Raw genomic sequence first — 113,313 nt, forward strand, 5'->3', positions numbered from 1 at the left:
GGAGTTCTCCTTCGGCGACGGACGGCTGCTGCTGCGCGGCAAGAACGGCGCGGGCAAGTCCAAGGCCCTGGAGATGCTGCTTCCATACCTTTTGGACGGCGACTCCCGGGCATTGGACGCGACCGGCACCGGCCGCACCACACTCGCCTGGCTGATGCTGGACGGGTTCGAGCAGACCAACCGTCTCGGGTACCTGTGGGTGGAGCTCCGGGGCACTGCCGACGACGGCGGTCACCGCCACCTGACGCTCGGTGCCGCCATCCGCGCCTCGAAGTCGACGCAGAAGGCGCTGCCGACGTTCTTCGTCACCCCGCTGCGTATCGGTGAGGACCTGCACCTGGTCGAGGCCGGTAAGCCGCTGCCGGTCGACCGGCTCAAGGAGATCGTCGGCTCCGACAACACGACCGACCGTGCGGTTCAGCACCGCTCGCGCGTGGCCCGGGAACTGTTCGGCATCACCGACGCGACGCGCTACCGCAACCTCACCCAGCTCCTCCACCGGCTGCGGCGCCCGACGGTCGGCGACCGCATCGAACACGGGGGCCTGGTCTCCCTGCTGAGCGAGACCCTGCCGGGGCTCGACGAGGACGTGGTCGAGAAGGTGGCACGCAACCTCCACGACCTCGACGCCGTACGGGACGAACTCGGCCGCCTGGAACGCACCGACGCGGCCTTGCGCACGTTCCTCACCAGTTACCGCGGCTACCTGGCCGGAGTTCTGCGCACCTCTGCCCAGAGAGTGAGCCACGAGCTGGGCGTCCTCGCTCAGCGGCGCCGGGCGGCCGGAGACGCCGCACAGCGGACGAGCGACCTGAGGACGCAGGAGGAGGAGTCGGAGTGCCGACTGGAGACCCTGCGCGACGAGGAACAGAACGCCCGGACCGACCTGGCCGCCCTGCACGCCAGTCACGCCTACCGCAGCCTGCGCGAACTGTCGGAGCGCCGCGGCACGGTGGAGGCGCTGCACACCGCCGCCACTGCCGCGTTCACCACCCTGAGCAACGCCCACGACGCGGAGGAGGGCTCGGCGGACCGGCTGGCCGAAGGTGTCGAACGCCTCGGAAGCCGACTGGCCGAGCTGGGAACCGAACACCGGGAGCTGCTATCGCAGGCGGAGAAGGCCGGGCTTCCCACCGGCCATCTCGGCGAGGCGGTGGCTCTGCCACGCACGGTTCTCGCCCAGGCCACCGAGACCGAGCTGACGACTCCGGAAGGGGAGACGCGCACCGTACGGCACCGGTCGGTGGCCCGCGTGGACACGGTCACGGCACAGGGAGGGCTGCGGTCCTGGCAGAACCAGTTGGAGGACGCCGAGGCGGTCGCCAGAAACCGGGCCCGGATGGTTCAGGAGGTGACCCGCCTCATCTCACGGGCGGACGAGGCCCGGGTCGGGGCGGCTCAGGCCGATGCCGAGCGGGAACGGCTGGAGGGCGAGGCGGAAGAGGCCGCCGGCCATGTCGAGGGCAGCCGTGAGAAGGTCACTGAGGAGAGCGGCGCCTACTCCCGCCAAGTCGCCGAGTGGGCGGGGCGCACTCAGACTGCGCTGGGTCCCGACTGCCCGTCCCTGGACGCCGTCCACACCACCGTCGGCCACGAAGTCTCTACCGACGCGCCGTTCGCGGACCGCACGCTGCCGCCCGACATCGACGGCCAGGCGTGGCGAACCGCTCAGGCCGCGCTCGAACCGTACGGCGAGGAACTCACCGGACGCCGGGACGCCCTGGCACTTGGCGTCAACCGGCTCGGCGAGGCACTCGACCACCTGGCGGAGCAGAAGCGGGACTGGGAACAACGTACCGACCCCGAGCCGCCGGCCCCGCACCATCGTGCCGCCGCGAGGACGCCGGGCAGTGGAGCCCCCTTCTATCGGCTCGTGGACTTTGTGGACGACCTGGCTCCGGCCGACCGAGCCGGGCTGGAAGGGGCGCTGGAGGCGAGTGGAATCCTGGACGCGTGGGTGAGTGCGGGCGGCGTCCTTCTCGATCCGCGCACCCGGGACACCCTTCTCCAGCCGGGTCCTGTGCTGTCCGACGGGCCGACTCTCGCCTCAGCCTTGCGCCCAGCCCCTGAACCGGGTTGCGGCGTCACCTCCGAGCAGGTGCGGGGTCTCCTGGCCACCATCGCACTCGCATCGGCTCAGGAGACCACCGCGCACAACGCGGTTTTCTACGACGGAAGTTGGCGTCTGGGCGTACTCAACGGTCGTCATGACAAGGGCGACACCGAGTATGTGGGGGCCGCCGTACGCGCCGAGACTCGGCGACGCATCCTCGCCGAGTTGGAGGAGCGGATCGCGCAGACGGAACAGCGGCTGGCCGATGTCCGCGAGGAACTCGCCGCAGCGGATGCCATGCGTCGGGCTCTCACGCTTGCGGAACGGGACTTCCCCAGGGCACGGAATCTCGCGGACGCCTGGAGCAGGACCGAATCAGCCGAGCGGACCCTGCGCGACCTGACCGCCAAGGCAACCCGGGCGGCACGGCTGGCCGAGGAGACACGCGCTCTCGCGGTATCGGCGCGGACCGAGGCGGAGGCCACCGCGACCACCCACGACCTGCCCGGCGACCCGGCCGCCCTGGACCGTGTGCGTACCGCACTTGCCGGTCTGCTCAGCGGCGTCGGGCATCTGCGCAGGGCAGTCAGCGGCACGGGCGAGCGGCTCGGTACGAACCAGGCCGATGCCGACCGGTACGGACGCGCCCAAGAGGATCGCCTGGCGGCGGACGAGAGCTACCGGCTCCACCTCGCCGGGCTGCGCACCGCTGAACAGGACCTGCGCACCCGCGAGGAGGCCATCGGATCGTCCGAGGAGGAGATCCTCTCCCGCGAGCAGGAGGCCAAGCAGCGCATCGCGAACGCCGTCCGCAGCCTGCCCGGGGCGCAACGAGCCCGCGACGACCTCCACGACCTGCGCGTGCGCGCGGAAGAGGACGAGAAACGCCTGCGCGGGACCCTGGCGGACCAGGAGGCGGCCGTCATCGAGACCGGCAGCACTCTGCGCGGTGCCCTCAGCCGACCCGAGGTGGTGCTCGGCGCCGGTCTCGATCGTTCCTCGCTACCCGAGTACATGTCGGACGATCCGAGCGTGGACGTCCGCAGCCGTCTGCGCGCGCTACGGGCTCTCGCCGAGGCCGTAGAACAGGCCCTCGGCCGCCCGAAGGGCGAGGTGTCGGACAGTACCCTCCTCAACCGTCACACCGATCTGCGCGACCAACTGGCCGGCGGATTCGACGCGCAGATGGAGGAGCGCGACGGGATCAAGGTGTGCCGCCTGGTCGACGACCACGGTTCCCATGACGTCGCGGCCGTGGGCGAGCGGATCGCTGTCCAGGCGGCGGAGGCCCGGGGACGGCTCACCGAGCGCGAACGTGAGGTCTTCCAGCGGTTCCTGACCGGTGAGCTCGGCGACCACCTCTCGGCACAGGTCATCACCGCGGCGAACCTGGTCGCAGCTCTCAACGACACCCTGCGGACCGTGCGCACCTCCCACGGCCTCGGCGTCGAGCTGCTGTGGAAGCTGGACGAGGACGTGGACGCGGATGTGCGCGCGGCCGTCGAGTTGCTGCGCAGTCCGTCGAGCCTCAGGACGCGCGAGGAGACCGAGCAACTCCGCGAAGTCCTGCAACGCCGGATCGAGGACGCCCGACTCGCCGACCCGTCAGCCGGTTACGCCGCCCATCTGCGGGCCGCGCTGGACTACCGCGACTGGTTCCGTTTCCACACCTTCGTGGTCGAGGACGCGGCCCCAGGCCGCCGTCGGAAACTGACCGGCCGGACAGGTCTCAGCCAGGGCGAACAACGCGTGCTCTCCTACCTCGTGCTCTTCGCCGCAGCAGCCGCCCACTTCACCAGCCTCGCCGAGTCGGCACCGCATGCGCCACGCCTGATTCTCCTGGATGACGCCTTCGCCAAGGTCGACGAACCCACCCATGGCCGACTGGGCCGTATCCTCGTCGACCTCGATCTCGACTTCGTCCTCACCAGCGAGCGGCTCATGGGCAACTGGCCCGAGGTTCCGTCCCTGCACATCTATGAGTGCCTCCGTGACCCTCATGTCCGAGGCGTGGCCACCCTGCACTACACCTGGAACGGTCGGCACCGACGTCTGGTGTCCGTATGAGCGGGCTGCCCGCCGCAACGCGCGACTGGCTGACGGGACCTGGACTCACCCGGCTCTGGAAGGGGGTACGTAAACGCCTGGAGAGCAACGGCGTTCAGGCCACGGGTTCGCTCCGGCTGACCGCGATGAACGCCCAGGAACGCAACGACCTGTCTCTCCTGCTGGGCAAACCTCTCACAGGTGCCGCCGTGACCATACGGCTCGACGTGCTCGACGCACGGCTACGCGCCTCGGCCGCCGGAGTCGGCCTCAGACAGACCCTGGAGGAACTCGGCCCGCCACTCACCGACCGCCGTGCCGCCCGCGCGGACGTGGCAGCACGACGAGAGCAGGTGTGGTCGTCCCTTGCTTCGTCACTGGATGCCTCCCCACTCGCCAACCAGGAATGGCCCCGACAGTGGTACGACCTGCTGCGTCGTGCCGGTGTTCCGAGAGGAGTGACGCCCGAAGCGGCGATATGGACACTCCAGCAGGCGATCCAAGTCCTCACTGCTCTCCTCGGACCCGAGGGACCTGAACGCAACGGCACACGCGGCCGAGGAGAACTCGCCGCCATGACGACCGGCTCCGCGCACGGCCTGGACGACGGCACCTGGCTCGCACGCCTCGTCCAACGCGGGGTCGCCCTCGCCCATGGCACCGAGTTCCCCGACGACGCGGCCGGCCGACGCGCTCTGTGGCGGCTGGTGTCCGTCACGCCGGACGAGGTCTCCAGCACGGTGCTCACCTATGGGCTGCGGCCCGACGGCGAAGGCTGGCGGGAGCGTGCTCTGCGGGAGCGAGCCGACCATCACGCCGAGGTTCACGTCACACCCCGCGACCTGCATGACCTCCGGCTGCAGCTCCCCGCCGCAACGCTCATCCACATCTGTGAGAATCCGCGCGTGGTGGAAGCCGCGGCGGACGCGGCCTGCGTCCAGCCCATCGTGTGCACCTCCGGCAGCGCCGCCACAGTGGTCATTACGCTTCTCGACGCCCTCGCCGCCACGGGTTGCCGCTTCGCCTACCACGGCGACTTCGACTGGCCCGGGATCGCTCTCGCCAACCGGGTCATCCGCCGCTACGAAGCCCGACCGTGGCGCATGGGCACCGCGGACTACGAGCACCTGGCCGCTCGCAGCCAGGCTGAGGGCACCCCTCAACTGGCACTCGACGGCCAGCCGGTCGACGCGGACTGGGACTCGGATCTCGCCCCTGCCATGACCGCCCTCGGCGTCGCGCTCCATGAGGAGGCCACTCTCGACCTCTTGGTGGCCGACCTGTCACGCCAGGCGTAGAGACGACGGCACCATGCCGGGCCCCGGGAGCCGACCTGTTCCGAAGCACCCCCCGGCCTGGGCGGGTTTCCGACTCGGACACTGCCCCGGAGTCGGAAGCGGCAGCAGAGCTAGCGCCATGCCGTCCCCCGGAGCCCTGTGACGGCGGCGTGCCTCCGCCCTGGCGCCAGGGCGGAGTAGAGAACGGCCGCGGCGGAGGTGCTCGCGATGACCTGATCGGAAGGCGGATTCAAGGCGATCAGAGCTGCGGGCGTGCCGACGATGGTGGTGAAGGCGCGGAGATCGGCCGTGCGCTGACGCGTCGACATCTTTCTCACGTAGCGATTTTTTTGCGGCTGGAGTATTAGTCCCGCAGCCGCAGTTCGAGCGCTTCGCGACACGTGCGTCGCGATCAACTCATGGGCCTTGTGTATTGCCGCATCTCGTGTTTGGGCATACCGGAGCTTCAGCGCGTGCCGGTCATCATCACCCTGGCTGGGTTCGCGACTGGCTCGGTGATGAGTTCGACATTCACGACCCTGTCGTCGTCATCGAAGTTGAGCCGGACTACGGGCTCGTGGTCCTCGGCAGTGTGCGCTCCGACGTGGCAGTGCGCCGACCGCGTGATCGGCCGTGAGGCAGGCATCGATTTCGAAGAGCGCCTATTTCATCTCGACCGGGACATTGCCCAGAAAGACCGGGCGATCGGTGCAGTGATGGCCGCAGCGGCACAGGACGACGACAATCCGGAAGAGGCCATCCGTATCGCGACGAAGGCGCTCAGGGACCAGCGCACCGAACTGGCCGCTCAGCGAGAGCAGGTCGCCGCATGGCGTGGCGAGAGTCTCGCTGCACGGGGACGGGCCGATGAGCTCCAGCGCCTGGCCGACACGGCTGCGAAGCGTCTGGCGATGAATCTCGATGACATGGCCGAGATCGTCGGCATGATGAACATCAAGATCACGCTTCTCGAACCGGTACCCGACGCGGCGCGGACCTGCCCGGTGACCAACTGGTTCAGGGAGAAGGGGCTAGACGTCCCCGTCGTCAGCGATGAGGGGTGGGCGCGGGTCGAGCCGACCATCAGAGCGCGGCACCGCGCGGACCGCCGACTACCACAGCGCCGCATCCTTGAGGCCCTGCTGCACAAGGCCCGCCATGAGGCGTCGTGGCCCGCGCTCGCAGAGTTGACCAACCCCCAGGGCTTGCGGGCCGCCTGGGGCCGATGGCTGGCGTCAGGCGCGTGGGCCGAGGCGGTTGCCCTGCTGGGTAACGAGGGGGCGCAGCCCCCACCGGCCCGGCTGCCGCGCATGCAGATGAAGGCCGAGCTCATCGACGGACTCATCCTCAGCACAGAAAGGAGCTCGATCACATGCGATCCAAGGGCGCGATGATGACCGCGGGCGCCCCGTGCTCTTCGTGGAGGCGCGGATCGTGGACGAGCGCGGCCTTGAGGTGCCCGACGGGACGCAGGGTGAAGTCGTCTACCACTCGCCGCAGTTGTGCGAGGGCTACTGGGACAAGCCGGAGGAGACCAAGGAGGCGTTCCGTGACGGGTGGTTCCACTCCGGGGACCTGGCGGTGCGGGACGAGGACGGGTATTTCACCGTCGTCGACCGGGTGAAGGACGTCATCAACTCCGGCGGTGTCCTCGTCGCCTCCCGCCAGGTCGAGGACGCGCTCTACACCCACGAAGGCGTGGCGGAGACGGCCGTGATCGGGCTGCCGGACGAGCGCTGGATCGAGGCGGTCACCGCGGTCGTCGTACGCAAGGGCGAGGTCACCGAGGCGGAACTCATCGAGCACGCGCGTGAGAAGCTCGCCCACTTCAAGGCGCCCAAACGGGTCCTGTTCGTGGACGAGCTGCCGCGCAACGCGAGCGGGAAGATCCTCAAGCGGGAGCTGCGGGACCGGTTCAGCGCGTCGTGACCGCCGCGGACCTCGCGGCTACTTGTCGCGCAGGTCCACGATCCGCTTGAACTTCCCCACCGACCGCTCGATGGTCTCCGGATCGACGATCTCGACCTTCACCGAGACCCCGATGCCGTCCTTCACGGCCGACGCGATCTCCCGGGCCGCCGCCTCGCGCCGCTCGGGAGTCGTGTCCGCGCGGGACTCGGCCCGGACCGTCAGCGCGTCCATGCGGCCCTCGCGGGTCAGGCGCAGCTGGAAGTGCGGGGCGACGCCCGGGGTCCGCAGGACGATCTCCTCCACCTGCGTGGGGAAGAGGTTCACCCCGCGCAGGATCACCATGTCGTCCGAGCGGCCCGTGATCTTCTCCATCCGGCGGAAGACCCGTGCGGTGCCGGGCAGGAGCCGGGTCAGATCACGGGTGCGGTAGCGGATGACGGGCATGGCCTCCTTGGTGAGGGAGGTGAAGACCAGCTCGCCGCGCTCGCCGTCCGGCAGCACCTCGCCGGTGATCGGGTCCACCACCTCCGGATAGAAGTGGTCCTCCCAGATGTGCAGGCCGTCCTTGGTCTCCACGCACTCCTGCGCGACGCCGGGGCCGATGACCTCCGAGAGCCCGTATATGTCGACGGCGTCGATCGCGAACCGCTCCTCGATCTCGGCGCGCATCTCCTCCGTCCACGGCTCGGCGCCGAAGATGCCGACCTTCAGGGACGTGGTGCGCGGGTCGACGCCCTGGCGCTCGAACTCCTCCAGGAGCGTGAGCATGTAGGAGGGCGTGACCATGATGATCTCGGGGCGGAAGTCCTGGATCAGCTGGACCTGGCGCGCCGTCATGCCGCCGGACGCGGGGATCACCGTGCAGCCGAGGCGCTCGGCTCCGTAGTGCGCGCCGAGTCCGCCGGTGAACAGGCCGTATCCGTACGCCACATGGACCTTGTGGCCGGGGCGGCCGCCCGCCGCGCGGATCGAGCGGGCGACGACGTCCGCCCACATCGTCAGGTCCTGCTCGGTGTAGCCGACGACGGTGGGCCGGCCCGTGGTGCCGCTGGACGCGTGCAGGCGCCGCACCTCGGACTGCTCGACCGCGAACATCCCGAAGGGGTAGTTGTCCCGCAGGTCGGTCTTGGCCGTGAAGGGGAAGCGGGACAGGTCGGCGAGCGTGCGGCAGTCGTCGGGGCGCAGGCCCGCCTTGTCGAACGCCGCCCGGTAGAAGGGCACGTTCTCGTACGCGTGCAGCAAGGTGTCCTGGAGGCGCTCCAGCTGCAGCGCCTCGAGCTCCTCGCGCCCGAGGCGCTCCGCCGCGTCCAGCATGGCCGTCATATGCGGTTTCTCCCGTCCCAAACGGGCGACCGATCATTCGGTCGTCGATCTTCCGTCAAGGTCAGTAATCCAGCCACGGAGGCGGCCGTCAAGAGATCGCGCAGGGCGGCCTTGAGCTGCGGCGCGATGGCCTCGCGGCATTGTCCGGGTGCGGCGTGGGATGTGATGATCGCCCCCATGCCGACATCCAGGGGAATCGCCGTGCGTCCCGTCTCGTCCGTGAGGCGTCTGCTTGCTGCCGGGGCCGTGACGGTGGCGCTGCTCGCCGGTAGCGGGGGCGGGGTGGCGGTCGCCGCTTCCCCGGCGCAGCAGTCTGCCGTGTCGTCGTACGCCCGGCTGCACTCGCTGGTCGATCTCGCCGCGCAGCGCCTGGCCACCGCGGATCTCGTCGCCGCCGCGAAGTACGGGACGGGCAGCCCCGTCGACGACCCGGCCCGCGAGAAGCAGGTGCTCGACGACGTCGCGCGGCAGGCGCGGGATCTCGGCGCCGATCGCGAGGCGACGGTGCGGATCTTCCGGGATCAGATCGAGGCCAACAAGGTGGTGCAGCGGGAGTTGCACCGGCGGTGGGACGCGGACCCGGCGCAGGCGCCGGAGGAGCGGCCTGATCTCGCGGAGGTGCGCAAGGAGATCAACCGGGTGAACGGGGAGTTGGTGCGGGGGATCGCCGCGTCTCCGGATGCCCGGACGGCGCCGTCCTGCCGGGGGCTCGTGGTGGCGGCGGGCGTACGGGTGCGGGGTGAGCGGCAGCTCGATGCGCTGCACGCCGTGGCTCTGGGACGGGCGCTTCCGTCCGTCTGCTCAGCCTGACGCCTTCGCGGCCACCGCCTTCGCCCAGCGGTAGTCCGCCTTGCCGCTCGGGGAGCGCTGGACTTCGTCGGTGAAGACCACGGCGCGGGGGATCTTGTAGCCGGCGAGGTGGGTGCGGCAGTGGGTCTGGAGGGCTTCGAGGTCCAACGGGGGTGCCCCGTCGCGTAGTTGGACGACCGCGGCCACGCGGTTGCCCCAGCGCTCGTCGGGGACCCCGGCGACCAGCGCGTCGTACACGTCCGGATGGGACTTGAGCGCCTGCTCGACCTCCTCTGGATACACCTTCTCGCCACCGGTGTTGATGCACTGCGAGCCCCGGCCGAGGACGGTGACGATGCCCTCCTCGTCGACCGTGGCCATGTCACCGAGCAGCACCCAGCGCTCCCCGTCCTTCTGGAAGAACGTCTCGGCGGTCTTGACCGGGTCGTTGTAGTAGCCGAGCGGTACATGGCCGCGCTGGGCCAGGCGGCCCACCACGCCCACCGGCACCGGCTCGTGGGTGGCCAGATCCACCACCTGCGTACGTTCGTTGACCTCCAGTCGGAAGCCCTTCTCCGGGCCGGAGTCGTCCGTTGCCTTGCCGTTGGAGCCGGACTCGGAGGACCCGAAGTTGTTCAGGAGCAGGACGTTCGGGGCCAGTTCCTGGAACTGGGCGCGCACGGTCTCCGACATGATCGCCCCGGAGGACGACACGCTGAAGAGCGACGACAGGTCCGTGTCCTTGAGCGGCCCGTGCAGGGCGTCGATGAGCGGCCTGAGCATCGCGTCGCCCACCAGCGACACACTGGAGACCTTCTCCCGCTCGATCGTGCGGAGCAACTCCTCGGGGACGTACTTGCGGTGAATGGCCACCCGCTGGCCGTAGTTGAAGGCGATGAACGACGTCAGCGTCGAGGTGCCGTGCATCAGCGGGGGAGCGGGGAAGAACGTGATGCCGGGGCCGCCCGCCGCGACGCGCTCCGCCAGCTCCTCGGGCCGCTTCACCGGCTCGCCCGCGGGCTCCCCGCCGAAGAGCCCGGCGAAGAACAGGTCCTCCTGGCGCCACATGACGCCCTTGGGCATGCCGGTGGTGCCGCCGGTGTAGATGATGAACAGGTCGTCCGCCGAGCGCGGACCGAAGCCGCGCTCCGGCGAACCCGCCGCCTCCGCCTCGGTGAAGGCCACCACGTCGAGCGCGGGCGCGTCGTCCGGCGGGGTCCCCACCCGCACCAGATGCCGCAGCTTCTCCGTGCGCGGCAACGCGGCCGCGACCCGCTCGGTGAACTCCGCGTCGAAGACGAGCGCGGCGAGGTCGGCGTCGCGGTAGAGGTAGATCAACTCCTCTTCCACGTATCGGTAGTTCACGTTGACGGGGACGAGGCGGGCCTTGAGGCAGGCGAGGACGGTCTGGAGGTACTCGACGCCGTTGTAGAGGTGCAGCCCCAGATGCTCGCCGGGCTTCAGGCCGCTGTCGATCAGGTGGTGTGCGATGCGGTTGGCGGCCCGGTCGAGCTCGGCGTACGTCAGCCTGCGTTCCTCCCCGGTGCCGGGGTGATCGATGTACACGAGCGCCTCGCGGTCGGGGACCACGTCGACGACCGACTCGAACAGGTCGGCAAGGTTGTACTCCACCGCTCCTCCTGACCCCGGCGCCATCTCTTCTTCTCTTCTGGTCTTCTCTTCTGGCGGTCATCAGAGCAGAGGTGCCCACAAGTGTGAAGGGTCCCCGTCCAAGAAATCTGACTGCCTGTCAGAAAACTATTGAACTGGCTCCCCGCCTACTGCAACCTGTTCCAGGTCCGAAGCCGACAGCAGGCGAAGAGGGAGCACGGCCATGGGTGGGACGGAACATCTCGCTGTGCAGCGCGAAGGCGCCACACTGATACTCACGCTCAACCGGCCGGAGGCGAAGAACGCGCTCTCGCTGCCGATGCTGGTGGGCCTCTACGACGGATGGGTGGCCGCCGACGAGGACGACGACATCCGTTCCGTGGTGCTCACCGGAGCGGGCGGCGCGTTCTGCGCCGGCATGGACCTCAAGGCCCTCGCGGGCAAGGGCATGGACGGTGAGCGGTACCGGGACCGTATGAAGGCCGACCCCGACCTGCACTGGAAGGCGATGCTGCGCCACCACCGCCCCCGCAAGCCCGTCATCGCCGCGGTCGAGGGGTACTGCGTCGCGGGCGGCACGGAGATCCTCCAGGGCACCGACATCCGCGTCGCGGGTGAGTCCGCGACGTTCGGGCTCTTCGAGGTGAAGCGCGGCCTGTTCCCCATCGGCGGCTCGACCGTGCGACTGCCGCGGCAGATTCCCCGTACGCATGCCCTGGAGATGCTGCTGACGGGGCGGCCCTACACGGCCGACGAGGCCGCGTCCATCGGCCTCATCGGACAGGTCGTCCCGGACGGCACCGCCCTGGAGAAGGCCCTCGCCATCGCCGAGCAGATCAACGCGTGCGGGCCGCTCGCCGTCGAGGCGGTCAAGGCGTCCGTGTACGAGGCCGCGGAGATGTCCGAGGCGGACGGGCTCGCGGCGGAGTTGAAGCGGGGGTGGCCGATCTTTGATACCGCCGATGCGAAGGAGGGCTCCAGAGCCTTTGCCGAGAAACGGCCCCCGGTGTTTCGGCGCGCCTAGGTCGATTGCCACCTGCGGGCCGGTGGGGGCTGGTCGCGCAGTTCCCCGCGCCCCTGACGGGCGCCTCCGTGCCGCGCCCCTGACGGGGCGTCCCCGCCCCGCGCCCCTGACGGGCGCCGCCGCCCCGTCGACCCCTCGTCTGGAAACGGAGCTTTGGTCATGTCAATCGCCTCCTCATCCGAAGTGCTGCGTGCGCCTCTCGTCGTCGAGTTTCCCTTTACGCGGTCCCTCGGGCCCGTGCAGAGTGCCTTTCTGACCGGGCTGCGGGAGCGCACCGTGCTCGGGGTGAAGACCACCGACGGGCGCACCCTCGTCCCGCCCGTCGAGTACGACCCCGTGACCGCCGACGAGATACGCGATCTCGTCGAGGTCGCCGCCACGGGCACCGTCACCACCTGGGCCTGGAACCACGAACCCCGCAGGGGCCAGCCCTTGGACCGTCCATTCGCCTGGGTCCTGGTGAAGCTCGACGGCGCCGACACCGCCCTGCTGCACGCCCTGGACGCGCCGGGCCCCGACGCCGTCAGGACCGGCATGCGCGTCCGCGTCCGCTGGGCCGGCGAACGCGTCGGCGCCATCACCGACATCGCCTGCTTCGAGCCGGACGACGCCCCGGCGGGAGATGAACCCCGGCCGCACGACGGGGAGTTCGACGAACCCGTCACCGGGATCATCGCCGCCGCCCGCCTCGACTACACCTACGCGCCGGGCCGCGCGCAGACCGCCTACATCAAGGCACTCTCCGACCGGAAGACCGTCGGCGAACGCTGCCCCTCCTGCCGCAAGGTCTACGTACCGCCCCGCGGCGCCTGCCCCACCTGCGGCGTCGCCACGACCGAGCGGGTCGAGGTCGGGCCGCGCGGCACCGTCACCACGTACTGCATCGTCAACATCAAGGCGAAGAACCTCGACATCGAAGTGCCCTACGTCTACGCGCACATCGCCCTCGACGGCGCCGACCTCGCCCTGCACGCCCGCATCGCGGGCATCCCCTACGACCAGGTGCGGATGGGGCTTCGCGTCGAGCCGGTGTGGACCGAGGGCGCCCGCTTCCCCGATCACTACCGGCCCACGGGCGAGCCGGACGCCGACTACGACACGTACAAGGAGCTGGTGTAGATGCCGACCGCCAAGCCGTCGGTGATGCGGCCCGTCCGGGACATCGCCATCGTGGCCTTCGGGCAGTCCGACCACCTGCGCTCCACCGACGAGCTCTCCGAGGTGGAGATGCTCATGCCGGTCCTGCACCAGGTCCTGGCCGCCACCGGCCTGAAGACCAGCGACATCGGCTTCACCTGCTCGGGCTCGTCGGACTATCTCGCCGGACGCGCCTTCTCCTTCACGATGGCGCTGGACGGGGTGGGCGCCTGGCCGCCGATCTCCGAGTCGCACGTCGAGATGGACGGGGCGTGGGCGCTGTACGAGGCGTGGACCAAGCTGCTCACCGGCGACGCCGACACCGCGCTTGTGTACTCCTACGGCAAGTCGTCCCCCGGGTCGGTGCGTGACGTGCTGACCCGGCAGCTCGACCCGTACTACGTGGCGCCCCTGTGGCCCGACTCGGTCGCCCTTGCCGCCCTTCAGGCGCAGGCCCTGATCGACGCGGGGGACGCCGACGAGCCCGCGCTCGCCGGGGTCGCGGCGCGCAGCCGCCGGGACGCGTCCGGCAACCCGCACGCGCAACTGCGCGGAGCGGTGCCGCAGGGCGACTACCTCGTACGCCCCCTGCGTACCGGTGACTGCCCGCCCATCGGGGACGGCGCCGCCGCCGTGATCCTCGCGGCGGGGGACCGGGCCCGCGAGCTGTGCGAACGCCCCGCGTGGATACGGGGCATCGACCACCGCATGGAGGCGCACAGCCTGGGCGTGCGCGACCTCACCGACTCGCCGTCCAGCCGCCTGGCCGCCGAGCGCGCCGGAGCCTTCGAACGGCCCGTGGACACCGCCGAGTTGCACGCCCCGTTCAGCTCCCAGGAGCTCGTCCTGCGCAAGGCGCTGAAACTGGGCGACGACGTGGCGGTGAACCCGTCCGGGGGCGCCCTTGCAGCGAACCCCGTCATGGCCGCCGGACTGATCCGGCTCGGCGAGGCCGGCGCCCGCATCCACCGCGGCGAGTCCCACCGGGCCCTCGCGCACGCCACGTCAGGCCCGTGCCTGCAGCAGAACCTGGTCGCCGTCCTCGAAGGAGAGCCGTCATGAGTGGGGTGGGTGGGGCGGGCAAGGAGCCCGTGGCCGTCGTCGGGATCGGCCAGACCAAGCACGTCGCGGCCCGGCGGGACGTGTCGATCGCGGGCCTCGTCCGGGAGGCCGCCCAACAGGCGCTCGCGGACGCCGAATTGACCTGGGCCGACATCGACGCCGTGGTCATCGGCAAGGCGCCGGACTTCTTCGAGGGCGTCATGATGCCCGAGCTGTACCTCGCCGACGCGCTCGGCGCGGTGGGCAAACCCATGCTGCGCGTCCACACCGCGGGCTCCGTCGGCGGCTCCACGGCCCTGGTCGCCGCGAACCTGGTCGCGGGGCGCGTCCACGGCACCGTGCTGACCCTCGCCTTCGAAAAACAGTCGGAATCCAACGCCATGTGGGGGCTCTCCCTCCCCATCCCCTTCCAGCAGCCGCTCCTCGCGGGCGCGGGCGGCTTCTTCGCCCCGCACGTGCGCGCGTACATGCGGCGCACCGGCGCCCCCGACACGGTCGGCTCGCTCGTCGCGTACAAGGACCGCCGCAACGCCCTGAAGAACCCCTACGCCCACCTGCACGAACAGGACATCACCCTGGAGAAGGTGCAGGCATCGCCGATGCTCTGGGACCCGATCCGCTACTCCGAGACCTGCCCGTCGTCCGACGGGGCCTGCGCGATGATCCTCACCGACCGCGCGGGCGCGGCCCGTTCGCCCAGGCCGCCCGCCTGGATGCACGGCGGCGCGATGCGCAGCGAGCCGACGCTCTTCGCGGGCAAGGACTTCGTGTCGCCGCAGGCGGGCAAGGACTGCGCCGCCGACGTCTACCGGCAGGCGGGCGTCAGCGACCCGCGGCGCGACATCGACGCCGTCGAGATGTACGTGCCGTTCTCCTGGTACGAGCCGATGTGGCTGGAGAACCTGGGCTTCGCCGAGGAGGGCGAGGGCTGGAAGCTGACCGAGTCGGGCGTGACGGAGTTGGACGGCGATCTGCCCGTCAACATGTCGGGCGGCGTCCTGTCCACCAATCCCATCGGCGCCTCGGGCATGATCCGCTTCGCCGAAGCGGCACTTCAGGTGCGCGGCCAGGCCGGCGAGCACCAGATCGAGGGAGCCCGCAGGGCGCTCGGACACGCCTACGGAGGCGGCTCGCAGTTCTTCTCCATGTGGCTGGTCGGCGCGGAGCCGCCCACGACGTGACGGGTGTGCCGCGCCGGACGGGCGGGCCTCCTCCGGCCGCGGCCTGTCCGGCACCGGAACCGAAAGCTAGGCTGGCGGGCGGACGACGCATCGGGAGGAGCACGGACGTGGCCGAAGGCACCATTCAGCAGCATCCGCTCGCAGGTCAGCAGCGCCCGCTCGCGGGCTGGGACAAGCCGGAGCTCGACCTCAGCACAGCGGACTGGCAATCGAGCAGCGAGGGGCGGGGTGATGTGGAGATCGCCTTTGTCGAGGGCTTCATCGCGATGCGCAACGCAGGCCGTCCCGAGAGCCCGTCCCTCATCTTCACCCCGGCGGAGTGGGGAGCGTTCGTGCACGGCGCGCGGGCGGGGGAGTTCGACCTGACGTAGGCCGTGTGGGGCGTTGTGACCCCTCGTCTCCGGCTGTCGCCGCCGCTCGCGGCTCGTGCCGTGCTGACCTGGTGACCTCAAAATCCGCCGCCGGCCCGCCTCCCGAACGGGGCGGGCACCGGCAGCGGAGCCGGTCGACCTTGGCCTTGCGCCGGAGACGAGGAAGCCATGAGTGACGACGCCCCCGTTGAACCTGTCGCGGCCGTCGACGCACCTGTCGTCGTGGCCGTCGACGGGTCGGCCGGCAGCGACCACGCCCTGGAATGGGCCCTGACCGCGGCGCGCCTGCGGGACGCGCCGCTGCGGATCGTGCACGTGCGGCAGTACGCGATGCCGCTCGCCGACGGTCCGTACATGCCGGCCATCGACCACCGCCCGGACGCCGACCCGGTCGTCGACCGGGTGCGCGCTTCCCTGGAGGGACGCGCGCAGTTGCCCCCGCTGACCGTCGAGGTCATGGAGGGCACCCCGGGGCGGGACATCCCCCGGCTCGGCGACGAGGCGAGGCTGCTCGTCCTCGGGTCGCGCGGGCGCGGCGGCTTCGCCAGCCTGCTCCTCGGCTCGAACGGCATCGCCAGCGCGCGGGAAGCGGCGTGCCCCGTGGTCGTGGTGAGGCCGGACAAGGAACTCACCGCGGGGGCCGAGCCGTGTGTGGTGCTCGGCCTGGACGCGCTCTCCCCGCACGAGTACACGATCGGCTTCGCCTTCGCGGAAGCGGCTCTGCGCGGCGCGGTGCTCCGGGTCGTGTGCGCCTATCCCGGGCCCGTCCTCGTCTACACCGCCACCGGCGACTTCGTGACCTCGGCGGAGGCGGACGCGGCGACCTCGGCGCAGTACACGGAGCTGGCGGGCGAGCAGCTCGCGCCCTTCCAGGAGCGGTATCCGCACGTGCGCGTCGAGAGGGAGGTTCTGCCCGGGGACGCGGCGGGGCTCCTGGTGGACGCCTCGCGGGAGGCGGAGCTCGTGGTGGTGGGACGACACCACAGCCGCAGGTCGCTGGGGCGGCTGATGGGATCGGTGACCAACGCGGTGCTGCTGCACGCGAAGGGCGCGGTGGCCGTGGTGCCTCCGGAGTCCCGGTAGGCGCGGTCTCACCCTCCGGCCCGGTCCCTGAGCGTCACCGCAGCACCACGCACCCCCGCCCCTCAAGCCTCCGCAGCAGCTCATCCGGCAGGGCGACCTCGTTCCAGCGCAGGTCGAGCTTCTCCAGCGCGGGCAGGTCGCCGATCCAGGACGGGAGCTCTCGCAGCCGGTTGGCCCGCAGATCGAGCCGCCGCAGCAGGGGCAGACCGCGCACCGCCTCGGGGACACTCTCGAACTCGTTCTCCCGCAGCTCCAGTTCGCGCAGCTCACGCAAGCCGCCCAGTGAGTCGGGGAGCGATGTGAGGCAGTTGCCGCGCAGCCACAGCTCACGCAGGGCCTTCAACGCGCCCAGCGACGAAGGCACCGAGGTGAGGCGGTTGTGCTGGGCGCGCAGTTCCACCAGGGCGTCGAGCGAGCCCAGAGTGTCCGGCAGCGCCGTCAGCCGGTTCTCGCCCACGTTGAGATAGGTCAGCCGCCTCAGGTTGCCCAGGGAGTCCGGCAGTGACGTGAGGCGGTTGTCGTGGACGTAGAGGAAGCGGCTCAGGGCGGTCAGATCGCCCAGCTCGGGCGGCAGCTCGGTCAGGGAGTTGTGGCCCAGGTCCAGTGTGTGCAGTGAGGCCAGGGTGCCGATCCGGGCGGGGAGCCGTGTGAGCGCGTTGTCGGGCAGGAGCAGCACCTCCAGGGACGGGTGGTGCCACACCTCGGCGGGGATGTCGCTCAGGCCGCCGTGCCAGTAGTTGAGTACGTTCTCGGAGCCGACCGTCACGTGTGGTCCCTTCGTCCGGGGCGGATGGCCCATGGGATGGATTCTCATGGCCAGGGGATGACCATGACGCATCGCACCGCTGTGGCCGAATCGGCTCCCGGCGGGCCCCACGGGCGTAACCTGAAGTGCCTGAAGTCCAGGGCCCGCGCCGTGAGAAGCGCCCGGCGCACCACCGTGGCGAGGGGTGTCCCATGGTGCAGCACGTGACCCACGGCAAGCGGATCCTCTTCGAGCGTGAAAGTGAACTCGCCGCGGTCGACGAGGCGTTGAGCGAGCTGTGCGGCCTCTCGCGGGACGGCTCCGAGCCGCCGGACAGGCCCCGCGGCGCCCTCATCGCCTTCGCGGGACGGGCGGGCCTCGGCAAGACCTCCCTGCTCGCCGAGGCGCGGCGCCGCGCCGTCGCCAAGGGCTGCACCGTGGCCCCGGCCCGCGGCGGTGACCAGGAGCAGCGCGTCGCCTTCCACGTGGCGCGGCAACTGGTCCAGCCGCTGCTCGCCTCCGTCCCGGACGCGGAACTGCGCGACGTGCTCGGCAGTTGGTACGCCATCGTCGGCCCCGCTCTCGGGCTGTGCGCGCCGCCGGACGACGCGCCGCCCGACCCGCAGGGGCTGCGGGACGGCCTCGACTGGGTGCTCACCCATCTCGCCGTGCAGCGCGCCCCGCTGGTCGTCGTGATCGATGACGCGCACTGGGCCGACGCCGAGTCGCTGAGCTGGCTCTCCGCCTTCGCGCCGCGCGCGGAAGCCCTGCCGCTGCTGCTGATCGTCGCCTACCGGCCCGAGGAACTGCCCGCGCACGCCGAGGAGTTCAGAGGTCTGCCCGGACGTGCCGGGCAGCGGCCCATCGGACTCGAACCGCTCAGCGCCACCGCCGTCGCCCGCCTCGTACGCGACACGCTCGGCGCCCGCGCCGACGACGCGTTCTGCCGCGAGTGCTGGGCGGTGACCGCGGGCAATCCGTTCGAGGCCGTGGAACTGACCGCGAAGGTGCGCGACCGCGGTCTCACGCCGGACGAGGCCGGCGCGCATCTGCTGCGTGATCTCGCCGCGGCCGTCAAGGGCAGCGGCCTCGTCGCCCGCCTGGAGCGCCTTGGCACCTCCACCGTCCGGTTCGCCTGGGCCTGCGCGGTCCTCGGCACCTCGATCTCCCCGGCGCTCGCCGCGGCCGTCGCGGGCATCGGCGAGCGCGAGGCCGCGGACTGCGCGGACCGGCTGCGCCGCGCCCGGGTCCTGACCGGCGCCCGCACCCTGGAGTTCGTGCACCCGCTGATCGCCACCGCCGTCTACCGCGCCATCCCCTGCGGCGTACGCGTCGCCCTGCACGGGCAGGCGGCCTGGACGGTGGTCAACGCGGGACTCGGGGCGTCCGCCGCCGCACGCCATCTCCTGGAGGTCCACCCCGACGGCGACACCTGGGTCGTGCAGCAACTCCGCGCCGCCGCCCGCGAGACCGTCCGCGCGGGCGCCCCCGACGCCGCACGGCGCTATCTGGCCCGCGCCCTGCGTGAGCCCCCGCCCTGGGAGGACCGCGCCGCCGTCCTGTACGAACTGGGCTGTGCGTCCCTCCTGACCGAACCGGCGACCACCGTCAACCACCTGCGCGCCGCGCTCGAAGAGCCCATCACCGACCCCGCCCTGCGCCACGGCATCGTCTACCGCCTCTCCCAGGTCCTCGCCCACTCCGACCGCCTGGGCGAGGCCTCCGACACCCTCGCCCGGGAGATCCGTCTGACCACCGAGCCACGGGTGCGGATCCGGATGCAGGCCGAGCAGTTCATGTGGGACGCCTTCCGGGCCGACGAACCGGACTCGCCCGCCCGTTCACGGCGCCTCGCCCGTCTCGCCGAGCGGCTGCCGGGTCACGACCTCACCGAGCGGTACATCATCGGGCTGCGCGCCTGGGACGCGATGCTGCGCGCGGAACCCGCCGGGACGGCGGTGCGCAACGCCGAGCGTGCCCTGATCGGCGGGCTCGGCTGGGCCGAGGAGGACCGGGGCTTCGAGGTTCCCGTCCTGGTCGCGCTCACCTTCCTGTACGCCGACCGGCCGGGGCGGGCCGAGGAGCTGTTCGCCGACGGGATCGCCGACTTCGAGCGGCAGGGCTGGCGCGGCGCCCATCTGTCGTTCGCGTACACGCTGCTCGGGTATGTCCGTTTCCGCCGCGGGCGCCTCGCCGAGGCCGAGGACTTCGTGCGCGCCGGGCTGCGGATCGCCGAGCGGGTGGGGCCCGGAACCCCCGCCCACTGGTACGCCGTGGGCATCCTCGTCGAGATCCTGCTGGCCCGTGGCCGCGTCGCCGAGGCCACCCGCACCGCGCAGGAGTACGGCTTCGGGGCGCCGTTCCCCGCGGCCGTCGTCTTCCCCGACGCGCAGGCCGTGTACGGCGAACTGCTGCTCGCCCGCGGCCTCACCAAGGACGCCGCCGCCGAACTCGCCGCGGCGGGGCGCCGCCTCGACCCGCGGGGCATGCGCAACCCCGCCTGGTGTCCCTGGCAGCTGCACCTGGCGCTCGCCGAGGCCGAGGACGCCCCCGAGCGTGCGCTGGCCACCGCGTACGAGGCGGTCCGGCGGGCCCGCCGTTTTGCCACCGCGTCGGCGGTCGGGCAGGCGCTGCGGATCACCGCCGAGGTCGCGTCGGGCTCCGCGCGCATCAAGCTCCTGGAGGAGTCCGTCAGCCACCTGGAGCGGTCACCCGCGGCATACGAACTCGCCTGTGCGCTGGTCCGCCTCGGCGCCGAACTGCGACGGGCCGGCCGCCCCAAGGACGCCGCCGACCCCCTCTACCGGGGGTTGGAGGCCGCCGTGCAGTGCGGCGCCGACGGCCTGGTCGAGCAGGCCCGCGACGAACTGGCGGCGGCCGGCCTGCGCCCCCGCCTGCTGCACAGCACCGAGACCGACACGCTCACCGCGCGCGAGCGGACCGCCGCGACGCTCACCGCCCGCGGCGAGTCCGCCGCCCGCGTCGCCGAGGAGCTGCACACCGACGAGCCGACGGTCGTGCGGCTGCTGTCCGCCGTCTACCGGAAAGTGGGAACGGACCGCTCCGGTCTCGCCGCCGCACTCGCGCCCCACGACCCCCGCTGACCTCGCCCTGAACACCGTGCTGCCTGCCGCGCGCCTTGTGCGCGGCGGCGCCGCCCCCGCGCCGACAAGCACCGCGGGCCACGTACCATTGGCGCATGTCCTTCCTCCGCCGCCGCAGCTCCGCCACTCCCGCTGGCCCGGACTTCGACGTCCTCGCCATGGACCCGGGTGACTGGCCCGGCAATCTCGGCGCGGGCCTGCTGCCCGCCCCCGACGGCAGCTGCCAGGGCGTCTTCCTGCGCTACGACCTCTTCGGCGGGCGCGGCCCCGCGATGATCATCGGCAATCTGCCCGAGGGCTCCCCGGCGCGCGACACGGCCGACGACGAGGTGCCCTTCGAGGTGGCCCAGCTGCTGCTCGCGCTGGAGAACGACGAGGAGGTCACCGTCGTCACCACCGAGGACATGCCGGTGATGCAGGGCGACAACCTCCTCATCGTGCGCCGCCTCAAGCTCTCGGAAAGCCGCATCTCCTGCGTGCAGTTCGACCGCAGCGACGGCGTCCTGGTGACCATCGCCGCCTGGGACCGGCCGATCACCGACGATCTGTACGCCCTCCTGAAGCCGCTGCCCGCGGAGCTCTTCCAGCAGGGCTGACACGCAGGGCTGACACGCCCGGCACCGACGCAGGCCACTGGCCCACCCCTCCTGCCGGAGGGGTGGGTTTTGTCATGTGCCTTGCCAGGCCAGTCATCGGACTTTTAACGTGACCGGTCATGACTCCCGGGATCTCGCGAAGAACCACGATGAAGTCCGCCGTAGGCGGAGCAGCCTTACTGGCATCGGGCGGAGGTGCGCTCGCCGGTACCGCGACCGCAGCCGACGGACGACCCGACGGGCGCGATACCTCCGATGAATCGCTGCTCTGGTACACGGCGCCCGCCGCCGACTGGGAACGCGAGGCCCTTCCCATCGGCAACGGCGCACTCGGCGCCATGATCTTCGGCACCCTCGCCTCCGAGCGGCTCCAGTTCAACGAGAAGACCCTGTGGACCGGCGGCCCCGGCTCCCGCGAGGGCTACGACCACGGCAACTGGCGCGAGGCCAGACCCGGCGCCCTCGCCGCGGTACAGAAGGAACTGGACGAGAAAGGCGCGCTCGCCCCCGACGCCGTCGCCGCCGACCTCGGCCAGTCCCGCCGCGGCTACGGCGCCCACCAGACCTTCGGCGACCTGCACCTCGACGTCCCCGGCGCCCCGGCCGGGCCCGACGACACCTATCGCCGCGCCCTCGATCCCCGCACGGGCCTGGCGACCGTCACGTACACCCACCAAAAGGTGCGCCACGAGCGGGAGTTCTTCGCCTCCTACCCTGACGGCGTGCTCGTCGGACGCCTCGGTGCGGACCGCCCCGCGAGCATCACCTGCACCCTGCGTTACACCTCGCCCCGCGCCGACTTCACCGCGAAGGCGGACGGCGACCGGATCGTCGTACGCGGTGAACTCGCCGACAACGGGCTGAAGTTCGAGGCACGGCTGCGCGTCGTGCACCGGGGCGGCACGCGCACGGCCAACGCGGACGGCAGCATCACCGTGACCGGCGCCGACCACGTCTGGTTCGCGCTCGCCGCCGGAACCGACTACGCCGACACCTACCCCGATTTCCGGGGGGACGACCCGCACGCACGCGTCACCGGCACCGTCGACAAGGCCGTCGCCCGCGGCCACGGCGCGCTGCGCGCCCGCCATCTGCGCGACCACCGCGGCCTGTTCGACCGCGTGAGCCTCGACATCGGCCAGGCCGCTCCCGCCGATGTCCCCACCGACCGGCTGCTCAAGGGATACGGGTCAGGTGCGAGCGCGGCCGACCGAGCCCTCGAAGCCCTCTTCTTCCAGTACGGCCGCTACCTCCTCATCGCCTCCTCACGGCCGGGCTCGCTGCCCGCCAACCTCCAGGGCGTGTGGAACAACAGCACGACGCCGCCCTGGTCGGCCGACTACCACACCAACATCAACCTCCAGATGAACTACTGGCTCGCCGAGGCCGCCAACCTTGCCGAGACCACGGCCCCCTACGACCGCTTCGTCGAGGCGTTGCGCGCGCCGGGGCGGCGCACGGCGAAGGAGATGTTCGGTTCGCGGGGCTGGGTGGTGCACAACGAGACCAACCCGTACGGCTTCACCGGCGTCCACGACTGGTCGACCGCCTTCTGGTTCCCCGAGGCCGCCGCCTGGCTCACCGCACAGCTCTACGAGCACTACCGCTTCGGCGGCTCCACGGAGTACCTGCGCACCACCGCCTATCCGGTGATGAAGGAGGCCGCCGAGTTCTGGCTCGACAACCTGCGCACCGACCCCCGCGACGGCACCCTCGTCGTCACCCCCAGCTACTCGCCGGAGCACGGCGACTTCACCGCGGGCGACTCCATGGCCCAGCAGATCGTGCACGACCTGCTCACCAACACCCTGGAAGCGGCCCGCGTGCTCGGCGACTCGGCCGCCTTCCGCGCCGAGCTCGAAAAGACCCTGGGCAAGCTCGACCCCGGCCTGCGCGTCGGCTCCTGGGGCCAGCTCCAGGAGTGGAAGGCCGACCTGGACTCGAGGACGGACGACCACCGGCACGTCTCCCACCTCTACGCCCTGCATCCCGGCCGCCAGATCCAGCCCGGCGGCAAGTGGGCCGACGCCGCGAAGGTCTCCCTGACCGCGCGCGGCGACGGCGGCACCGGCTGGTCCAAGGCGTGGAAGGTCAACTTCTGGGCGCGGCTCCGCGACGGCGACCACGCGCACAAGATGCTCGGCGAGCAGCTCAAGACCTCCACCCTGCCGAACCTCTGGGACACCCATCCGCCGTTCCAGATCGACGGCAACTTCGGGGCCACCTCGGGCATCGTGGAGATGCTCCTGCAGAGCCAGTTCGACGTCATCGAGGTGCTGCCCGCGCTGCCCGCGAGCTGGCCCGAGGGGTCGGTGCGCGGCCTGCGGGCACGCGGCGGGGCGCGCCTCGACATCGAGTGGTCGGGCGGCCGGGCCACCCGCATCGTCCTCACCGCCACCCGCACCCGCGAACTCACCATGCGCAGCGCCCTGTTGAAGGACGGCGAGAAGACCTTCAAGGCACGGGCCGGACAGCGCTACGTCTTCGACTGAGCCCCGCCCGCCAAGACGCCGGGGCCGGGCCCGCCCCCACGCGAACCCGGCCCTGACCGCCCCCGGCTTGCTCTAGGAGCCCGAACGCACCACCTGCACGTCAGTCGCCCTCACATACGCGAGGCGATGCCCGAACTGCACCTTGTAGTACATGTCCTTGCCGCGCACCACCTTGTGCGGCGTCGTGTCGAACGTCGGCGCGTAGAAGTACTCGCCCGGCACCTTGCCGCCGGTCGCGTACTTCTGTCCCGCGAGGAGCTTGTACGGCAGGGGCGTGACCGCCTGCACCGGGACGCCCGCCGGGTACGCCTCCTTCTCCGGGTAGGCGCGCCCGTACACCGGGACCTCTGTGGCGTCGCCCTTCGGCGTCACCACGAGCCCCTTCGCGTCGACGGCCGTCGGCTGCTTCCTCGGGTTCTTGAACCACGCCTTCTGGCCCAGGTACCAGACGGCGGTCCAGTCGCCCTTGCGCTCGGCGACCGCATACTGCTGACCGGTGGAAAGGCGGGCTCCGGTGTCGTTGACGCCGATCGTCGAGTCGCCGCCGCCGGGCCGCAGGCCGATGTCCTTGATGAGCGGCGCGTCGTCACGCGGCTCGGTGTGGACGCGTACCGCGGCCGAGCCGTGCGGCACGCACTTCTCGCCCGGCTTGACGCAGCCCGTGTACTCCGGCCGGTTCTTGGCGTACTCGGGCGCCACCGTCACCAGGCCGCCGTTCGGACCGGCCGTGCGCTTGAACGGCTTGCCCAGCAGCGTGAAGTAGTGCTGCCAGTCCCAGTACGGACCCGGGTCGGTGTGCATGCCCGCGATCGTCGAGGGCAGCGTGCCCGGCACGTTGTCGTGGCCGATGATGTGCTGGCGGTCCAGCGGGATGCCGTACTTCTTGGCGAGGTACTTCACCAGGCGCGCCGACGAGCGGTACATCGCCTCCGTGTACCAGGTGTCGGGCGCCGTCAGGAAGCCCTCGTGCTCCAGGCCGATCGACTTGGAGTTCACGTACCAGTTGCCCGCGTGCCAGGCGACGTCCTTGGCCTTCACGTGCTGGGCGATGTGGCCGTCGGTGGAGCGCAGGGTGTACTGCCAGGAGACGTACGTGGGGTCCTGCACCATGTTGAGGACGCCTTCCCAGCGGCCCTCGGTGTCATGGACGACGATCGTGTCGATGCTCTGGCTCTTCGGCCGGTTCCCCAGGTCGTGGTTGCCGTAGTCGTCGTTGCCGTTCGGGTCCTTGAACTCCTCGTACGGCGCCGGGATCCACTCGCACGACACGGTCGAGGGGCACTCGGTCTCGCCCGTCGGGGCCTTGCGCAGCCCCATGCCCCGCACCTGCGCGGCATCCGGCTTCAGGCCGGAGACCGCCTTGAGCGCCACGCGCTGGCCGGAATCCGTGGTGCGCGACTGCCCGTCGTTAATGACGGCGAAGACGTCGTTGGCGTACGTCGCCGCGGTGGCCTGGTCGTCCGCGCCGGAGAAGCGCGCGATCGCGCCGTACCAGTCGGCCGGGTCGTCGCTCAGCGGCTTGCCGAGCTTCTTCTGCGCCGCGGCGAGCAGGGCGGCCCCGCCGCGTACGTTGGCCGCGGGGTCGGTGCGCAGCCGCTCGGCGGAAAGACCGCTGACCTCGGCGGCGCGGCGCAGGGTCTTGAGCCGTGCGGGCAGTGCGGAGTTCTTGGGGACCTCGGCCGTGAACTCCTCCGGCTTGAGGACTCCCCGTGACGCGTCGCCGCGCGGGTCCTCCTCGCCCTCGCTGTGGTGCGGGGCGCCGACGACCGCGGTGCGCGCGTCGGTGAGGTGCATGGGGCCGTACCCGCCGGTCACGCTCGGCGCGCCGCCGTGGGAGTCCCAGCGCGACTGCAGATACGACACTCCGAGCAGTACGCTCTGCGGGACGCGGTATTCGGCGGCCGCGGCGGCGAAGGCGCCCTGCAGCTCACCGCCCGCACCGGGAGCGCCCGGCGCCGAGGCGGACGGGGTGGACGAGGCGGACGGGGCGGCACCGAGCAGCGGAAGCAGCAGACCGGCGGAGACAAGGGCGCCCGCGGTCCTGACGGCGCGTCTGCGCGCGACAGGGGTGCGGGCGGTGGCGGATCCTCGCAATGCAGCCTCCTGGGACGGTGAAGCGTGATGGGGCGTGCGGGGCCGGGCGTGCGTCAGTGGTACCGGCTCTCCGACGATCCGTCAATCATGCCCAGGAGAGCGGATTTCCCATGTCAGCGCCGGTCCCGGCGGGTTTCGCCCCAGGAGGCCGCACGGCCTGCGGCGCGTCAGTGGATTGGACCAATGGGGTGTGGGGCCGCCGGGGGATTCCCTTCAGCGGGCTGACTCGGCTCAGCGGGCCGCGCCCGACAGGGCCCGGTCCACCTGCTGCGGGGACAGCGCGTGCTCCACGGCCAGGATGCCCGCGCCGACGGCCGCCGCGTTCTCGCCCGTACGGCTCGGCTCGATGCGCAGGACATGGGTGGCCAAGGGGTGCGACCGCCGGTACACCGCCTCCCGTACGCCCGCGAGGAGTTGGTCGTGCACGGCGGCCAGCGCGCCGCCGACCACCACCGTGTCCGGGTTGAAGAAGTTCACCAGGCCGGCGAGTACCTCGCCCACCGCTCGGCCCGCCTCGCGCACCATGCGCACGGCGTCGCGGTTGCCGGACTTCACGAGGCGTACGACATCACTGCCCGAGGTCGCCGGCAGGCCCAGCTCGGACAGCTTGCGGGCGATGGCCGCACCGCCCGCCACCGCCTCCAGGCACCCGGAGTTTCCGCACCGGCAGGGGGCCTCGATGTCACCCACCCGGATGTGCCCGATGTCGCCCGCGCTGCCCTGCGCGCCCCGGTGCAGTCGGCCGTCGGCGACGATGCCGCAGCCGATGCCCGTGCCCACCTTGATGTAGAGCAGATAGCGCGTGTCGGGAAAGGCGCGGCGCTGTTCGGCGAGCGCCATCACGTTCACGTCGTTGTCGACGAGGGCCCGGGGCCCGAACCGCTCGGCGAAGAACTCCGGGATGGGGAACTGGTGCCAGCCCGGCATGATCGGCGGATCCACCGGGCGGCCCGTCGAGAACTCCACGGGCCCCGGTACCCCGACCCCGATGGACTGGAGCGACGCGGAATCGCGCTCGGTCTCCTTGAGCAGGGTGTGCAGCGTCCGCTCGACGTGGCCGAGCACCTCCTGCGGGCCGTCCGCGATGGAGATCGGGTCCTCGCGCAGGGCGAGCATCTCGCCGCCGATGTCCAGGAGGGCGACGCGGCAGTGCGATGCGCCCAAGTCGACTCCTGCCACGGCGTGTTCACGTGTGCGCAGGCGCAGCCGCCGCGGTGGCCGGCCGCCCGTCGAGCCGCCGTCCGCCTCCTCGGTGAGGAAGCCGTGCGCGATCAGCGCGTCCACCCGCTGGGACACCGTCGACCGCGCGAGCCCCGTCATCCGGGCGATGTCGGCGCGGGTCTCCACCGCCCCCGTGCGGAGCAGGGCGAGGACTTCGCCGGGTGTCGACGGTACGGAAACGGGGTGATCCGGCGCTCCAGACATGGCAGCAACCTTAGGGACGAGTTTGGCTGCTCACAAGGCTGATGCTGTTCGACCACCGACCTAAGTGACCGTCAACTTGATTGTGCAGAAAGCTACTTGGGCCCTTGACAGGTCAAAGCTCCCTCATCACATTGCTCTGCAGACCGCTGCCGAAGGAGCCGAGGGTGCAGGCGATACAGGCGACGCAACAGATGTTGGCGATGCGCGGGGTGTCCAAGAGCTTTCTCGGAGTACGTGTGCTGCACGGGGTGTCGCTCGACCTCGCCACCGGCGAGGTGCACGCGCTGGTCGGCGAGAACGGCGCCGGCAAGTCCACCTTGATGAAGGTCCTCGCAGGTGAACACGTGCCCGACGAGGGCAGCATCGTGCTCGACGGAACGGAGCATTCCTTCACCCACCCGGCACAGGCCCAGGCCGCCGGGATCGGCATCATCCATCAGGAGTTCGCGCTGCTCGCGCACCGGACGGTCGCCGAGAACGTGTTCCTCGGCCGCGAGCCGACCCGCTACGGCCTGGTCGACCGCCGCACGATGGAGGCCCGTACGGCGGAGCTCCTCGCCGAGGTCGGCGTAGCGGGCATCACGCCCCGCACGTACATCCGGGACCTGTCCGTCGCCCGGCAGCAGACCGTCGAGATCGTCAAGGCGCTCGCCTCCGATGTCCGCGTCCTGGTCATGGACGAGCCCACCGCGCCGCTCGCCGACCACGAGGCGGGCCTCCTGCACGACCTCGTGCACCGCCTCGCGGCCCGCGGTCTCGGCATCCTGTACATCTCGCACCGGCTGCGCGAGGTCTTCGAGCTCTCGCAGCGGATCACGGTGCTGAAGGACGGCCGCCACGTCACCACGGTGCGGACCCAGGACACCGACACCGACCAGGTCGTACGCGCCATGGTCGGCCGGGAGCTGAGCGCCTACTACCCGCCGCGCGCCCGCCCCGACGACATCGGCGAGGTACGCCTCACCGTCACGGGCGGCGGCAACGCCCGGCTGAGCGGCATCGACCTGACGCTGCGCGCGGGCGAGGTCACCGGCATCGCGGGCCTGGAGGGCTCCGGCCGCACATCCCTGGCGCGGGCCCTGTTCGGCGCCGCCCCCTTCACCCACGGGACCATGACGGTGAACGGCGCAGCACTGCGGCCCACCAGGCCGCGCCAGGCCATCCGCGCCGGGATCGCCCTGGTGACCGAGGACCGCAAGGCCGAGGGGCTCGCCCTGCGTCAGTCCGTGCGCGACAACGCCCTGCTCGTCACGCGCGCCGTACCGGCCCGCGGTGGGCCGCCCGCCGCCCGCGAACTCACCGCGCTCCTCGAACGGGTACGGCTCCAGGCGCGCGGCGAGGACCAGGAGGCCCGCTACCTCTCCGGCGGCAACCAGCAGAAGGTCGTCATCGCCAAGTGGCTCGCCGCCCGCCCCCGCGTCCTGCTCTTCGACGAACCGACCCGGGGCGTCGACGTGGGCGCCAAGGCCGCCATCCACACCCTGGTCCGCGAACTGGCCCGCGAGGGCATGGCGGTCCTGATCGTCTCCTCCGAACTGCCCGAACTCATCGGCATGAGCGACCGCGTCCTCGTCATGGCCGAGGGCCGCGTCACCGGCGAACTGCCGGCGGGTGCGTCCGAGGAGGACGTGATGCACCTGGCCACGAGCGCCCCGCACGGCGACCCGAGCGTCCCGCACGGCGACCCGAGCGCCCCACCCGGAAAGGACTCCGTCGCGTGAGCGGTACCAGCCTCGCCCCACCGCCCGCCTCCCTGAAGACCCGTGCCCCCAGCCGCAGCAGGCTCACCGACCCCGCCGTCGGCGTCTGGCTCGCCGCCGGGGCCGTCACCGCGCTCGGCTGGATCGTGGTCGCCGCACGCGGCGGCGACTTCCTCACGCTCTCGAACGTCGTCGGCATCCTGCAGAACTGCGTCGCCCTGGGGCTTGTCGCCGTGGGGCAGACCGCCGTCATCCTCACCGGCTCCCTCGACCTCTCGGTGGCGTATCTGATCAGCCTCGGCACGCTCGTGGCCGCCACCACCATGGAGGACGGCAGCGTCCTCACCGCGGTGCTCGCCGTGCTCGCACTCTCGGCGGCCGTCGGACTCGCCAACGGCCTCATCGTCACCGGGCTCAAGGTCAACGCGTTCATCGCGACGCTCGGCACCGCGTTCATCCTGCGCGGCTGGATCGAGGACAACTACACGGGCCCGGCGGGCAAGGTCCCCGCCTCCTTCCAGCACCTCGGCTACGACCGCATGGGCCCGATCCCGGTCTCGCTCTTCCTGCTCGCCGCCGTCGCCGCCGCGATGTGGGTGATCACGCGCCGCACCCGCTTCGGACATCACCTGTACGCGACCGGCGGCGACGAACACGCGGCGCGGCTCTCCGGCGTCCGCACCCGCCGCACGATCATCGCCGCGCACGTCCTGTGCTCGCTCTGCGTCGGCGCCGCCGCCCTCTTCCTCGCCTCACGGCTCGGCGCGGGCGCCCCCTGGGCCGGCACCGAGGCCCGCTACGACCTGGAGTCGATCGCCGCCGTCGTCCTCGGCGGCACCATCCTGGCGGGCGGGCGCGGGGGAGTGGCGGGCACCCTCGGCGGGGTCCTCGTGCTCGCCGTGCTCGACTCCGTCTTCAACCAGCTCGGCGTCGATCCGTTCTTCAAGAACGTCGTACGCGGCGTCGTCATCATCGCCGCCGTCGCGATCTATGCCCGGCGCGGCAGCAGGAGGTCCGCATGAGCAGCGGCGCGGCAACTGTCGCCCCCTACAAGCGAGTCGTACGTTCCCTCGGCACCGGAGCACCCGTCTACGCGCTCCTCGTCGTCCTGCTCGTCGCGCTCGCCGCCACCGACCCCGGTTTCTACGAACCCGACCGCTTCCTCGCCTTCGTCAAGCGCGCCGCGCCCCTGGTGATCCTCGCCGCCGGGCAGTATCTGGTCATCGTCTGCGGCGAGTTCGACCTGTCGGTCGGCGCGATCGTCACCGCTGGTGTCGTAGCGGCGGCCGAGGTCTATGGCTCGTTCCCGGACGCGCCCTGGCCGCTCCTCACGGCGGGCCTGCTGCTCGCGGGCGCGGTCACCGGCCTCGTCAGCGGGCTGATCACCACCCGCCTGAGAGTGCCTTCATTCATCACCACGCTCGGCATGATGCTGATCCTGGAGGGCGCCGTCTTCTTCTGGACGGGCGGCTCCCCGCACGGTCAACTCTCGGAAGGGTTCCGGCAGATGGGGCGCGGCACCGCCCTGGGCTGGCTGCCCTGGGCGGTCCTCGCCTGCCTCGTCGCGGGCATCGTCGCCGTCCTGCTCATGCGCTCCGACTTCGGCCGTACGTTGATCGCGACCGGGGACAGCGAACGCGCCGCCGCCCTGGCGGGAGTCCGCGTGCACCGCGCCCGCGTCATCGCCTTCGTCCTGTCCGGCGTGGCGGCGGCGCTCGCCGCGGTCCTGGTCGGCGGCTTCTCCGGGGTCTCCGCGCAGGCGGGCCGCGGCTACGAGTTCGAGGCGATCACCGCCGTGGTCCTGGGCGGAGTCGTGCTCGGCGGCGGCCGGGGCAGCGTGGTCGCCGCGATGGCGGGCGCCTTCTCGCTGCAGGCCCTGTTCACGCTGCTCAATCTGCAGGGCGTGTCGGGCGCCCTGGAGTCCACCGTCCAGGGCGTCATCGTCATCGCCGCGGTCGGGCTCGGGGCCGCCGACTGGTCCCGGCTGCGCCGCCGTCGTATCCACTCCTCGGAAGGCAGTCCCTCGTGATGAACATCCGTGTGAACCGCAGGCGCGCACTCACCCCCGCTGCCGCCGCTCTGCTCGCGGGCGCGCTGCTCACCTCCTGTTCCAGCGACACACCGCCCGACTCGCCCGCCGCCGCCTCGCAGTCCGCCGGTTCCGATGAAGGCGGCGACAAGCCCTCCAAGTTCTTCGAACAGGCGGAGTACGAGCGCCAGTTGAAGCTCGGCAAGGAGACCCCCGAGGGTCCGGACGCCAAGCCCTGGGAGCAGATGCTCGAACCGAAGATGACCGACACCGCCCAGTACAAGAAGAAGGGCTCGGGCGGCACCCACCTCTGCTTCTCGAACGCAGGTGTCTTCAACCCCTGGCGCCAGGTCGGCCTGAAGAACATGAAGGCCGAGGTGAAACTGCACGAGGAGATCGCCGACTTCACCGTCCTTGACGCCCAGGGCAAGGACGACAAGCAGATCTCCGACATCCAGGAGCTCGCGGGCAACAAGGACTGCGACGCGCTCATCGTCTCGCCGAACACCACCGCCACCCTCACCCCGGCGGTGAAGGAGGCCTGCGGCAAGCTCCCCGTGATCGTCTTCGACCGGGGTGTGGAGACCGACTGCGCCGTCACGTTCGTCAACCCCATCGGCGGCTACGGCTACGGCGCGGTGGCCGCCGACTTCCTCGTCGACAAGGTCAAGCCCAAGGGCAAGATCCTCGCCCTGCGCATCTCGCCCGGCGTGGACGTCCTGGAGACCCGCTGGTCGGCCGCGAAGCGCGCCTTGGACAAGAGTGAACTGGACGTCGTGGACGCCAAGTTCACCGACGGCGACCCCGCCAAGACCAAGTCGATCGTCTCCGACGCGATCTCCCGGCACGGTTCCATCGACGGCGTCTGGATGGACTCCGGTGCCACGGCCGTCGCCGCCGTCGAGGCCTTCGAGGACGCGGGCGTCGACGTCCCGCCGATCACCGGGGAGGACCAGCAGGACTTCCTCCAGGCGTGGAAGGACAAGAAACTCACCGCGATCGCCCCGACCTATCCGACCTTCCAGTGGCGCACGCCGGTCATCGCGGCCCTGCGCATCCTGGACGGAAAGGAGGTCCCCAAGGAGTGGAAGCTGCCGCAGCCCACGGTCACGCAGGCCAACCTCGACGAGTACCTCCAGGAGGGCATGCCGCCGCTGCACTACGCGATGTGCGGCTGCCAGGAGCTGCCGGGCTACCCGGAGGCATGGGGAGGCAAGAAGTGACGTACACCGCCTGGCAGTTGGGCGCCAACCCGTGGATCTGGCACTCCCCGGTCACCGTCGAGGTGCTCGGCGAGACACTGCCCCGCCTCGCGGGCTGGGGCTTCGACTGCGTGGAGCTGCCCCTGGAGCGGTCCGACGACTGGGAGCCCTCCGCGGTGGCGAAGCTCCTCGACGCCACGGGACTGACCCCCGCGGCCGTCGTCGCCGTCATGCCCGACGAGCGCAACCTCGTCCGCGCCGACCAGGGCACCCTGCGCACCACCCAGGACTACCTCCGCCGCTGCGTCGACGCGGCACACGCGATCGGAGCCCCCGTGGTGGCGGGCCCGGTGTACGCGGCGGTCGGCCGCACCTGGCGGATGGACCGGGCGGCGCGGGCGTCGGCGTACGAGGAGTGGCGCGAGCACATCGCCCCGGTCGTCGAGTACGCGGCACGCGCCGGCGTCCGTATCGCCGTCGAGCCCCTCAACCGCTACGAGACGAGCCTGTTCAACACCCTCGCCCAGACCCTGGAAGGACTCGAAGGCCTGCCCGAGGAGTCGATCGGCGTCGCTCTGGACACCTACCACCAGAACATCGAGGAGCACTCCCTTCCCGAGGCGGTCCGTACGGCAGCCGGGCGCATTGGCCACGTCCAGGTGTGCGCCAACGACCGGGGCGCCCCCGGCGCCGACCACCTCGACTGGCCCGGCTTCCTGCGCGCACTGAGCGAGTCCGGCTACCGGGGGCCGCTCTGCATCGAGTCGTTCACGGCCCACAACGACGCCATCGCCGTCGCCGCCTCCGTCTGGCGGCCCCTCGCGCCCAGCCAGGACGCGCTCGCGACCGAGGGGCTCGGCTTCCTGCGCCGCACCGTGGCCGCACTCTGACGTCCGACCCTCTGACGTCCGACCCTTCTGACATCCGGCAATCCCGCACGTCCGTCCCGTCCTTCCCAGCAGATCCCAGCAGATCCCAGCAGAGAGGACCACCCCATGGACTGTCATGCGCGTGACAGAAGGCCGCGTGACACGAAAGGCTTACGAAGAACGGTGATCGCGCTCGTCGCGGCACTGCTCCTCGCGGTCGGTTTCCTGCCCGCCACCTCCAGCGCCGCCGACAAGGCGCCCGCCTTCCGCGCGCTGCTCTTCACCAAGGCCGTCGGCTACGTCCACGACTCCATCCCGGCCGGCGTCCAGATGGTCAAGGAGCAGGCGGCGGCGAACAACTTCGAGGTCGTCCAGACCGACGACGCGACGGTCTTCGACGACGCGAAGCTCAAGGACTTCGACGTCATCATCATGCTGCAGAACTCCGGCATGGTCTGGGACACCGACGCCCAGCGCGACGCCATGAAGGCGTACGTCAAGAGCGGCAAGGGAGTCGTCGCCCTGCACAACACCCTCGACATGGGCGTCGAGGACTCCTTCCCCTGGTGGGACGACCTCATCAACGCCGGCGCCCACATGCCCGCCCACTCGCCGGGCGTCCTGAAGGGCACCGCCAAGGTCGCCGACCGCGCGCACCCCTCCACCAAGGGCCTTCCCGAGCGCTGGGAGCGCCCGGAGGAGTGGTACAACTTCGACAAGAACCCCCGCGGCGACGTGCACGTCCTGGTCACCGCCGACGAGACCACGTACAACCCGGGCAGCGAGGCGATGGGCGCCGACCACCCCATCTCCTGGTGCCGCAACGCCGAGGGCGGCAAGGTCTGGGCCACCGCCATGGGCCACGACAAGGCGTCGTACAGCGAGCCCGCCTTCCGCGAGCACGTGCTCGGCGGCATCCAGTGGGCCGCGGGCAACAAGCCCGGCGACTGCGGCGGCACGGTCTGGTCCGGCTACGAGAAGACAGCCCTGGACGACAACACGGCCGACCCGATGGAACTGGACGTCGCCAAGGACGGCAAGGTCTTCTACGTCCAGCGCAGCGGCGAGGTGAAGATCTTCGACCCGAAGAGCCACTCCACGTCCACGGCGGGCAAGCTCGATGTCTACGCCGGCGGCGAGGACGGCCTCGTCGGCATGGAACTCGACCCCAAGTTCGCCACCAACCGCTGGATCTACCTCTATTACGCCCCCGCCAAGGCGACGGACGACATCAACCGCCTCTCCCGGTTCACGGTCAAGAAGGACAACACCCTCGACCTCGCCAGCGAGAAGAAGCTCCTGGACGTCCCCGCCTACCGCGACCGCACCTTCCCCGAGCCCGGCCACACCGGCGGCGCCGTCGAGTTCGGCCCGAACCGCACGCTCTACCTCGGCGTCGGCGACGACGTCCCGCCCAACCTCGACCCCAACTGGCAGGGCTACGCCCCGCTCGACTGGCGCCCCGGCAAGCAGATGCTGGACGCCGCCCGCACCGCGGGCAACACCAACGACCTGCGCGGCAAGATCTTGCGCATCAAGCCCACGGACAAGGGCGGCTACACCATCCCCAAGGGCAACCTCTTCGCCAAGGGCACCGCGAAGACCCGCCCCGAGATCTACGCCATGGGCTTCCGCAACCCCTTCCGCTTCACCGTCGACCCCAAGACGGGCTACGTGCACGCCTCCGACTACGGCCCCGACCGCGGCGCCCCCACCACCGACCGCGGACCTGAGGGCCTGGTCGAGTACAACGTCATCAAGAAGGCGGGCAACTTCGGCTGGCCCTTCTGCCACGGCAACAACCAGGCGTACGCCCCCTACAACCCCGACACCCAGGAAGTGGGCGCCAAGTTCGACTGCGCCAAGCCCGTCAACCCCTCGCCGAACAACACCGGCCTGAAGGACCTGCCGGCGCTTCAGCAGCCCGAGATCTGGTACGGCTACGGCGAGTCCAAGGAGTTCCCGGAGATGGGCGCGGGCGGCTCGGCCCCGATGAGCGGGCCCGTCTACCACTACGACGCCAAGAACCCGTCCAAGACGAAGTTCCCCGAGTACTTCGAGGGCGCGAGCTTCTTCTACGAGTGGGCCCGCGACTCGGTCAAGGAGATCCGCTTCGACAAGGACGGCAAGCTCCTGAAGATCAACGACTTCCTGAAGTCCGCGAAGTTCGCCAAGCCGATGGACATGACCTTCGGCCCCGACGGCTCCCTGTACGTCCTGGAGTGGGGCAGCGAGTTCGGCGGCGGCAACAACGACTCCGGGCTCTACCGCATCGACTACGCCCAGGGCCAGCGCACCCCGCTCGCCCAGGCCAAGGCCTCCGCCACCAACGGCCCGACCCCGCTGAAGGTCGACTTCTCCAGCGAGGGCAGCAAGGACCCCGACGGCGACCCGCTCACCTTCGCCTGGGACTTCAACGGCGACGGCACCTACGACTCCACCGAGGCCAACCCCTCCCACACCTACGACACCAAGGGAGACTTCAACGCCCAGCTGAAGGTCACCGACTCCACCGGCAAGTCCGGCTACGCCAACGTGCCCGTCACCGCGGGCAACACGGCGCCCAAGGTGAAGGTCGAGACCCCGGTCGACGGCAAGCTCATCGAATTCGGCGACAAGATCCCCTACAAGGTCACGGTCACCGACCCCGAGGACGGCACGATCGACTGCTCCAAGGTCACCGTCAACCCGGCCCTCGGCCACGACGACCACGAACACCCCACCACCGACATCCCCGGCTGCGAAGGCACCGTGGACACCGGTGACCTGGGCGGCCACCCCGAGGGCGCCGACCTCACCTACGTCCTCAACGCCAAGTACACCGACAAGGGCGGCGACGGCGTCAGCGCCCTCACCGGCTACGGCCGCTCCGTCATGCACCCCAAGCACAAGCAGGCGGAGTACCACGACGACCAGTCGGGGACCCGCATCGTCTCGCAGGCGGGCGCCGAGAACGGCAAACGCATCGGTGACATCAGTGACGGCGACTGGATCGCGTACAGCCCGATGAGCGTGGAAGGCGTCAGCAAGGTCAGCTACAAGCTGTCCTCGCCGTACGGCGTCGGCTCGATCGAACTGCGCGCGGACGCCCGCGACGGCAAGCTGCTCGCCACCACGCCTGTCCCCAACACCGGGGGCTGGGACACCTACCAGGCCACACCCGACGTGCCGGTCGAAGCCCTGACCGGCACCCACAAGCTGTACGTGGTCTTCAAGTCGCCGCAGAACAATTCCTTCGACGTGGACGCGGTGCAGTTCACCACGTCATAGTCACCCGGAAACAGCCGCCGGGAGTCGCCGCCGGAAGTAGCCGGGGGCATAGAAAAGTCCGCAGTGCGCCGCTGTCCAAGGCGCACTGCGGACCTTCTCCCCCCCCGGTCAGCGAGTGCCGACGGCCGCACGCACGGCCCGACGGGCCAGCTGGCAGTCATCGTGCAACCGCCTCAGCAGCAGCCGCTGCTCCTCACCGGATGTCGCGGCACCGGGGTGGGCCGGCCCCGGTGCCGCAGGCGATGCGTCGTGCATGGAACGCTGCACGGCCATCTCGTACGTACGGATCTCCCGGGTCAGCACCAGCATCAGGTTGACCAGGAACGCGTCACGCGCCGCCGGACCTTGCTCCTGTGCCAGCTGACTGATCTCGCGCCGCGCGACCGGTGCGTCACCGAGCACCGACCACAGCGTCGCCAGGTCATAGCCCGGCAGATACCAGCCCGCGTGCTCCCAGTCCACGAACACCGGGCCGGCCGGGGACAGCAGGATGTTCGACAGGAGCGCGTCACCGTGGCAGAACTGCCACGTGCCGTGCTGCCCCGCCGAGTGCGCGATGCCGTGCAGCAGCTTCTGCAGGTCGCCCATGTCCCGGTCGGTCAGCAGCCCCAGCTCATGGAAGCGGTTGATCCGCTTGCCGTAGTCCATGGGCCTGCCGAACAGCTCCTGCGGTGGACGCCACCGGTTGAGATGGCGGATGGAGTTGAGTGCGAGGCGCACGTCCGCGCGCGGCGGCGGCTCCACGGGATGACGGGACAGCGCGGCGACGCGGCCCTGCATCCGCTCGATCACCAGCGTGCAGTCCTCGGGGTCCGCGGCGATGAGCCGCGGGGCCCGGACCGGAGGACGGTGCCGGACGAACGAGCGGTATGCCGCTATCTCGTGCCGGATCCGCTCGGCCCACGCGGGCGAGTGGTCCAGTAAACATTTGGCGATCGCGGTGCTGCGCCCTGTGGTTCCCACGAGCAGTACGGTGCGTCCGCTGCGGCGGAGCACCTGTACCGGGTTGAACTCCGGACAGATGCGGTGCACCGAGGCGATCGCGGTGCGCAGTTGCGCCCCCTGGGGGCCTGACAAGTCGAGTCTCCCGCTGAGCGGTTGCGTGCCGGGCCCCGGGACGCGCCGCGTCCGGCCGGCGCCGAGCGACCCGGCCGCGGGGCGCGCGGGCTCCAGATACGGGCCGCTGCCGGGCTGTCGGCTGTGCAGTGGCCGGGGCGGGGCGGACACGGAGGACGATGCTGTGTACATGGGCGATACAGATCCCTTCGTGTGCCTGCGAATTGCGGCGCCTCCCGTCCCCGGCCCCTTTGGGAGCACCCTGGGGAATGTCCCGCGGTGGGCCGGGTCGGGGTGGCGCATTCCTACCTGACACCCGGCGTCCCCTGGCACACCATGTGGCGCACCCTGGCGAACCCTGGCGAATAGTCGCCCAGCAACTGACAGAGGGTTACTGTCAACTCAGCCGAGAACCTGGGGGCTTGACGTGAACGGACAACCCAACACCCGACTGTCGGACCTTTTCGGCCTGGCAGGCTGGTCCAAAGGGGAACTCGCGAGACTGGTGAACCGGCAGGCGGCGGCCATGGGCCATCCGCAGCTGGCCACCGACACCTCGCGGGTACGGCGTTGGATCGACATGGGAGAAATTCCGCGCGATCCCGTGCCCCGGGTGCTGGCAGCTCTGTTCACCGAGCGTCTCGGCCGTGTCGTGACCATTGAGGATCTTGGTCTGGTCCGGCACGGGCGCGTGGGGAAGCAGCGTGGCGACGGGAGTGTGGAGCACCCCGACGGCATGCCGTGGGCGCCCGAACGGACAGCCGCGGTCCTCACCGAATTCACGGGAATGGACCTCATGCTCAACCGACGCGGCTTGGTGGGCGCGGGTGCCGCGCTCGCCGCCGGCTCCGCACTGACCGGCGCCATGCGCGACTGGCTGCACACCGATCCGGCCCTTGCTGCCGACGCTCCCCGATCCGACCATCCCCTGCACGCCGACCCCGCTGGGTTCGACCGTTACGAGGCCGCCCCCATCGGGTCGCAGGAGATCGAGGAACTGGAGACCTCCGTCGAGGTGTTCCGGGCCTGGGACGCCTCCCGTGGCGGAGGGCTGCAGCGCAAGGCTGTGGTGGGACAGCTCAACGAAGTGGGCGGCATGCTCGCCTACCGACACCCCGACCATCTCCAGCGCCGCCTGTGGGGCGTCGCTGCCAATCTCGCCGTCCTCGCGGGCTGGATGTCGCACGACGTCGGCCTGGAGCCCACGGCACAGAAGTACTTCGTGATCGCCGCGCACGCGGCCCGCGAGGGCGGCGACCGGCCGCGCGCCGGTGAGGCCCTGTCCCGGGCCGCGCGCCAGATGGTGCATCTGGGGCGCCCCGACGACGCCCTGGACCTGATGAAACTCGCCCAGTCGGGTTCGGGCGAGGAGATGCTGCCGCGCACGCAGGCCATGCTCTACACCATTGAGGCCTGGGCACAGGCGTCGATGGGCAAGGGGCAGGCCATGCGCCGCACGCTCGGCATCGCGGAGGATCTGTTCGTCTCCGACAAGGGGGACGTGCCGCCGCCCAGCTGGATGCAGATGTTCGACGAGGCGGACATGCACGGCATGCAGGCCCTGGCCTTCCGCACCCTCGCCGATCACGACGCGTCCGCCGCCAACACCGCCCAGCGCCACGCCCGGGAGGCCATCGACCTGCGGGCCAAGGGCCGCGACCGCTCACAGATCTTCGACTACATCTCGCTGGCATCGGCGTGCTTCATCGCCGACGACCCCGAACAGGCCGATCGGTACGCACGGTTGGCGCTGGTGTCGATGGGGTCGAACTCCTCGATGCGCACGTGGGACCGGCTGCGCGAGATGTACCGCCTGACGGCTCAGTACTCGGGCTACCCGAAGATCGAGGACCTGCGCGAGGAGATCAAGCTGGCCCTGCCCAAGGCATCGGCCAAGACCGGAGGTGGCAGCCGGGTCCGCGCGTAGGACCCGGCACGGCTCGGGCACAGTACCTGGCACGGCTCGGGGGATCAGGAACCCACCCGGGCGACCAACAGGCAGGCGTCGTCCTCACGTGGGGCCACGCCGAACTCTTCGACGACCGTCCTCACACAGTCCTGCGCGCCTCGTGTGTCCGTGAAACGTGGCGCGAGCGCGAGCAGCCGGCTCGTGGCCGCGTCCCTGGCACGCCGCGGGACCAGTCCATCGGTGTGCAGCAACAGCAGGTCGCCGGGCGCGAGTTGCACTTCGGCCTGCTCGTACGTGGCTCCGGAGGTCGCCCCGAGGATCACTCCACCCGGTGGCGTCAGCGCGCGCCCCGTCCCGTCGCGGAACAGCAGCGGGGCGGGGTGTCCCGCCTGCGCCCAGCTGAGGGTGCGGGTGGCGGGGGTGTACTGGCAGCAGACGGCGCTGCCGAGGGCCGGTTGTGCGGTGCTGTCCAGTAACTGATTGAGCCAGCCCATCAGTTGGGCGGGCCGGACCCCGGCGACGGCCATGCCGCGCACCGCGCCGAGCAGCATCGCCATGCCCGAGGTGACGGTGACGCCGTGTCCCGTGAGGTCGCCGACGCTGAGCAGGAACTGGCCGTCGGGCAGCTCCATCGCGTCGTACCAGTCGCCGCCGATCAGGGCACTCGTGGAGGAGGGGAGGTAGTGCGCGGCGAGGTCCAGTGCCGCGGGTCCGCCGTGCGGGAACCGCAGGGAGCCGCGCCACGGCGGCAGCACGGCCTCCTGCAGTTCGACCGCGAGCCGGTGCTCTGTCTGCGCGATGTGCCGCTGGCGCTGCAACGAGTCACGGGTCTCGCGCACCACTCGCTGGCTGCGGCGCAGCTCGCTGACGTCCCGCAAGACCGCCCACATCGAGGCGGTGCTGCCGTCAGCGGCGAGCACGGGCTCGCCCATCATGTGCACCTGTCGGACGCCGCCGTCGGGGCGCACGACACGGAACTCGCCGTCGATCGGCTTCCCGTCGATCAGGCAGTCCGTGACCATGGCCGTCAGCAACGGCTGGTCGTCGGCGTGCACCAGGGAGGGCAGCTCGTCTAGGGAGAGCGGGGGAGCTTCCGGGTCCCGCCCGAGGATTTGGTACAGCTCGCCCGACCAACTCGCCTCGTCGTTCAGGAGGTTCCACTCCGCGCTGCCGACCCGGCTCAGGAGCGAGCCGTGCTGCGGTTCGAGCGGCGGGGGAACGGCCGGAGCGGTGTGCTCGACGGCCGACGTTTGCGCGGGTCCGTCCCGCAACTGCGCGAGGTGGTCGTCCAGGTCGTTGAGCTGATGGACCGCCAGGTCGCACAGGGCGCGTTGCCAGCGCCCCTGCGGGTCGCTCTGGTCGGGTACGGCGTCACGGCGTACGGCGTCGACCTGGCCGCGGAGCCGACGTGTCTGCGTGATCAGCGCTTCGACCGAGCCGCGCTCGGGCGGCTGGGCGGAAGGGCGGTCCGCGAAGACATGGGACGGCATGAGGTGCTCCGTTGTGGATGCGGTGCGACCAAGCGGGCGGGATGGACCGCTAATGACTTTCGCACAGCGGGGGGTGGCTCGTAAGGGATTTGGCAACACACGACGTGTGGTTGCATGTGGCATATGTCTGTGTCCTTCGGAACGATATGTTCCGGTGGCGCGATCCCGATCACCCGCGCAAGTAGCGGACAACGGCCAGTACACGGCGGTTGTGGTCATGTGACGCGGGCAGCCCGAGCTTGTCGAAGACGGCGGCCACGTGCTTCTCCACGGTTCCCGCCGAGACGACGAGACTCTGCGCGATCGACGCGTTGGACCGGCCCTCGGCCATCAGCGAGAGCACCTCGCGCTCCCGGTCGGTGAGCGGCGCGAGTTCCTCCGCGCGGCGTCCGGCCCCCGCGAGCTGCGTGACGACCTCGGGGTCCAGGGCCGTACCCCCGGCGGCCACCCGCTCCAGGGCGTCGGTGAACTCCGCGACGTTGGCGACACGGTCCTTCAGGAGGTATCCGACGCCCGCCGAACCCGCTGCGAGCAGCCGCGTGGCGTACTTCGTCTCCACGTACTGGGAGAAGAGCAGCACTCCCGTGCCGGGGTGGTCGCGGCGGATGTCGATGGCCGCGCGGAGCCCTTCGTCCGTGTGCGTCGGAGGCATCCGGATGTCGACCACCGTGACGTCCGGACGGTGCTCGGCGACCGCGGCCCGCAGCATGTCCGCGTCGCTCACGGAGGCACAGATCTCGTGCCCGCGCTCCTGGAGCATCTGACCCAGCAACTCCCGCAGTACCGCGGCATCCTCAGCGATCACGACGCGCATGGCGGCATGCTCTCACGCGCGCAGCGGCAGCTCGACGGTGACCGCCGTCGGCCCGCCTTCGGGACTTCTGACATCCATCCGCCCATCGACCGTACGTACGCGTTGCAAGAGCCCCGCGAGCCCGCTTCCCGCGCCGGCGTCCGCGCCGCCACGTCCGTCGTCCCCGACCTGCAGAAGAAGCCGCCCGTGCAGCTGGGCCACCGTGATGGACGCCCGCTCGGCCCCGCTGTGCTTGATGACGTTCGCCAGCAGCTCGGCCGCGCAGAAGTACGCGATGGTCTCGATGGCGGGGGTCGGCCGCTCCGGTATCTCCGTCACCAGGTCGACGGGGATGCTGCTGCGCGCGGTGAGCGTGGCGAGCGCGTCCGGCAGCCCGTCGTCGAGGACCGGGGGATGGATGCCGCGGGCCAGATCGCGCAGCTCGGTGAGGGCCTCGGTGGCGTGATGGTGAGCCCCGTCGACGAGTTGACGCAGGCGGGCGACGTCCTGTCCCTCGACAGTGCCCTCGCTCTCGCCGAGCCGCTGTCTGATCATGTCGAGGCTCATCGCCACCGCGACGAGGCGGACCTGGGCCCCGTCGTGGAGATCGCGCTCGACGCGGCGGAGCAGCGCCACCGAGTCGTCCACGGCGAGCGCCCGCGTCTCCTCCAAGTCCCGCACACGATCGGCAAGTTGCCCCGGTCCGAGCAACGCGCCGATCAGCCATCGATCGGCCTCGGTCACCAGACGGGTCACCCAGGGCGCGCACAGCAGGATGCCCAGCCCGACGGCGACCGCGAGGAACGTGCCGCCGAAGGTGTCGGCGTCCGGGCCGCCGAAGAAGAACGGTGTGAGCACCGGCATGCCGTCGGGGGAGCCGGGCTCGGGACGCTGCCCGAAGAGCGCCCACCGCAGCGGCGCCGTGAGGTCGATCAGCCCCACGAGCCACCACAGGACGGCGTACGCCCCCAGACATCCGACCGGCAGCTTCGCCAGGACATAGGCAGCCGACCGCCAGCCGACCCCGTCCGACAGCCGGGCGTCGAGTCGATGGACTAACCGCCCCTCCGTACGCAGCGGCGGCGGTGCGGCCGTCCGGTCCCCGAGGAGGAGGGCCGCGAGGCGACGATGCGCGCCGCCCAGCGCACGGGCGAGCTGCAGCCCCGTGATGAACAGAAGCGCCCCGAGCACCGCGAACAGCACCGACACGGTGAAGCCCGCGCCCAGGGCCAGCGCCACCGCGAGGAGCACGCCGCCCACGAGAGCCAACGGAAACCCGGCCAAGCAGTACGCCGCCTCGGCCCACGCCCGCCGGGTGAGCGGGGCGCGCCCCACGGCTCGTACGAGGGCGCGCGCCCCTCGCGCGCCCGTCGGTGTCCCGGGGCGCTCCGGCGTGCCGGAGGTGGTGGAGCCACCGGCCCGCGTCCGGACCATCGGCCCGTCCCGCGCGGTGAGACCTCGAGCCTCCGTCATCACAACTCCTGCTGCAGACCTGGTACGGCCGGACAACGTCACGTTAGGCCCCCGCCAGGGCCCGCCGGAACGCGGATTTCCTCCGTCTGGGCTGGGGGTTTTCCCCCAGGCGCCAAGGCGCCGACCAGCGCGGATAGACTCCTTCGCATGGTTCGAGCGTCCCGTGGTGAGGCGAGTCCCGGGATGTGGCGGCGGGAGGCGGGCACCGTGTTGCGCCGGGCCGAGGCGCTGCCGGCTCAGGCGGCGGCAGGGACCATCCTTGCCGGGTTCCGGGTGGTCCGCGCTCCCACGGAGTGGTCCCCGCACGCGCATCCCCTGCACGAACTCGTCTGGGTGCGCGGGGGGACGCTGACGTCCCGTGTGGGGGACCGTGTCTTCACGGTGGTCGAGGGGCATGGGCTGTGGATGCCCGCGGGAGTGGTGCACGCGGGCCGGGCAACGGCGGGAGCGGAGTTCTCCGACGCCTTCTTCGCGCTCGATCGCACGCCCTTCGCGTTCACGGAACCGAAGGCGATCGCGATGACGCCCTTGCTGGAGTCGCTGCTCAACCATCTCTCCCGTACGGATCTCGACGCGGAGGCCAGGGCGCGTGCGGAGTCGGTCGTCTTCGACGTGATCCAGCCCGCGGAGCGGCAGTTCTCCGTGCGGTTGCCGGGCGATCCCCGTATCGACGCGATAGCCGAAGCCCTGCTGGACGATCCCGGCGACGGCCGCTCGCTGGAGGAGTGGGCGCGACACCTCGGGACCAGTGACCGCACGATCACCCGCGCCTTCCGTCAGACGACGGGTCTGTCCTTCGCGCAGTGGCGCCAGATGCTGCGCGTGCACCGGGCGCTGATGCTCCTCGCCGATGGCTTCGACGTGACCACGGTCTCCGATGTGCTCGGCTACGCGCAGCCCAGCTCCTTCATCGCCGCCTTCCGGCGGGTCATGGGCACGACGCCGGGCGCGTTCTTCGACGCGGCGGACGGCGCACCCGGTGGCGCACCCGGCGATGTCCGGAATTCCGTATCGCGTGACCAGAACTCCTGATTGTCGACACGGCAAGCGGAATATAACCTTCTCGGAGTTAGGTAACCCTTAGTTGTTGCTCGCCGTGCACGGCGCTGTCCGTGCGTGGGTGAGTGCGCGGCCTGGCCGGTGAAACCGGACGGAGGGGTGCCGCAGCCCTCGCCCCTCCGATCGTCCGGACCCCTTCATGTTCACGAGCCCCTTCCGGCCTGCCGCAAAACCGGTGACCGGCCCCGCCGCTCCGGTGGCCGCCCTCCACGGGCACGACCTGGTGCTCCGCTACAGCGGAAAGCCGGTTGTCCACGGTGTCTCGGTCACCCTGGAACCCGGCCGCGCGACCGCCCTGGTGGGGCCGAACGGCAGCGGCAAGTCCACGTTGCTGCGTGCGCTGTCCCGGCTGCATCGGGTGGACGGCGGCCGGGTGACACTCGGCACGCCCGAGCGTGACGCACGGCCAGGGCGCGACGTACACCCCGAGCGCGACGCCGCCCTGCTCAGCCCCCGTCAGTTCGCGCGCGAGGTCACGCTGTTCTCCCAGTCGCGGCCCGCTCCCCAAGGGCTGACGGTCGCGGAGGTCGTCGCGTTCGGACGCCATCCCTACCGGCGTGGCTTCGCCGGACCGACCGCCGAGGACCGGACCGCCGTCGACCACGCCATGGGGGTCACCGGAGTACGGGACATGGCCGGCCGCCAGGTCGGCGAACTCTCCGGCGGCGAGATGCAACGCGTCTGGCTCGCGTCCTGCCTGGCCCAGGAGACCGGCGTCGTGCTCCTCGACGAGCCGACCAACCATCTGGACCTGCGCTACCAGTTCGAGACGCTCGACCTGGTACGGGATCTCGTCGAGGAACACGGCATCGCGGTCGGGATCGTGCTGCACGACCTCGACCAGGCCTCCCGCGTCGCGGACACGCTCGTCCTCATGAGCTCGGGCCGTGTGTACGCGGCCGGCACCCCCGCCGACGTCCTGACCGCCGAGAACATCGGCGAGGTCTACGACATCCGTGTCGAGGTGAGCACCGACCCTCGCACAGGCCGCCTCCGCATCGACCCACTCGGCCGCCACCTGTCCTGAACAGGCCGACGCCACGTCGCTCCCGCGTCACTTGAGAAACCTGAGAAAGAGGATCCTTCATGAACCGTGCCCGTCGCCTCGCGGCATCAGCCTCCACCGGGCTCGCCCTGCTCGCCGCAACGGCCTGCGGTACGACCGACGTCGACAAGGCCACGGCCGGCGCCGGCGCCGACGCGGCCCCCGCGTCGAAGAGCTGCGCCAAGGACACCACGAACACCTCGACGAAGCCGGTCTCCTTCAAGGACGGCGTCGGCCGCCAGGTGAAGCTCGACAAGCCCGCCAAGCGCATCGCGGTCCTCGAATGGCAGCAGGTCGAGGACGCGCTAACCCTGTGCGTCACCCCCACCGCCGTCTCCGACGCGAAGGGATACCGCACCTGGGTCAGCGCGGAGAAGCTGCCCAAGGGCGTGACGGACATCGGCACCCGTGAGGAGCCCGACCTCGACACCCTCTACGCGGCCAAGCCCGACCTCGTCGTCGTGGAGGCGTTCGACGCCAAGGACGAGATGATCAAGAAGCTGGAGAAGCGGGGCGTCCCCGTGATGGCCACGCGAGGAGCGGACCCGAAGGACCCGATCGGGAACATGCGCAAGGTCTTCAGCATGATCGGTGAGGCTACGGGGCGCACCGAGCGGGCCGACCAGGTGCTCAAGGAGTTCGACCAGCACCTCGCGACGGCGAAGAAGAAGGTCGCCGACGCCGACCTGCCGACGAAGAACTTCCTGTTCTTCGACGGATGGCTCGAGGGAGGCAACCTCACCGTGCGCCCCTACAGCGACGGCGCCCTGTTCACCGAGATAGGCAAGGAACTCGGCCTGAAGCCCGCGTGGACCAACGACGTCAACAAGAAGCACGGTGACGGCGGCGTCGACCCCGCCTACGGCCTCGCGCAGACCGATGTCGAGGGCCTGACCGCGGTGGGCGACGCCAACCTCTTCTACGCCAACGACGAAGGCGCCGGCGGATACGTCGCGGCGCTGCGCAAGAACCCGATCTGGAAGACCCTCCCGGCCGTCAAGGAAGACCGCGCCCACGCGTTCCCGGCCCGGGTGTGGGGCGCCGGTGGCCCGCGCTCCAACGAGCAGGCGATCGACGCCTACGTCGACGTACTCGACAAGAAGTGAGCACAGTACGTACTGCCGCACCTGAAGCGGGACCGCTGCCGCGCGCCGAGCGCGGCGGCGGCCCCGCCGGGGCGGCCGTCCTGGCACTCCTCCTCGTCGCGACCGTCCTGGTGGGCATGTGGCACCTGACCCAGGGGACATCGGGAGTCGGCGTCGGCGACCTGCTGCGTCATCTCGCCGGGGAACCCGAGAACACCAAGGGCGCGCCGGTCGGTGAGATCCTCACCGGCTCACGACTGCCGCGCCTGCTCGCGGGTGTGGCGGTGGGCTTCGCCCTCGGCTGCGCCGGCACGCTGCTCCAGTCCGTCACGCACAACACGCTCGCCTCGCCCGACACCCTCGCCGTCACGGCCGGTGCCCACTTCTCCCTCACGCTCGTCGCCGCCTTCGGCCTCGCCGTGCCGCTGTGGGCGTCGGGCGCCGTCGCCTTCACCGGCGGACTGGTCGCGGCGGCACTCGTGCTGCTCCTCGCGGGCCGGGCCGCCGGCACCGCGGGCACCCGCCTCATCCTCGCAGGATCGGCGGCGGCGATGGCCCTGGACGCCGCGACCGGAATGCTCCTCATCCTGTTCGAGCAGAACACGACGGGCCTCTTCGCCTGGGGGAGCGGCTCACTCGCGCAGTTGAACATCGACGCGTCGATACGGGCCATCCCGCTCATCGGCGTGGTGCTGTGCGTCGCCCTGGCGCTGTCCAGGCGGCTGGACGTGATGAACCTCGGGGACGACACCGCATCCACCCTCGGCGTCCCGATCCGCAGCACCCGCGTGCTCGCCGTGGTCTGCGCGGTACTCCTGACCAGCACCTCCGTGACCCTCGCGGGCCCCATGGCCTTCGTCGGTCTCGGCGCCCCCGTCCTGGCCCGCCTGATCGCGGGGCGGGTCCGCGCGCTGCGCCGGCACCTGCTCCTGATCCCGGCGGCCGGGCTGCTCGGCGCGCTGCTCATCCTGCTCGCCGACGCGGTCCTGCGTGCGGTGCAGGGGGCGGACGGGGCCGCGTCCATCCCCACCGGTGTGCCGACCGCGCTGCTCGGCTCCGTGGTGATCGTGGCCCTCGCGCTGCGGCTGCGTGACACCGGCCAACTCCGGCAACCCCCGCGCACGCGCGTCGCCGTACGCTCCCGCCGCGCGTACCTCCTCGTCGTGTCCGGCGCGGTGGCACTGCTGGCCGTGGCGGCCCTCGTGGCCACCCTGGCGGGGAGCCTCTGGCTGCGGACGGGAGACATCGGCCTCTGGGTCCAGGGCATCGCACCGGACCTGATCGGCCAGGCGCTCGACGACCGGGTCCCTCGGGTGACCGCCGCGATCCTCGCCGGCGCCGCGCTCGGTCTGGCCGGCTGCGTCGTGCAGAGCACGGTACGCAACCCCCTCGCGGAGCCGGGGGTGCTCGGCATCACGGCGGGCGCCGGCCTCGGCGCGGCGAGCGTCGTCACGTCGGGCCTGCCCGGGGGACGGCCGGTGCTCATCGCGGTCGCCGTCGCGGCCGGGCTCGCCACGTTCGCGGTGATCGCCCTGCTGTCCTGGCGCGGCGGTTTCCTGCCCGACCGGTTCGTGCTGATCGGCATCGGCATGGGGTACGGGATCAGCTCCGTCACCACCTTCCTCCTGCTGCGCGCCGACCCGTACAACACGCCGCGGATCTTCACCTGGCTCTCCGGCACGACGTACGGGCGGACGTTCCCCGATGTCGTCCCGGTCGCGGTGGCGCTGGCTCTCGCCCTGCCCGTACTGCTGGCCATGCGCGGCCGGCTCGACCTGCTCGCCGTCGACGAGGACACCCCGCGCATCGTGGGCGTCAGGGTGGAACGCACCCGCTTCACCGCCCTGGCCGTGGCCGCGGTGCTCGCGGCGCTCAGCGTGATCGCCGTCGGCGTCGTCGGCTTCGTGGGGCTCGTCGCCCCGCATCTCGCCCGTTCCCTCGTGGGTGCTCGGCACGGTCGCGCGATCCCGGTCGCGATGCTGCTCGGCGGGGTCCTTGTGTGCGTGGCGGACGCCCTCGGCCGCACGCTCGTCGCCCCCGCCCAGGTGCCGGCGGGCCTCATGATCGCCCTGGTCGGCGCACCGTACTTCGTGTGGATGCTCCGGAAGTCCCGTTGAACGACCGTCCGTCCCTCCCCGTTCTCCCCCTCCGTCCCGTCGGCAGGAGCACCAGCATGTCGCCCCATCAGGAATCGCCCGCGCGGCCCGCGGAGCCCGTGAAGAGCATCGTCGTTCCCTACGAGCGGGACACCCCGCCGACCCCCCTGGCGCGGCTCGCCGACCATGAGGTGTCCGAGCGCTGGCGAGCGGTCGACCGCTCCGCCCACGCCCCGCACATCGTGGCCGTACCCGGCGACGACGGCGAGAACTGGACCGCCGCCGCGCTCGTGACGGCACGCCCGGACACGGCGTATCTGAAGATCGTGGATGCCGTTGGCGACGTACCGGCGGCAGTGGAGGCGGTCGTCGCCCTCGCCCGTAGCCGAGAGCTCGCGCAGCTCAAGTGGGAAGGGTGGTCGGCGAGCCCCGAGGACGCCGCTGCCGCCGGCTTCACTACCTTGAGCCCTCCGCTCGCGCAGTCGGAGGGCGCGGCAGGACCGGTCGCCGGTTACGTGCGCTGGCTGCGCGACGGCGTGCCGACCGAGCCTCCGTACTACGGGCAGAGCACGCACTTCACCTGCGGCGCCGTCACCGCCCTGGTCGCGCAGGCGCACGCGGGGAGGCTGCCGCGGGAGGCACTTGACCGGCACGCGGAGCTGACGCTGTGGCGCGATGCCACCAACTTCCTCGCGTGCGAGCCCATCGGCCTCGGCGTCGCCGTGAGCCGGGCCTGGCCCGCGTTCCCGGTCACGGTCCACCTGGACACGGACCGGCCGGTCCTGCTCGACCACTACCCGCAGAACGACCAGGAGTGGCGTGCCGTGCTCCAGCGCGCCTCCCGCGCGGACGCGGAACGCAACGGTGTCCCGATCGACTCGAGCCGCCTCTCCCTGACCGCGGTCCGGGAGGCGATCGGCCGTCGCGAGCACCTGCTGCTCCTGCTCTCGCTCGACCGGATGCAGGGCTTCGACGTGCCGCACTGGGTGCTCTGCCACGGCGTCGTTCCCGGAGCCGTCGTGATCGACGATCCCTGGGCCAACGCGGCCACAGGAGACACTTGGGTCGACGCCCATCTCCTTCCGGTCCCCGACGCCGCGCTCGACGCGATGTCGGCCATCTCGCCGGGAGACTTTCGCGGCGCGGTGACCATCGGCGCTTGATACATCGAGAGGAAAGCGACAGCGATGCAGATTCGTCCCACGACCGATGAGGACCTGGACGTCTTCGTCGACACGGTCCACGCGGCCTTCGGGCACTTCCCGGAGACCCCGGTCGAGGGTGGCGGGCGCTGGTGGTCGGCGCTCGAGATGGACCGCGGTCTGCTGGCCCTGACAGCCGACGGGCGGCCCGTGGGCACCGCCGCCGCGTACTCCTTCGACCTCACCCTGCCCGGTCAGATCCCCGCCGCGGTCGCCGGGGTGAGCGCGGTCGGCGTCCTGCCCTCGCACCGCCGACGCGGCGTGCTCAGCGCGATGATGCGGCATCAGCTCACCGAGGTGCGGGCCCGGGGCGAGTTTCTCTCGGTGCTCCTGGCTTCCGAGGCGCAGATCTACGGCAGGTTCGGTTACGGCCCGGCGACCTTCACCGCACGGCTGACGGTGCCGCGCCACCAAGCCGCCCTCGCGGCTCCCCGCGCACGTACGACGGCCGACGCACCGGCGACCGGCCCGGACGGTGGGACGGGCAGCGGCACGGACAGCGGGACGGTCGAGGTGCTGCGCCGTGCCGAGTGCGGCGAGATCCTCGAAGAGGTCTACGACCGGTACCGCCGCGCCCAACCCGGCGCGCTGTCCCGGCCGCACCGCTGGTGGTCCCTGGGAGCGGGCCAGTCACCGGTCTCGCCCGCGCCGCGCTACGTCGCCGTCCACCGGGACGCCGACGGCACGGCGGACGGATACGCCAGCTACTCCATCGGCGAGCCCAACACCCTCACGGTCGACGAGACCGTAGCCACCGATGACGCGGTCTTCACCGCCCTGGCCCGGTTCGTGCTCGGACACGACCTGGTCTCGCAGGTCGTCTTCCGGCACGTCCCGCCCGAGCACCCACTGCGCTGGCAACTGGCCGACTTCCGCGCGGGAACGGTCGGCGACCACACGGACTGGCTGTGGGTGCGTCTCCTCGATGTCCCGCGTGCCCTGACGGCACGCGGCTGGTTCACCGACGGTGAGCTGGTCCTCGACGTCGACGACCCCTTCCTCGGCGAGCACGGCCGCCATCTGCTGACGGTCCGCGACGGCAAGGCCACCTGCGTCCCCACGGAGCGCACGCCCGACCTGTCCCTGGACGTACGTGACCTGGGCTCGCTCTATCTGGGCGGCACCGCCCCGAGCACGCTGGTGCGCGCGGGACACATCCGGGCCCACCACCCGGACGCCGCCGCCCGCGCGGACGCACTGTTCCGCACGGAACGCGCTCCGCACTGCCTGCACTGGTTCTGACGTAGGGTCTGCGCGTCGCACACGTGGAAGATCAAGGGGGCAGCGGCGATGCGGGCAGGGTGTCGTGAGGCAGTGGGTGCGGTGCTGGCCGTCGGGGCGGTCGTCGTCGTGGCGGGGTGTTCGGCGCGGGGTTCGGCCGAAGCTCTGGACGTGAAGGAATCGGCGTCGGCCTCTCTGAGGTCATCGCCGAGCCCCGCCTCACCGCTGACGGCACGGCAGTTGAAGGATCTGCTCCTGGAGGACGGGGAGGTGCCACGCGTCGAGAGCGCGCCGGTACAGGGGCCCGTGCCCAAGTACGATCCGCGGGTCCTGGTGCCGGGGCCGGGCTGCCAGGACGTGTTCGACGCGCTCGTGGCGCACAACGCGTCCACGTCCGTGATCCAGGACTTCTGGTGGCACAACGGCCAATGGGGCGGCCGGACTTGGCTGGCCTCGTACGCCGGGGACGGTGCGTCGAGGGAGTTCCGAGGGCTCGTGGAGGGGCTCAAGACGTGCAAGACCCTGGTGGGGCAGACCCCGGAAGGCAAGCTCAACTCCCGTATATCCGTGGCGAAGGCGCCCGACGACCTCGGTGACGAAGCCGTCGTCTTCGACCTGAGCATGGACGGCCCCAAGGGCACCGTGCTGACCGACCACCACATCTGGGTGCGGGTGGGCGCCCTCACCGTGGAGTTCAGCGACCGGGGCGCGCAGCGCACCCCCGGCTTCCCTCTCGATGTGGTGGCCGGCAAGCAGTTGGACCGGCTCACTCAAGGGCCGCGTGACTGACGCGGCGCAGCCGGCGGCGCGTCAGCCGCAGTGTTCGGCCTTCTCCTGCTCCGTCATGGGGCGGGTGTGCTGTGTCTTGGTGCTCGGCGCGCCCGGCTTCGGGCCGGTCGCGTCGAAGGGGGCGTACCAGATGTAGTGCCCGTGGAACTTGTCCTCGAAGTGCAGCTCGTAGGTCCCCTTGACGCGCTGCATCTGCGACTCTCGCGTGACCCAGCCGACCTCGCCGGGCCGGACGTCGACATTGGTCGTGGCGGTCTCGGTGTGCGAGCTCTCCCAGGTATGCCCGTACGAGGTCTTGATGCTCACCTTGAACACCTCGGCGAAGCCGTACTCCGCGCTGAGCGAGACTCCGACGCTGTTGGTCTCGCCGGTCGTGTCCGCCCAGGAGATGCTGGAACGCTGCAGGTCGGAGGTGCAGTTGTAGGCGCTGTCGCCCACCTGGTGCGCCTCGCCCTTCGAATCGGTGCCGGGTCCATCGGGGTGGAAGACGCACGAGTCGGTGCCGTTGTCGCACTTGTCGAGCAGTTCACGGATGGTGGGGGGTTCTTCGTCGGCCTGTGCGGCGGGCGCGAGGGCGAGGCCGCCCGCGGTGGTCATCGCCGCCAGCAGGACGGTCAGACGGGTACGGGTGATCATGTGTGATCTCCAGTGGGGGGAAGGTGACGCTGGTGGGGGGGCAACGCGCAGGAGAGCGCGGCTGCGATCTAGCTGAAGCCGATCGACTGGGTGCGGTCGTTCATCATCTGGCCGACGTCCGAGGTGTTCTCGTCGAACGGTCCGTCGCGGTCGCCGCCGAGGTTGGGCTCGGGGTAGAGCCAGATCGCGCAGTTGCCCCAGGGCTGCACGGAGGAGATGCGGTTCTTCCAGTCGTCGCCGAGGTCGTACTGCCAGTTGACCCAGCCGTCCTTCTCGCAGAGCGAGGGGCCGCTGATGGTGAGCGTGTCACCCGAGAAGCCGGGATCGCTGAAGAACGTTCCCTGGATGACGTCCCCGGCCTGTGCGCGGAACGAGGACGAGTCGACGGCGGCCCGTGGGGTGGCCGGCGCGTCCGTGACGCTTCCGTCACCGGCTCGGACCATGGCCTCGGCGAAGGTGCCGAAGCAGGACTGCTCTCCGGTGGTCGCGTCCAGAACGCAGTGTCGCGCTGCCGGTCCGTCCGCTCCGGTCGGTTCGTCGGCGCCTGCCGACTGGGTCGAGACGGTGCAGACCAGGCCGGTGGTGACCGCGAGGGCGGCCCCCGTCAAACGGTTGCGGCGCAGATTCCGTATCGCCATACGGATACCTCCATTTCTGGCGTGGGCACATCACCATCCTGTGTAGTGGCTCCGGTCCCGTGGTCGCGGCTGGAATCCCGAATTCCTGTGCCCATAGGGGCGGTTGAGGTGACTCGGGCACCCTGAGAGGGCCCTTCGGGCACAACGAAGGGAGAAACGGTCAGAAGCGGAGACTGCCCCAAGGCGAAGACCGTCTGAACCGATACCGCCCCGAGCGGCGAGCGCGCATCAGCACTGCGCGAAGACGTACCCCTTCGCCCCCTTGGGGCTGACCTCGCGGTCGCGCAGGGTGACGGACAGGCGAGATCCCCAGGCGTCACAGGCGTTGCGGTAGTCCTTGCGCGCGTACTCGACGGCGAAGACTTTGTCGTCGTAGGCGTCGGCGAAGTCGCCGCACTCCTTGTACGCGGCGCACTCCTCGACCACGGCGAAGTCGAAACCGACGCGACGGCGCTCGGGGAGCAGGTCGGTGGTGTTCTTCTGGGCGATGGCCAGGCCTTGGCTGTGCGCCCGCTCGGCGAGCAGCTCGGCGAAGGCGGCGGCATGCCCGGTCGTGAGGAGGCCGTCCGAACGCTCGTAGGAGTCGAGGTTGTCGGGCTCCACGGCGTCGTAACCCGACTCGGCGCAGCCGTCGATCCACGGCCCGACGACGTCCATCAGCTCCCGGCGCTTGCCGGGCGTGGAGATGTCCAGGAGGGGCTCCTCCCAGTCCTCGTCGATCACCAGGGAGCCTTCGTCGTCCTTCAGGAGCAGTTCCGGGTGATGCTTCTTCCACCAGGTGATGGCCTTGCCCGGCTGGGTCTGGAAGGCGTTGACGTAGCACACGTCGTAGAGGCCGTCGGCCGGTTCGGCGGCGCGGTCGCGGGACACCGCCTGCACGGCGTCGTCCGGCGGGTAGGAGCCGCCGAGCTGGTAGTCGAAGACGGCGTTGGCCTCCGGTGCGCGTACAGCGTCCGACCGGTCCGTGGCCGGGGCGTCCTTGCCGTCGTCGGTGGTGCAGGCGGCGGCCAGGAGGAGGGCGGCGGCGCAGGCGGCGAGCCGGCCGGGGCGCGAGCGGAACAGGTGGTGCGGGCGGCGCATCGGAGGCTTTCGTTCGGGGCGATGGCCGGCGGAGGGCTCCGCCGGCCGAGGACGGCCCGGGAGCCCGTCCTCGCGTCGAAATGTGACGCGATGTCGATCTTACGTACGCCGCCCGAGCCCCGGGCGGCCAGGCCACCGCCTTACGCAGGCGCTCAGGGCCGTGGCCGCGTCGGCAGGCGCCTGGTCGAGATCATGGCCCCAAGTGGGTGACGAGGGAAATGAGTTGAGCGCGGTGTGCACGTCGCCGTCGCGTGCGCAACCCCGGTCGAGAGGGGTCAGTGCGCGATCGAGTCGATCAGCTCGCGCGCGCCCTGGCGCAGCAGCGTGACCGCCACGGACGTGCCGAGCGTCGCCGGGTCGAGCGGCCCGGCCCACTCATGGGCGTTGAGGACCGTCTTGCCGTCCGGGGTGAAGACGCGGGCGCGCAGCGAGAGGTCACCGCCCCGCTCGCAGCGCGCGTACCCGGCGATGGGGGAGTTGCAGTGCCCCTGCAGGACGTGCAGGAACATGCGCTCGGCGGTGGCCTCCCGCCAGGCCTCCGGGTCACCGAGGCCCGACACGGCGTCGATGGTGCGCGTGTCCTCCTCGCGGCACTGCAGCGCCAGGATGCCCGCGCCGATCGGCGGGCACATCGTCTCCACCGAAAGCACCTCGGTGACCACGTCCATGCGGTCGATGCGCTCAAGCCCCGACACCGCGAGCAGCAGCGCGTCCGCGTCGCCCGCGGCCAGCTTCTCCATCCGGCGCCCGGCGTTCCCGCGCATCGGGACGCACTCCAACTCCGGGTGCGATGCGGCGAGTTGCGCGATGCGGCGCACCGAAGACGTGCCGATGCGGGTTCCCGCCGGGAGTTCGTCCAGGGTGAGCCCGCCGGGGTGGATGAGCGCGTCACGGATGTCGTCGCGCTTGAGGAACGCGGCGAAGGTCGTGCCCGCCGGAAGCGGCCGGTCCGCAGGTACGTCCTTGACGCAGTGCACCGCGAGGTCTGCCTCGCCTGCGAGCAGCGCCGCGTCGACCTCCTTGGTGAACGCGCCCTTGCCGCCGAGCTTCGCGAGGTCCCCCATCCAGCGGTCCCCGGAGGTGGTGACCGGCACGACCTCCGTACGGATCCCGGGGTGCAGCGCGGCGAGTTCGGCGCGTACGCGTTCCACCTGGGCCAGCGCCATGGGGGAGGAACGGGAGACGATGCGGATCAGCTCAGGAGCGGACATGCGCACCACGATAGGCGCTTCCCGCGGCCATCTGTTAAAGGGCGCCGCACTGGAACCACGGGCCCTAAGGGCCCGGCTGGCCCGGCAGGCTCTGGCGTGCGTGACGTCCTCAGCCCTCATAGCGTGAGAAGCAGCCGGTCACCGTCCTGCCCCCGGGCGGGTCCCGGCGTCCGTCACCTGGGAGGTTCCATGTCAGCCGCCGCCGCACACCAGCGGTCCCCGATCGTTCTCGAACGCATGGCCCCCACCCATCTGGCCGACGTACTCGCCCTGGGGCGTGAGCTGTACGACACCTCGGTGAAGCCGTACACCTCCTGGTCCCTCTCGGCGATCGCCCGGCATCTGGACGCTGATGACTCCTCCTGCTGGGTGGCGCTCGACGGTGACGATCTCGCCGGGTTCGTCCTCGGCTCGATGGGGTTCGACCAGCGCGCGGACTGGGGGAACCTGGAGTGGATCGCCAGCGCCCCCGCCCATCAGGGCAAAGGTGTCGCCAGTCATCTGGTGCAGGCGTGCTGCGCGACGCTGACCGCCGCGGGGGCCACCGCCGTAGTGACCGACGTCGAGTCGCGCAACACGGCGTCCGCCACGCTGATGCGGCGCAACGGCTTCGAGGAGAGCGTGACCGTCACCCTCTTCGTACGCGAGGCACCGGACGCGGGGGCCTGACGGGCATCTCCGCCGCTACCCCGCGCAGTCCTTGCCCGGCTCCAACGGCGGTGCCTCGACGCCCAGATGGGACTTGCAGCGTGGCGTGTTCCCCGCGTCCTCGTGCCAGGAGGCGGGCCGCGGGCGGATGAAGACCGCCGCCGCTGCCGCCGCGAGGACGAACAGGCCCGCGCAGCCCACGGCCGCCTTGCCGAACGCCGAGTTCAACGCGTCGGCGTCCGCGTACGCCGTCCCGGAAAGGCCCACGGCCAGCGGCAGCGCGGCGACGACCAGCATCTGGGCCACCCGCGCCGCGGTGTTGTTGACGCCGCTGGCCAGGCCCGCGCGTCCGGCGTCGACCGAGGCGAGGACCGTGGCGGTCAGGGGAGCGACGAACAGGCTCATCCCCAGGCCGAGGACCACGACCGCGGGGAGGACTTCCGTGACGTACGCGGCCCCGGGCTCGACGCGCAGCATCAGGAGCGCCCCGGCGGCCGCGGTCAACGGCCCCGCGACGAGCGGCAAGGTGGGCCCGACGCGCCGCGCCAGATCGCCCGCCGCCGCCGAGAGCAGCAGCATCAGGACCGTGATCGGCAGCGTCGCCGTGCCCGCCTGCAACGCGTCGTAGCCCAGCGTCGTCTGCAACTGCACCGGCAGCATGAACAAGAGCCCGCCGATGGCCGCGTACAGGCACAGCGTCATGACGTTGGCCGCGCTGAACAGGCGGGAGCGGAACAGGGGCAGCGGCAGCATCGGGTTGCGGCGGCGGTGCTCGACCACGACGAAGGCGACACCCGCCGCGAGTCCGCCGAGCCCCGGCAGGAGCGCCGCCGTCGACGAGTCTCCCGCGGCGCTGATCAGCGCGAAGCTGATGCCCGCGAGGAACAGCGCCGCCAGGCAGGCCCCCGTCACGTCGAACGGCTTCTCCGCCGCGCCCTCGGCCCGGCTCTCCGGCACATGGCGGACCGCGAAGAGGACGAGCGCCGCCAGCGGCACATTGATCAGGAAGATCCAGCGCCAGCCGGGGCCGTCGATCAGCCAGCCGCCCAGGAACGGCCCGACCGCGCCCGCCACCCCGCCGAGCCCGGACCAGGCGCCCACCGCGCGTGCCTGGTCCTTCGGCCGGAACGACGTACGCACCAGGGCGAGCGACCCCGGCGTGAGGAGCGCGCCACCGATGCCCTGCAGCGCCCGCGCCGCGATGAGCATCCCCGCGTTCTGCGCGAGCCCGCACAGGGCCGAGGCGACGGCGAACCAGACGACGCCGATGACCAGGGTGCGCCGCCGCCCGATCCGGTCGCCGAGCGCCCCGCCGAGCAGCAGCAGCGCGGAGAGTGTGAGCATGTAGGCGTTGACGACCCACTGCAGGGACGCGAGTGACGTGTCCAGGTCCCGGCCGAGGGTGGGCAGGGCGACGTTGACCACCGTGCCGTCCAGCATCGCCATTCCCGACGCGAGGACGGCGCAGGTGAGCACCCAGCGGCCCCGTGCCGAGGCCAGCGCGACACCTCCGTCGGCGTCTTCCGTCGCTGAAGCCTCGGGTGCGGTTGCCATCGCCCTCCCTCCGTCCTGCCTGCCTACATGTGCACCGCGCCGCCGCCCGCGTCCGAGTGGACCGGGGCTCCCTTGCGGTACAGCACGACCGTAACGATCAGCCCGACCGCGAAGAAGACCGCCGACCAGGTGTACGCCGTCGAGTAACTCTCCATCGCGGACTGGGCCTTCGCCTGTGGCGTCGGGTCCTTGCCCACGAGGTAGTTGGCCGCGGCGCTCGTGGCCAGGGAGTTGAGCAGGGCGGTGCCGATCGAACCGCCCACCTGCTGGCTGGTGTTGACCATCGCCGACGCCACGCCCGCGTCATGCGCGGCGACCCCGGCGGTGGCCATGCTCATCGCCGGGGCGAAGACCAGGCCGAGGCCGAGACCGGCGACGAGCAGCGGCGGCAGCACGTGCGCCGCGTACCCGCTGTGGACGTCGAGTGCGGTGAGCCAGGCCATCGCGGCGGCCGCCAGGCCCATGCCGAGCGGCACGATGGGCTTCGCGCCGAACCGCGGCACGAGCACGTTGGTCGTGACGACCGAGATCACGACCATGACGGCGACCATCGGCAGGAACGCGAGCCCCGTCTTGACCGGCGTGTAGCCCAGGATCTGCTGGAGGTAGTAGGTCAGGAACAGGAAGACACCGAACATGCCCGCGCCGGAGATGAACATCGCGAGGAACGAGGCCCCGCGGTCCCGGTCGAGCACCACCCGCAGCGGGAGCAGCGGGTGCGCGGCCCGCGTCTGCCACCAGGCGAAGGCCGCCACGAGGACGGCGCCGACCACGAGGAACCCCCAGGTGTCCACGTCGCTCCAGGCGTGCGTCTCGGCGTTCGAGAAGCCGTAGACGACGCAGAACAGGCCCGCGGAGACCAGCAGGGTGCCGGGCACGTCCAGCTTCGGCCGGTCGGCGGGCCTGCCGCCGTGCAGCAGCCGGGCGCCGCCCAGCATGGCGAAGACCGCGAAGATCAGGTTCACGTACAGGCACCAGCGCCAGTCCAGGTACTCGGTCAGGATGCCGCCGAGGAGCAGACCGACCGCGCCGCCCGCGCCCGCGATGGCGCCGTAGATGCCGAACGCCTTGGCGCGTTCCCTGGGGTCGGTGAACGTCGTGGTGAGCAGGGACAGCGCGGCGGGCGCCAGGAGCGCGCCGAACACGCCCTGCAGGGCGCGGGCCACCACGAGCATGGTGAAACTGGACGCCGCGCCGCCGAGGGCGGAGGCGAGCGCGAAGCCGCCGAGACCGGCGAGGAAGACCAGCTTGCGGCCCACCAGGTCGGCGATGCGTCCGCCGAGGAGCAGCAGGCTGCCGAAGGCGAGCGCGTACGCGGTCACGATCCACTGGCGGTTGCCGTCGCTGAACCCCAGGTCCTGCTGGGCCGAGGGCAGCGCGATGTTCACGATCGTCGCGTCGAGGACCACCATGAGCTGGGCGATGCCGACGATGCCGAGGATGAGCCAGCGGTGCTCGTGGCTACCGCCGCTGGGATGTGGCGGAGCGGAGGCGCTTGATCCTGCGGTCTGCCCTGCTTCGAAGGGCTCGGGCGCGGGCGAGCGGTCCATCGGTGCCTCCAGACGCCCCCCGCCTCGCAGACATCCCCGTCACACCGTAGACGCGCTGCTAAGAGCCCGCGACCGGGGCGTGGTGGGCCCCGGGCCGCGGACCCGTCGAAGCGTGAGGAGGGTGCGGTCAGCTCTGCGGCTGGCTGATGTTGACCATCCAGGGGATGCCGAAGCGGTCCGTGCACATGCCGAACACGTCGCCCCACATCTGCTTCTCCATCGGTACGGCGACCGAGCCGCCGGCGGACAACTTCTCCCAGTAGCCGCGCAGCTCGGCCTCGTCGTCTCCGCTGAGGCTCACCGAGAAGTTGTTGCCCGGCGTGTGGTCCATGCCGGGCGGGGTGTCGGCGCCCATCAGGGTGAAGCCGTTCGGCGCCTCCAGCATGCCGTGCATGATCTTGTCGGCGGATGGGGTGTCCTGCTGGCCGGCTTCACCGAAGGTGTTGAGCGCGAGCTCGCCGCCGAAGACCTCCTTGTAGAACTCCAGGGCCTGGCGGGCGTCGCCGCCGAAGCTGAGATACGGGTTGAGTCGCGAGACCATGAAAACCTCCCGGAACGGGGTGGAACGGTCAGTAGCGCGGAGACTAGCGCGGGGGACTGACAACGGCCCGGCGAGCGGCGGGTACGCGGCCGGGCGCCGGTGATGCGGGGACGCCGCGCCGGGGACGCGGGGATGCGGCGGGCATGCGGCACGTCGTCCTCTGATGGACGGAAAGTCCGCTGCATGTAGCGTGCAGCCATTTGTCGCGCTCGGTTATTCAATCTTCATCAAATACGGTCCGGCATCCGGACCGACCCCTTGTGTGCGGACTGTATGCGAAATACGTTCTGCCGTATTCCTTGATCGTCCACGATCAGCCCGGAACCACCCCTGGCGGAGGTACCTACCCGTGCGCCGAAAAGCGGTTGCCCTCGCGGCAGTTGCCCTGGTGATGTCCCTGACGGCGGGCTGCGGCTCCCTGCAGTCCTCGGCCACCGAGGTCGGCGGTGAGCGCATGACCGACGACCGTCCCGTGCGGGACGGCGGCACCCTCACCGTCGCCCTCAACGCCGACCCGGACAAGCTCGACCCGACCCTCGCGCAGACCCTCGTGGGCCGCACCGTCTTCGCCGGGATGTGCGAGAAGCTCTACGACATCGACGAGCACGGGACCGTGATCCCGCAGCTGGCCAAAGCCCTGCCCAAGACATCGAAGGACGGCCGCACCGTCACCTTCGCCCTGCGCGAGGGCCTCAGATTCAGCGACGGGACCAAGCTGGACGCGGACGCCGCCGTCACCTCGCTGCTGCGCCACCGCGACCTGCCGGGCTCCGCGCGCGCCACCGAACTCGCCCCGCTCGCCGGGGCGAAGGCGACAGGCCCGTACACCGTGAAGCTCACGCTCAAGCAGGCCTACGTGCCCCTCACGGCCGTCCTCGCCGACCGCTCCGGCATGGTGATGTCGCCCGCCGCGCTCAAGAAGTACGGCAAGAACTTCACCAACCACCCCTCCTGCGTCGGCCCGTTCAAGTACGTGGAGCGTGTCGGCGGCGACCGCATCGTGCTCGCCAAGGACCCCAACTACTACGCGGCCGACGAGGTCCACCTCGACAAGGTGATCTACAAGCCGATACCCGACGGCAACGTACGCCTGGCCAACCTGCGCTCCGGAGACATCCAGGTGGGCGACCAGATGACACCCGTCGACGTGCGCAGCGCGCTCACCGAGCCCGACCTCCAGCTCTTCAACTCGCCCTCGCTCGGCTATCAGGGCATCGGCTTCAACGTCGGGAACGTCAAGGGCCTGGGCGAGAAGCCGGGCCGCATCGACACACCGCTCGCGCGTGAGTCACGGGTCCGGGAGGCCTTCGAGCTCGCCATCGACCGCGACCTCATCAACAAGGTCGTCTTCCAGGGCATGTACGAGCCCGCCTGCGGCCCCGTCTCGCCCGAGTCCGCCATCGCCCCCGGCGTCAAGGCGACCGCCTGCCCCAAGCGGGACGTCGCCAAAGCCAAGCGGCTCCTCGAGGAGGCCGGGGTGAAGACGCCGGTCCGCATCGAGCTGAAGGTGTCCACCACGCCCGAATCCAGCCGCCTCGGACAGGTCGTACAGGCCATGACCAAGGAGGCGGGGTTCGCGGTCACACTGCGCCCCACCGAGTACGCCACGATGCTCGAGGAGACCGACTCCGGGCGCTACGACGCCTTCACCAGCGGCTGGTCGGGGCGGCTCGACCCGGACGGCAACATCGCCAGCTTCCTCCAGACACGCGGCGCCATGAACGCCTACGGACTCTCGGACCCGGAGATCGACCGGCTCGTCGAGCGCGGGCGCGCCGAAGCCGACCCGGAGGAACGCACCAAGATCTACGGGGAGTTGACCCGGCGCGCCCAGGAGCGACGCGGGCTCATCTACCTCTACCGCCAGAAGAACTACATCGTCGCCGGCAAGGACGTCGCGGGCGTGCGCGTCTACGGAGACGGCCTGGTCCGCGTCTCGACTGCGGGGTACACCCGATGAGCCTGAGCCCCATGACGTCGTATCTGCTCACCCGCGTCCGCCAGTCCCTCATCACCCTCGTCCTCGTCAGCATGGTCGTCTTCGCCGGCATCCGCGCCCTGCCGGGCGACCCGGCGCTCGCGCTCGCCGGCGAGGAACGCAGCCCCGAGGCGCTCGCCGCCATCCGCGAGAGCTACGGCCTGAACGACAACATCGTCGTCCAGTACGGGCGGTTCATCGGCCATGCGATCACCGGCGACCTGGGGACCTCCTCACGCACCGGCCTCCCCGTCTCCGACGCGATCACCGCGGCCCTGCCCATCACCCTCGAACTGGCCGCGCTGTCCCTGCTGTTGGCGGTCACCGTCGGCATCGGCGCGGGCATCGTCGCCGCCGTGCGACGCGGAAAGCCGGAGGAGTGGCTCGCCAACGCGCTCGCCCTCCTCGGGCTCTCCGTCCCCACCTTCTGGCTCGGCATGGTCCTGGTCCTCGGACTCGCCATCGCCGTGCCGGTCTTCTCGGCCTCCGGATACGTGCCCTTCGCTGCCGACCCGCTGGACAACCTGCGCCGCATGGTGCTGCCCGCCATCGTCCTCGGCTCGGGGCTCGCGGCCGTCGTGATGCGCCAGACACGGGCGGCGATGCTGGACTCGCTCTCCGCCGACTACGTCCGCACCGCGCGGGCCAAGGGGCTCTCGCGGCGCGAGGTCATCGGCGGGCACGCGCTGCGCAACTCCCTGGTCACCGTCGTGACCGTGCTCGGCCTGCAGCTCGGACACCTCATCTCGGGAGCCGTCGTCACCGAGCAGATCTTCGTGCTGCCCGGCTTCGGCAAGCTCACCATCGACGCCGTCTTCACCCGCGACTACGCGACCCTGCAAGGCGTGGTGCTGTGCACCTCCGCCGCGTACATCCTCATCAACCTGCTGGTCGACGTGGCGTATTCGGTCATCGACCCGCGCATCCGGCTCGGAGGTGCCCGGTGACGACAGCGGTGCTCACACGACTGGGGCGGACACGTTCCGCCGGAGCGGGCGGAGGCAGCGGCAAGCTGCGCGCCCTGCGCAGGAACCGGCTCGCCATGACCGGCGGCGTCATCGCCGCCGTCTTCGTCCTCGCGGCGCTCTTCGCGCCGCTGGTCGCGCCGTACGATCCCGCGCGTCCCGACTTCGCCAACGCCCTGGCCGCACCCGGCTGGTCGCACTGGCTGGGCACCGACGACCTGGGCCGCGACCAGCTGTCCCGGGTCGTGTACGGGGCGCGGGCCTCCATGCACGTGGGCGTGGTCGCCGTGGCGCTCGCGTTCGCCGTCGGCGTGCCGCTCGGCCTGCTCGCGGGCTATTACGGCAAGTTCACCGACAGCGTGGTCTCCCGGCTCACCGACACGATGCTGGCCTTCCCCTTCCTGGTGCTCGCCGTCGGACTCGCCGCCGTGCTCGGCCCTTCGCTCACCAACGCGACCATCGCGATCGGCATCTCACAGATCCCGGCCGTCATCCGCATTACCCGCGCGGAGACCTTGCGGCTGCGGCACGTCGACTACGTGGCTGCCGCCGTCGCCAACGGAGGCGGCGACGCCACCGTCCTCTTCCGGCATATCTTGCCCAACGCCACCTCCGCGCTGACCGTCCAGGCGACCGTCGGCATCCCCGCCGCGATCATCGGGGAGGCGCTGCTCAGCTTCCTGGGACTGGGAGTTCAGCCACCCGAGGCGTCGCTCGGCGTGATGCTCTCCGGCGCCCAGTCCTTCCTCGCGCCCGCGCCGTGGATGGCGGTCTTCCCCGGACTCGCGGTCGTCGCGGCCACCCTGGCGTTCAACCTGCTCGGCGACGGCCTGCGGGACGTCCTCGACCCCCGAGGAGCCACCCGATGAGCCACCCCATCAGCGATCCCGTACTGAGCGTGCGCGACCTGTCGGTCTCCTTCCGCTCCGACGCCCGCACCGTGCACGCCGTCGACCACCTCTCGTACGACGTCGCGCCGGGCGAAGTGCTCGCGGTGGTCGGCGAGTCGGGATGCGGCAAGTCCGTCACGGCGATGGCTGTGATGGGGCTCTTGCCGCCCACCGCCCACATCGAGGGATCGATCAGACTCGGCGGTGCCGAGATAGCCGGAGCGAGCGAGAAGGAGCTCGGGCGGGTCCGCGGCAAGGACATCGCGATGATCTTCCAGGAGCCCATGACCTCGCTGAACCCCGTCCTGACCATCGGCCGGCAGATAGGCGAGGTGCTCCGCCGCCACCAGGGCATGTCGAAGAAGGAGGCACGCGCGCGTGCCGTCGAACTCCTCGACCTGGTGGGCATCCCCGCGCCCGCCCAGCGCGTCGACGAGTATCCGCACCAGCTCAGCGGCGGCATGCGCCAACGCGTCATGATCGCGATCGCGGTCGCCTGCGATCCGTCCGTCCTGATCGCCGACGAGCCGACCACCGCGCTCGACGTCACCGTCCAGGCGGGCATCCTCGAAGTCCTGCAGTCCCTGCGGGAACGGCTCGGCACCGCGATCGTGCTGATCACCCACGACCTGGGCGTGGTGGCCGACACCGCCGACCGCGTCCTGGTCATGTACGCGGGCCGCCCCGTCGAACAGGCCCCGGTGCACGAACTGTTCGCCGAGCCGCGCCACCCGTACACCCGCGGCCTCCTCGGCGCGGTCCTGCGCCCGGGAGGCAAGGGCAAGCGGCGGCTGCCCGAGATCCCCGGCCTCGTGCCGAGCCTCGACGCACAGCCGGACGCCTGCACCTTCGCCCCGCGCTGTGCGCACGCCGACGAGCGGTGCACGACGGGCAGGCCCGGCTTCAAGGCGGTCTCCCGCACCGCCGGGGCCGATGCCGCACACCGGGCGGCCTGCTGGCATCCGCAGGACGCCGCCGTTCTCACGCCCACCATCCAGGAGGCCGGACAGTGATCACCACGCGGACACACGACGGTGAGACGGCGGCCCCGGTGCTCGAACTGGTCGCCCTGGAGCGGCACTTCGCGTCGCCCGGCGGCTTCGTGCGCGCCGCCGACGGCGTCACGCTCACCGTCGGCAAGGGCGAAGTCGTCGGTCTGGTGGGGGAGTCGGGGAGCGGCAAGTCGACCGTGGGGCGCTGTGCCGTACGGCTCGACGAACCCACCGGCGGCACGGTCCGCATCAACGGCACGGATGTGACCCGCCTTTCACGCCGCGCCCTGCGACCCCTCCGGAAAGACTTCCACCTCGTCTTCCAGGACCCCTCCTCCTCGCTCGACCCGCGCATGACCGTCGGGCAGATCATCGGCGAACCCCTGCGCCTGCACGGGATCGCCAAGGGGGAGGCGGCACGCGAGCGCGTGGCCGGACTCCTCGGCCAGGTCGGTCTGCGCCCCGAGCACGCCGACCGGCACCCGCACGAACTCTCCGGCGGACAGCGCCAGCGCATCTCCATCGCCCGCGCCCTCTCCGTCGACCCGGACCTCCTGGTGGCCGACGAACCCACATCGGCGCTCGACGTCTCCGTGCAGGCCTCGGTCCTCAACCTCCTCGCCGACCTGCAGCGGGACCGCGGCTTCGGGTGTCTGTTCATCACGCACGACCTGGCCGCCGTGGAGTTCCTCGCCGACCGCATCGCGGTCATGTACCTCGGCCAGATCGTCGAACAGGCGCCGACCGCCGAGCTGTTCGCCGACCCCAAGCACCCCTACACACAGGCGCTCCTGTCCGCCGCGCCCGTGCCCGACCCGGTCCTCCAGCGCACCCGCGAGCGCATCGTCCTCAGCGGTGAACTGCCGAGCCCGCTCGCCCCGCCGCCCGGCTGCCGCTTCCACACGCGCTGCCCGCTGGCCGTCGAACGCTGCCGTGTCGAGGTGCCGGAGCTGCGCCTGCTTCCCGCAGAGGCCCTTTCCGGAGAGGGCGGGCGCCAGGTCTCCTGCCACCTTGTCGGCGACGACGGCATGGCTCCGGACGCCGCCGCCGTCCCCGCCCCCGCCCTCCGTACGATCCCCAGTACCCGCACCGCACGCTAGGAGCAGCACTCTTGTTCACCACTAGGCCGACCCTCCAAGGCACCTTCGGCATGGTGTCCTCCACCCACTGGCTCGCCTCGCAGTCCGCGATGGCTGTCCTGGAGGACGGCGGCAACGCCTATGACGCGGCGGTCGCCGCCGGTTTCGTCCTGCACGTCGTCGAGCCGCACCTCAACGGCCCGGCGGGCGAGGTGCCGATCATCCTGGCCCCCGCCGACGGCGAGGTGCGGGTCCTGTGTGGGCAGGGCGTCGCGCCCGCCGGAGCGAGCGTGGACCACTACCGCTCACTCGGCCTCGAACTGGTGCCGGGCACAGGTCCGCTCGCGGCCGCCGTGCCGGGCGCCTTCGACGCGTGGATGGTGCTCCTGCGCGACCACGGGACCAAGTCCCTTGCCGACGTCCTCAAGTACGCCATCGGGTACGCGGAGGACGGCCACGCACCCGTGGAGCGCGTCGGCGAGACCGTCGAGACGGTGCGCGAACTCTTCGAGACCGAGTGGCCGTCGTCGGCCGAGATCTACCTGCCGGAGGGCCGGTCCCCGCAGCCCGGCGAGCTCCTGCGCAACCCCGCGCTCGCCGCGACCTGGCGGCGCGTGATCGAGGAGGCGGGCACCGGCTCGCGCGTCGAGCAGATCGAGGCCGCGCGCAAGATCTGGAGCGAGGGATTCATCGCCGAGGCGCTGATACGCCAGTCCGGCGTCCCCACGATGGACACCAGCGGAGCCCGGCACACCGGAACGCTGACGGCAGCGGACCTCGCCGGCTGGGAGGCCACCTACGAGGCCCCGGCGACGTACGACTGGAACGGCTGGACGCTGTGCAAGGCGGGCGGCTGGAGCCAGGGCCCGGCCTTCCTCCAACAGCTCGCCGTGCTCCCCTCGGCGCTCGCGGACCTGCCCGCCTACGGCTCGGCCGACTACGTCCACCTGCTGATCGAGGGCTGCAAGCTGGCCATGGCCGACCGCGAGGCCTGGTACGGCGACGCGGACGGCGCCGGCACGGTCCCGGTCGCCGACCTGCTGTCCGAGGCGTACAACGCGGAGCGGCGCACGCTCATCGGCGAGAAGGCGTCGCACGACCTGCGCCCCGGCAGCCCCGGCGGGCGCGCCCCGAAGATCTCCGCCCACGCCAGCGCGGTGGCCGCGGGCGAGCCCGGCTTCGACGCGCTCGGCCTGCCCGGAGCGGGCGCCGGTGAGCCGACCGTTGCCAAGAGCGGCACGTCACCCGTGCCCGGTGAACCGGCCGTCTCGGCGGACGGCGCCACCCGCGGCGACACCTGCCACCTGGACATCGTGGACCGCTGGGGCAACATGGTCGCGGCCACGCCGAGCGGCGGCTGGCTCCAGTCCAACCCGGTCGTCCCCGAGCTGGGCTTCCCGTTGGGCACCCGGCTCCAGATGGCCTGGCTGGAGGAGGGCCTGCCCAACTCCCTGACGCCCGGCCGCCGCCCGCGCACCACCCTGACGCCGTCCCTCGCGCTCAAGGACGGCGTACCGGTGATGGCGTTCGGCACGCCCGGCGGGGACCAGCAGGACCAGTGGCAGCTGCACTTCTTCCTGTCGGTGGCGCTGCGCGGTTCCGTCCGCGGCGGCCTCGACCTCCAGGGCGCCATCGACGCCCCCAACTGGCACAACGACAGCTTCCCCGGCTCCTTCTACCCGCGCGGCATGCGTCCGGGCAGCGTCACGGTCGAGTCCCGCATGGACGAGGCGGTCATCGAGGAACTGCGGCGGCGCGGGCACGACGTGACGGTGGGCGAGCCCTGGTCGGAGGGCCGCCTGTGCGCCGTGGCGCGGGACCCGCGCACCGGGGTGCTCTCGGCGGCGGCCAACCCGCGGGGGATGCAGGGATACGCCGTGGGCCGGTAGAAGCCCCAAAAGGGGCGCGGGGAACTGCGCGAGGACGGACCAGGATCCGCGGTCGGCAATGGCGCGAACCCGGCAGACGTGGCTCCGATGAGCCCCGCGGCACGGCCGGGTACGAGGCGTCGCGCGCCGCGTACCCGGCCGAAGGCGGTCGTCAGGACCGGCCGCTGGTCTCCTGACCGTCCAGCGACTCCTCCGCCTTCGTCGACTGCCCCGGCTCCCGCGGGGAGGGCACGGCCACCGCGGCCGTGGCTTCCCTGCGGCGCGAGACGACGCCGCCCACCAGCGCGGCCACCGGCTGCGCGAAGCGCGCGGTCAGCGGGCCGACGATCACCAGGATCAGGACGTACGCCGTGGCCAGCGGGCCGAGCGAGGGCTCGATGCCCGCGGTGACGGCGAGACCCGCGATGACGATGGAGAACTCGCCGCGCGCCACGAGGGCGCCGCCCGCCCGCCACCGTCCCTTGACGGAGATCTTGGCGCGGCGGGCCGCCCAGTACCCCGTGGCGATCTTCGTGCACGCCGTCACGACGGCGAGCAGGAGCGCGGGAAGCAGCACCGGCGGGATGCTCGCCGGATCGGTGTGCAGGCCGAAGAAGACGAAGAAGACGGCGGCGAACAGGTCCCGCAGCGGTGCGAGGAGGCTGTGCGCGCCCTCGGCGACCTCGCCGGACAGTGCGATGCCGACCAGGAAGGCGCCCACGGCGGCGGAGACCTGGAGCTGCTGCGCGATCCCGGCGACCAGGATCGTCAGACCGAGGACGACCAGGAGCAGCTTCTCGGGGTCGTCGCTCGACACGAAGCGCGAGATGACACGGCCGTAGCGCACGGCGAGGAACAGCACCAGACCGGCCGCACCGAGCGCGATGCCCAGGGTGAGACTGCCCGCGGCCCAGCCGACACCGGCCAACAGGGCGGTGATGATGGGCAGATAGACCGCCATCGCCAGGTCTTCGAGGACCAGGATGCTGAGGATGACGGGTGTCTCGCGGTTGCCGAGGCGGCCCAGGTCGTTCAGGACCTTCGCGATGACGCCGGACGACGAGATCCAGGTGACCCCCGCGAGCACGACGGCGGCGACGGGACCCCAGCCCATCAGGAGCGCGGCGATCGCGCCCGGCACGGCGTTGAGCCCCATGTCGACGAGCCCGGCCGGGTACTGGGTCTTGAGATTGCTGACCAGATCGCTCGCGGTGTATTCGAGCCCCAGCATGAGCAGCAGCAGGATGACGCCAATCTCGGCGCCGATGGCGACGAACTCCTCACTGGCGCCCAGCGGAAGCAGCCCGCCCTCGCCGAACGCGAGCCCGGCGAGCAGATAGAGGGGGATCGGGGAGAAGCGGAACCGTCCGGCGAATCGGCCGAGCAGCCCGAGCGCGAGAATGATCGCGCCGAATTCGATCAGGAAGACAGCGGAGTGCATCGAATCACTCCCGCCCGAGTATCGCGGCGGCGCTCTCCACACCTTCGCGGGTGCCGATCACGATGAGTGTGTCCCCGCCCGCGAGGCGGAAGTCGGGCGCGGGCGAAGGAATCGCCTCGGCCCTGCGCAGCACCGCCACGATGGACGCGCCGGTCTCGGTGCGCATCTGGGTCTCGCCGAGCACCCGCCCGTTCCAGTGCGAGGAGCCGGCCACCTCGATGCGCTCGGCGACCAGGCCGAGGTCCGTGGTGTGCAGGAGATTGGGGCTGTGGTGCGAGGGCATCAGCGCGTCGATCAGGGCCTCCGCGTCACCCGAGCTCAGCCGCAGCGAGAGCGCGCACTCGTCGGGGTCGTCGGCACGGTAGGCGCTGAGGGTGCGCGCGCCGTCCCGGTGCGCGACCACCGAGATCTTGCGGTGTTCCCGGGTGGTCAGGTCGTACCGGATGCCGATGCCTGGGAGTGGCGTCTGGCTGAGACGTGAAGCGGACACAGCTCTTCCCCTAGTTGCTGATTGGCTGATGGGCGTCAATACGGCGTTAAGGTCACCCTATAGGCCCGTTCTTTGCCAGAACTTGGTGGTAGAGGTCCCGCTCCGGGTCTATGGCTGACGTTCCGCCAGCACCGTCTCGACGGAATCGGCTTCCGCGGGCGACTTGTCCTCGCGGTAGCGGACGACGCGGGCGAAGCGGAGCGTGACGCCGGCCGGATAGCGGGTGGACTTCTGCAGCCCGTCGTAGGCGATCTCGACGACGAGCTCCGGGCGTACGGTCACGACGAAGCCGTCGTCGCTGACCGCGAGCTCGCGCAGCCGCTCGGTCTGCCAGGCGAGCATCACGTCGGTCATGCCCTTGAAGGTCTTGCCGAGCATGGCGAACGTCCCGTCGTCGCGCCGGGCGCCCAGGTGCAGGTTGGACAGCTTGCCGGTCCGCCGCCCGTGTCCCCACTCGGCGGCGAGCACGACGAGGTCCAGGGTGTGCACCGGCTTGACCTTCAGCCAGCTCGCACCGCGGCGCCCGGCGATGTACGGGGCGTCGAGTGCCTTGAGCACGACTCCTTCGTGGCCGCGGCGCAGCGTGTCGGCGAAGAACTCCTCGGCGGCGCCGACCTCCGTCTCGTCGGCGGGGTCGGCGACGACGGCGCGACGCACCCGCATCGGCTCCGGGACGAGCCGTGCCAGGTGGGTGTGCCGTTCGGCGAACGGCAGGTCGAGCAGATCCTGCCCTCCCGCGTACAGGACGTCGAAGAAGACGGGGGACACGGGTAGCCCCGCGGCGGCGGTGGTGACGTCGAGACGGGATCCGACCCGTCCGGCGATCTCCTGGAAGGGGCGGGGTCTGCCGTCGCCGTCGAGTGCGATGACCTCGCCGTCGAGAATGAAGGTGTCGCCCGCCAACTCCATTGCCGCCGCCGTGAGTTCGGGCAGCCGGTCGGTGATGTCGTCCAGGGTGCGGGTGTAGACGCGAACGTCGTCCCCGTTCCGGTGGACCTGCACGCGGATGCCGTCCAGCTTCTCCTCGACGGCGCACGGCCCGCCCAGCTTGCCGACGCCCTCGGTGACGGAGACGGCGCCGTGCGCGAGCATCGGCAGCACGGGCCGCCCGACGCTGAGCCGGAACTCCTCCACCGCGCCGGGGCCTCTCGCGAGGAGGGCCTCGGCGACGGGAGTCACCGCTCCCGCCAGCATCACCGCGCGGCGCACGGCGGCGGGCGGTGCCTCGGTGGCGCGGGCGAGCCCCTCCACGGCGATGGCGTCCAGCGCGCCCTGCCGTACCTCGCCGGTCAGCAGTCCGACGAGGAACCGCTGCTCCTCCGCGGTGGCCGCGCCCATCAACTCCGCCACCAGCCGCTTGCGCTCGGCCTGGGAGCCCTGCCCGGAGACGGCGCCGATGGCGGTAAGGGCCTGGTCCGTGGCCTGCACGGTGAGGCTGGGCTCGACGGCAGCCGCGGGCGCGTCCTTGAGGAGACTCCACCCGATGCCCAGCCTTCCCTGGGGGAGGCGCCCCGCGAGATAGGGGATGACGATGGGGGCGTCGGCGGGCGTGGCCGCACGGAAGAGATCGGCGAGGAGCGCGATCTTCTGGGACCGGGCGGAGGTGGTGGCCACGGTGGCGGATACGTGTGCGAGGCGGGCTAGGAGCATGCGTACTCCTTTCCCCGGTCGCCGCCCTCCCTGAAACGCGGGTGTACAGCCCGTCCGGCGTTCGAGGGCGAACGTGTCGGACCTGACGGGAGTGGCGCAGGTCACAGATCTCGCTCCGTGTGCCGCGTAATGAATCACCGGTCACCGGACTCGAACAGGCACGGAAGAAAGCAGTGCGAGCAGCGGCAGCTGCGCCAGAACAGGAGTCCGATCATGGCCGTCACCCTTGAGCAGCCCGCCCGCGCCCGCCTGATCACCCGCGACGGCCGCGAGCGCGCACTGCCCGTGACCCTGCGCTATGTGGCTGCCGACCCGCTGGCCGTGCAGATCGTCTTCCCTCCGGAGGCCTCCCTCGACGGCGCGGAGGTTACGTGGATCTTCGCCAGACAGCTCCTGGAGGAGGGGCTTCGCGCGCCCGCAGGCGGGGGTGACGTGCAGATCTGGCCGTGCGGGCGGGCGCGCACGGTCCTTGAGTTCCACGCGCCGCAGGGTCTGGCCCTGGTGCAGTTCGACAGAGCCGTGCTGCGGCGGTTCCTGCTTCGTACGTACGCCGTCGTGGGGGCCGGGAGTGAAGCCGAGGGGCTCGGCCTCGACCAGGATCTCGCCCGGTTGCTGGGCGGGGTCTGAGCGGAGGTTACTCCGTGGTCATTATTAGGTTAGGCTCCCCTAACTCAATGGAGTGTCAAGAGTGGCTTCCATCCGCTCAGGGGAGGGGAAACAGATGGGTCATGGCTGGGAGGGTGTGGTCCTCAAGCTGTTCCGCGGCAAGGACTTCGAGTTCACGGTGACCGGCGCCGAGGACGTCACCGAGCACTACCGGCGGCTGCACCTCACGGACGGCGGCATGCTCGCGCTGACCGGAGTGCATCCCACCATGTGGGTGCGCCTGTGGTTCGACGGAGTGGACGGCGGGCACCACCAGCGCGCGTACACCCTCGTGGACCCGGACCCCGCGGCGGGAACCTTCAGCCTGGAGTTCGCCCTGCACGACGGGCGCGCGAGCGACTGGGCGCGCAAGGCAGGTCCGGGCGACAAGATCGAGGCCACCCTCCAGGGCACCGGCTTCGATGTGCCCGATCCGGCGCCCGCCCGGCTCCTGGTCATCGGGGACTCGGCGGCCGTCCCGGCCGTCAACTCGCTCCTGGCCGCCCTGCCCCACGTGCCCGCGACGCTCTGGATGGAGACGCAGCACCCCTCGGACCACGAACTCGACCTGCGCATCGACCCGGCCCTGCACGACCTGCACCGGGTGGAGCGGCGCGACGCGGGCGGTCACCTGGTCGACGAGGTCAAGGCCGCGCTGCCCGCGCTGATCGAGGACCCCGCCGACGTCTACGCGTGGATCACCTGCGACACGACGACCACCCGGACCCTCGCCTCGTATGTCCGCAAGGAACTTTCCGTCCCCAAGAACCGCGTGCACGCCCTCGGCTACTGGCGCCCCGACAAGCGGTAGGCGCGGGCCGTTCGCCGCCGCCGGAACCCCACCGTCGCCCCCACCACAAGCGCGGCCGAACCCGCGGCGAAGAAGAGCATCGTGGTCCACGCCGGGCCGCCCGAGCCCATCGCGTGGGCGGCCGGCTCGGCAGCGGGCGCGGGACCCTGCGCCGTGCCCCGCCTCTCGCTCTCGGAGACCAGCGAGCCCACCGGCCGCACATGCCCCGCCGCCTTGAACCCCCAGTCGAGAAGCGCCCTGGTCTCCTCGTACACGCGGTACCCGCCGCTGGCCTGAGGGTTCATCACCGACACGACGAGGGTGCGGCTGCCGCGCTGCGCCGCGCTGATGAGGGTGTTGCCCGCGTGGCTGGTGTAGCCGTTCTTGATGCCGAGCAGGCCGGGGTAGCGGCTCACGCCGTCGGCCCCGGTGAGCAGCCGGTTGGTGTTCTGGATGGGGTAGGACCAGTTGCCGTGCGGGAACTTGGCGATCGACGTCGAGCAGTACCGGGCGAACTGCGGGTCCGCGAGACCGGCCCGGCCGAAGATCGCCAGGTCGTACGCCGAGGAGACCTGGCCCGCCGCGTCGTATCCGTCGGGCGAGACCACATGGGTGTCATGGGCGCCCAAGGCGCGGGCCTTGGCGCGCATCTGACGGACGGTCTGCTGCCAGCCGCCGTTGAGCTTGGCCAGCACGTGCACGGCGTCGTTGCCGGAACTGAGGAACACGCCCCGCCACAGGTCGGCGACGGTGTAACTGCGCCCCGCCTCGACTCCCACCAGGCTGCTGCCGTCCCCGACCTCGGAGAGCTCGCTCTGGGTGACCCGGTGCCGGGCCACGGCGTCGAGGTGGGGCAGGGCCGTCAGGGCGAAGAGCGACTTCAGGGTGGACGCGGGCGGCAGTTGACGGTGCGCGTTGTGGGCGGCGAGCACTTCGCCCGAACGGGCGTCGGCCACCAGCCAGGAGAGCGCGGAGACATCGCTCGGCACGGCCGGGGCCCCGGCTTCGGGCCGCACCTGAACGCCGGGGCGGTCGAGGAGGTTCGAGGAGTACACGGGGCCCGGCTTGGGCGGCGTGGGCTCTTCGCCGGCCGCGGTGGCGGGTGTGGGCAGGAGGACCAGAGCGGCTGCCGCGAAGGCCGCGGTGCGGACGGATGAGGAGCGCGGGAGGTACCTGATGACCATTCAGTCACCGTACGAGCGCGGCCCGAAGCCCGCAGGTCAGCTTGGTCCTACTGGATGTACGGGGTGGCCTTGGGTGCCACGGGAGTTGCGCCGCGGATCAGGGCTTGGCCAGGGGCCCGGCGAGCAGGTCGTCCAGCTCGGCCGCGAAGAGCTCGGCCGGGTCGAAACCCATGCCGCTGAAGTGGCCCGAGAGTTCCAGGGACAGGACCCCGTGCATCCGGGTCCAGAAGGACATGGCCCGGTGGAGGGCGGCGGGCGGCGCGGGGTGGCCCTGGGCCCAGTCGCGGTGGTCGCGCAGATGGCTGCCGAACGGTGTCGCGGGGCTGTCCGGCAGGAGTTGCGCGCAGGCGTCGAGCAGGGTCGCCATGATCTCGGACGAGATGCCGGTGATGTCGTCGGGCGCGTGATAGCCGGGGACCGGGGTCCCGTAGATGAGGAAGTAGCGCTGGGGGTGCGCGAGGGCCCAGTCGCGCAGGACGTGCGCGAGGCCGGCCAGGCCGGCGCCTTCGGCGGAGGCCGCGTGCACGGTGTCGGCGAGGCTTCGGTAGGCGTCCCGGATGAGTTCGGTGATCAGTTCGTCGCGACCGGCGAAGTAGCGGTAGAGCGCGGGGCCGCTCATGCCCATCTGCTTGGCGATCGCGTTCAGGGACAGCGCCGACGCCCCTGCCGTGGCGATCTGCTCCCACGCCCGTTCCTTGACCTCGGCACGTACCTGCGTGCGATAGCGCTCGCGCGGAGTGCCGGCCTCGCTCTTCGCCATGGTTCGTCCACTTCTCCGGCGCGGCTACAAGCTCAAAATTTAGTTAGAGGCTATCACTCAACCCATTGACCGCCCGCTCCTTGGGGCGTTATACCTTCTCACGCAAGCGTTATAGGCTCTAACGAACGCGTGAGCCTCTAGCTTCCTCCATCCCGCCCAGCCAGGAGACCGTCATGACCGGAACCCACAGCTTCGCCTCCCGCGCCGCACTGTTCGCCGTCCCGCTCGCCGTCGCCGGTCTCCTCGGCACGGCAGCCGCCCCCGCCGTGGCCGCCCCTCGGCCCGGCCACGGCACGTCTTTCACCTGCCGCGGCGAGGGCGTCGACCCCGATGCGCTCGTCCGCCACCGGACCGAGACCGTGATCCACGCGCCGCTGAGCACCATCTGGAAGCTGCAGACCGACGTGGAGAACTGGCCGTCCTGGCAGACCCCCGTCACATCGGTGGACCGCCTCGACCACGGCCCCTTGCGCAAGGGCTCGGCGTTCCGGTGGACGACGCCGATACCGCCCAACCCGGCGACCCCCGCCACCAGCCTGGACATCACCTCCACCGTCGAGCAGCTCAAGCGCGACGCGTGCATCCGCTGGACGGGCCCCGCGATCGGCGAGGGGCTGCGCATCGACGGCGTCCACGTGTGGACGTTCACCAAGATCAAGGGCGGTGTCCTGGTCCGCACCGAGGAGACCCACACCGGAGAGCAGGTCGAGGCGAACGTCCCCGCCGCGACCGAGATCCTCGGCCAGGGCCTCGAAGCGTGGCTGGGCGCACTGAAGACCACGGCGGAAGCGCGCGCCGGCCACCACGACCGCTGAACGACGAAGGCGCGGCACCCCGGCGACCGCCGGTGTGCCGCGCCCTGTCGGTGCGCGCGTGACGTTACTTCGGAAGCTTCGCCTCGATCGCGGCGACGACCTCGGGGGCGTCCGGCTCGGTCTGCGGGGCGAACCGGGCCACCACCTCGCCGCCCGGTGAGATCAAGAACTTCTCGAAGTTCCAGCGGACGTCGCCGGTGTAACCCTCGGCGTCCGCCGTGTCCACGAGGCGCTGGTACAGCGCGTGCCGGTCGTCGCCGTTCACGTCGACCTTCTCGGTCATCGGGAACGTCACGCCGTACGTCGCCGAACAGAACTCGGCGATCTCATCGGACGTACCGGGCTCCTGGCCCATGAACTGGTTGCAGGGCACGCCGAGCACCGTGAAGCCACGGCCCGCGTACTTCTCCTGGAGGCGCTCCAGGCCCGCGTACTGCGGGGTGAGCCCGCACTTGGAGGCGACATTGACGATCAGGACGGCCTTGCCCAGGTACTGGCCCAGGTCCGCCGGGCCGCCCTGCAGGCTTTCGATCTCTACCGCGTCATAGACAGACATGCTCCGGAGCCTACGCTCCGGCAGGCGCGTCCTCACGGGGAGACCGGCACAGGGGCACAGGCCGGCCTGCTATGGGCGCGGCTCCGTCCGCTCCGACAGCTCGGCGCGCCACTGGCGCGGCCATTCCCCCGAGGGCGGGGGAGCGCCACCGATGCCGAGGTCGCCGCGCGCGCTCTCGTAGAAGTGATCGCGTGCGGCACTGGCCAGCTGATGCGCTCGGGCCCAGTCGGACGACGCGCTGACGCCCTCCCGTACGAGAAGTTCTATGGTCCACACGGCCTCATGCCACTTCCGGGCCGCCGCGATCGTGGCCGCGTCCCCGACGAGCAGCATCGATTCCCACTCGGCCGCGCGATGGGACTCGGCCTCGGCCAGCTCGGCGAACCCGTGGCTCGGCTCCAGCGGATCGGTCACGTCCGTGTAGCCCATGGCCGCACCGATGCGCTGAGCGGTCCGCAGCTGCACCTTGAGGGCATTTCCGTAGCGGATGTACGTCTCGAACCGCTTCTCGTCCCAGCGTTCCAGCTTCTGGATCTTCCACTTGCGCCGCTCGGTCAGGCTCTGGGCCGCGTAGGACCCCACGGAACCCACCACGACACCGATCAGCGCGGGCAGTTGGTCGGCAAGCGCCATGATCCCCCCCTCGTCACTCCGAGACTATCGCCGTCCGGTTCAGCCGCCCCCGGGCGACCAGTTCGACGGTCGTGGCCACCGCGATGGCCTGGACCGCCATGAGGGCGATCAGGACGAACAGTTGCACCGCGCCCGCGAGGACCGGTGACGCGCCGCCCAGGAGCATGCCGACGAAGGCTCCGGGCAGGGTGACCAGACCTACCGTGCGGGTCTGGTCGAGGCCGGGGAGCAGGGCGTCCGACGCGGCGGGGCGGATCACCTCCAGGCGGGCGTCCCTGTCGAGCATGCCGAGGGCGAGCCCCGCCTCGAACTCGCCCTTGCGGGAGCTGAGTTCGTCCAGGGAGCGGCGCCCGCCGAGCACCGTCGCGGTCAGCGCGCCGCCGATCAGGATGCCCGTGACGGGGATCATGGCGATGCCCTTCACCGGCAGCAGACCGGCCAGCGTCAGTGCCGCCACCACCGGGACGACCGGGACCGCGATCGGCAGCGCCGCCCACCACCAGGTGCCGTTGGAGGTGATGCGGCGCCCCGCCGTGCGCGCGGCGACGGCGAACATCAGGAGAAGGAAGGCGAAGAGCGCCACGACGTGGTGGATCACCCAGCCGATGACCAGGGACACCACGCCGAGCTGCACGGCCGCCCGCACACCGGCCACCAGGATCTCCCGCGCCCTTCCGTACGTGCCGTCGGGGGAGAGGCGGAACACGGCGGCGGCCGTGGCGGCGACGAGCAGCAGCACGAGGAGCACCACGCCGAGCGTCGCGTTGACCGGCAGCAGGGCGTCAGCAGCGAGATCACGCACCAGCCCACCCTAGGACCCATCTGGCGGCGCGCCGCGCCGGTGATCGGGACTTGTGTGTCCGGGGTCGTCGCGAACGGGCCCGGTCTGTGAGGATGCGGGGAGATGCATGTGCTGCCGGGCGGGCAGGTGACGCCGGGAGCAAGACCGGAAGAAAGAAGGGCTGACCTCATGGCGCAGCAGGTACAGGGCGTGATCGCGCGCGCGAAGGGCGAGCCGGTACGGATCGAGACGATCGTCGTGCCGGACCCGGGGCCCGGGGAAGCCGTGGTGAAGGTGCAGGCCTGCGGGGTCTGTCACACCGACCTGCACTACCGCGAGGGCGGCATCAACGACGACTTCCCCTTCCTGCTCGGCCATGAGGCGGCGGGGGTCGTGGAGTCGGTCGGGGACGGCGTCACGGAGGTCGCGCCCGGCGACTTCGTGATCCTCAACTGGCGCGCGGTGTGCGGCCAGTGCCGCGCATGCCTGCGGGGCCGCCCCCAGTACTGCTTCGCCACGCACAACGCCAAGCAGAAGATGACCCTCCTGGACGGCACCGAGCTCTCGCCCGCACTCGGCATCGGCGCCTTCGCGGAGAAGACCCTCGTCGCCGCGGGGCAGTGCACCAAGGTCGACCCGGCCGCCTCGCCCGCCGCGGCCGGACTCCTCGGCTGCGGGGTCATGGCCGGTATCGGCGCCGCCATCAACACCGGCAACGTGGGCCGCGGCGACTCGGTCGCCGTCATCGGCTGCGGCGGCGTCGGCAACGCGGCGGTCGTGGGCGCGCGACTCGCCGGAGCCGCGAAGATCATCGCCGTCGACATCGACGACAAGAAGCTTCAGACCGCGAAGAGCCTGGGCGCCACGCACACCGTCAACTCCCGCTCGGCGGACCCGATCGAGGCGGTCCGTGAGCTGACCGACGGCAATGGAGCCGACGTCGTCATCGAGGCGGTCGGCCGCCCCGAGACGTATGAACAGGCCTTCTACGCACGCGACTTGGCGGGCACGGTGGTCCTGGTCGGCGTGCCGACGCCGGACATGCGCATCGACCTGCCGCTCCTCGACGTCTTCGGGCGCGGCGGCGCGCTCAAGTCGAGCTGGTACGGCGACTGCCTGCCCTCACGCGACTTCCCGATGCTCATCGACCTCTACCGGCAGGGGCGCCTCGACCTGGACGCGTTCGTCACGGAGACGATCGCCCTGGCCGACGTGGAGAAGGCGTTCGAGCGCATGCACCACGGGGACGTCCTGCGTTCGGTGGTGGTCCTCTGATGGCCGCGCGCATCGATCACCTGGTCACCTCGGGCACGTTCTCCCTCGACGGAGGCACCTGGGACGTCGACAACAACGTATGGATCGTGGGGGACGACAGGGAGGTCGTCGTCATCGACGCGGCGCACGACGCGGACGCCATCGCGGCGGCGGTCGGCGAGCGCCGGGTCGTCGCGATCGTGTGCACGCACGCCCACGACGACCACATCGACGCGGCCCCGGCGCTCGCCGCCCGCACCGGCGCGCCGATCCTGCTGCACCCCGCCGACGCGGAGCTGTGGAAGCAGACCCACCCCGACCGCGCCCCCGACGGCGAGCTGTCCGACGGGCAGGAACTCACCGTGGCGGGCGTGGAGTTGAAGGTCCTGCACACCCCGGGCCACTGCCTGGGCGCCGTCAGTCTTTACGCGCCCGCGCTGGGCACGGTCTTCACCGGCGACACGCTCTTCGCGGGCGGCCCCGGAGCGACGGGCCGGTCGTTCAGCGACTTCCCGACGATCGTCGACTCGATCAGGGACCGCCTCCTCACCCTGCCCCCGGAGACGGTGGTGCGGACCGGGCACGGTGACAGCACGACCGTCGGCGCCGAGGCGCCGCATCTTCAGGAGTGGATCGCCCGCGGTCACTGACCGCACGGCACGTACCTGTTCGGCCCCGCGCGGTTCGCCGCGCGGGGCCTTTCGCGTACTGGCCCTGTCCCGCGATCTCCGATAAGTTAGGCAAGGCTTACCTAATGGAGGTTGAAGGATGGGTGTCCGTCACGCCAGCACGACCGTGCCCACTGCAGCGGCACGCGCTCGCTCACTGCTCACCACCGCCTGGTCCTGCGCGGTGACCACGGAGATCGGCAGGGATGAACTCGTCGGCGCGCACAGCGTCACGCCGGAGGGCATCCTCCTGCTGTCACCGCCCCCGGACAGCGCGCTCGCCACCGCGATGATCTGCGCGCCGCGCGGCGAACCGTCCACGCTGGTGGAGTTCGCCGACGTCGCCCCCGTACCGGTCAGGGACCGGATCCGGGCCCGGCTGTGGCTCTCGGGATCACTGGTACCCGACGGGGAGGGATTCATCTTCGCGCCGACCTGTGCCGTGCTGCACGACTCGGCCGGCGGCCGCGTCGGCATCGACCTCGACGAACTCGCCCTGGCCGTCCCCGACCCGCTGGCCGAGGCGGAGGCGCGGCTGCTCACCCACCTCGCCGACGCGCACGAGGACGCCGTCGAACAGCTCACCAGGCTCGTGTGCTCGGACAGCCTGCACGGCGTCGTCCGCGTACGCCCGCTCGCCATCGACCGCTACGCCCTGACGCTGCGCCTGGAGAAGGCCCGCAGCCAGGCGGATGTCCGGCTCGACTTCGACGAGCCCGTCGAAGACCTCGCCCAGGTGACCGAACGCATGCACGTCCTGCTCACCAAAGCCCGCCACCTGCGCCGCCCCCTACTGCGCCCCACGCCTCCCAACGCCTGAGTTCGCCGCTTTCATGGACCGCAGCGCGAGCACGAGTACACCGATGTCATCGAGAAACACCGGGTCCGGCAGCAGATCCGCCGGCAGGACGAGATAGGCGACCGCCCCCCAGAACACCCACTGGCGCTCGACCGGCAGCCCCGCCGCGCGCAGGGTGCGCCGCGTGCGGACCATACGTACGAGCAGCGCGATCGCGACCGCGAGTGTCGCGGCCACCAGAATCGCGCCGCCCACAAGGAGGACCGTGACTTCCGTGTTCACCAGACCCTGACCTCCGTCCTGCGACGTACCTCGACATACCGCGACGTACCGCGCGTTCCGCGCTTTCTGCGCGGGCCCTCGGCCCAGGCTATGGGTACCCGCGCGACGCCGCGCGAACATCCCGTGCCGCTTTCGCGTGACGGACTTTCTGCCCTTTCGTGACGGACCATGGAAACTGGCTTCACCGCATCATCGCCAGCTCCTCGAACTCCTTCCCGGAAAGGCAGAGATGAGCCAGATGAGCCAGACGCTGCTCACGGCAGGGCGGGTTCTGACAGGGCCGCGTGGCCAGTACGTCACCGACGGCGCCGTGCTGACGCAGGGCCCCGACATCGTCGCCGCGGGCGCCCGGGCGGAGGTCGAGCCCCTGGCACGCGGTGTGTCGCGGCGGTACGCGCTGCCCGAGGCCACGGTGCTGCCCGGCCTCATCGACGCCCACGTCCACCTGGTCTTCGACGCGAGCAAGGATCCGGTGGCCGTCCTGGACGCGCACAGCGACACCACCCTCATGGCGGCGATGGAAGAGCGTGCGCTGCGCTTCCTGCGCAGCGGCGTCACCACCGTGCGCGATCTGGGTGACCGCGGCCGCCTCACCCTGCGCCTGCGCGAGGAGATCGCCGCGTCCCGGGTGCCCGGCCCGCGCATCGTCGCCGCCACGACACCGCTGACCACCAAAGGCGGCCACTGCTGGTTCCTCGGCGGTGAGGTCGAGGGCGAGAGCGAGATGCGGGCCCTGGTCCGGCGCAACGCCGAGCTCGGCGCGGACGTCATCAAGGTCATGGCCACCGGCGGCGGCCTCACCCGGGGCGGCCCCGCGACCTGGCAGCCACAGTTCGACGCCCCCGGGCTGCGCGTGATCGTCCGTGAGGCGCACCGGGCGGGGCTGCCGGTCGCCGCCCACGGGCACGGCACCGCGGGGATCGTGGCCGCCGTGATGGCCGGCGTCGACACCATCGAGCACTGCACCTGGATGACGCGCAAAGGGTTCGACCTGCGCGAGGACGTCCTGGACGCCATCGTCGCCAAGGGCATCCGGATCTGCCCGACGATCAGCCCGAACTGGCGGATGCTGCCCATGTTCTTCGGCGCCGAGCGGGCCAAGGTGATGTTCGACCAGGTCCGCACGATGGCGGAGCACGGCGCACGGCTCATCGCGGGCACGGACGCCGGGGTCCAGCGCGCGGGCTGCGACGGCCTGGCCCAGAGCCTCGGCTTCTACCAGCACCTGGGGATCGAGCCCCACCGCGTCATCGACATGGCGACCACCGAGGCCGCCGACGCGCTGGGCATCGCCGACCACGTCGGGCGCCTGGCCGCGGGCTTTCGCGCCGACCTGATCGCGGTGCACGGCGACCCGCTCGCGGACGTGGCGGCCCTGGGGGGTGTACGGCTGATCATGGCGAACGGCAAGATGGTGGACCATGAGTGAAAGAACGTCACACCCCATACCCCCCGTCCAGGCGCTGATCGTGGTCGACATGCAGACGGCCTTCGTCACGGGCGACACCGCCGTTCCCGAAGCGGCCCGCGTCCTCGACCGGACGACCGACCTGATCACCCGGGCCCGTGCCGCCGGCGCCCTGGTGGTCCAGCTGCAGAACGACGGCGAGCCGGGATCCGACGACGAACCGGGCACCCCCGGCTGGGAGATCCACCTTCCCGTGGACACCGACCGGGGCGAGGCGGTCATCCGCAAGACCGTCGACGACGGCTTCGAGGGGACCCCGCTGCGTGAACTCCTCACCGAGGCCGGTGTGAGCGACCTCGCCATCTGCGGTGTGATGTCCGAGATGTGCGTGTCGGCGACCGCGCGCACGGCCCTTGAACTGGACTTCCGTGTGGTCCTTCCGCACGACGCGCACGCGACGCAGGACATCCCCGCCGCCGAGGGCATCAGCGACCTGATCCCGGCGGCGACGGTGTCCCGGGTCGCCGAATGGGCCCTCGGCGACGAGGTGGAGATCGTCGCGAGGGCCCAGGACGTCGGTTTCACCAAGCCATAAGCCAGGCGCGGGGCGAGCGGGGATCAGCGGGCGGTGTACGCGCCGTCCACCAGGTGGTAGCTGCCGTGGATGAACGAGGCCCGCTCCGAGAGCAGGAACACGATCAGCTCGGCGACCTCCTCGGAGTGACCGAGGCGGCCCGCCGGGTGCAGGGAGACGAGCGCGTCGTACGCCTCCTTGTCCATGCTCTGCAGGAGCGGCGTCTCGATGAAGCCGGGGCCCACCGCGTTCACGCGGATGCCCTTCGCGGCGTACTCGGCGGCGGCGGTCTTGGTGAGACCGACCACGCCGTGCTTGGCGGCGACGTAGGCGGGGGAGCCCGCGAAGCCGACGGAGCCCAGGATCGAGGCCACGTTCACGATGGCGCCCGCGCCCGCGGCCTCCAGGACCGGGAGTTCATAACGCATCGAGTAGAAGACGCCGTCGAGATTGGTGCGTATGACGCGGTTGTAGACGTCGATGTCGTACGCGCCCGTCGGCTTGCTCTCCCCGCCGATACCCGCGTTGTTTACCGCGAGGTCGAGCCCGCCGAACGTGTCCACGGCGAACCGCACCGCTGCCTCGACCGAAGCGGGCTCGGTGACGTCCACGGCCACCGCGGCGGCCTTGACGCCCTCCGCGAGAAGCTGGGCGGCGGCCTTCTCGGCGCCCTCGGCGTTGTAGTCGGCGATGACGACGGCCGCGCCGCCCGCGCCAAGACGGCGGGCGGTGGCCAGGCCGATGCCGGAGGCGGCGCCGGTGACCAGGGCGGTCTTGCCGGCGAACTCGGTGGCGTAGTCGGCGACGGGAGTGGTCGCGGGCGTGGTGGGGGTGGTGCTCATGGTGCTCTTCGCTTTCCTCATCCGATGTGGCGGGCGGCGAGTGCCGCCTCCCCGGTCAGGACGGCGTAGGCCTGCTCCACATGTGCGGCGAGGTCTGCGTCGTACTCGTGCCCGCCGCGCGCCCAGCTGCGCAGGGCGGCGGTCAGCACTCCGGCGGCGGCACCGACGACGACGGCCGGGCGCTGGTCCCGGGCGGGGTCGGTGCCAAGCCGGTCGGCGATGATCCGGACGGACTCGTCCTGGGCGTCGACCCGGACGCGTTCGTAGGCGGCGAACAACGCGGGCTCCGTGTCCACGAGCGCGAGCAGCTCCCGCCTCCGGGCCCTGCGGTGCGGGCCGGGGGACTCCGGGTCGGCGAGCCAGTCCTGCACCGCCGCGCGATAGGCGGCCAGCGGGGGCTCGTCGGCGGGGCGGGTGCGCAGGGCCGCGTTGATGCGGTCGCCGTCGGCGCGGGTGAAGTCGAGCGCCGCCGCCTCCTTGCCGCCGAAGTGGCGGCTGAAGGTGCGGCGCGTGACGTCGGCGCGCTCGGCGACGGCCTCCACGGTGACGGCCGCGAGGCCGTGCTCCAGGATCAGGTCGATGGCCGCGTCGGCGAGCGCCTCCCGGGTCTGCCGGGCCTTGCGCTGTCTGCGGTCCTCGCTGCCCGGGTCCGTGGCCTGGGCTCCTGAACCGGACTCCTTCGCCTTGTTCATGCCTTCGACTGTACACCCGAGATGTCCCAATGGGACACCTGTCCCGACGGGACTCCAGGTCGTGGGGCCGGCGGCTTTCTGTCCAGTACGCTCGTCTGCTCGCTCGGCCTGCTCGCCGCGACCGCGGTCGACATGACCGACCCGCAGGCCGCACTCGAGCAGGTTCTACCCGACTGGTTCACGCCGTTCTTTCTGCTCGCCCTGATCCTCGGCACGATCTCCATCAACGCCCTGACGGCCTACAGCGCGGGCCTCGCCCTGCAGGCCGTGGGCCTCCGCATCCGCCGCTCGTTCAGCGTGATCATCGACGGAGTCGCCGCTGTCTGCCTGACCCTATACGGGCTCCTGGTGTCCAATTTTCTCGACACCGTCAGCAATGTCCTGCAGCTCACCGTCATCCTGCTGGGCCCCAGTACGGCGATCTACGCGACGGACATCCTGCTGCGCCGCAACCGCTACGACGGCTCGGCGCTGACGGACGAAACCCCTGGTGGCCCCTACTGGTTCATCGCCGGGGTCAACGCCGCCGGAGCGCTCGCCCTCACCACCGGCACCGCCGCCGCAGCTCTCTGCGTCAACACCCTCTACACGGGGCCCGTGGCCGGCGCGTTGGGCGGCGTGGACCTGGCCCTGCCCGTCGGCATGGTCGTGGCGGCGAGCGTCTACGCCCTTCTGGCGCGCCGCACGATCGGTGTAGCGCACAGCGCGTGAAACACGGAGAGTAACTACGGCGAATTGGCCGCGAATATGCGCCGCGGGGTGGCCGAGGATGCCCCTCGGAGGTATGAACTGGCCCTGAGCGGGCAAGATGTAGATGCCATTCGCGGTGCCGCCCCAGACCCCGGCGGCGTCCGGCATCGGCCTCAGGGCCGCCGCCGCTCGCGTTGTCGTTACTCTTCGTATGCGGGGTGTAGGGAAATTGGGGGGTGGACCATGGGCACGCCCGACCCGGGCTTTGGGCTGCACCACCGTGTGGTCGACGAATCGATCGTTCTGACGTTCCGAGGCGAACTGGACGCCTGGGCGGATCAGGAACTCTCGCCGCGCGTAGCGGAGTTACTGGACCGGCCGGGCGCCGACGTGGTGGTGGACCTGAGGCAGGTCACGTTTCTGGACGCCGGTGGCCTGCGGCTGCTGGTGCGCATCAAAGGCCGGACCATCGCGAAACGGCGCACCCTGCGGCTGGTCCGCAGCAGTTCGCGCGTCTGGCGGGTGCTGCGCATCACCCGCCTCGACCGCAGCTTCACCGTCTTGGACAGCATGCCCGCCGCCCTCGACATGCCGGACGGTGAAGGCGAAGAGGGAAGCCTGAACAGGCCCGCCTAGAACCCCGGGCCCACTCACCTGGAAGCACAGATCCGCTATCGCTCCGGGGTCTGCCGGGACACGGTGGCCGGTTCTGGTTCGCCGGGGCCGGAGTTGACCACGGAGAGGCACTGCTCGGATACGGTGTGCGAGCTGTTTTTCGTTCCCGTGGACACGCGAGGAGTTGCCGAGTGGACCGCAGTTCTGTGATCCGGATCCGGACCGTTCTGGCCGCGCTGGGGGTGGCGACCGCGATGACGGCGGCGCCCACCGCGACGGCTGCGGCGGAGCAGAAGCCGGGGGCGCCGGCGGGCGGGGCATCGACCCCGGCGCCGCACGAGCCGTGCACCGGAGAGTTCCACAAGGACGCCCGACTCGGCCCGAAGTGGCTCCCCAACAAGTGGCAGGAGCCGGTGGGCCCGCTGCTCAAGGGGTGGAAGCGTACGGGCGGTCTCTCGCCGTCGGCCTTCCTGAAGAAGTACTGGGAGGGCCCGGCCGAATCGGGCGGCTGGAAGTACCCGCCGAACGACGGCTTCGAGACCGTCAACGGCCAGGTCGACAAGCACCCCGAGGAGCTGGAGGAGGGTGACCTGCTCGACCGGTTCGGTTCGGAGTACGGATCGTTCCTGGCCCCCGCGGGTGACTCCTACGCCGAACGCGCGCTGCCCCCGCAGAACCTCAACACCCGTGACGCCGCCGTCGCCTGTGACTACCGCGTGTACGAGGTGAGCAAGCCGTTCTCCGTCTGGCAGGGCGGGATCGCCCCCTGGTTCGCGCAGCCCGGCGGCGGCCGGCAGATCAAGCTCGACCCGGTCTTCCTCGATCCGGGCGAGGGTCAGCGCCTGAACGTGAAGTGGCTGCTCGATCACGGGTACCTCGAGCCCGCGACCGACTAGCCACGACCTACTGGACCGCAAGGAGCGCCTCGGTGATGGACGTCCGTGGACTACCCGCCGCCCTGCGCGAAGCCGGGGTCGCCGACGGCTACTACTGGATCGAGGGCGTCCACGAACCGTCCCCCACGCCCCCCGACTTCGTCTATCTGCGGAGGACTGACGACGGCGAGGCGTGGGAGAGCGGGACGTACGAACGCGGAACGCGTCACCCCCTCGCCCGGCACGTGGACGAGGGGGAGGCCTGCGCGCAGCTGCTGCGGCTGCTGCTGTGAGGCGGCGTGGCGTGGTGCCCGCGGGCGGTCAGCCCTCGGGGCGCAGCAGGCCGCGCTCGTATGCCTTGGCCAGTCGCTGGGGCACCAGGTAGGCGGAGCCGTCGACGGTGACCGGCACGAGCTGCGGGGTGGTGGCCTTCCACTGTGCGCGGCGGTGGCGGGTGTTGCTGCGGGACATCTTCCGCTTGGGTACGGCCATGGTTCGGGTCCTCTCTCGGCGGTGCGATGCCGAGGCTATATGAAAATGGGTCCCATTTCGAATTAAGGGCTGGACCTGTCGCGAGCGCGGCCTGAGTCCGTGGGGCGGGATCGTGGTTGACAGTCCGGACGCGACCGCGACAGCATCCCGGCGATGGAGATCACCGACCTGACCCCGGCGGAGCACCGCGTCTGGCAGGCGTTCCCGCTCGGCGAGGGCGTCGACTTCCGTGAAGACCCCGACGACGATCCCCGGGACGGCGGCTCCTGGGGACCCGAACGGACCGTACGCGCCGAGGTGTTGCGTGCGCTGCTGCTCAACGGCCCGACCCAGGACGGCGAGATAGCCGGCATGAAGCTGACGGGCGCCCGCATCACCGGGCGGCTCGACCTCCGGTACGGAACGGTCGAGCACCCTGTACGCCTGCGGTCCTGCCACTTCGAGGACACGCCGAACCTGTACGGGGCCCAGGTCCGTGCCCTGGTGCTGAGCGATTCGGTCCTGCCGGGGCTGACGGCTGGAACGCTGCGGGTGGAGCTGGTCCTGCGTATCACCTGCTGCCGGATCGCGGGGCCCGTTCGGCTCGCGGGCGCGCAGATCGCCGGGGCCTTCTTCGCCAACGGCGCGGAACTCGGCACGCCGCCGGGCCCCGACGAGCCGCCCGCCCTGAACCCCGCCGTCGCGGACGAAGCGGTGCTGCAGCTGAACCACGCGGACATCGGCACCGATCTGTGGGCCGTGGGTCTGGTGGCCCATGGGCAGGTCCGGCTGAACGGCGCCACCGTGGGAGGCCAGGTCAACCTCGACGACGCCGAACTGAACACCCCCGGTGAAGTCGCCCTGCACGCCGAGACCTTGTCGGTCGGCACCGATCTGCGGGCCATGCGGCTGCGCGCCCACGGCACGCTCAACCTCAGCGGCGCCAGAATCCCGCGGCACATCAACCTCGCCTACGCCCGCCTCTCCCACCCCGGCGGCTCGGCGCTGCGCGCCAGCAGCTGTGTCATCGGCGAGCTGTGGCTGCGGGAAGCCGCCCCGATCCAGGGCACCGTAAACCTGCGCCGCTCCCAGCTCGACCTGCTGCACGTCCCTCCCGAGGTGTGGCCGGGCCAGGTGAAGCTCGACGGCCTCGCGTACCAGAGGCTCGCCCCGCACCTGCCCGCCGAGCAACGGCTTCCGCTCCTGGAGCGCGAGGCGGGCGGCTACCTCCCGCAGGGCTACGAGCAGTTGGCCGCCGCCTACCGCACGGTGGGCGACGAGGCCGCCGCCCGCACCGTGCAACTGGCCAAGCTCCGCCGCCACCGGCGGACCCTGCCCCCGTACGCCAGGATCTGGGGGCACCTCCAGGACGTGACGGTGGGCTATGGGTTCCGGCCGATGCGCGCGGCCGGATGGCTGCTCCTCCTGCTGCTCACGGGCGCGCTCGCCTTCGCCCTGCACCATCCGCCCGCCCTGAAATCTGACGAGGCCCCCGACTTCAACCCCGTCTTCTACACCCTCGACCTGCTCATCCCGATCATCGGCTTCGGCCAGGAGCAGGCGTACGCGCCGGAGGGCTGGTACCAGTGGCTCTCGTATCTCCTTGTCGCCACGGGCTGGGTCCTGGTCACTACGGTCGCGGCAGGCATCACCCGCTCGCTCAGCCGGCAGTGACGAGCATCGCCGACCTGGACACAGACAGGACGACGATCGATATCCTCCAGCGAAACGCTCAAACGAACACCTGGCGGGTACGTCGTGAGGGGGCCGGCAGCATGCGGGAGCCGAGGGATGTCAGGCGGCAGCGGATACTCGCGGTCGTGGAGTCGCGTGGTGAGGCGCGGCTGAGCGATCTCGCCGACGACCTGGAGGTCTCGGTGATCACCGTGCGCCGGGACGTCGAAGACCTGGCCCAGGAGGGCAGACTGCGGCGCGGGCACGGGGTGGCGCGGTCCATCGGCGCCGTGGAGCGTGCTGCCGCGCCCGCCGAACCCGTGGCGAGCGGCGGCGCCGTGGCGCTGATGGTGCCGGAGCGGCACACCTACCTGTACGAGACGATGCACGGCGCCCGAGGCGTCCTGAACGAAGCCGGCATCCGGGTCGCCCTGCACATCGCCCCGCAGGTGGAGGGAGCCGAACGGCCGCTGGTCGAGCGGGTGTTGGCCGAGGGCGTACGGGGTCTGCTCATCGCCCCGCGCTGGCGCACCGAGGCCGAGGAGGAGGCGGACTACGCCTGGCTTGCGGCTTCGGGCGTGCCCACGGTCCTGATGGAGCGGCGTCCGCGCGCGGGCAGCGCGCTGCACGCCATGGACTCCGTCTGCACCGACCACTGGTACGGCATCCACCTCGCCGTCGACCACCTCGTGCGGCTCGGCCACCGGCGGATCGTCCTGGCCGCGCGCGACGACAGCCCGACGGCCCGCGCCCTGCGCGCGGCCTTCGCCGACATCGCCGCCGCCAGGAGCGAGGTCGACGACTGGAGCGTCATGCTGAGCGCCGAGGGCGCGGGCCCCGGCCGGGCGCGCGAGCCGCTCGACCTGGCGGCGCGATTGCGCGAGCGCGGGGCGACGGCCGCCGTGCTGCACGGTGACGTCGACGCGCTGATGCTCGTGCAGCAGCTCATGGACCGCGGGGTACGGGTGCCGCAGGACTGCTCGGTGGTGGCGTACGACGACGTGGTGGCCGCGCTCGGCAGCACCCCGCTGACCGCCGTGTCCCCGCCGAAGCACGAGGTGGGACGCACGGCGGCCGGGCTACTGCTGCGCAGGCTCGGTGAGTTGGCGGGTCCGGGCGCCGGTCCCGCACAGCGCGTGGAGCTTCTGCCGGAGCTCAAGGTCCGCGGATCGGCCACCGACATCGGGATCGTTTGACCGCTTCAGTTTCTTTTGATCGGTCTATTGACCGGCATCGTTCACGCGATCAGGATTCCCGTGTCCCGAACAAGAGCCGCGGGAGGCACCCATGCCTGGTCGACCGAACCGCCGGTCCCTGCTCGCCGTGACAGCCGCAGTTCCCATGGCAGGTGCGCTCAGCGCCTGTTCGGGCAGCACTGGCCGTACACCGAGCAGCAAGGGCGGCACCACACGCATCACGTTCTGGTCCGCACTGCGCGGAAGCCAGGAAGTGGTCGACGCGTTCAACAAGACCCACGACCGCATCCAGGTCGAGTTCCAGCAGATCCCGTCCGGCGCCATGGGCGGATACGCCAAGCTCAGCAACGCCGCCCGGGCCGGCAACGCCCCGGACGTCGCCACCCTCGAATACCCCCAGGTCCCCGGCTTCGCCATCGACGGCGTCGCCCGGGACATCACCCCACTCGTCAGCGACCGGCTGCGCGCAAAGCTGCTCCCGCAGGCCCTCGGCCTCACCACCTTCGAGAAGCGGATCTTCTCCGTGCCGCTCGACGTGGAGCCGATGGTGCTGCACTACCGCTCCGACCTGTTCGACCGGTACGCGATCCAAGTCCCGCGCACCTGGGCCGAGTTCACCGAGGCCGCCCGCGCCGTACGGGACAAGGCGCGCGACCGGCGCATCGCGCTCTTCCCCACCGACGGCGGCACCCAGTTCGCCGCGTGGGCCTGGCAGGCGGGCGCCCAGTGGTTCGACACCCGTGAGGGCGCCTGGAACGTCTCCCTGACGGACCGTCCGACCCGGGAGGTCGCGGCGTACTGGCAGCGGCTCATCGACGAGGAACTGCTCACCGTCAACGCCTCCGAGAGCAGGCACTACGACTCCCAGCTCGCGGAAGGCCTGGTCCTTGCCCGGCTCAGCGGTGCCTGGGACGCGGGCGCGCAGATGAACGCCAGGCCGGGCCAGAAGGGCCGGTGGGCGATAGCCCCGCTCCCGCAATGGGACCCCGGGAACCCGGTCGTCGGCACCCACGGCGGCTCCACGTTCGCCGTCACCAAGGACTCGCGGCACCCCGAGGCCGCCATGGAGTTCATCGAATGGCAGGTCTCGCACCCCGACGCCCTGCGCGCCCGGCTCTCCAGCGGCACCAGCAGCCAGTACCCGGCCGTCCCCGACCTGGTCCCCGTGGGCCGCAAGGCCTTCGACCGGTCCTACTACTCGGGCCAGGACATCTACCGACTCTTCGAGGAGCAGGCGGAGACGATCCGCGACGGCTGGGTCTGGGGGCCGCGGATGACGGCCACCCAGAAGGTGATGCAGGACGGCTTCGCCCGCGCGGGCGGCGGCAAGGGCTCCCTGCTCGACGCGGTGCGCGCGGCGCACGACGGCACCATGCCGGACCTCAAGGCCCTCGGCCTCGCCACCACCGAGCACAGCACATGACCGGCCCCCACGCCCCGGCGCGACAGCGGCCCACGTACCCCGTCGAGCACCAGAGCACCAGCAGAAAGGCAGGTGACCCCCGATGACCACGACCGCGCCCCCGGCCCGCGCCACCCGCACCGCCGACACCCCCGCAGCCGACCGCCGCGCCCCCGCGCGTGCGCGACGCCGCGAGCACCTGGCGGCCGGCGTCCTGATGACCCCCTTCCTGGTCCTGCTCCTGACGGTCTTCCTGATACCCGTCGGCACCGCGGTCTGGCTGAGCTTCTTCAGCGACGACCAGCCGGGCCTGGGCTTCGGCCCGGAACGCACGGTCTTCGTGGGCCTGCGCAGCTACACGGCCGTCCTCACCGACCCGACCTTCCTCGGCAGCCTCGGACTGGTCGCGCTCTACTGCCTGATCTACATCCCGCTGATGGTGGCCGGCGCCCTCGGCCTCGCCCTGCTGCTCGACTCGGGCGTCGTACGACTGCGCGCCTGGGCCCAGTTGGGCCTCTTCCTGCCGCACGCGGTACCGGGCATCATCGCGGCGCTCATCTGGCTCTACCTCTACACGCCCGGTCTCAGCCCGGTCGTCGACGTGCTCTCCCAGGGCGACATCCACATCGACTTCCTCGGCGTGAACACCGTGCTCCCCTCCATCGTGAACATCGCCCTGTGGAGCAACCTCGGCTACAACATGGTCATCTTCTACGCCGCCCTGCAGGCCGTGCCCCGCGAAGTGATCGAAGCGGCCGTGGTCGACGGCGCGGGACCCGTGCGCACCGCACTGCAGGTCAAGGCGCCCCTGGTGCGCTCCTCGATCGTCATGGTCGCGATGTTCACCCTGATCTGGGCGATGCAGCTGTTCACCGAACCGATGCTGCTCAGCCAGTCGTCCCCGATGGTCAACTCGCGCTTCTCGCCCAGCATGTACATCTACGACGCGGCCTTCACCCGCAACAACTACGGCCTGGCAGCAGCCGCCTCGGTGATCCTGCTCCTGTGTACGGTCGCCCTCTCCTACGGCGTCACCCGCTGGACCAACCGCTCCCAGAAGGAGGCCGCACGATGAGCGCCGACACCCTCAGCGCGCACCGCCCCCGCCTCCTGGGCCGCACCGTCGTGAACACCGTCGTCGGCATCGCGGTGCTCTATACGCTGCTGCCCGTCCTGTGGCTGGTGCTCGCCGCGTCCAAGAACCGCGACGCGCTGTTCAGCAGCAACTTCTTCGCACTGACGGACTTCTCCTTCGTACAGAACCTGCGCGACCTCTTCGCGATGGACGGCGGGCTGTACGGCCGCTGGTACACCAACAGCCTCCTCTACGCCGTTCTGGGCGCCGCGATCAGCGCCCTGGTGAGCGTCGCCTGCGGCTACGCCTTCGACAAGTACCGCTTCGCGCACAAGGAGAAGGTCTTCGGTCTGGTGCTCGCCGCGGTGATGGTGCCGCAGACGGTGCTCGCGCTGCCGCTCTACCTGATGGCCTCGGCCACGGGGGTGGTCGACACCTTCTGGGCGGTGTTCATCCCGGTCCTGTTCAACCCGTTCGGCGTCTATCTGGGGCGGATCTTCAGCCAGGGGTACGTGCCCGACGAGGTGCTCGAAGCGGCCCGGGTGGACGGCGCGGGGGAGCTCACCACGTATGTGCGCGTCTCCCTGCGGATGCTGGGCCCCGGTCTGGTCACGGTGTTCCTCTTCCAGCTCACCGCCATCTGGAACAACTTCTTCCTGCCGATGGTGATGCTCTCGGACGAGAAGCTTTACCCGGTCAGCCTCGGCCTCTACACCTGGAACAGCTCGGCCACCGTCTCGCCCGAGTACTACCCCGTGGTGATCATCGGTTCGCTCCTCGCGGTGCTGCCGCTGATCCTCGCCTTCGTTCTGCTGCAGCGCTTCTGGAAGTCGGGTCTGACCGCGGGCTCGGTCAAGTGAGGCAGGCGAACCATGTGCACCATGTGAAAGGGAATGTGTTGAAGAACGGCAGCCACCGTCCGCGTACCGCGCTCGCCATGGCCCCGGACGCGGCGAAGGCCGTGCTCGGCCCCGATGCCCTGGCCGCACTCGGCCGCGTCTGCGATCTGGTGCCGGACACCGTCCTGGACGACTTCACCACCGAGCGGGCACGCTCCGTGCTCCGGGACGTGGAGGTCCTGGTCACCGGCTGGGGCTGTCCGCCGCTGGACGCCGCCGCGCTCGCGGCGGCGCCCCGGCTGCGGGCCGTCGTCCACACCGCGGGGTCGGTACGCGGCCACATCACCCCGGAGTGCTGGGAGCGCGGCATCGAGGTGTCATCGGCGGCGGCGGCCAACGCGCTGCCCGTCGCCGAGTACACCGTCGCCATGATCCTGCTCAGCGGCAAGCGCGTCCTGGAGCGGGCCCGGGAGTTCAAGGCCACCAGGCGCCGCGACGAATGGCTCGGCCTGTCGCACGGCGTGGGCAACTACGGCCGTACGGTCGGCGTTCTCTCCGCCTCGATGATCGGCCGCCGCGTCATCGAGCTCCTGCGCCCCTACGACCTCCAGGTGCTGCTGCACGACCCGTACGTGTCCGACGAGGAAGCCGTGACGCTCGGCGTACGGCCCGTCGGCATCCGGGAGTTGTTCGCGAGCAGCCATGTCGTCAGCCTCCACACCCCCCTGCTGCCCGCCACCCGCGGCCTCGTCAGCCGTGAGCTGATCGCCGCGATGCGCCACCAGGCCGTGCTCATCAACACGGCCCGCGGGGCCGTCCTGGACCAGGACGCCCTCACCGAAGCCGCACTGGCGGGCCGTGTCCGCGCCGTCCTGGACGTCACCGACCCCGAAGTCCTGCCCCACGAGCATCCGTTGTGGGAGTGCGACAACGTCACGATCACCCCCCACCTCGCGGGTTCGCAGGGCAACGAGTGGGGGCGCCTCGCCGATCTCGCCGTCGCCGAGGTCGGCCGCTGGGCCGCGGGCGACGGTCTCGCCCATGCCGTACGACGCGAAAGGCTGGCCTACCTCGCATGAGTATCCCCGGACTGCCTGAAGACAACCGGGAGTTGAGCCCTCACACCGGCTACACGCGCGAGCACTGGGAGGTTGCCGCCGACGGTCTCCTGGGCGCCGCCTGGAAGTGGGCGACCCCGCGCGGCGCCCTGCTCGACCTGCCGGGACGGCCCTCCGCCTCCGGCGTACGGTCCGACGGCCTGGAGGGATACGCCCGCACCCTCCTCGCCGCCGCGTTCCGCGTGGCGGGCGCAGAGGGCAAGGACCCGCACGGCTGGCTCGACCGGTACGCGGAAGGCCTCGCGGCCGGCACCCGCACGCCGGGCCGCGACGACGCCGAGTCATGGCCGGTGATCCTGGACCATCACGTCCAGGGCCAGCCGATGGTCGAGTCCGCGTCCGTCGCCCTCGGCCTGCGGCTGACGCGCCCCTGGCTGTGGGACCGGCTCGACAGCGACGTACAGGACCGGGCGGCGCAGTGGCTGCGCGGCGCGATCCGCCACGTCCCCGCGCCCAACAACTGGTACCTCTTCCCCTACACCGTCGCCGGGTTCCTGGAGTCGGTGGGCCGCGGCGACGCGGAGACGGCCAGGGTGCGTGAGCGAGCACTCGACCTGCTGGAGACCTGGTACCGAGGCCAGGGCTGGTACGCCGACGGAGACGGCCGGGCCTTCGACCACTACAACGGCTGGGCGCTGCACCTGTACCCGACACTGGACGCCCAACTGTCTTCCGATCCCGCCGAGTTGCGTCGCCATGGCGCCCGCCTGCACGAGCACCTGGAGAGCTTCGGCCTCCTCTTCGGCTCCGACGGCGCACCGATCCACTTCGGCCGCTCCCTGACCTACCGCTTCGCCGCGGGCGCGTCCGTGGCCCTCGGCGCGCTCACCGGCCACACGCCCTTGAGCCCCGGCACCTCGCGCCGGCTCCTCAGCGGATCACTGCGCTACTTCCTGGACCGCGGCTCTGTGGGCGCCGACGGACTGCTGAGCCTTGGCTGGCACGGCCCGCACGACGCGAGCCTGCAGACCTACTCAGGGCCCGCGTCGCCGTACTGGGCGTCGAAGGCGTTCGTCGGCCTGCTGGCACCGGCCACCCATCCGCTGTGGACCGCCACGGAGGAACCAGCCCCCAGCGAGCGCCGCGACACGGTCCGCGCGCTGCCCGCGCCCGGCCTCCTCATACAGAGCACCCGCGCCGACGGGATCGTACGGCTGCACAACCACGGCAGCGACCACGCCCGCCCGCACGAGGCCGAGGTCGCGACCCACGAGGACCCGCTCTACGCCCGCCATACCTACTCCACGCGCACCGGCCCCACGGCGCGCGGCAACATCCCGGACAACCACATCGCGGTGGTGGTGGCGGGAGCACGCAGTGCCCGCACCCGCATCCACCCGCTGGGCGCCGGTCAGGGCGACGGCTGGGGCTGGGCGGCGTCCTGGCACACCCCCGCCTTCGTGAGCGGCGCGCCGATGGTGCCGGGGCTGCGCGTGGAGAGCGTCACGGTGGCCAAGGGGCCGCACGAGCTGCGCGTGCACCGCGTGGTCGGCGCGCCGCACGGCGTGCGCGTTACGCACACGGGCTGGGCGACAGGCCCCGAGGAGCCCCTGCACTCGGCGCTCCACCCCTTGCACGGCTGGACCGGCCACGACGAGCAACGCGCCCCTCAGGGAACGGCCTTCACCCGGTGGGCCCGCCTCCCACGCCTCACGGCCGAGGCGGAGGGCACGGCGGTGTACGCGGCCCTGGCCACCCTCACCACGAAGCCGGACCCCACGTCCTTGGCGGACACGGCCACGGTGGTGAGCGCGACGGAGGACACCATCGAGGTGCGGTGGACGAACGACGACTCCGTGACCCGAATCGGCTTCGGCCCACTGACCGTGGAGCACGACTGAGGACGGCGTCCGCTCGGCTCGGCTACTCCACCGCCACCTCCCCGCCCACCACCACGACGTCGGGCTTCGTCCCGGGGATGTCCTCGGGACGGATGCGAAGGATGTCCCGGGACAGGACGACGAAGTCCGCCAGCTTGCCCACCGTCAACGAACCCCGTTCCCTCTCAAGGAAGTTGGCGTACGCGGAGCCCATCGTGTAGCCGTGCACGGCGGTCTCCACGTCGAGGGTCTCGTCCGGCTGCCAGGCCTCGCCACCGCCGAGCGGGCGTCGGGTGAGCGCGGTGTAGATGCCCGCCGTGGGGTCCATCTCGGCGACGTTCCAGTCGCTGGAGAGCGCGAGCACCGCCCCCGCCTCGTGCAGGCTGCGCATCGGCCAGGCCTTGTGCCACCGGCCGGCGCCGATGTTCTCGGCCCAGTCCTGGCCCGGGCCCGCGATCTCGGGGGCGCAGTGGCGCGGCTGCATGCAGGCCACGACGCCCAGTGCGGCGAAGCGCGGGGTGTCGGCCGGGTCGAGGCACTCGACGTGGACGACCTGGTGGCGGGCGTCGCGCGGACCGTTGAGGACGCGGGCGTGCTCGACGGCGTCGAGGACCGTGCGGATGCCCCGGTCACCGGTGGCGTGCACGAAGCACTGGAAGCCGCGGGCGTCCAGCTTCGCGAGCAGCTCCGCGAACTCGTCCGCGGGGTAGAACGTGTCGCCCCGGTGCCGTCCGCACCCGGAGTACGGCTCCAGGAGCGCGGCCGTGCGGGGCTCGACGACATCGTCGATGTAGAGCTTGAGCGGGCCGACCCGCAGCCGGTCGTCCGCGAACCGCCGCGCGGCGTCCGCGAAGTCGTCCAGATCCGCGTCGGAGGTGCCGCGCGGATGGAAGAGCGCCGCCACGACGCGTGAACGCAGCCGCCCCTCCGCGCGGGCGCGGCTGAACAGCTCCAGGTCGTCCAGGGAGTTCTGCGGTTCGACGACCGTGGTGATGCCGTAGCCGATCGCGTCGTCCAGGCTCTTGGCCAGGCGCCCGTACTGCCGGTCGGGCGAGGCCCACGGCAGCCCGAGCTCGCGCAGTGCCCGGTGTCCGTCGCGGGAGAGACCCCTGATCGCGAAGTCCTTGATGAACCCGGTGGGTTCGCCCGTCTGAGGATCGGTCTCGGCGCGGCCGAACGGCAGCGACGTACGGTCGCGGTCGACGCCGAGCCGGCGCAGGGCGGCCGAGTTGAGCCAGGCGGTGTGGACGTCGTAGCTCAGGACGAAGGCCGGGGTGTCGCCGGTCACGGGGTCGAGGTCGGCGGCGTCCGGCATGCGGCCGCCGGGGATGGCGGAGTAGTCGAACGCCTCGGCCTCGATCCACTCGGCGTCCAGATGCGCGGCGCGCCAGGAGCGGATGCGGTCGTGGATCTCGTCGAGGGTGCGGGCACCGGCGAGCTGGACGCAGGCGTCGTCGGAGCCGAGGCGCACGTGATTGTGCGCGTCGATGAAGCCGGGCAGAACCAGGCGCCCGGCGCCGTCGACGACCCGTGTCCCCGCGCCGGTCCAGGCCTCCGCGTCCGCGTCGGGTCCGAGCCAGGCGATGCGCCCGTCGAGGACGGCGAGCGCCTCGGCCGAGGGGAGATCCGGGTCGACGGTGTGGATGCGGGCGTTGCGCAGGACGAGATCCGCGGGCCTGGGGGTGGTGCTGGTCATGAGGGGTGAACTCCTGGGGCGATACGTATGGGTGGTTCGGGTCGGGCGAGAAGGGCCGGGGGGCGGCTCAGGCGGAGGCCGGCAGGGACGCGTGAACGCTGCGCCGGGCCAGCGCCCAGTACGTGAGCCCGGCGACGAGCGAGCCGAGCAGGGTGAGGTCACCGCCGCCGAGCGGAGCGACCAGCGGCCCCGTCCACAGTTCCGAGTCGCAGGTCAGAGCGGCGAAGGCCATCCCGGAGGCGAGGGCGGCCATTCCGGCGGGGTGGAAACCGGCCCGGTACCAGTAGGCCCCCTCGCGGCCGGTGGTGTGCAGCGCCGCGGTGTCGTACCGGCAGCGGCGCAGCAGCATGTCGGCGAGGAACACTCCGCCCCAGGGCGCGAACACGATGATCAGGAGCGAGAGGAAACTGAGCAGCGACTCGGTGAAGTCGGTGAGGAACAGCGCGCCGAGCGAGCCGAGCCCCGTCACGACGACGCTGATGACGATGGCCTTGGCGCGGCTCCACGGGATGCCGAGGACCTGGAGGTTGAGGCTGGAGGAGTACAGCGTGAGGATCGAGTTGGTGACCGAGCCGCCGAGCACGAGCAGCAGGAACACCGGCTGGAACCAGCCCGGAAGCAGCTTCTCCACCCCCGCGACCGCGTCCGTCATGTCGGCCTGCGTGGCGGCCGCGACGCCCGCGACTCCGAGCGCCACGGAGGAGACGAGACCGCCGAGCGCCCCGGCGACGGTGAGAGACCGCAGGGAGGTGTCCCGGGGCAGGTAGCGCGTGTAGTCGGCGGGCATCGGCAGATACGAGAACGGCCCCGCGAGCATCACCACGAACGCGAGCGTCCAGCCGGAGAAGCCCGCGCCACCGCCCGCGGCCGCACCGAATTCGGCGTCGGGCAGCACGAACACGAGCAGCACCCCGAAGCCGGCCGCCAGCACGTACGCCATCCAGCGCTCGGCGAGCTGCACGGTGGCATGGCCCCACATCGCCACGGCGAAGGTCATCGCGAGGGTCACCGCGAGAGCGAGCGCACGTGCCGCGTCACCGCCCGCCCAGCCGAGGTCGGCGAAGAGGGCTTCGAGTGCCAGCGTGCCGACCACGGTGTTCACGATGGTGTAGCCGATGGAGACCACCCAGTTGAGCAGCCCGGCGGGGAAGTTCCCGAGGACGCCGAAGGCGGCGCGGGAGATGACGAGGGTCGCGGTGCCGGTGCGGATGCCGCTGAGCCCGGCCGCGCTGATGACGAAGAAGGAGAGCCCGCCGATCACGACCACGGCGGTGGCCTGCCAGAAGCTGAGGCCGAAGCCGACCGCGAGGGCGCCGTTGATGACGTAGGTGAAGGTCAGGTTGGAGCCGAACCAGAGCCAGAACAGGTCCTTGGCGCTGCCGTGCCTGTCCTCGTCCGGGATCGGGTCGATGCCGTGGGTCTCGACCCGGAACACCTCGTCGCTGGTGACGCCGGTGCCGATCCCGGCGGTGGTCGTTCCGGTGGTCGTTCCTGTGGTTCTCCCGGAGGTCGTTCCGGGGGAAACCGGGGCCTCTCGCGTCATGCGGGCACCTCACTCTCCGGCACCCAGACTTTGAATGCCGTTCTATGACCTAGAACGGCATTCAAAATGCGCCACGGTCCTCGGTGCCGTCAAGACCCTGCGGGAAATCGGTCGCGGGCGGCGGGGATAGGGTCGGCGGGTGGAGCAGGACGCGCGGACCGGAACGGGAGCAGGCGTGGCACGACGGCGGGACGGACAGGTCGCCCGGGACCGGATGCTGGAGGAGGCGATGACGGCGATCGCCGAGGACGGCCTCGCCGCGCTCACCATGTCCGCGCTCGCCGAGCGGCTCGGCACCAGCGGCGGCCACATCCTGTACTACTTCGGCAGCAAGGACCGCCTGCTCCTCGAGGCGCTGACCTGGAGCGAGGCCGCGCTGAGCGAGGAGCGGCGCGTGCTGCTCGCGGGCCGCGCGGCGCCCGCCCGCAAGCTCGACCGGTTCCTGCGGATGTATCTGCCCAAGGGGCCGCGTGATCCCCGCTGGATGCTGTGGATCGAACTGTGGGCGCGGGCCGGTGCGAACGAACCGCTCCGCACGGCCCAGGACGATCTGGACCGCGGCTGGCAGGCGGATCTGGAGGCCCTGCTCACCCAGGGCGCGGACAAGGACGCCTTCGTGGTGGACGACGCCGCGGGGCGGGCGGGCGAACTCCTCGCCCTTCTCGACGGCCTGAGCACCCGTGTCGTGCTCGGTCAGCGTGGCGCGGACCGCAGGGGAGCCCTCGCCTCGGCGCGCTCGGCGGCCGAGCGGCTCGTCGGGCGCCCGGAGGCGACCGGTCCGTAGCCCGAGCGGCCGAACGCGCAGGTCGTGATGGTCATGAGGCAGCCGGAGCGTGGAAGCCTCCACCTATGACCGAAAGCGCATACCTCTACATGGCGAGTCCTCGGATCACGGTCCTTGGCGTCAACCCCGGCCAGCCGCCCTTTCGCATCGTCGAGCTCGACGGCGAGGTGGTCGGTGAGGCCAGGGAACTTGTCGACGTCCTGGAGGTGGCCGCTCAGGCGGGTCACGTCGTGCACGACGTGGACGACCCAGATCAGGTGCGCTGGGTGGGCGGCGACAAGTTCACCTGGAAACCGAAGGAAACGACGGGGCCCGGCGAGCCTGACGAGACCCGCAGAGTCTGACGAGACCCGGGGAGCCTGACAGGCCCCGGAGAGCCTAAGGAACCGACGGAGCCGAACCGGCCGAAGCGGGGCAGGTCCGGGGATCGGGGCGGTCGGGCTCCAGGTCGTAGATCCGGTTCAGGAGCTCGGCCTCGTTGCCCGTCAGGCCCGCGCGGCGCAACGCCTCGTCCGCCTCGGCCATGGGCCCGGCGAGCATCGAGGCCGCCGCTGCCGGTGAAGGGCCGGACAGGGCGGCACGTGCGGTGTGCAGCAGCCGCAAGCAGGCCTGGGCGGCGGCCAGTTCCGGGGTCGGCGTGCTGGTCATGTCGAGAGCTCCTCTGCGCGGGGTCACAAGGACCGATGGCTCGCACCGGTGGACCCTCCACTCTTGCGCACGGGTCTGACAATCGGGCTCTACGCGGTCGCGGCGCGGCGGGTGAGCCGCAGCGTGAGGCCCTCCGGCATGAGCGTGAGGCGCTCGACGACCCGCAGGCGGTAGGCGGGGTCGGCGTGCAGGTCGTAGCGGCGCAGGAGCAGGCCGAGCACCAACGTGGCCTCGTGCAGCGCGAACTGACGGCCGATGCAGGCCCGCGCGCCCGTGCCGAACGGCTTGAAGACATGGGCGGGCCGCGCCCGTACCGCCGAAGGGGCGAACCGGTCGGGGTCGAACTCCTCGGGCCGCTCGCCCCACGCCGCCGGGTCGCGGTGCAGGAGTGTGGCGAGGACGAGCGCCCAGGCCCCCTCGCGCATCGGGTGCACACCGCCGAGCGTCGTGTCCCGCAGGGCCTGGCGCGAGAAGCCCGGCGCGGTCGGCCACAGCCGCAGCGACTCGTCGAGGACGCGCCGCAGGTAGCGGAGCTTGGCGACCTGCTCGTACGCGGGTTCCGCCGCGTCACCCCAGACCTCGTCGACCTCCGCCTGGGCGCGGGCCAGGACTTCGGGAGAGCGCGAGAGGTAGTGCAGGGCGAACGACAGGGCGCCCGAAGTCGTCTCGTGCCCCGCGACCAGGAAGGTGATGACCTGGCGGCGGATGTTCTCGGGGGAGAGCCGCTCGCCGGTCTCGGGATGCGCGACCTCCAGCATCCGGTCGAGCAGGTCGCCGTCGCCGGGGCCCGGGGCGGCGCGGCGGGCCGCGACCACGTCGTCGACGGTGCGGTTGAGGTAGGCCATGTCGGCGGCGTTGCGCCGGGTGGCGCCGCGCAGCAGCAGCGGGGCGAGCGCGGGCGGCACGACGTTGCGACGCTGGGCATAGGAGAGCGTGCCGACCATGGCCGACACGAAGGGGTGCGGCCGGGACCGCTCGAAGGAACCGAAGTCGTGCCCGAAGCCGGTGCGGGAGATCGTCTCCAGGGTCAGTTTCGTCATGTCGCCGGGCACGTCCACGGCCCGGCCGCTCTCCTCGCGCGCGTCCCAGCGGGCGGTCAGCTGCCGGGCGACGTCCAGCATCAGCGGGTGGTAACCGGCCATCGCGTCGCGGCTGAAGCCCGGCGCGAGGATGTCGTGCGCCAGTTGCCAGTTGGGCTCGTGGTTGTACGCCGTGAACAGGCCGTCACCTGCGACCGGCCGCAGATTGGCCACGCCGAGACCCACGTGCTTGGCGAACCGCGACTCGTCGGCCAGCTCGGCCGCGAGCCCGGCGCCCCAGACGAAGACGATCTCCTTGCCGAACGCCTTGCGGCGGAAGATGGGCCCGAGGCCGCTGCCGATGCGCATCGAATCCTGCACCGGCGTCCGGACATGGGCGCCCAGGACGTCGCCTATCAGGGGCAGACGGCGCGGCGGATGCGGTATGAGGTCGAGCCGCGGCCATCCGAGCTCGGCGCTGCGAAACCCCTTGGGCGGCGTCCCGGCCCCCTCCGCCACCTGCGATGTCTGCGACATCTGCGCCATGTGTGCCATCTCCCTTGAGCCGCAGACCCGTTGAGCCTGTTGTACGCGGATTCAATAAGGGTCATCAGTCTGGTGCCGCTATTGAATCCACGTCAAGTAAGGTGCTCCCATGGCCGCGAACCCGCAGGAGCGCACGCGCCGCAGACTCAGCACCGAGGAGCGCAGGGAGCAGCTCCTCTCGGCAGGGGCGCGGCTCTTCGCCCAGAATCCGTACGACGACGTCTGGGTCGAGCGCGTGGCGGAGATCGCCGGAGTGTCGCGCGGCCTGCTCTACCACTACTTCCCGACCAAGAGCGATTTCTTCGCCGCCGTGGTGCAGCGCGAGAGCAGGCGCATGCTGCGTCTGACCGCGGCCGTGCCCGGAGTCCCCGTCCGCGATCAGATCTGCACGGGCCTCGACACGTTCCTCGCGTACGTCGAGTCGCACGCCGAGGGCTTCCGCGCCTTCCATCGGGCGGAGGAGACGGGCGACGCCACGGTCCGCAGGATCTACCGCGAAGGCCTGGCGGCCCACGAGGACCAGATCCTCCAGGCTCTCGCCGCGGACCCCGAGGCTGCGTCCACCCCGCACGAACTGCCCGCCCTGCGCCTGGCCGTGCGCGGCTGGCTCGCCTTCATGGTGACGGTCTGCCTGGAGTGGCTCGAGGAGCCGGAACTGCTGCCTCGCGCGCAGGTGCGGGACCTGTGCGCGAGGGCGCTGCTCGGCGCGATCGCGCCCTGAGGGGGACCGCGGTCAGGCCGCCATGGCCAGGGGCCTCGCGGCGGCCACCACCCGTCCGTCGGGGAGCAGTTCGCCGGCGTCGTCGAAGACGATCGTGCCGTTGCACAGCAGGCTCCAGCCCTGTTCGGGGTGGGCGGAGAGGATCCTGGCCGCGAGGTGGTCGGGGCTGTCGGCGGGCGGGCACTGGGGCTGGTGGGCGCACATGGTGTACCTCCGGGTGGGGGTCGCGAACCTTGCGCGCGGCCCGGTCTCTTCTCGGTTCTTCCTTGTATGGATTAAGACCCCGCGACCGACCCCAACTCATCGCTCCGAAGGGCTGTTTGTGGTCTCTGGCCGGGTTCTCAGGTGGGGATGAAACCGGCCCGGAAGTGCGCCAGAAGTGTGGTGCGCGCCGACGTGTCCGCATCCGTCAGACGGCCCGCGGCCCAGAGGAAGAAGTCGTCGGCCTCCGCGTCCATCCAGTCGTACGCCGGGTCGAAGGGGCCGGGGTCCGGTGCGGGGTAAAGGAGTTCGAGGGCCGAGCCCCGTGCGTCCTCGACCGTGAAGCGGCGGGTGGCGGCGGGGCCCGTGGACTGCCGGACGGTCACCGCGTCGCAGTCCCAGCGGCGCCTGCCGACCTGGAGCCAGAGGGCCGCCGCCTCGTCGGAAGGGTCCGCGTACAGCGCCGCCGTCCCTGCTTCGCCCAGGTGGACGAAGCCGTGGCAGCGGCCGGACGCGGGGGACAGGAGCCCCGTGCGGGGATCGAGGGCCCACGCCCGGCCATGGTGGTCGTAGTCCTGGAGCAGCATGGACGTCAGGTGATCACGAGCGCGGCGGAATGCCGAGTTCCCGGTCGACGGCGGCGCTGGTGCGGGTCGCCGCCTTGATGACCGCGGCCCAGCTGCCGTACTTGGCGAACTGCTGGTCGGCGGTCGGGCCCAGAGGATTGCCGTACTTCTTCATGTTCCGCTGCTCCAGGGCCTCCACCGCCTCGGGGGTCATCCCGGCGCGGGTGATGTCCTTGGCCTCGTTGCGCATGTCGACGAGGACGCGGGCGATCTCCTCGTCGGAGTGGCCTTCCTCGTGCATACGGTCCGCCACGCGCTCCATGCTGTCCAGGAGCTCGTGGTAACGCAGCCGCACCTCACGTGCCCGCTCCCGCTCCTCCGGGCTCATCTGCCGGATCAGGCAGACCGCCTGGTCCTTGCTGGTGCACGGCTCCTCGGCCGCGGGCGGCGGGGCCAGCAGGCTGGTGGCGGAGGGGGTGTGCCGCACCAGGGCGTCCGCGTGAGCGTGCGCAGGAGCGAGCAAAGTGCCGCTGAGGGTGGTGAGGAGGGGGAGGAGGAAAAGGACGACGAGGCGGGGGAGGAAGCGCGGGGGCATCCGGGAGGTCCGGGGGGACCGCTGCTTCGTGGTCGGGGCGGCGGGCGCGTCGGGCACGGCGCCTGCGCCGGTTACGTCGGGTACGGCCTTGGGATGGGCACGCACGTAAGAACTCTCCTTCGCCTGGGAGTTGGGGCGAAGGGGACATTACGGTGCGATAACGGCCGCGAGCGGCCGCCCTCGCGGCGCGTCCGGGTGACGTAGGAGATGGCGCGCGCGGCGCACCGCCGCGTGCCGGTTCAGCGCGCCGCGTTCCCCTCACCCGCGGCCGGCCGCAGGCTCAGCGCGTGCAGTGCCAACTGCATCTCGAACTGGGCCGCCGGATCATGCAGCCGGTCGCCGAACACCTCGTCCAACTGCCGCAGGCGGTAGCGGACCGTCTGCGGGTGCACGGCGAGGCGCGTGGCGACCTCGCTCGCGTTGTGCCCGCACCGCAGCCAGCACAGCAGGGTCTCGGCGAGGCGCTCGCGCTGCGGTGAACGCACCTCCTCCAGGGGCAGCAGATGCCGCTGCGCGAGCGCGTTGATCAGCGCCTCGTCCTGGAAGAGCAGCAGCGTCGCCAGGTGGTCGGCGCAGTGCAGCAGGCCCGCACGGGGCAGGATGCCGCGCCGTGAGAGGTCAAGGGCGTCCAGCGCCCAGCGCAGCGAGCGCGCGCCCTCGTGCAGTGCGACCGTGGGGCCGATCACCGCACGCAGGCCCTGTAACGCGGCGGCGATCGAGCGGGCCCGCCCCGGCCCTTCCGGGTCGGGCACCACGATGCGGCCGGGCTGCTCGGTGAAGCGCGCGAGGAACTCCGGGGGCACGATGGGGCTGACGGTCTCCGGGGTCAGGGTGTGGTCGATGACGACCACCGCCACCTCGCGCGGAATGGACCACTGGGCGGCCTGCGCGAGATCGGCGATGGCTTCCGCCGACGCGGGAGGATCGGCGGTCAGCAGGTCGATGAGGCGGGCGCGGCGCTGCTGGAGTTCGCCCGCGGCGTGCAGCCTGGCCTCCGTGTAGCCCGCTGTCGTTGCCGCGGCCATCTCGTCCAGGTGCAGGAAGAGGGCCTCGCCGAAGGCGGCGAGCACATGCCGCGGCAGCAGGTCGGCGTCGACCAGGGCGTTGACCCGGCGCCAGGTGACGCGCGCGCCGAGGCGCAGCGCGGACTGGAAGGAGTCGAGGCTGCGGCCCTCGTCGGCCTCGCCCCTGCCGATGTTCTGGTAGGTGGCCTTCACCGAGACCCAGTCGGTGTCCGGGTGGGCCATCCGGGCCAGGAAGCCCTCCAGGGCCTGCTCCACACCGCGGTTCACGACATGCATGTACGTGTCGTCGGTCGGGCGTGCGTACTCCGGTATCTCCGTGCGGATCGCCCGCACCACCTCCGACGTGATGTCGTCGAGGTACGGCCTCATGTGATCGTGGAGGCCCGAGGGGAAGGCCCTGAACGCGGCGTACGACTCCTCTGCCGGGGTGCCCGCGGGTGCGGGGGTGCCTGGCTGGGGTATGCCGGCGGGCAGCGTAGAACCGTTCACCTTGGGTGCTCCCTGTGTGCACGGGGGGACAAAGGTTTGGTGAAGATGCCGCCACGGGGCTGTGGCGGACCGTCGAGGACGGACAGACATGATGCTGCCTCCCGTCACCCCCGTGACAAGAGGCAGCGAGTGCGAACTAGCTCACGTGAGCGGGCAGTTGCCGAACTCCGGTCTGCCCGCGAACCGGTCGCCGAGCCACTTGACCGTGTCGTCCTTCGCCAGTTGATCGGTTGTCAGGTGCTCGCCCGGATAGACCTTCCACCGGGTGGTGATCTTCGCCTTGCAGTACGCCGTGCGCGTCGCGTCCTCCGTCTCGATCGGGACGACTTCCTCCAGCGCGCCGCGGTACTGCAGGACCGGGAAGTCGATCTCGTGCGTGGCTCCTGATCCCGGGCGGCCGATGCCGACGCCGAGCTTCTGCGCGTCGACGACCTGACCCCACGTCCTGCCGTCCGTGCCCTTGAGCGCGTAGAGCTGCTCGAAGCCGAGGGCGCCCTTGGTGTTGTTCTCGAGCTTCTGGCCCGCGAGGGTCGCGATCGTGCCTGCCAGGCAGTGCGCTTTGGCCTTCTTGACGGTCTCCTTGCCCTGGTCGTTCAGGAGTTCCTCGAACGGCATCTGGGGATGCGCGGCCGACAGACCGACAACGGCGTCGACCAGGAATCCCGCGAACGGGCCGCCGTTGAGGGACTTGGCGACCACCTTCAGATCGCCGGGCACGCCGCCGGACGCGTCTCCCACGATGTCGAGTTCAGGCGCGTACGAAGCCGCGAGCTGTGTCGCCCACAGGCTGGCCGCACCGCCTTCGGAGTAGCCCCACAGGCCGATCTTCGTCTTCGGGTCGAGGCCGCTGCCGGGGATCGCGGGGGCGCTGCGCGCCATGTCGAGCAGAGCGTGCCCGGCGTCGGTGCCGGAGACGTACGGGTGGGTCTGGCCGTCCAGGTAGCCGGCGCCGTCCGTCGCGGCGACGGCGTACCCGGCCTTCAGGAGCGCCGCGATGTTCTCGCCCTCGTACTCGTCCTGGAAGGCGCCCGCGAGCTGCTTGGAGAAGGCGCACTGCGAACCGAGCCCCAGCGTGCCGGGGTTGAAGGCCACGACGGGCCGGCTGCCCGGCCCCTTCCACTCCGCCTGCGGCACGGCGACGGTCCCGGAGACCGCGACGGGCTTGCCCGTGTTGTCCTTCGAGCTGTACTGGACCTTCCAGGCACGCATCGGCACATTGCCCGGCACGTGCGGGAGCGCGGTCGGCCGGCAGGCGATGACGCTGCCGGGATCGCTCGGGACGGACCCCGGCACCTGGTAGATCCGCTCGTCCGTGGCGTCGCACGCCGCCGACGCGTCCGGGGCCGCGGCGGCGCCCGCCGTCAGGGTCGGCACACCGAGACCGAGGCCCGCCAGGGCGACGGCCGAGGACAGCGCCGCCAGTCTCTTCCTACGTTTCGCTCTTGGCCTGCGCACGGGCGCTCCTTCGTTTGGGTTCGCTTCGAGTTCGTTTCGAGAGAGGGAGGACGGGGGACAGCTGTGCACGCGTGAAGTTACGAAGCGGTAATCCGGCGCAGATAGTCAGCGGAGCCACAGCCCGCCGGACCGGAACTGTGCGCCGGGGACAAGTGGCGGCGCGCCCTCCTGCGCCACGATCAGGGGCATGACCGAGCCCCAGATGACGGCCCAGGACCCACGACCGTGGCTGCGCTTCTACGCCGCCGGGGTACCGCACCGCCTGCACGTCCCCGATGTCACGCTCCCCGAGCTGCTCGACGCCGCGGCCCGGCGCCACGGTGGCCGGTCCGGCTTCCGGGGGCTGCATCTTGCCGTCGGCGAATGCGCCGACACGCTGCGGACGCTGGGCATCCGGCACGGCGACCGGGTGGCGTTGGCGCTGCCCAACTGCCCCTGGTTCGCCGTGGCGTGGCATGCGGTGCTGCGGCTCGGGGCGGTCGTGGTGGCACTCGACCCCTCGGCGCCCCGCGAAGTGCTCAGGCATCAGCTGGGTGACTCAGGAGCGGTGCTGGTCATCGCCGGCGCAGCGGCGAGGGAGCGGTTCGACGCCGTCCGCGGGGACACCTTCGTACGGGATGTCATCACCGTCCCGGTCGACGGGGAGTGGCCGAGTCGGGGCCGCGTACGCAGACCGGCCCGGACTGCGGCGGGAGGTGAGGGGCCGCGGCCCGGCGATCTCGCCGTCCTCGCCCACGTCACCGCCGACGGGCCCGCGGCGATGCTCACGCACACCAACCTGGTCGCCGCCGCCCATCAACTGGGGCTGTGGCACCCGCAGTTGCGCCACGGGCGGGAGACCGCCCTGGCCGTCACACCGCTCTGGCGTCCGCACGGCCTGCTGTTCGGCCTGCTCGCCCCGCTGCTCACCGGGACACGTACGGTCCTCCTGCCGGACCCCGACGCACAGGTCCTGCTGCGTACGGCGCGCCGCCGGAAAGTGACCCTCCTGGCGGCCGAACCCGCCGACTGCCGACGGCTTCTCCGGCGCCCCGCCCACGAGTTGGAGGCCCTCGCCACGGTGCGGACCTGGCTGACCGGGACCCTGGACGCCGGGACCGCCGACCGTGTCCGGGGCTCGGTCGACGCGGTGCTCGTGGAGGGCCACGGCATCCCGGAGACCGCGGGCTCCTTCATCGCCAACCCGCGCGGAGCCAACGCCCGCCCCGGCACCTCCGGCCTGCCCCTGCCCGGCACGGAGGTCCGCATCGGCCAGGAGGGCGCCCCCGGCGTGGAGTTGCCCCGGGGGCAGGCCGGTGAACTCCTGGTCCGGGGGCCGCAGGTGTGCGCGGGCTACTGGGGCGAACCGGCGGAGAGTGCGCGGCGGCTGCTGCCGGGAGGGTGGCTGCGTACGGGCGACATCGCGGTCCTGAGTCCGGACGGCTATGTGACCGTCATCGGCGGCCCTGGCGCCGGGGACCGCGAGGATGCCCCGGCGTTCGCGTCACATCTCCCGGCCTCCGTGTCACATCTCCGGGCCTCCGCGTCACATCTCCAGGAACGCCCCCGTCCGTGAGCCGCTCGCCCGCGCGATCTCCTTCGGCGTCCCCTCGGCCGCGATCTCACCGCCCGCCTCGCCCCCTTCCGGGCCCATGTCGATGACCCAGTCGGCGGCGCGGATGACGTCCAGGTTGTGCTCGATGGTGATGACGGTGTTGCCCGCGTCGACCAGGCGTTGCAGGACGCCGAGCAGACGTGCGGTGTCGGCGGCGTGCAGGCCGGTCGTGGGCTCGTCCAGGAGGTAGAGGGTGCGGCCCGTGGCGCGTCGCCCCAACTCCGCGGCGAGCTTGACGCGTTGGGCCTCGCCTCCGGAGAGGGTGGTCGCGGGCTGGCCGAGCTGGAGGTAGCCGAGGCCGACGTCGGACAGCCGCTGGAGCCGCGTCGCCGCACCCGGCACTGCCTCGAAGACCGTCAGTGCTTCGTCGACGGTCATGTCGAGGACCTGGGCGATGTCGTGGCCGCCGTACCGCGCGGCGAGCACGTCGGGCTTGAAGCGACGCCCGCGGCAGGCGGGACAGCGCACCTCCACGTCGGGCAGGAAGTGCATCTGCACCGTGAGAACCCCCGCGCCCGTGCACCGCTCGCAGCGGCCACCCGCCACGTTGAAGGAGAAGTGCCCGGCGGTGAGCCCCCGTTGACGGGAGCCGTCGCTCGCCGCGAACGCCTCGCGGATCGGCGTGAACGCCTCCGCGTACGTCGCCGCGTTCGACCGGGGCACCCGGCTGATCGCCTGCTGGTCGATGGTCACGACCTTGTCGACGTGCTCCCAGCCCTCGATGGCGTCGTGGGCGCCGGGGGTGTCGCTCGCGCCGTGGAAACGCTGCCGTGCGGCACGCCCAAGGACGTCGAGCACCAGCGAGGACTTGCCCGAGCCCGAGGGGCCGCTCACGGCGACGAGGCGCCCGAGCGGCAGCCGCGCGGTGACGTTCTTGAGGTTGTGCGCCCGCGCCCCGCGGATGACGAGCCCGGCACCGGACGCGGGCGCCCTGAGTACGGGAAGCGGCATCGTCAGGCGCCCGGAGAGATGGTCACCGGTGACCGAACCGGGGGTCGCCGCCACCTCGTCGGGTGTACCGGCGGCCACGATGTGCCCGCCGGCGCGGCCCGCGCCGGGCCCGACGTCGACGACGTGGTCGGCCGCGCGCAGCACATCGAGGTCGTGCTCGATGACGAGGACCGTGTTGCCCAGGTCGCGCAGGCGGCGCAGGACGTCGATCAGGCGGGCGGTGTCCGCGGGATGCAGCCCGATGGTCGGCTCGTCCAGGACGTACAGCACTCCGGTCAGGCCCGAGCCGAGCAGCGCGGACAGGCGCAGGCGCTGGGTCTCGCCCGCCGAGAGGCTGGGTGTGGCGCGCTCCAGGGTCAGATAGCCGACGCCGACGTCGACGAGGCGGCGCACGCGTTCTCGCAGGTCGTCCACGATCGGCTCGGTGACGTGCCAGGCCTCGCTGTCGGTGACGTGTTCGCGCAGGCCGGCGATCCACCCGGCGAGTGCGTCGAGCGGCAGGCGCGAGGCGTCGACGATGGTCAGCCCGGCGACGGTGACCCGTCGGCTCTCCGGGCGCAGACGGGTGCCGTCGCAGTCCGGGCAGACGTCGTTGACGAGGAACTTCTCCGTCCTCGCGCGGTAGGCGGCGTCATCGATGCGCTCGGCGTACCGGCGCAGCACGTTCGTGACCACGCCCTCGAAGCGGCCGCGGCCGACCGTCGCCGGTGGTGCCGCGTCCGGGAAGTGGCGGCGGAACCGATCGCTGTCCACGCCGTGCAGCAACAAGTCCTGCTGTAGGTCGGGGAGTTCGCGTACGGGAGTCTCCGCGTCGAAGGTGAAGCCGTAGTGCTCACCCGCGGCGCGCAGGATCGTGAGGTTGCGCTCGGCCAGCGCGGGGAGCCAGCCGAGCACGGCGCCCCCGGCGACACTCAGGTCCTCGTCGACCAGGCGGCGCACGTCGGCCTGGAAGACGGTGCCGATGCCGGTGCAGGTGGCGCAGGCACCGGCGGGCTTGTTGAAGGAGAACGTGCCCATCACCATGCCCGGCACGGGCGCCCCGCAGTGCGGGCAGGGGAGCGCGGGCCGGTCGTCGTCGGGCGAGGCGTCGGTGCCAGGTTCGGCGCCGGGTTCGGTCCCTGACGGCTCGTCGTCCCAGAGCTCGTCGCCGCTCACGTGGTAGGCGGGCGGGACGTCCTCACCGCACGCCGGGCACGGACGGTGGCCGATGCGCGCCCACAGCAGACGCAGATACGTGAAGACCTCGGTGACCGTGCCGACCGTCGACCGGGGGCTGCGGTTGGTCAGATGCTGGTCGACGCTGATCGACGGCGACAGACCGGTGATCGAGTCGACCGAGGGCTTTCCGGCGAAGGTGGTGACCAGGCCGAGCGATTCCAGGTACTGCCGCTGGCCCTCCCGGTGCAGGGTGTCGAAGGCGAGCGTGGACTTGCCGGAGCCGGAGAGGCCGGTCAGCACGACGAGCTGGTTCTTGGGGACGGTGAGCGAGACGTTCTTGAGGTTGTGCAGGCGTGCGCCTTTGACGCGGATCGCATCGGCCTTGGCTGTGATGGCATCCATGCCTTCAAGTGTTCCATTGAAGTGCTTGTTGAGACTTTTGCGCGAGGGGAGGCCCGTTGTCCCGTGCGTCGGCTCGGATAACCTTCAACTCCGAGGTTCCGTCGCACGTCAGGGAGGGCCCTTCATGAGTCGAGCCAAGACGGCGCTGCGCCCCGTCGATCTGGCGCGTGCGGCCGGTGTCTCGACCCAGCAGATCCGCAACTACGCCGATGCGGGCATCCTGCCGCCGACGCCGCGCACGCCCGCCGGATACCGCAGGTTCGACACACGCCACCGCGACGCCCTGCTCACCTATCGCGCGCTCGTGCCCGGGTACGGCCTCGACACCGCGCAGGCGGTCATGAGGGCCGTCCACGCGGGAGACATCCCGCTGGCCCTGTCCCTCGTCGACGCCGGTCACGCCGACCTGCACCAGCAGCGCCTTTCCCTGCGGGCGGCGGGCGAGGCCCTGGAAGCCGTCGCGAAGGAGACGCCGGACGACCCCGCGCCGCCCGCGCCGCCACCGCACCTGCGTATCGGCGAGGTGGCCGCCCGCCTCGGCGTGCGCACCTCCGCGCTACGGGTGTGGGAGTCGGCGGGCCTGCTGAAACCGCAACGGGAACCGGGCACCCACTACCGCTGGTTCAGCCCTGTCGACGTACGCGACGCGCGCATCGTCAGCATCCTCCGACAGGGCCACTACCCGCTGCCGCAGATCCACGCCGTGCTCGACGGCCTGCGTGAGACGGGCAGCCCCGACGCGCTCCGGGCGGCCATCGCCGGGCGCCTCGCGGGCGTCGCCACGCGCTCGACCGCCATGCTGGCCGCATCGGGCCTTCTGCATCAGTACGTCACCGCAGAACGGCACCTGACTGACGATCAGCCCCTCACCGATGACCAGCCTCCCACCGACGATCAACCCCTCACCGACGCACCGGACGGTGGTCCCGCCTGACACCGGCAGGCGCGCCCGGCCGCCGGTGCCGGGCGGGCCGCCGCAACGTGACCGCGGTGACGAAGGCACCCAACAGGACGCACAGGGCGGCCAGTTGAAGCCCGGTGTCGTAGCCGTCCAGGAAGGCGCTGCGCGGATCGGCGCCGTCCCGCAGCGCGGTGCGTTCCGTACGGGTCAAAACCACGCCGACCAGGACGACCCCGAAGACCCCGGAGATCTCGCGGGCCGCGCTCACCAGGCCCGAAGCCATGCCGGTGCGCGTCGCGGGGACATCGGCGACGGAACGTACCGTCAGCGGAGTCGTCAGGGCGGACCCCGCGCCGATCAGGAGCAGCCCCGGCTGAAGATCCCAGTACTGCGCGTGCAGCCCCGTCCCCGAGACCCACACGAGCCCGCCCGCGACCAGGACGAGCCCGCCTGCGATCGACCAGTGCGCCCCCACGGCCTTCGCCGCACGCTCGGCGAACGGCGTCGTCACGAGCAGCGCGCCCGCCAGCGGCAGAAAGGCGAGACCCGCCTTCGTGGGGGAGAAGCCGAGCACACGCTGGAGGTAGAGCGCGGTGAAGAAGAACACGCCGTTGACGCCGATGCCCCACAGCACCTGCGCCGCCGCACCGCCGCTGAGTGAGCGGCTGCGCAGCAGACGCAGATCCACCAGCGGCAGGAACGTGCGCGACTCGACGACGAGGAACGCGATGCCTGTGGCCGCCGACAGCCACAGACAGAGCGGCACGGGCGGCGTGCTGAAGCTGTGCTCCCCACCCTTGACCAGGCCGTACGTGAGGAGGAAGAGCGAGGTCGTGGACAGTGCGACGCCCGGCAGATCGAGGAGCGGCAGCAGGCCGCGGCGCACGCGTGTGACGGTCCGCGGCACCGCGGGCACCAGCAACAGGGCGAGGACACCGAAGGGGACATTGAGCAGGAACACCCAGCTCCAGTCCCAGCGTTCGGTGACGAAGCCGCCCACCACCGGCCCGAGCGCGAGCGCCACAGCGAGCGCCGCCGTCCACAGACCGACCGCCATGGCGCGCCTGCGGGCGGGCAGATCGGCGGCGACCACCGCGAGCGAGGCCGGGATGACGAGCGCAGCGCCCACACCCTGCACAGTGCGCGCCGCGATGAGCGTCCCGCCGCTGTCCGCGAGGGCGGCCGCCAGCGAGGCCACGGTGAACACGACGATCCCCGCCGCGAGGACCGCCCGCCGCCCGAGCAGATCGGTGAGCCGGCCCCCGGCCGGCAGGAGCGAGCCGAAGCTCAGCACGTAGCTGGTGGCCACCCATTCCAAGTCCGTCACGCTCAGGCCGAGTTCACGCTGCACGGTGGGCAGCGCGACATTGATGACGGTGTTGTCGAGCGTCGTGATGAAACCCGCGAGGGCGAGCATCGCCAGCAGAGCGGTCAGCCTGCCACGGCCCACGTGCGGCTCCCCTCGGTCGCGATGCCGTTCGCTGGGGGATTCTCCGGGCCCGCGACGGCCGTCGCTGCTGCCCGCGACGCCGAATCGGGTGCGGCGGCTTGTCAGTGAAGTGACAGAGGGTGTCAGACGATCTGTCAGCAACCCGTCTTACTCATGGGTCACATCCGGGCGGAACCTGGTGCACCGCTCGTACCGGTCCCGCACGTCGCTCGTTCAGGTCTCTCACCGTCACTCGTCCGGTCCCGCACGTCGCTCGTCCCGGTCCCCGCGAGGCCCGCCCCCCGGCCC

General features: G+C 71.3%; 97 protein-coding genes and 2 pseudogenes (1 of these 99 cut by a window edge). 59 read left to right on the top strand and 40 right to left on the bottom strand.

Translation table 11 applies throughout. The features are described from left to right. Together ACWFRU_RS24875 and ACWFRU_RS24880 are read left to right on the top strand one after the other, a co-directional pair. On the top strand, positions 1 to 4,120 hold the 3' portion of the coding sequence (locus ACWFRU_RS24875; protein WP_453690371.1) for a TIGR02680 family protein. 137 nt of this gene lie to the left of the window's left edge; the window shows 4,120 of its 4,257 coding nt (coding positions 138-4,257); the start codon falls outside the window, past its left edge; it ends in the stop codon at positions 4,118 to 4,120. Then, positions 4,117 to 5,397 carry a TIGR02679 family protein gene (locus ACWFRU_RS24880; RefSeq protein WP_453690372.1) on the top strand — a complete coding sequence of 427 codons (1,281 nt, stop codon included), beginning with the start codon at positions 4,117 to 4,119 and terminating at the stop codon, positions 5,395 to 5,397. Before ACWFRU_RS24875 ends, ACWFRU_RS24880 begins: the two co-directional genes overlap by 4 nt. A gap of 110 nt (positions 5,398 to 5,507) precedes the next feature. On the opposite strand, the gene ACWFRU_RS24885 is transcribed toward ACWFRU_RS24880, so the two are convergent. Then, a complete protein-coding gene (locus ACWFRU_RS24885; RefSeq protein WP_453690373.1) occupies positions 5,508 to 5,705 on the bottom strand; it encodes a hypothetical protein in 198 nt (65 codons plus the stop codon). Positions 5,706 to 5,849: 144 nt separating this feature from the next. Between ACWFRU_RS24885 and ACWFRU_RS24890 the strand changes: the two genes are divergently transcribed. Together ACWFRU_RS24890 and ACWFRU_RS24895 are read left to right on the top strand one after the other, a co-directional pair. Beyond that, positions 5,850 to 6,770, top strand: a complete 921-nt coding sequence (locus tag ACWFRU_RS24890) for a hypothetical protein (protein WP_453690374.1) — start codon at positions 5,850 to 5,852, stop codon at positions 6,768 to 6,770. Beyond that, a pseudogene (locus ACWFRU_RS24895) lies at positions 6,757 to 7,305 on the top strand (AMP-binding enzyme); the annotation flags it as partial. The gene ACWFRU_RS24890 and the pseudogene ACWFRU_RS24895, both read left to right, overlap by 14 nt. A gap of 18 nt (positions 7,306 to 7,323) precedes the next feature. Here the strand turns inward: ACWFRU_RS24895 and paaK are convergent. Further along, positions 7,324 to 8,610 carry a phenylacetate--CoA ligase PaaK gene (paaK, locus tag ACWFRU_RS24900; RefSeq protein ID WP_453690375.1) on the bottom strand — a complete coding sequence of 429 codons (1,287 nt, stop codon included), beginning with the start codon at positions 8,608 to 8,610 and terminating at the stop codon, positions 7,324 to 7,326. Positions 8,611 to 8,787: 177 nt separating this feature from the next. Here paaK and ACWFRU_RS24905 point away from each other — a divergent pair, with 177 nt between their 5' ends. Next, positions 8,788 to 9,420, top strand: a complete 633-nt coding sequence (locus ACWFRU_RS24905) for a chorismate mutase (protein ID WP_453690376.1) — start codon at positions 8,788 to 8,790, stop codon at positions 9,418 to 9,420. Here the strand turns inward: ACWFRU_RS24905 and ACWFRU_RS24910 are convergent. Beyond that, entirely contained in the window at positions 9,412 to 11,031 is a 1,620-nt protein-coding gene (locus ACWFRU_RS24910; RefSeq protein ID WP_453690377.1) for an acyl-CoA synthetase, read from the bottom strand. The genes ACWFRU_RS24905 and ACWFRU_RS24910 overlap by 9 nt on opposite strands. 202 nt (positions 11,032 to 11,233) lie before the next feature. On the opposite strand from ACWFRU_RS24910, the gene ACWFRU_RS24915 reads away from it, so the two are divergent. From ACWFRU_RS24915 to ACWFRU_RS24940, 6 genes are all read left to right on the top strand, one after another. After that, the gene (locus ACWFRU_RS24915) at positions 11,234 to 12,034 is read left to right on the top strand and encodes a crotonase/enoyl-CoA hydratase family protein (RefSeq protein WP_453690378.1); all 801 of its coding nucleotides are present in this window, start codon (positions 11,234 to 11,236) and stop codon (positions 12,032 to 12,034) included. 159 nt (positions 12,035 to 12,193) lie between these two features. Beyond that, positions 12,194 to 13,153, top strand: coding sequence for a Zn-ribbon domain-containing OB-fold protein (locus ACWFRU_RS24920; RefSeq protein WP_453690379.1), 960 nt, complete (start codon positions 12,194 to 12,196; stop codon positions 13,151 to 13,153). Further along, positions 13,154 to 14,233, top strand: coding sequence for a thiolase domain-containing protein (locus ACWFRU_RS24925; RefSeq protein WP_453690380.1), 1,080 nt, complete (start codon positions 13,154 to 13,156; stop codon positions 14,231 to 14,233). Then, complete coding sequence (locus ACWFRU_RS24930; protein WP_453690381.1) at positions 14,230 to 15,414, top strand: thiolase domain-containing protein; 1,185 nt, start codon at positions 14,230 to 14,232, stop codon at positions 15,412 to 15,414. The genes ACWFRU_RS24925 and ACWFRU_RS24930 overlap by 4 nt, the downstream gene beginning before the upstream one ends. Before the next feature lie 107 nt (positions 15,415 to 15,521). After that, positions 15,522 to 15,785, top strand: coding sequence for a DUF397 domain-containing protein (locus ACWFRU_RS24935; protein ID WP_336605706.1), 264 nt, complete (start codon positions 15,522 to 15,524; stop codon positions 15,783 to 15,785). Positions 15,786 to 15,953: 168 nt separating this feature from the next. After that, positions 15,954 to 16,868, top strand: coding sequence for a universal stress protein (locus tag ACWFRU_RS24940; protein ID WP_453690382.1), 915 nt, complete (start codon positions 15,954 to 15,956; stop codon positions 16,866 to 16,868). A 34-nt stretch (positions 16,869 to 16,902) separates the two neighbouring features. On the opposite strand, the gene ACWFRU_RS24945 is transcribed toward ACWFRU_RS24940, so the two are convergent. Then, positions 16,903 to 17,667 (bottom strand): leucine-rich repeat domain-containing protein, encoded by a 765-nt coding sequence (locus ACWFRU_RS24945; RefSeq protein ID WP_453690383.1) that lies wholly within the window; start codon positions 17,665 to 17,667, stop codon positions 16,903 to 16,905. Between the two features lie 158 nt (positions 17,668 to 17,825). On the opposite strand from ACWFRU_RS24945, the gene ACWFRU_RS24950 reads away from it, so the two are divergent. From ACWFRU_RS24950 to ACWFRU_RS24960, 3 genes are all read left to right on the top strand, one after another. Beyond that, a complete protein-coding gene (locus ACWFRU_RS24950) occupies positions 17,826 to 20,717 on the top strand; it encodes an AAA family ATPase (protein ID WP_453690384.1) in 2,892 nt (963 codons plus the stop codon). Between the two features lie 95 nt (positions 20,718 to 20,812). Beyond that, positions 20,813 to 21,313 carry a hypothetical protein gene (locus ACWFRU_RS24955; protein WP_365817703.1) on the top strand — a complete coding sequence of 167 codons (501 nt, stop codon included), beginning with the start codon at positions 20,813 to 20,815 and terminating at the stop codon, positions 21,311 to 21,313. A 149-nt stretch (positions 21,314 to 21,462) separates the two neighbouring features. Next, positions 21,463 to 23,805 (top strand): glycoside hydrolase family 95 protein, encoded by a 2,343-nt coding sequence (locus tag ACWFRU_RS24960; protein ID WP_453690385.1) that lies wholly within the window; start codon positions 21,463 to 21,465, stop codon positions 23,803 to 23,805. A gap of 72 nt (positions 23,806 to 23,877) precedes the next feature. On the opposite strand, the gene ACWFRU_RS24965 is transcribed toward ACWFRU_RS24960, so the two are convergent. Beyond that, entirely contained in the window at positions 23,878 to 25,899 is a 2,022-nt protein-coding gene (locus ACWFRU_RS24965; protein WP_453690386.1) for an N-acetylmuramoyl-L-alanine amidase, read from the bottom strand. A gap of 231 nt (positions 25,900 to 26,130) precedes the next feature. Beyond that, on the bottom strand, positions 26,131 to 27,324 hold the full coding sequence (locus ACWFRU_RS24970) for an ROK family protein (RefSeq protein WP_453690387.1): 1,194 nt from the start codon (positions 27,322 to 27,324) through the stop codon (positions 26,131 to 26,133). A 191-nt stretch (positions 27,325 to 27,515) separates the two neighbouring features. Here ACWFRU_RS24970 and ACWFRU_RS24975 point away from each other — a divergent pair, with 191 nt between their 5' ends. From ACWFRU_RS24975 to ACWFRU_RS25000, 6 genes are all read left to right on the top strand, one after another. Next, positions 27,516 to 29,045, top strand: coding sequence for a sugar ABC transporter ATP-binding protein (locus tag ACWFRU_RS24975; protein ID WP_453690475.1), 1,530 nt, complete (start codon positions 27,516 to 27,518; stop codon positions 29,043 to 29,045). Next, positions 29,042 to 30,046 (top strand): ABC transporter permease, encoded by a 1,005-nt coding sequence (locus ACWFRU_RS24980; protein ID WP_453690388.1) that lies wholly within the window; start codon positions 29,042 to 29,044, stop codon positions 30,044 to 30,046. Before ACWFRU_RS24975 ends, ACWFRU_RS24980 begins: the two co-directional genes overlap by 4 nt. Continuing rightward, entirely contained in the window at positions 30,043 to 31,053 is a 1,011-nt protein-coding gene (locus ACWFRU_RS24985) for an ABC transporter permease (RefSeq protein ID WP_453690389.1), read from the top strand. The genes ACWFRU_RS24980 and ACWFRU_RS24985 overlap by 4 nt, the downstream gene beginning before the upstream one ends. Further along, entirely contained in the window at positions 31,053 to 32,276 is a 1,224-nt protein-coding gene (locus tag ACWFRU_RS24990; RefSeq protein WP_453690390.1) for a substrate-binding domain-containing protein, read from the top strand. Before ACWFRU_RS24985 ends, ACWFRU_RS24990 begins: the two co-directional genes overlap by 1 nt. Next, entirely contained in the window at positions 32,273 to 33,145 is an 873-nt protein-coding gene (locus ACWFRU_RS24995; RefSeq protein WP_453690391.1) for a sugar phosphate isomerase/epimerase family protein, read from the top strand. The genes ACWFRU_RS24990 and ACWFRU_RS24995 overlap by 4 nt, the downstream gene beginning before the upstream one ends. A gap of 105 nt (positions 33,146 to 33,250) precedes the next feature. Continuing rightward, positions 33,251 to 36,394: a ThuA domain-containing protein gene (locus ACWFRU_RS25000; RefSeq protein WP_453690392.1), complete on the top strand. Its 3,144-nt coding sequence runs from the start codon at positions 33,251 to 33,253 to the stop codon at positions 36,392 to 36,394. A gap of 108 nt (positions 36,395 to 36,502) precedes the next feature. On the opposite strand, the gene ACWFRU_RS25005 is transcribed toward ACWFRU_RS25000, so the two are convergent. Next, on the bottom strand, positions 36,503 to 37,642 hold the full coding sequence (locus tag ACWFRU_RS25005; protein WP_451210229.1) for an aminoglycoside phosphotransferase family protein: 1,140 nt from the start codon (positions 37,640 to 37,642) through the stop codon (positions 36,503 to 36,505). Between the two features lie 235 nt (positions 37,643 to 37,877). On the opposite strand from ACWFRU_RS25005, the gene ACWFRU_RS25010 reads away from it, so the two are divergent. Then, a complete protein-coding gene (locus ACWFRU_RS25010) occupies positions 37,878 to 39,377 on the top strand; it encodes a DNA-binding protein NsdB (protein ID WP_453690393.1) in 1,500 nt (499 codons plus the stop codon). 44 nt (positions 39,378 to 39,421) lie between these two features. Here the strand turns inward: ACWFRU_RS25010 and ACWFRU_RS25015 are convergent, their stop codons facing one another. The 3 genes from ACWFRU_RS25015 to ACWFRU_RS25025 all read right to left on the bottom strand — a co-directional run bounded on the left by ACWFRU_RS25015 (position 39,422) and on the right by ACWFRU_RS25025 (position 43,115). Continuing rightward, on the bottom strand, positions 39,422 to 40,849 hold the full coding sequence (locus ACWFRU_RS25015) for a PP2C family protein-serine/threonine phosphatase (RefSeq protein WP_453690394.1): 1,428 nt from the start codon (positions 40,847 to 40,849) through the stop codon (positions 39,422 to 39,424). Between the two features lie 169 nt (positions 40,850 to 41,018). After that, positions 41,019 to 41,663 (bottom strand): response regulator, encoded by a 645-nt coding sequence (locus ACWFRU_RS25020; protein WP_453690395.1) that lies wholly within the window; start codon positions 41,661 to 41,663, stop codon positions 41,019 to 41,021. Positions 41,664 to 41,675: 12 nt separating this feature from the next. Beyond that, the gene (locus ACWFRU_RS25025; protein ID WP_453690396.1) at positions 41,676 to 43,115 is read right to left on the bottom strand and encodes a sensor histidine kinase; all 1,440 of its coding nucleotides are present in this window, start codon (positions 43,113 to 43,115) and stop codon (positions 41,676 to 41,678) included. Between the two features lie 147 nt (positions 43,116 to 43,262). Here ACWFRU_RS25025 and ACWFRU_RS25030 point away from each other — a divergent pair, with 147 nt between their 5' ends. The 7 genes from ACWFRU_RS25030 (at position 43,263) to ACWFRU_RS25060 (ending at position 51,612) form a co-directional block, all read left to right on the top strand. After that, positions 43,263 to 44,147 carry a helix-turn-helix domain-containing protein gene (locus ACWFRU_RS25030; RefSeq protein ID WP_453690397.1) on the top strand — a complete coding sequence of 295 codons (885 nt, stop codon included), beginning with the start codon at positions 43,263 to 43,265 and terminating at the stop codon, positions 44,145 to 44,147. Between the two features lie 166 nt (positions 44,148 to 44,313). Next, the gene (locus ACWFRU_RS25035; RefSeq protein WP_453690398.1) at positions 44,314 to 45,201 is read left to right on the top strand and encodes an ABC transporter ATP-binding protein; all 888 of its coding nucleotides are present in this window, start codon (positions 44,314 to 44,316) and stop codon (positions 45,199 to 45,201) included. Between the two features lie 59 nt (positions 45,202 to 45,260). Next, positions 45,261 to 46,325, top strand: coding sequence for an iron-siderophore ABC transporter substrate-binding protein (locus ACWFRU_RS25040; RefSeq protein ID WP_453690399.1), 1,065 nt, complete (start codon positions 45,261 to 45,263; stop codon positions 46,323 to 46,325). Further along, positions 46,322 to 48,421 (top strand): iron ABC transporter permease, encoded by a 2,100-nt coding sequence (locus tag ACWFRU_RS25045; protein WP_453690400.1) that lies wholly within the window; start codon positions 46,322 to 46,324, stop codon positions 48,419 to 48,421. The genes ACWFRU_RS25040 and ACWFRU_RS25045 overlap by 4 nt, the downstream gene beginning before the upstream one ends. Before the next feature lie 56 nt (positions 48,422 to 48,477). Beyond that, positions 48,478 to 49,563 (top strand): peptidase C39 family protein, encoded by a 1,086-nt coding sequence (locus ACWFRU_RS25050; protein ID WP_453690401.1) that lies wholly within the window; start codon positions 48,478 to 48,480, stop codon positions 49,561 to 49,563. 24 nt (positions 49,564 to 49,587) lie between these two features. Continuing rightward, a complete protein-coding gene (locus ACWFRU_RS25055; RefSeq protein WP_453690402.1) occupies positions 49,588 to 50,844 on the top strand; it encodes a GNAT family N-acetyltransferase in 1,257 nt (418 codons plus the stop codon). 72 nt (positions 50,845 to 50,916) lie between these two features. Further along, complete coding sequence (locus ACWFRU_RS25060) at positions 50,917 to 51,612, top strand: hypothetical protein (RefSeq protein WP_453690403.1); 696 nt, start codon at positions 50,917 to 50,919, stop codon at positions 51,610 to 51,612. A 21-nt stretch (positions 51,613 to 51,633) separates the two neighbouring features. On the opposite strand, the gene ACWFRU_RS25065 is transcribed toward ACWFRU_RS25060, so the two are convergent. From ACWFRU_RS25065 to hemC, 4 genes are all read right to left on the bottom strand, one after another. Then, positions 51,634 to 52,248, bottom strand: a complete 615-nt coding sequence (locus ACWFRU_RS25065) for a hypothetical protein (protein WP_453690404.1) — start codon at positions 52,246 to 52,248, stop codon at positions 51,634 to 51,636. 68 nt (positions 52,249 to 52,316) lie between these two features. Then, complete coding sequence (locus tag ACWFRU_RS25070; RefSeq protein WP_453690405.1) at positions 52,317 to 52,886, bottom strand: hypothetical protein; 570 nt, start codon at positions 52,884 to 52,886, stop codon at positions 52,317 to 52,319. 228 nt (positions 52,887 to 53,114) lie between these two features. Continuing rightward, on the bottom strand, positions 53,115 to 53,966 hold the full coding sequence (locus tag ACWFRU_RS25075) for an endo alpha-1,4 polygalactosaminidase (RefSeq protein ID WP_453690406.1): 852 nt from the start codon (positions 53,964 to 53,966) through the stop codon (positions 53,115 to 53,117). A gap of 275 nt (positions 53,967 to 54,241) precedes the next feature. Beyond that, on the bottom strand, positions 54,242 to 55,177 hold the full coding sequence (gene hemC / locus ACWFRU_RS25080) for a hydroxymethylbilane synthase (protein ID WP_453690407.1): 936 nt from the start codon (positions 55,175 to 55,177) through the stop codon (positions 54,242 to 54,244). Positions 55,178 to 55,366: 189 nt separating this feature from the next. Here hemC and ACWFRU_RS25085 point away from each other — a divergent pair, with 189 nt between their 5' ends. Then, positions 55,367 to 55,846 carry a GNAT family N-acetyltransferase gene (locus tag ACWFRU_RS25085; protein WP_453690408.1) on the top strand — a complete coding sequence of 160 codons (480 nt, stop codon included), beginning with the start codon at positions 55,367 to 55,369 and terminating at the stop codon, positions 55,844 to 55,846. A gap of 15 nt (positions 55,847 to 55,861) precedes the next feature. On the opposite strand, the gene ACWFRU_RS25090 is transcribed toward ACWFRU_RS25085, so the two are convergent. The 3 genes from ACWFRU_RS25090 to ACWFRU_RS25100 form a co-directional block, all read right to left on the bottom strand. Continuing rightward, the gene (locus tag ACWFRU_RS25090) at positions 55,862 to 57,379 is read right to left on the bottom strand and encodes an MFS transporter (RefSeq protein WP_453690409.1); all 1,518 of its coding nucleotides are present in this window, start codon (positions 57,377 to 57,379) and stop codon (positions 55,862 to 55,864) included. A 23-nt stretch (positions 57,380 to 57,402) separates the two neighbouring features. Next, positions 57,403 to 58,929: an MFS transporter gene (locus tag ACWFRU_RS25095; protein ID WP_453690410.1), complete on the bottom strand. Its 1,527-nt coding sequence runs from the start codon at positions 58,927 to 58,929 to the stop codon at positions 57,403 to 57,405. 127 nt (positions 58,930 to 59,056) lie between these two features. After that, the gene (locus tag ACWFRU_RS25100) at positions 59,057 to 59,470 is read right to left on the bottom strand and encodes a VOC family protein (RefSeq protein ID WP_453690411.1); all 414 of its coding nucleotides are present in this window, start codon (positions 59,468 to 59,470) and stop codon (positions 59,057 to 59,059) included. 349 nt (positions 59,471 to 59,819) lie between these two features. On the opposite strand from ACWFRU_RS25100, the gene ACWFRU_RS25105 reads away from it, so the two are divergent. From ACWFRU_RS25105 to ACWFRU_RS25130, 6 genes are read left to right on the top strand one after another with little or no spacing between them, the layout of a single operon-like run. Next, the gene (locus ACWFRU_RS25105) at positions 59,820 to 61,430 is read left to right on the top strand and encodes an ABC transporter substrate-binding protein (protein ID WP_453690412.1); all 1,611 of its coding nucleotides are present in this window, start codon (positions 59,820 to 59,822) and stop codon (positions 61,428 to 61,430) included. 11 nt (positions 61,431 to 61,441) lie between these two features. Continuing rightward, positions 61,442 to 62,395 (top strand): ABC transporter permease, encoded by a 954-nt coding sequence (locus tag ACWFRU_RS25110; RefSeq protein ID WP_453690413.1) that lies wholly within the window; start codon positions 61,442 to 61,444, stop codon positions 62,393 to 62,395. Continuing rightward, on the top strand, positions 62,392 to 63,282 hold the full coding sequence (locus ACWFRU_RS25115; protein WP_453690414.1) for an ABC transporter permease: 891 nt from the start codon (positions 62,392 to 62,394) through the stop codon (positions 63,280 to 63,282). Before ACWFRU_RS25110 ends, ACWFRU_RS25115 begins: the two co-directional genes overlap by 4 nt. Further along, positions 63,279 to 64,316, top strand: a complete 1,038-nt coding sequence (locus tag ACWFRU_RS25120; protein WP_453690415.1) for an ABC transporter ATP-binding protein — start codon at positions 63,279 to 63,281, stop codon at positions 64,314 to 64,316. Before ACWFRU_RS25115 ends, ACWFRU_RS25120 begins: the two co-directional genes overlap by 4 nt. Then, positions 64,313 to 65,395 carry an ABC transporter ATP-binding protein gene (locus tag ACWFRU_RS25125; RefSeq protein ID WP_453690416.1) on the top strand — a complete coding sequence of 361 codons (1,083 nt, stop codon included), beginning with the start codon at positions 64,313 to 64,315 and terminating at the stop codon, positions 65,393 to 65,395. The genes ACWFRU_RS25120 and ACWFRU_RS25125 overlap by 4 nt, the downstream gene beginning before the upstream one ends. An 11-nt stretch (positions 65,396 to 65,406) precedes the next feature. Continuing rightward, positions 65,407 to 67,263, top strand: a complete 1,857-nt coding sequence (locus ACWFRU_RS25130; protein ID WP_453690417.1) for a gamma-glutamyltransferase family protein — start codon at positions 65,407 to 65,409, stop codon at positions 67,261 to 67,263. Positions 67,264 to 67,414: 151 nt separating this feature from the next. Here the strand turns inward: ACWFRU_RS25130 and ACWFRU_RS25135 are convergent, their stop codons facing one another. The 3 genes from ACWFRU_RS25135 to ACWFRU_RS25145 form a co-directional block, all read right to left on the bottom strand. Next, positions 67,415 to 68,683 carry a cation:proton antiporter gene (locus ACWFRU_RS25135; RefSeq protein ID WP_453690418.1) on the bottom strand — a complete coding sequence of 423 codons (1,269 nt, stop codon included), beginning with the start codon at positions 68,681 to 68,683 and terminating at the stop codon, positions 67,415 to 67,417. A 4-nt stretch (positions 68,684 to 68,687) separates the two neighbouring features. Beyond that, complete coding sequence (locus ACWFRU_RS25140; protein ID WP_453690419.1) at positions 68,688 to 69,173, bottom strand: cation:proton antiporter regulatory subunit; 486 nt, start codon at positions 69,171 to 69,173, stop codon at positions 68,688 to 68,690. Between the two features lie 108 nt (positions 69,174 to 69,281). Beyond that, on the bottom strand, positions 69,282 to 70,823 hold the full coding sequence (locus ACWFRU_RS25145; protein ID WP_453690420.1) for an ATP-dependent DNA ligase: 1,542 nt from the start codon (positions 70,821 to 70,823) through the stop codon (positions 69,282 to 69,284). A gap of 213 nt (positions 70,824 to 71,036) precedes the next feature. Here ACWFRU_RS25145 and ACWFRU_RS25150 point away from each other — a divergent pair, with 213 nt between their 5' ends. Beyond that, positions 71,037 to 71,450: an SsgA family sporulation/cell division regulator gene (locus tag ACWFRU_RS25150; RefSeq protein ID WP_453690421.1), complete on the top strand. Its 414-nt coding sequence runs from the start codon at positions 71,037 to 71,039 to the stop codon at positions 71,448 to 71,450. Positions 71,451 to 71,544: 94 nt separating this feature from the next. After that, the gene (locus ACWFRU_RS25155) at positions 71,545 to 72,279 is read left to right on the top strand and encodes a siderophore-interacting protein (protein ID WP_453690422.1); all 735 of its coding nucleotides are present in this window, start codon (positions 71,545 to 71,547) and stop codon (positions 72,277 to 72,279) included. Here ACWFRU_RS25155 and ACWFRU_RS25160 read toward each other — a convergent pair. After that, positions 72,255 to 73,442 (bottom strand): D-alanyl-D-alanine carboxypeptidase family protein, encoded by a 1,188-nt coding sequence (locus tag ACWFRU_RS25160; protein ID WP_453690423.1) that lies wholly within the window; start codon positions 73,440 to 73,442, stop codon positions 72,255 to 72,257. The genes ACWFRU_RS25155 and ACWFRU_RS25160 overlap by 25 nt on opposite strands. A gap of 97 nt (positions 73,443 to 73,539) precedes the next feature. Then, positions 73,540 to 74,202, bottom strand: a complete 663-nt coding sequence (locus ACWFRU_RS25165) for a TetR/AcrR family transcriptional regulator (RefSeq protein ID WP_453690424.1) — start codon at positions 74,200 to 74,202, stop codon at positions 73,540 to 73,542. A gap of 173 nt (positions 74,203 to 74,375) precedes the next feature. Between ACWFRU_RS25165 and ACWFRU_RS25170 the strand changes: the two genes are divergently transcribed. Next, on the top strand, positions 74,376 to 75,017 hold the full coding sequence (locus ACWFRU_RS25170) for an SRPBCC family protein (RefSeq protein WP_453690425.1): 642 nt from the start codon (positions 74,376 to 74,378) through the stop codon (positions 75,015 to 75,017). 64 nt (positions 75,018 to 75,081) lie between these two features. Here the strand turns inward: ACWFRU_RS25170 and ACWFRU_RS25175 are convergent, their stop codons facing one another. The 3 genes from ACWFRU_RS25175 to ACWFRU_RS25185 all read right to left on the bottom strand — a co-directional run bounded on the left by ACWFRU_RS25175 (position 75,082) and on the right by ACWFRU_RS25185 (position 77,008). Then, positions 75,082 to 75,573 (bottom strand): glutathione peroxidase, encoded by a 492-nt coding sequence (locus tag ACWFRU_RS25175; protein WP_453690426.1) that lies wholly within the window; start codon positions 75,571 to 75,573, stop codon positions 75,082 to 75,084. A gap of 69 nt (positions 75,574 to 75,642) precedes the next feature. Then, positions 75,643 to 76,206, bottom strand: coding sequence for a hypothetical protein (locus ACWFRU_RS25180; RefSeq protein WP_453690427.1), 564 nt, complete (start codon positions 76,204 to 76,206; stop codon positions 75,643 to 75,645). Between the two features lie 13 nt (positions 76,207 to 76,219). Next, positions 76,220 to 77,008, bottom strand: a complete 789-nt coding sequence (locus tag ACWFRU_RS25185) for an ABC transporter permease (RefSeq protein WP_453690428.1) — start codon at positions 77,006 to 77,008, stop codon at positions 76,220 to 76,222. Between the two features lie 168 nt (positions 77,009 to 77,176). Between ACWFRU_RS25185 and ACWFRU_RS25190 the strand changes: the two genes are divergently transcribed. The 3 genes from ACWFRU_RS25190 to ACWFRU_RS25200 all read left to right on the top strand — a co-directional run bounded on the left by ACWFRU_RS25190 (position 77,177) and on the right by ACWFRU_RS25200 (position 79,729). Continuing rightward, positions 77,177 to 78,262, top strand: a complete 1,086-nt coding sequence (locus tag ACWFRU_RS25190; protein WP_453690429.1) for an S-(hydroxymethyl)mycothiol dehydrogenase — start codon at positions 77,177 to 77,179, stop codon at positions 78,260 to 78,262. Further along, entirely contained in the window at positions 78,262 to 78,891 is a 630-nt protein-coding gene (locus ACWFRU_RS25195) for an MBL fold metallo-hydrolase (protein ID WP_453690430.1), read from the top strand. Before ACWFRU_RS25190 ends, ACWFRU_RS25195 begins: the two co-directional genes overlap by 1 nt. Positions 78,892 to 79,009: 118 nt before the next feature. After that, on the top strand, positions 79,010 to 79,729 hold the full coding sequence (locus ACWFRU_RS25200) for a DUF2470 domain-containing protein (protein WP_453690431.1): 720 nt from the start codon (positions 79,010 to 79,012) through the stop codon (positions 79,727 to 79,729). Here the strand turns inward: ACWFRU_RS25200 and ACWFRU_RS25205 are convergent. Then, positions 79,700 to 79,990, bottom strand: a complete 291-nt coding sequence (locus ACWFRU_RS25205; RefSeq protein WP_453690432.1) for a YkvA family protein — start codon at positions 79,988 to 79,990, stop codon at positions 79,700 to 79,702. The genes ACWFRU_RS25200 and ACWFRU_RS25205 overlap by 30 nt on opposite strands. Positions 79,991 to 80,219: 229 nt before the next feature. Between ACWFRU_RS25205 and ACWFRU_RS25210 the strand changes: the two genes are divergently transcribed. Together ACWFRU_RS25210 and ACWFRU_RS25215 are read left to right on the top strand one after the other, a co-directional pair. Further along, positions 80,220 to 81,419 (top strand): amidohydrolase family protein, encoded by a 1,200-nt coding sequence (locus ACWFRU_RS25210; RefSeq protein WP_453690433.1) that lies wholly within the window; start codon positions 80,220 to 80,222, stop codon positions 81,417 to 81,419. Beyond that, a complete protein-coding gene (locus tag ACWFRU_RS25215) occupies positions 81,412 to 81,993 on the top strand; it encodes an isochorismatase family protein (RefSeq protein ID WP_453690434.1) in 582 nt (193 codons plus the stop codon). Before ACWFRU_RS25210 ends, ACWFRU_RS25215 begins: the two co-directional genes overlap by 8 nt. A gap of 23 nt (positions 81,994 to 82,016) precedes the next feature. Here the strand turns inward: ACWFRU_RS25215 and ACWFRU_RS25220 are convergent, their stop codons facing one another. Together ACWFRU_RS25220 and ACWFRU_RS25225 are read right to left on the bottom strand one after the other, a co-directional pair. Continuing rightward, on the bottom strand, positions 82,017 to 82,814 hold the full coding sequence (locus ACWFRU_RS25220; RefSeq protein ID WP_453690435.1) for an SDR family NAD(P)-dependent oxidoreductase: 798 nt from the start codon (positions 82,812 to 82,814) through the stop codon (positions 82,017 to 82,019). Between the two features lie 17 nt (positions 82,815 to 82,831). After that, complete coding sequence (locus tag ACWFRU_RS25225; protein WP_453690436.1) at positions 82,832 to 83,506, bottom strand: TetR/AcrR family transcriptional regulator; 675 nt, start codon at positions 83,504 to 83,506, stop codon at positions 82,832 to 82,834. A 69-nt stretch (positions 83,507 to 83,575) separates the two neighbouring features. Between ACWFRU_RS25225 and ACWFRU_RS25230 the strand changes: the two are divergent. The 4 genes and pseudogenes from ACWFRU_RS25230 to ACWFRU_RS25245 form a co-directional block, all read left to right on the top strand. Continuing rightward, positions 83,576 to 84,217, top strand: a pseudogene (locus ACWFRU_RS25230) (cytosine permease); the annotation flags it as partial. A 222-nt stretch (positions 84,218 to 84,439) separates the two neighbouring features. Then, entirely contained in the window at positions 84,440 to 84,832 is a 393-nt protein-coding gene (locus ACWFRU_RS25235) for an STAS domain-containing protein (protein ID WP_453690437.1), read from the top strand. A gap of 233 nt (positions 84,833 to 85,065) precedes the next feature. Further along, complete coding sequence (locus ACWFRU_RS25240; RefSeq protein ID WP_453690476.1) at positions 85,066 to 85,707, top strand: TNT domain-containing protein; 642 nt, start codon at positions 85,066 to 85,068, stop codon at positions 85,705 to 85,707. A 35-nt stretch (positions 85,708 to 85,742) separates the two neighbouring features. Then, positions 85,743 to 85,979: a hypothetical protein gene (locus tag ACWFRU_RS25245; RefSeq protein WP_453690438.1), complete on the top strand. Its 237-nt coding sequence runs from the start codon at positions 85,743 to 85,745 to the stop codon at positions 85,977 to 85,979. Positions 85,980 to 86,007: 28 nt separating this feature from the next. Here ACWFRU_RS25245 and rpmF read toward each other — a convergent pair whose 3' ends face one another. Beyond that, positions 86,008 to 86,178 (bottom strand): 50S ribosomal protein L32, encoded by a 171-nt coding sequence (gene rpmF / locus ACWFRU_RS25250; RefSeq protein WP_160503106.1) that lies wholly within the window; start codon positions 86,176 to 86,178, stop codon positions 86,008 to 86,010. 153 nt (positions 86,179 to 86,331) lie between these two features. Here rpmF and ACWFRU_RS25255 point away from each other — a divergent pair, with 153 nt between their 5' ends. From ACWFRU_RS25255 to ACWFRU_RS25285, 7 genes are all read left to right on the top strand, one after another. Next, on the top strand, positions 86,332 to 87,831 hold the full coding sequence (locus ACWFRU_RS25255; protein WP_453690439.1) for a membrane-associated oxidoreductase: 1,500 nt from the start codon (positions 86,332 to 86,334) through the stop codon (positions 87,829 to 87,831). 101 nt (positions 87,832 to 87,932) lie between these two features. Beyond that, a complete protein-coding gene (locus ACWFRU_RS25260; RefSeq protein ID WP_453690440.1) occupies positions 87,933 to 89,027 on the top strand; it encodes a substrate-binding domain-containing protein in 1,095 nt (364 codons plus the stop codon). Between the two features lie 91 nt (positions 89,028 to 89,118). Then, positions 89,119 to 90,450, top strand: coding sequence for an ABC transporter substrate-binding protein (locus ACWFRU_RS25265; protein WP_453690441.1), 1,332 nt, complete (start codon positions 89,119 to 89,121; stop codon positions 90,448 to 90,450). Positions 90,451 to 90,532: 82 nt separating this feature from the next. Next, positions 90,533 to 91,504, top strand: coding sequence for a carbohydrate ABC transporter permease (locus tag ACWFRU_RS25270; protein WP_453690442.1), 972 nt, complete (start codon positions 90,533 to 90,535; stop codon positions 91,502 to 91,504). Next, positions 91,501 to 92,364, top strand: coding sequence for a carbohydrate ABC transporter permease (locus ACWFRU_RS25275; protein ID WP_453690443.1), 864 nt, complete (start codon positions 91,501 to 91,503; stop codon positions 92,362 to 92,364). Before ACWFRU_RS25270 ends, ACWFRU_RS25275 begins: the two co-directional genes overlap by 4 nt. Positions 92,365 to 92,441: 77 nt before the next feature. Beyond that, on the top strand, positions 92,442 to 93,422 hold the full coding sequence (locus ACWFRU_RS25280; RefSeq protein WP_453690477.1) for a hydroxyacid dehydrogenase: 981 nt from the start codon (positions 92,442 to 92,444) through the stop codon (positions 93,420 to 93,422). Beyond that, positions 93,419 to 95,302, top strand: a complete 1,884-nt coding sequence (locus tag ACWFRU_RS25285; protein ID WP_453690444.1) for a DUF2264 domain-containing protein — start codon at positions 93,419 to 93,421, stop codon at positions 95,300 to 95,302. Before ACWFRU_RS25280 ends, ACWFRU_RS25285 begins: the two co-directional genes overlap by 4 nt. A 22-nt stretch (positions 95,303 to 95,324) precedes the next feature. Here ACWFRU_RS25285 and ACWFRU_RS25290 read toward each other — a convergent pair whose 3' ends face one another. Next, positions 95,325 to 96,977 (bottom strand): amidohydrolase, encoded by a 1,653-nt coding sequence (locus ACWFRU_RS25290; RefSeq protein WP_453690445.1) that lies wholly within the window; start codon positions 96,975 to 96,977, stop codon positions 95,325 to 95,327. 67 nt (positions 96,978 to 97,044) lie between these two features. After that, on the bottom strand, positions 97,045 to 98,520 hold the full coding sequence (locus tag ACWFRU_RS25295) for a purine-cytosine permease family protein (protein ID WP_453690446.1): 1,476 nt from the start codon (positions 98,518 to 98,520) through the stop codon (positions 97,045 to 97,047). Positions 98,521 to 98,734: 214 nt separating this feature from the next. Here ACWFRU_RS25295 and ACWFRU_RS25300 point away from each other — a divergent pair, with 214 nt between their 5' ends. Then, entirely contained in the window at positions 98,735 to 99,304 is a 570-nt protein-coding gene (locus ACWFRU_RS25300; protein WP_453690478.1) for a TetR/AcrR family transcriptional regulator, read from the top strand. A 65-nt stretch (positions 99,305 to 99,369) separates the two neighbouring features. Next, positions 99,370 to 99,648, top strand: coding sequence for a hypothetical protein (locus ACWFRU_RS25305; protein ID WP_453690447.1), 279 nt, complete (start codon positions 99,370 to 99,372; stop codon positions 99,646 to 99,648). A 34-nt stretch (positions 99,649 to 99,682) separates the two neighbouring features. Here the strand turns inward: ACWFRU_RS25305 and ACWFRU_RS25310 are convergent, their stop codons facing one another. Further along, on the bottom strand, positions 99,683 to 99,952 hold the full coding sequence (locus tag ACWFRU_RS25310) for a hypothetical protein (RefSeq protein WP_453690448.1): 270 nt from the start codon (positions 99,950 to 99,952) through the stop codon (positions 99,683 to 99,685). Positions 99,953 to 100,041: 89 nt separating this feature from the next. Then, positions 100,042 to 101,526, bottom strand: a complete 1,485-nt coding sequence (locus tag ACWFRU_RS25315; protein WP_453690449.1) for a cytochrome P450 — start codon at positions 101,524 to 101,526, stop codon at positions 100,042 to 100,044. A 100-nt stretch (positions 101,527 to 101,626) separates the two neighbouring features. Between ACWFRU_RS25315 and ACWFRU_RS25320 the strand changes: the two genes are divergently transcribed. Further along, positions 101,627 to 102,238, top strand: coding sequence for a TetR/AcrR family transcriptional regulator (locus ACWFRU_RS25320; RefSeq protein ID WP_453690450.1), 612 nt, complete (start codon positions 101,627 to 101,629; stop codon positions 102,236 to 102,238). A gap of 12 nt (positions 102,239 to 102,250) precedes the next feature. Here the strand turns inward: ACWFRU_RS25320 and ACWFRU_RS25325 are convergent, their stop codons facing one another. The 5 genes from ACWFRU_RS25325 to ACWFRU_RS25345 form a co-directional block, all read right to left on the bottom strand. Continuing rightward, on the bottom strand, positions 102,251 to 102,442 hold the full coding sequence (locus tag ACWFRU_RS25325) for a DUF5999 family protein (RefSeq protein WP_365817853.1): 192 nt from the start codon (positions 102,440 to 102,442) through the stop codon (positions 102,251 to 102,253). 137 nt (positions 102,443 to 102,579) lie between these two features. Then, entirely contained in the window at positions 102,580 to 103,026 is a 447-nt protein-coding gene (locus tag ACWFRU_RS25330) for a hypothetical protein (RefSeq protein WP_453690451.1), read from the bottom strand. Between the two features lie 13 nt (positions 103,027 to 103,039). After that, the gene (locus tag ACWFRU_RS25335; protein WP_453690452.1) at positions 103,040 to 103,705 is read right to left on the bottom strand and encodes a hypothetical protein; all 666 of its coding nucleotides are present in this window, start codon (positions 103,703 to 103,705) and stop codon (positions 103,040 to 103,042) included. A 134-nt stretch (positions 103,706 to 103,839) separates the two neighbouring features. Further along, positions 103,840 to 105,114 (bottom strand): helix-turn-helix domain-containing protein, encoded by a 1,275-nt coding sequence (locus ACWFRU_RS25340; RefSeq protein ID WP_453690453.1) that lies wholly within the window; start codon positions 105,112 to 105,114, stop codon positions 103,840 to 103,842. A gap of 141 nt (positions 105,115 to 105,255) precedes the next feature. Next, complete coding sequence (locus ACWFRU_RS25345) at positions 105,256 to 106,569, bottom strand: lipase family protein (RefSeq protein WP_453690454.1); 1,314 nt, start codon at positions 106,567 to 106,569, stop codon at positions 105,256 to 105,258. Positions 106,570 to 106,756: 187 nt separating this feature from the next. Between ACWFRU_RS25345 and ACWFRU_RS25350 the strand changes: the two genes are divergently transcribed. Continuing rightward, a complete protein-coding gene (locus ACWFRU_RS25350; protein ID WP_453690455.1) occupies positions 106,757 to 108,124 on the top strand; it encodes an AMP-binding protein in 1,368 nt (455 codons plus the stop codon). Here the strand turns inward: ACWFRU_RS25350 and uvrA are convergent. Beyond that, a complete protein-coding gene (gene uvrA / locus ACWFRU_RS25355) occupies positions 108,095 to 110,674 on the bottom strand; it encodes an excinuclease ABC subunit UvrA (RefSeq protein WP_453690456.1) in 2,580 nt (859 codons plus the stop codon). The two genes, ACWFRU_RS25350 and uvrA, sit on opposite strands and share 30 nt — an antisense overlap. Positions 110,675 to 110,798: 124 nt before the next feature. Between uvrA and ACWFRU_RS25360 the strand changes: the two genes are divergently transcribed. Continuing rightward, positions 110,799 to 111,608, top strand: coding sequence for a MerR family transcriptional regulator (locus tag ACWFRU_RS25360; protein WP_453690457.1), 810 nt, complete (start codon positions 110,799 to 110,801; stop codon positions 111,606 to 111,608). Here the strand turns inward: ACWFRU_RS25360 and ACWFRU_RS25365 are convergent. Next, positions 111,577 to 113,025: an MFS transporter gene (locus tag ACWFRU_RS25365; protein WP_453690458.1), complete on the bottom strand. Its 1,449-nt coding sequence runs from the start codon at positions 113,023 to 113,025 to the stop codon at positions 111,577 to 111,579. The genes ACWFRU_RS25360 and ACWFRU_RS25365 overlap by 32 nt on opposite strands. Positions 113,026 to 113,313 lie beyond the last annotated feature (288 nt).

Source organism: Streptomyces sp. NPDC055099 (assembly GCF_053607685.1).

Excerpts from the sequence above, each read along its gene's own strand:
- ACWFRU_RS24880 (WP_453690372.1), top strand. The coding sequence starts at position 4,117 with ATGAGCGGGCTGCCCGCCGCAACGCGCGACTGGCTGACGGGACCTGGA.
- ACWFRU_RS24885 (WP_453690373.1), bottom strand. The coding sequence starts at position 5,705 with ATGTCGACGCGTCAGCGCACGGCCGATCTCCGCGCCTTCACCACCATC.
- paaK (WP_453690375.1), bottom strand. The coding sequence starts at position 8,610 with ATGACGGCCATGCTGGACGCGGCGGAGCGCCTCGGGCGCGAGGAGCTC.
- ACWFRU_RS24905 (WP_453690376.1), top strand. The coding sequence starts at position 8,788 with ATGCCGACATCCAGGGGAATCGCCGTGCGTCCCGTCTCGTCCGTGAGG.
- ACWFRU_RS24915 (WP_453690378.1), top strand. The coding sequence starts at position 11,234 with ATGGGTGGGACGGAACATCTCGCTGTGCAGCGCGAAGGCGCCACACTG.
- ACWFRU_RS24920 (WP_453690379.1), top strand. The coding sequence starts at position 12,194 with ATGTCAATCGCCTCCTCATCCGAAGTGCTGCGTGCGCCTCTCGTCGTC.
- ACWFRU_RS24925 (WP_453690380.1), top strand. The coding sequence starts at position 13,154 with ATGCCGACCGCCAAGCCGTCGGTGATGCGGCCCGTCCGGGACATCGCC.
- ACWFRU_RS24930 (WP_453690381.1), top strand. The coding sequence starts at position 14,230 with ATGAGTGGGGTGGGTGGGGCGGGCAAGGAGCCCGTGGCCGTCGTCGGG.
- ACWFRU_RS24940 (WP_453690382.1), top strand. The coding sequence starts at position 15,954 with ATGAGTGACGACGCCCCCGTTGAACCTGTCGCGGCCGTCGACGCACCT.
- ACWFRU_RS24945 (WP_453690383.1), bottom strand. The coding sequence starts at position 17,667 with ATGGGCCATCCGCCCCGGACGAAGGGACCACACGTGACGGTCGGCTCC.
- ACWFRU_RS24950 (WP_453690384.1), top strand. The coding sequence starts at position 17,826 with ATGGTGCAGCACGTGACCCACGGCAAGCGGATCCTCTTCGAGCGTGAA.
- ACWFRU_RS24955 (WP_365817703.1), top strand. The coding sequence starts at position 20,813 with ATGTCCTTCCTCCGCCGCCGCAGCTCCGCCACTCCCGCTGGCCCGGAC.
- ACWFRU_RS24960 (WP_453690385.1), top strand. The coding sequence starts at position 21,463 with ATGAAGTCCGCCGTAGGCGGAGCAGCCTTACTGGCATCGGGCGGAGGT.
- ACWFRU_RS24970 (WP_453690387.1), bottom strand. The coding sequence starts at position 27,324 with ATGTCTGGAGCGCCGGATCACCCCGTTTCCGTACCGTCGACACCCGGC.
- ACWFRU_RS24975 (WP_453690475.1), top strand. The coding sequence starts at position 27,516 with ATGTTGGCGATGCGCGGGGTGTCCAAGAGCTTTCTCGGAGTACGTGTG.
- ACWFRU_RS24985 (WP_453690389.1), top strand. The coding sequence starts at position 30,043 with ATGAGCAGCGGCGCGGCAACTGTCGCCCCCTACAAGCGAGTCGTACGT.
- ACWFRU_RS24990 (WP_453690390.1), top strand. The coding sequence starts at position 31,053 with ATGAACATCCGTGTGAACCGCAGGCGCGCACTCACCCCCGCTGCCGCC.
- ACWFRU_RS25000 (WP_453690392.1), top strand. The coding sequence starts at position 33,251 with ATGGACTGTCATGCGCGTGACAGAAGGCCGCGTGACACGAAAGGCTTA.
- ACWFRU_RS25005 (WP_451210229.1), bottom strand. The coding sequence starts at position 37,642 with ATGTACACAGCATCGTCCTCCGTGTCCGCCCCGCCCCGGCCACTGCAC.
- ACWFRU_RS25015 (WP_453690394.1), bottom strand. The coding sequence starts at position 40,849 with ATGCCGTCCCATGTCTTCGCGGACCGCCCTTCCGCCCAGCCGCCCGAG.
- ACWFRU_RS25020 (WP_453690395.1), bottom strand. The coding sequence starts at position 41,663 with ATGCGCGTCGTGATCGCTGAGGATGCCGCGGTACTGCGGGAGTTGCTG.
- ACWFRU_RS25025 (WP_453690396.1), bottom strand. The coding sequence starts at position 43,115 with ATGACGGAGGCTCGAGGTCTCACCGCGCGGGACGGGCCGATGGTCCGG.
- ACWFRU_RS25030 (WP_453690397.1), top strand. The coding sequence starts at position 43,263 with ATGGTTCGAGCGTCCCGTGGTGAGGCGAGTCCCGGGATGTGGCGGCGG.
- ACWFRU_RS25035 (WP_453690398.1), top strand. The coding sequence starts at position 44,314 with ATGTTCACGAGCCCCTTCCGGCCTGCCGCAAAACCGGTGACCGGCCCC.
- ACWFRU_RS25040 (WP_453690399.1), top strand. The coding sequence starts at position 45,261 with ATGAACCGTGCCCGTCGCCTCGCGGCATCAGCCTCCACCGGGCTCGCC.
- ACWFRU_RS25050 (WP_453690401.1), top strand. The coding sequence starts at position 48,478 with ATGTCGCCCCATCAGGAATCGCCCGCGCGGCCCGCGGAGCCCGTGAAG.
- ACWFRU_RS25055 (WP_453690402.1), top strand. The coding sequence starts at position 49,588 with ATGCAGATTCGTCCCACGACCGATGAGGACCTGGACGTCTTCGTCGAC.
- ACWFRU_RS25065 (WP_453690404.1), bottom strand. The coding sequence starts at position 52,248 with ATGATCACCCGTACCCGTCTGACCGTCCTGCTGGCGGCGATGACCACC.
- ACWFRU_RS25070 (WP_453690405.1), bottom strand. The coding sequence starts at position 52,886 with ATGGCGATACGGAATCTGCGCCGCAACCGTTTGACGGGGGCCGCCCTC.
- ACWFRU_RS25075 (WP_453690406.1), bottom strand. The coding sequence starts at position 53,966 with ATGCGCCGCCCGCACCACCTGTTCCGCTCGCGCCCCGGCCGGCTCGCC.
- hemC (WP_453690407.1), bottom strand. The coding sequence starts at position 55,177 with ATGTCCGCTCCTGAGCTGATCCGCATCGTCTCCCGTTCCTCCCCCATG.
- ACWFRU_RS25085 (WP_453690408.1), top strand. The coding sequence starts at position 55,367 with ATGTCAGCCGCCGCCGCACACCAGCGGTCCCCGATCGTTCTCGAACGC.
- ACWFRU_RS25090 (WP_453690409.1), bottom strand. The coding sequence starts at position 57,379 with ATGGCAACCGCACCCGAGGCTTCAGCGACGGAAGACGCCGACGGAGGT.
- ACWFRU_RS25095 (WP_453690410.1), bottom strand. The coding sequence starts at position 58,929 with ATGGACCGCTCGCCCGCGCCCGAGCCCTTCGAAGCAGGGCAGACCGCA.
- ACWFRU_RS25100 (WP_453690411.1), bottom strand. The coding sequence starts at position 59,470 with ATGGTCTCGCGACTCAACCCGTATCTCAGCTTCGGCGGCGACGCCCGC.
- ACWFRU_RS25110 (WP_453690413.1), top strand. The coding sequence starts at position 61,442 with ATGACGTCGTATCTGCTCACCCGCGTCCGCCAGTCCCTCATCACCCTC.
- ACWFRU_RS25120 (WP_453690415.1), top strand. The coding sequence starts at position 63,279 with ATGAGCCACCCCATCAGCGATCCCGTACTGAGCGTGCGCGACCTGTCG.
- ACWFRU_RS25135 (WP_453690418.1), bottom strand. The coding sequence starts at position 68,683 with ATGCACTCCGCTGTCTTCCTGATCGAATTCGGCGCGATCATTCTCGCG.
- ACWFRU_RS25145 (WP_453690420.1), bottom strand. The coding sequence starts at position 70,823 with ATGCTCCTAGCCCGCCTCGCACACGTATCCGCCACCGTGGCCACCACC.
- ACWFRU_RS25150 (WP_453690421.1), top strand. The coding sequence starts at position 71,037 with ATGGCCGTCACCCTTGAGCAGCCCGCCCGCGCCCGCCTGATCACCCGC.
- ACWFRU_RS25155 (WP_453690422.1), top strand. The coding sequence starts at position 71,545 with ATGGGTCATGGCTGGGAGGGTGTGGTCCTCAAGCTGTTCCGCGGCAAG.
- ACWFRU_RS25160 (WP_453690423.1), bottom strand. The coding sequence starts at position 73,442 with ATGGTCATCAGGTACCTCCCGCGCTCCTCATCCGTCCGCACCGCGGCC.
- ACWFRU_RS25165 (WP_453690424.1), bottom strand. The coding sequence starts at position 74,202 with ATGGCGAAGAGCGAGGCCGGCACTCCGCGCGAGCGCTATCGCACGCAG.
- ACWFRU_RS25170 (WP_453690425.1), top strand. The coding sequence starts at position 74,376 with ATGACCGGAACCCACAGCTTCGCCTCCCGCGCCGCACTGTTCGCCGTC.
- ACWFRU_RS25175 (WP_453690426.1), bottom strand. The coding sequence starts at position 75,573 with ATGTCTGTCTATGACGCGGTAGAGATCGAAAGCCTGCAGGGCGGCCCG.
- ACWFRU_RS25180 (WP_453690427.1), bottom strand. The coding sequence starts at position 76,206 with ATGGCGCTTGCCGACCAACTGCCCGCGCTGATCGGTGTCGTGGTGGGT.
- ACWFRU_RS25190 (WP_453690429.1), top strand. The coding sequence starts at position 77,177 with ATGGCGCAGCAGGTACAGGGCGTGATCGCGCGCGCGAAGGGCGAGCCG.
- ACWFRU_RS25195 (WP_453690430.1), top strand. The coding sequence starts at position 78,262 with ATGGCCGCGCGCATCGATCACCTGGTCACCTCGGGCACGTTCTCCCTC.
- ACWFRU_RS25200 (WP_453690431.1), top strand. The coding sequence starts at position 79,010 with ATGGGTGTCCGTCACGCCAGCACGACCGTGCCCACTGCAGCGGCACGC.
- ACWFRU_RS25210 (WP_453690433.1), top strand. The coding sequence starts at position 80,220 with ATGAGCCAGATGAGCCAGACGCTGCTCACGGCAGGGCGGGTTCTGACA.
- ACWFRU_RS25215 (WP_453690434.1), top strand. The coding sequence starts at position 81,412 with ATGAGTGAAAGAACGTCACACCCCATACCCCCCGTCCAGGCGCTGATC.
- ACWFRU_RS25220 (WP_453690435.1), bottom strand. The coding sequence starts at position 82,814 with ATGAGCACCACCCCCACCACGCCCGCGACCACTCCCGTCGCCGACTAC.
- ACWFRU_RS25225 (WP_453690436.1), bottom strand. The coding sequence starts at position 83,506 with ATGAACAAGGCGAAGGAGTCCGGTTCAGGAGCCCAGGCCACGGACCCG.
- ACWFRU_RS25235 (WP_453690437.1), top strand. The coding sequence starts at position 84,440 with ATGGGCACGCCCGACCCGGGCTTTGGGCTGCACCACCGTGTGGTCGAC.
- ACWFRU_RS25240 (WP_453690476.1), top strand. The coding sequence starts at position 85,066 with ATGACGGCGGCGCCCACCGCGACGGCTGCGGCGGAGCAGAAGCCGGGG.
- ACWFRU_RS25245 (WP_453690438.1), top strand. The coding sequence starts at position 85,743 with ATGGACGTCCGTGGACTACCCGCCGCCCTGCGCGAAGCCGGGGTCGCC.
- rpmF (WP_160503106.1), bottom strand. The coding sequence starts at position 86,178 with ATGGCCGTACCCAAGCGGAAGATGTCCCGCAGCAACACCCGCCACCGC.
- ACWFRU_RS25255 (WP_453690439.1), top strand. The coding sequence starts at position 86,332 with ATGGAGATCACCGACCTGACCCCGGCGGAGCACCGCGTCTGGCAGGCG.
- ACWFRU_RS25260 (WP_453690440.1), top strand. The coding sequence starts at position 87,933 with ATGCGGGAGCCGAGGGATGTCAGGCGGCAGCGGATACTCGCGGTCGTG.
- ACWFRU_RS25265 (WP_453690441.1), top strand. The coding sequence starts at position 89,119 with ATGCCTGGTCGACCGAACCGCCGGTCCCTGCTCGCCGTGACAGCCGCA.
- ACWFRU_RS25270 (WP_453690442.1), top strand. The coding sequence starts at position 90,533 with ATGACCACGACCGCGCCCCCGGCCCGCGCCACCCGCACCGCCGACACC.
- ACWFRU_RS25275 (WP_453690443.1), top strand. The coding sequence starts at position 91,501 with ATGAGCGCCGACACCCTCAGCGCGCACCGCCCCCGCCTCCTGGGCCGC.
- ACWFRU_RS25280 (WP_453690477.1), top strand. The coding sequence starts at position 92,442 with ATGGCCCCGGACGCGGCGAAGGCCGTGCTCGGCCCCGATGCCCTGGCC.
- ACWFRU_RS25285 (WP_453690444.1), top strand. The coding sequence starts at position 93,419 with ATGAGTATCCCCGGACTGCCTGAAGACAACCGGGAGTTGAGCCCTCAC.
- ACWFRU_RS25290 (WP_453690445.1), bottom strand. The coding sequence starts at position 96,977 with ATGACCAGCACCACCCCCAGGCCCGCGGATCTCGTCCTGCGCAACGCC.
- ACWFRU_RS25295 (WP_453690446.1), bottom strand. The coding sequence starts at position 98,520 with ATGACGCGAGAGGCCCCGGTTTCCCCCGGAACGACCTCCGGGAGAACC.
- ACWFRU_RS25300 (WP_453690478.1), top strand. The coding sequence starts at position 98,735 with ATGCTGGAGGAGGCGATGACGGCGATCGCCGAGGACGGCCTCGCCGCG.
- ACWFRU_RS25305 (WP_453690447.1), top strand. The coding sequence starts at position 99,370 with ATGACCGAAAGCGCATACCTCTACATGGCGAGTCCTCGGATCACGGTC.
- ACWFRU_RS25310 (WP_453690448.1), bottom strand. The coding sequence starts at position 99,952 with ATGACCAGCACGCCGACCCCGGAACTGGCCGCCGCCCAGGCCTGCTTG.
- ACWFRU_RS25315 (WP_453690449.1), bottom strand. The coding sequence starts at position 101,526 with ATGGCACACATGGCGCAGATGTCGCAGACATCGCAGGTGGCGGAGGGG.
- ACWFRU_RS25320 (WP_453690450.1), top strand. The coding sequence starts at position 101,627 with ATGGCCGCGAACCCGCAGGAGCGCACGCGCCGCAGACTCAGCACCGAG.
- ACWFRU_RS25325 (WP_365817853.1), bottom strand. The coding sequence starts at position 102,442 with ATGTGCGCCCACCAGCCCCAGTGCCCGCCCGCCGACAGCCCCGACCAC.
- ACWFRU_RS25330 (WP_453690451.1), bottom strand. The coding sequence starts at position 103,026 with ATGCTGCTCCAGGACTACGACCACCATGGCCGGGCGTGGGCCCTCGAT.
- ACWFRU_RS25350 (WP_453690455.1), top strand. The coding sequence starts at position 106,757 with ATGACCGAGCCCCAGATGACGGCCCAGGACCCACGACCGTGGCTGCGC.
- uvrA (WP_453690456.1), bottom strand. The coding sequence starts at position 110,674 with ATGGATGCCATCACAGCCAAGGCCGATGCGATCCGCGTCAAAGGCGCA.
- ACWFRU_RS25360 (WP_453690457.1), top strand. The coding sequence starts at position 110,799 with ATGAGTCGAGCCAAGACGGCGCTGCGCCCCGTCGATCTGGCGCGTGCG.